The organism is Nocardiopsis sp. YSL2 (genome assembly GCF_030555055.1).
GTDB lineage: Bacteria > Actinomycetota > Actinomycetes > Streptosporangiales > Streptosporangiaceae > Nocardiopsis.
This window is the reverse complement of sequence record NZ_JAMOAO010000001.1, coordinates 1,661,562-1,776,904: the sequence shown is the minus strand read 5'-3', so window position 1 is coordinate 1,776,904 and position 115,343 is coordinate 1,661,562. Positions and strand designations below refer to the sequence as shown.

The window sequence follows — 115,343 nt, the reverse complement described above, 5'->3', positions numbered from 1 at the left end:
CGCGAGGAGCAGGTGGAGCTCACCAGCGAAGCGCAGGAGCTGCAGACGTCCACCCAGTTGGAGCAGGCCGAGCTGGCCGCCGACGTGGAGGAACTGCGCGAGCTGTCGGAGACGCGCACCGAGGAGCTGGTCAACGAGCTGGACGCCCGGGGCCTGGACCTGGAGACCTATATGGCGGCGGGCAACTGCGACGCCAGCGCCGCGTCCAAGGCCAACGGCTACCCCAACGGCCTCCTGCCGCAGGAGGCCCTGTGCGAGCTCTACGACGACAAGTTCCTACGGGCCGACGCCGCGATCGACTTCCTCATGCTCAACCAGAAGTACGTGGAGAAGTACGGCGAGAACATCTGCATCACCAGCGCCTACCGGGACCTGCCCAACCAGCAGCGCGTGTACGGCGAGGTCGCGCCGGGGTTCGCCGCCGTCCCCGGCACGAGCAACCACGGCCTCGGTCAGGCGATCGACCTCGGCTGCGGGATCCAGAACTTCCGGTCCGAGCGCTGGAACTGGATGGAGGCCAACGGCGGGGAGTACGGCTGGCACCACCCGGCCTGGGCCAAGTCGAGTCCGTTCGAGCCGTGGCACTGGGAGTACAGCGGCTGACGATGGCGACCCACGGGGGCGGTGGTCCGTACGGGCCGCCGCCCCCGCCGTGTCTCAGACGGTCTCCGGCTGGACCTCACTCGTGCAGGAGGAGCACTTGGTCGCCTTCTTGTCGATGCCGTTGAAGCAGAAGGGGCAGGACCGCGTGGTGGCCTCCTCCGCCTTGGCGTACCTCTCGAGGAGCTTGCCGACCGGCATCACCACGAAGAAGTACAGGATCGCGGCCGTGAGCAGGAACGAGAAGAGAGCGTCGACGAACGCGCCGTAGAGGAACCTGCTGCCGTTGATCTCGAAGTAGAGGTCGGAGAAGGTGGGGACACCGCCGAAGACCCCGATGAGCGGGGTGATGAACCCTTCGGTGAACGCCGTGATGAGCTCGGCGAAGACGGCGCCGATCACGACCGCGACCGCCAGCTGCACAAGGTTGCCCTTGAGCAGGAACTTCTTGAAGCCTTCCATGGGAACTGTCCTACGTTCTCGTGTTGATGTGTGCGGGATGCTCGGTCCCGTCGACTCGACCCCCGGGGGCGGGGGCGGACAAGTCCGGAGTGCCCGGGACAAGAGCCTGACCAGCTTTCACCACGAATCGTCGTCGGTCAACCGCGTATGGTGATGGACAGTCGTGAGAGCGCCGCGTGACCCGCCAGCTCCCGCGCCTCCGCCGCGGTGGCGGCGATGACGATGAGCGCCCCGCTCTCCCCGCCCTCCCCGGCCGCGGGCAGGGCCAGAACGGGCCGGTCCCGTACCACCTCCGAGGCCGGTCCGGCCCGGGCCGACGGGAGGTCGCCGGCCCCGGTCGCGGCGAGGACGTCCACCCGGCTTCCGGGGGAGAGCAGCGCCACCGCGCCGGGATCGGCGACGCGCACCGGGACCGCGATCAGGTCCGGTCCGTGGGCCCGCGCGGGAGGGTCCGTGAGACGGGCGTCGGTGATCACCTCGCCCTGGCGGACCGGGGCGTTGAGGGTGCGTCCGCCGGTCTCCGCCGCGGGTCCCAGGGCTCCCTCGGGGACCGCGGTGGCGGGCAGGGCGCGGGTGATGAGGTCACCGGAGGCGACAGGGGAGGAGGCGTCCAGGTCGCGGGCGGCGACGAGTACCTCGACGGCGGGAGCGGAGAGGGGCCGCACGGCCAGGACGGCGCCGAGGAGCGCCGCGGCGGCCAGGAGGGTGGCGATGACACGCCGGTGCCGGTCGACCAGGCGCGTGAGGGCGCCGCGGTGCCGGTAGGGGGGTGATACGTCGGCCATACGTCGACGTTAGGCCGGGCGCCGGCCACCGGGCGGTTGTCCACAGGGGGAATCGCGCGGAGGGAGCGGGGTGCGGGGCCACGGGTCCGGACCCCGGGTCCGGTGCCGCCGCGCGCGGCGGCGCAACGGCCGCAGCCGGGGGAGAACAGCGGCGCGCCGCCGAGGGCACGGCGGCGCGGTCACGCGGTCAACGGCCGCGGCGGCTCAGCTCGCCGCGGCGGCGCTGCTGCTACTGCTACCGCTGCCGGAGGCGGACGAGCCGCTCGTGGACGCGGTGGAGTCGGAGGAGGACGACGTCGTGGAGTCCGACGAGGCACTCGCGGCGGCCGGGGCATCGGTCTTCGTGTCCGTGCCACCGTCCTTGCCCTCGCCGGACCCGGTGACGACGGAGCTGTTGGAGGTCTTGCCGCTGTCGGTGCGGTAGAAGCCGGAACCCTTGAACACGATGCCGACGGCGGAGTACACCTTGCGCAGGCGTCCCTCGCACTCGGGGCAGACGGTCAGGGAGTCGTCGCTGAAGCTCTGCACGACCTCCATCTGGGCGCCGCACTCTGTGCACGCGTACTGATACGTAGGCACTGTTCGGGTCCTCCTATGCTGGCACTCTCGCCCGTTGACTGCTAAATAGTACGCGCTCGCCGACCGAGGCGGCGACAGCACCTCACCCGAAGGACGCACGTGGGGGCCGCGGGACCGGGCCGTGGGCGTCGTCGGGCGCGACCGTCAGCGTCAACGCCGGGCACGGGCCGCTTAATCCCGCCCCTCCACGGGCGGGCCGCCACGCGGAACCGCCGGCCGCGCCACGCGCCCGCCGCCCGCCTTCCGGGCGGAACCGGTCCCAGGAGCGGAGTCCACGCGGGACGCGGTCCCCGCCCTCCGCGCGCTCTCCGCATCCCGTTCCCGGCCTCAGGGGCCGGTGCGGGCACAGCGGTCGGGCCACACCGGGGAGGCCGGGTCGAACACGTGCAGGCCGCCGCCCGGGGTGAGCACCGCGTCCACGGGGCGGTCGTGCGGCTCCGCCGGAACCCGCTCCACCCACTCCTCGTCGTGCACCACCGCGATCGCCGGGGTGTGCGGCCCCTTGGCGGCCAGTGCGCGGTCGTAGCAGCCCGCACCGCGGCCCAACCGCATACCGGAGCGGTCCACCGCCAGGGCCGGGCACACGACAGCGTCCGCACGGGCCAGTGCGCCGGGGCCGTACCGGGGCCCGGTCGGCTCCAGCAGTCCGTGCCCGGCCCCGGCCAGGCTGTCGGGGCCGTCGAAGGAGGCCCAGTCCAGGTCGCCCCCCGGCAGGAAGACCGGCAGCAGCACGTACGTGCCGCGCTTCCACAGCGCGTTCACCAGCCCGCGCGTGTCCGGCTCGCCGCCGACGGAGTAGTAGCAGGCCACCGTTCCCGCCATCGAGAGCCACGGCACCGCCATGAGCGCGTCCCGGACCGCCGATCCGGCCCTCGCGCGCTCGGGCGCCTCCCTGGCCCGTCGCCGGGCCAGGACTCGACGGCGCAGCTCCCGCTTGGCGGACCGGTCGCGCTCCCCTTCGTCACCCATGGGCTCAGTGTGCCATCAGCGCGCCCCGACACGGCCGTTCGCTCATGGTGAACACCGGGTTGCGGAATCCGGTCCTTCGCCCGAAACCGCCGGGACTTCTTGTCATCAGCGCCGGTGTGGAGGCCACGACGCGATGACCGACTGTCCTACAGTGCCGACATGAGTGCCGACACCGAGCAGACACGACCCCGTTCCTCGCCCCTTCCCGTCACCAAGGCGGTCGTGCCCGCTGCCGGACTGGGCACACGCTTCCTTCCCGCGACCAAGGCCACGCCGAAGGAGATGCTGCCGATCGTGGACAAGCCCGCGATCCAGTACGTCGTGGAGGAGGCCGTCGCGGCCACGCTCCGCGACGTCCTGATGATCACGGGCCGCAACAAGCGCTCCATCGAGGACCACTTCGACCGCGCCTACGAACTGGAGGAGGCGCTGGCGACCAAGGGCGACGACGAGCGCCTGCGCTCCGTACGCGAGTCCGACGGCCTCGCCCAGATGCACTACGTCCGACAGGGGGACCCGCGCGGCCTGGGGCACGCCGTGCTGTGCGCCGAGGCGCACGTCGGCGACAACCCCTTCGCGGTCCTGCTCGGCGACGACCTCATCGAGTCCGCCGACCTGCTCCGCCGCATGATCGAGGTGCGCGAGGAACACGGCGGCAGCGTGGTCGCCCTCATGGAGGTCGAGCCCGAACAGGTCTCCCTCTACGGCTGCGCCGGGATCGAGCCCACCGACGAGCCCGACGTCGTCACCGTCACCGACCTCGTGGAGAAGCCCGCCCCGGAGCAGGCGCCGAGCCGCTGGGCGATCATCGGCCGCTACGTCTGCGACCCGGCCGTCTTCCCCGTGCTGCACGAGACCCCGCCCGGCCGGGGCGGAGAGATCCAGCTCACCGACGCCCTGCGCGAACTGGCCCGCCGCAAGCCCGAGGACGGGGGGACGGTGCGCGGCGTGCTCTTCCGCGGCCGCCGCTACGACACCGGCAACAAGGCCGACTACATCCGCACCGTCGTGGACTTCGCGTGCCGCCGGCCCGACCTTCGCGCCGAACTGCTGCCCTGGCTCAGGGAGTTCGTCGAGCGGCAGGAGCCCGGACAGGGCTGAGCCGCCCCGGTCCCGCCCCGGTCGAGCGGGCCCGTGCTGCCCCGATGCGGGGACAATGGGACGCCGGTCACCTCCAGAGGGCGGGGAGGCGGCCAACGGACCCACGACCCGGGAGGACCTTCCAGTGAAGACCGTTGAACAGCACATCACGGACATCCTGGGGCTGATCGCCGCGCCCGAGCCCACCGAACTCGACCTGCTGCGGGCGCACGGCGCCGTGCTCGCCGCCGACGTCGTGTCCCCGGTGGACCTGCCGGGCTTCGACAACTCCTCCATGGACGGCTACGCCGTGTGCGCCGCCGACCTGGACAAGGCCACTCCCGACACCCCCGTCCACCTGCCCGTGGTCGCCGACATCCCCGCGGGCGACGCCACGCCCACGGCGGTGCGGCCCGGCATGTGCGCGCGCATCATGACCGGTGCGCCCCTGCCCGAGGGCGCCGACGCCGTCGTGCCCGTGGAGTGGACCGACGGGGGCACCGCGACCGTCGCCCTGGACCGCCCGGTCCGCGTCGGCAACGCCATCCGGCGTGCGGGGGACGACGTCCGCGAGGGCGCCACGGTGCTGCGCTCCGGCGTGCGCCTGGGGCCGGGGGAGATGGGCGTCCTGGCTGCGGTCGGCCGCCGGACCGTACCCGTCTACCCCTGCCCCCGCGTCGTGGTGCTCTCCACGGGCGAGGAACTCGTGGAACCCGGACATCCCCTCGGGTACGGCCAGATCTGGGAGTCGAACAGCTTCATGATCGCGGCCGCGGCGCGCGAGGCCGGGTGCGACGTCCACCGGCACGGCTTCGTCGGCGATGACCCCGCCACCGTGATGGAGACGCTGGAGGGCCTGCTGGGGCGGGCCGACGTCGTCGTCACCACCGGCGGCGTGAGCATGGGCGCCTACGACGTGGTCAAGGAGGTCCTGAGCCGCCTGGGCACGGTCGAGTTCACCCAGGTGGCCGTGCAGCCCGGCAAACCACAGGGGTTCGGCACCGTGGGGCCGGAGGGGACGCCGATCATCACCCTGCCCGGCAACCCCGTCAGCGCCTACGTGTCCTTCCAGGTCTTCGTGCTCCCGGCGCTGCTCAGGCTTCGGGGCCTGGAGCCCCGGTCGCTGCCCACGACACGCGCGGCGCTGACCGTTCCGGTGGCCTCGCCGCCCGGTCGCCGCTCCTACCTGCGCGCCGTCCTGTCGGAGGAGTCCGAGGGGGCGACCGCGGGCCGCACCGTCGCCCCTGCCTCGCGCCAGGGCTCCCACCAGCTCTCCGCCCTGGCCGGCGCCAACGCCCTCGTCGTGGTGCCCGAGGACACCACCGAGCTGCCCGAGGGCGCGGTCGTCGAGGTCGTCCGCCTTCCCGAACTGCCCTGACCGGGCTCCACCCGGGCCGGCCCCCGATGCGGTCCGCGTGGCCCCGGGACCGGACCCGCTCGACCCGCGGCCGACACACGGGCGCGCGGTGCCGTACCTTCGTGGTGGGCGCGGCACGGCGCCCACGCGGCCGACCCCCGGTGGGCCGCGTTCGGCGTTCGAGCGGAAACTGGCCACGATGAGCGACACCCCACGGCCGGAGGGGGCCGACCACCCCTCCGGATTCACCCACCTGAACGAGTCCGGCGCGGCACGCATGGTCGATGTCTCGGCCAAGACGGTGAGCGCGCGGACCGCGACGGCCACCGGCCGGGTCCTGCTCGCCCCCGGGACCGTCGCCGCCCTGCGGGGCGGCGAGGTACCCAAGGGCGACGCCCTGGCGGTCGCCCGGATCGCCGGGATCCAGGGAGCCAAGCGCACACCCGACCTCGTGCCGCTGTGCCACCCCATCGCGGTGCACGGCGTGGACGTCGAGCTCACCGTGGCGGACGACGGGGTGGACATCAGCGCCACGGTCCGCACGGCCGACCGCACCGGCGTGGAGATGGAAGCCCTGACCTGTGTCATGACCGCGGCCCTCGGCCTGGTCGACATGGTCAAGGCGCTCGACCCCGAGGCCGAGGTCACCCAGGTCCGGGTCGAGGAGAAGACGGGCGGCAAGAAGGGCCACTGGAGGCGCGGTGAGTGAGCGCGAGGAGGACCCCGTGCCGCGCGTCGCCGTCGTCACGGCCTCCAACCGGGCGGCCGCGGGCGTCTACCCCGACCGGTCCGGGCCGGTCCTCGTCGAGCGGCTGCGGGCGCTGGGCTGCTCCGTCCTGGGGCCCTGGGTGGTGCCCGACGGCGCCCCCGTGGCCGAGGCGATCGGCCGGGCCCTGGACACCCGCGCGGACGCCGTGATCACGAGCGGGGGGACCGGGCTGACGCCGCAGGACCACACGCCCGAGGCGACCAGGCCGCTGCTGGCCTACGAGATCCCCGGGATCGCCGAGGCGCTGCGCTCCGCCGGGCGGGACAAGGGCGTTCCCACCGCGATCCTGTCACGGGGACTGGCCGGCGTGGCCGAGCGCGACGGCCACCGCATGCTCGTGGTCAACCTGCCCGGCTCCACCGGCGGGGTGAAGGACGGGATGACCGTGCTCGAACCGGTCCTCCTGCACGCCCTGGACCAGATTCGAGGCGGCGACCACACGCCCGCTAATGACGCCGGACAATGACCGGAATCACACCTCGGGCATTCCGTACCCAGGTAATTCCTTGACCATCGTTTCGGTTTTGGTGGTTGACTAGTCGAGTTTTGAATCGACCGATTCACAGACGGCAGGGGTGACGCGCGCCACGTCACACCCATGGGGTGGAATACTGGAAGGCGTCACCGTCAACAGAGGCCCCGGGGCGCCGGGGCCGGTGTCGAACCCCGGGACGGCGGCGCCGGAGGCATCGGAGGGACGGTCGTGAATCGCAGGCAAGGGTGGCCCGTCACCCTGAGGGAAGGGCCGGTCGTGCTGCGCCCGCTGCGGCTCCGCGACGCCGTCGCTCTGCGCGACACCCGCGCCCGCAACGAGGAATGGCTGCGGCCCTGGGAACCGACCTATCCCGAGATGCCGCTCCGCTCCACCGGGCTCTCCCCCTACATCGCCATGCTGCAGGCGATCCGCCGGGAAGCGCGCCAAGGGCTGTCCATGCCCTGGGCGGTCCTCTACGACGACCGGTTCGTCGGCCAGCTGACGGTGGGCGCCATCGTGTGGGGGTCGGCCAGATCGGCTCAGATCGGCTACTGGGTGGACAGTGGCCACGCGGGCCGGGGGATCACGCCGACGGCGGTCGCGCTCGCGGTCGACCACGCGTTCTTCCACGTCGGACTGCATCGGATCGAGGCGAACATCCGCCCGGAGAATCGTGCCAGTCGGCGTGTGGTGGCCAAACTCGGCTTTCGCGACGAGGGAGTGCGGCGGCGCCAGCTGCACATCGACGGCGCCTGGCGCGACCACATCTGCTATGCCGTCACCGCGGAGGAAGTACCCCACGGCCTGCTGCGCCGGTGGCGCGACGGGGCCCCCTCAGGGCCGGACGGCACGCCGGGCGAGCCGTCCGGAGCGCCCGGTTCCGCCCCCGGTTCCGCTTTGGGGCCCGAGGGCCCGAACGGTGGCGGTGATCCACGGGATCCGGCGAGTCCATGGCCGGGGTCGAACTGAACATGACGCGACCGCCGGTGCATCCGGAGCCTAAACCTCTCTTTAGTCACATTGACTCATTACTTTGCGTTGAATTGGTGTCGCGCTCTGAAGTCACTGTCTGACCTGGGTTTTCCCGCTCCCAGGACGACCGACCGAAACTAAGGGTCCACAATCTTGCGACACTCCGGTCAGAATGTGGCGCATTTATGGACACGGGGTCGTACCGTGCGGAACATAGACGCATTGACGATGCGGCCAACGCGTGGATATGGCTCACGGGATTCGGGTCCGGTCCGAGGAGGATCGGGAACGAAGTCCGGTCGGGGAGCATCCAACCCCGAAGGCGTTCCACGCGACGCGGTGTCGGCGCGGCGTCGACCAATGTTCAGTGGCCGTCATCGTGAGGAGGGGTGATGAGCAGCTCTCCTCTGTACCTCGCCATCGTGGTGGTGTGGCTCATCGTGCTCGTGCCGATGCTCCTGCGCAAGGACTCGGCGGACACCTACGACCACCGCCGTGAGGACGAGGACACCGAGGACCCCGGGGCCCGGGCCGACGACACGGCCGAGCGCGAGGCCGCCGACGCCACGGACGGGTCCGACGACCTCGACCGGACCGACGGCGCCCGCGACACCGACGCGGACGACGCGGGAGCCGACGACGGTCCGGCCGACACCGGCCGCGGGGCCGAGGGCCCCGGGTCCGTCCGGCCGGCTCGGACGGCGGACCCCCGCCGGGGCCGCCACCGCGTCGGGCGCGAGTCGCGGGGCCGGGTCATCGCCCGGCGGCGCCGACGCACCAGCGGCCTGCTCCTGGTGAGCCTCGCCACGGTCGTCGCGGTCGCCTTCGGGCTCGGGCCGTGGTGGGTCATCGCCCCGCCGGTGCTCCTGCTCGCCGGTCACCTGGCGCTCCTGCGCGAGGCGGCCAAGGTCGACGCCGAACGCCGTGAGGCGCTCCTGAGGGCCCGCCGCCGTGCGGCCGTCCTGGCCCGCAGGGCGGAGGAGGAAGAGGAGCGCCGCGACGCCGAACGCCTGGCCCAGGTCATCGCACTGCAGGAACGGCGCAGCCAGGTGTACGACCAGTACGCGGACGCGCGGCTGCGCGCCGCAGGCGACTGACCCGGGTGCAGCGCGCCCGGGTGGCGGCGGGCGTCGGGAGGTGTGGCGGCCGGAGGGCGTGCGTTCGGACCATCCCAGAATTCCTGCTAGGCTGTGTCACGTCTTCAAGGGGCTATGGCGCAGTCCGGTAGCGCACCTCGTTCGCATCGAGGGGGTCTGGGGTTCAAATCCCCATAGCTCCACAGCAGACAGGAAGGCCCTGTTCCCTCCGGGGGCAGGGCCTTTCGCATGCCGTCTCCAGGCGAGGTACGGAAACCGGTGTCCGGTGGCGCGGCCGCGCCGCGCATGGGAGAGGGCCCGTCCCTGGTGGGGCGGGCCCTCGCACGGTTCCGGTCCGGTGCGTTGTCGCTGTTCCCTGGGCGGGCGGTCTCCGGACCGGAGCCTCGAGTGTCACCGGCGAAGCTGCTATCCCCTGTGGCGGGGCGGCCGGACACGCCCTCACCCTACATCCCCCGGGCCGCATCCCCCGAGGGATCGGGCCTTCCGGCATCCTTACAGTGGTAACTTTCCGTCGTATAGTTCAGGTATGGCAGACGCGTACCACCACGGAAACCTGCGAGCCGCCGTCCTGGAGAGGGCGGCCGAGGTCATCGAGAGCGAAGGCCCCTACTCGTTCAGCCTGCGTTCGCTCGCCGCCGACCTGGGCGTCAGCCACACGGCCCCCCGGCACCACTTCGGCAGCCGGGAGGGCATCCTCAACGCCCTGGCGGTCGAGGGCTTCCAGGGGCTGGCCGAGAGCCTGCGCGCCGTGCGCGCGGAGGGCGGCACCCTGCTCGACGCCGGGGTCGCCTACGTGCGCTTCGCCGCGGACCACCCCGGGAAGTTCCAGGTGATGTTCGCCCCCCGCCTCCTGGACGACGGCGACGCCGAGCTCGCCGCGGCCCGCAGTGCGGCCTTCGCCGAACTCACCGGCGGGGTCGACACCCTGCAGGACCGCGGAATCGCCGTCGAGGACTCGGCCGCGGCCGTGGTGGCCGGATGGGCGATCGTGCACGGCATCGCCACCCTGGCCCTCAGCGGGAACCTGGACACCTCCGGGATCAGGGCCCTGTTCGCCGACACCGACCTGCTCACCATCACCAGGCGCAGTGCCGGCCTGCTCTTCGGTGTCCCCTCAGGGGAGGAGTCCCCCTGACGTCCTCGCGCGTCGGTGCGGCGCTCAGGTGACGTACTCGGCCCGGACCGCGTAGATGGCGGCCTCGGTGCGCGAGTGCACCTGGAGCTTCTCCAGGATGTTGCGCACGTGGTTCTTCACGGTGTTCTCGGTGATGAACAGGCGCTCGCCGATCTCCCGGTTGTTCAGCGACCGGGCCAGCAGCTTGAGCACCTCGGTCTCGCGGGGGGTGAGCTGCGGGATGGCGGGGCGACTGGGCGGTGAGCTCTCCTGCTTGGCCAGCTCGGCGAACTCGCCGATGAGCTTGGTGGCCATGGCCGAGTTGATGAACGACTGCCCTTCGGCGATGGTGCGCACCGCGCGCGGCAGGTCCGTCACCGAGATCTCCTTGAGCAGGTAGCCGGTCGCACCCGCTTTGAGGGCGTCGAAGAGGTCGGACTCCTCGTCGCTCATCGTCAGCATGACGAACTTGGTGTGCGGTACCGCCTCGCGGATGCGCGGACAGGCGTCGATGCCGCTGGAGTGCGGCATCATCACGTCCATGAGGACGACGTCGGGCCGCAGCTCGGTGGCCAGGCGGATCGCCTCCTCCCCGTCACCGGCCTCGCTGACGACGTCGATGTCCTCCTCTTCGTCCAGGACGGACACCAGTCCGCGGCGGAAGAACGCGTGGTCGTCCACCACCAGGACGCGGATCGGCCGCACGCGAGGCGTGCCGGCGGGCGTCGGAGTGTCCGTGACCCGGGCGAAGGGGGCGGGACTCGGGGGGTGCGGGCTCACGGCGGTTGCCTTCCTCGCGTGTCACAGCCGGGGGCGGACTCCACGGACCCGGCCCCGGCCGGGCGTCGAACGGTGCGGGGAGCACCGTCCTGGGGTGGGTCTTTCCACTTTAGGGGCGCTTCTTGCCCTCTGTGGGCGCAACGAATCAACTTACCCCGCGGTACCCATCTCATGTCATCGGAAAACGGGACCAATAACACTTTCCTGTCCGAGTCACCTGTCGGTGTGGACCTGGTCTCGTGCGATCTATGTCAATGCACAATATCCATTTACACCAGGACCGAAACTAGGAGCGCAGGGCGCGCAAGCCCGTAACCGCAGGGCTTCGAGCGCCCCGAGGGGTCGTGACGGACGGTGCAGGGCTGGTGAGTACGGTGCTCATGTGAGCATAGTCCGGGAGGTCTGTTTTATCCTTGTGTGTCCAGGTAGTCGTGCCTGGCGTGGCCCCGTTCGCCCTTTCGATTTCCGACGTTCGGTGCGGGCTGTGGATTAGGCATCCCGGCCGATCGCGCATTGGCGCCCCGTTGCTGTGTGTAATCGAATAGTGAATGTTTTTGCTGAACTCTGGAGTTGTCTTTGCAGGTCAGTGGGGAGGGGTCTTCTTGCGTTCACGAATCCACGGCCTCCTGAGCTGCGATAATGCCGATCCGAGTCGTTACTCCAGCCTCCCTGGTCCAACCTTTGGTGGTCGTCCGGCCATGGTGGGATGAATGTTCGTCCTCGGGTCTTGTGGAAGCCACGCCGATGGTCCATCTTGGTTCCGGGATATGTTGGGAGCCACCAGAAAGGTAGATGCCATGACGACGCATGCACCGAGTGCCAGAGACGGCTGGGCCTGGCTGTAGCCACCTCACGACGGGTCCGGACGGATCCGTGTGTTGCGGGCTCGACCGATCCGCCGATCGGTCGAGCCCCTTTCCGTGGCCGGAGTCGGCCCCTCGGCGAACCCGGGGGCGAGCCGGATTTGGGTCGTGAGCGTCGCGGGTAGGTGTCCAGTGACGAACCCGGTCCCTCCCGGACCGCGCCGACCGTGAAGGGACGGCGGATCACCCGTGTCCGACCCCCGCCAGGAACCCGGCGGCCACCAGTACCGCGACGAGACCGAGACGGTCGGCGGCTACGTGCCGCCGGCTCCCGAGGCACCCCCGCCACCGCCCCGTCCCACCGTGGAACCCGTGCCGGACGAGGACGGGCCGCCGGTGGCCGCGGAGCGCTTCCGCCGTACGACTCCCGCGCGCCGCAAGGTCATTCCCGCGCGCCGCGCGGGCGGCCACTGGCGGCTTCTGTCGGGCACGCTGACCTACGTGATGGTGGTCGGGGGGATGGCCGACTACGTGGACCCCGAGACCCGGGCAGCCGCGCACCTGGTGTTCTGGGTGCTCATCGGCGCGGGCTTCCTCATCTCCACCGAACGCGAGCGCAGGCACGAGTGGCCCGCGGCGCCGCGCTGGCCGTGGCCGGCGGCGGCCCTGGGCGGAGCGCTGACGGTGGAGGTCCTGGTGCTGCTGGTGGGGTCGCCGGCCATCATCGTCGGATCACTGGTCCTGCTGGGCCTGGGACTGTTCATCCTGATGCTCTTCGGCTGAAGCCGGAGCGGGCTCAGGTGGCCTCGTCGTCGAACGGGGGCCGCTTGCCGTTGAGGCGGGCGGCGGGCTTGCGCTCCGGCTCCTCGTCCTCCCAGAAGTGCTTCTGCACGAAGCGCTTGGGGTTGAGGTCCTTGACGTCCAGGTCCTTGAACTCCGGTCCCAGCCCCTCCTTGAGGTCGCTGGTGGCGGAGTTGGCCATGGTTCGCAGCTGGCGCAGCACGCGGCCGATCTGCTGCGCGGCCTTGGGGAGTTGGTCGGGCCCGAAGATCAGCAAGGCGAGGATGAGGAGGACGACGAACTCCCCGCCACCGATGTTGAACATGCCTGACCCCGCCCCTCGCGTACCGACCGGCTACAACGAGGTTACCGGTATCGGTGCCGATGGGTAACCATGTCCAGATCACATGCGCACCACGACTGAGGACCGGCCCCCGGGACTCCCCGAACGCGGACCAGCCCCCCGCGCGGTGGGCGGGGGGCTGGGGAAACGCCTGGTGAGGTCAGACCGCCCGAACGTCGGCCGCCTGCGGGCCCTTCGGGCCCTGGATGATGTCGAACTCGACCTTCTGGTCCTCTTCCAGGTTCCGGAAGCCGGTTCCCGCGATCGCCGAATAGTGGACGAACACGTCGGGCTGACCACCCTCGACGGCGATGAACCCGAAACCCTTCTCAGAGTTGAACCACTTCACGGTGCCCTGAGCCATGTGCTCTCCCTTGGGGACTACTGCGGGGCCGCACCCTGCTGGCCCCGGGTCGCCGGGCGCCGCACTGACGGGACCGACCCGACAAGCGCCCACGTGCAGTTCCGCGAGGCGCCTCGGGCATCCATGGAAACAACAACAGCAACCAGTTGCAGACAGTACCAGGGAGCACCATGCCCTGCCGAGCCCTTTCCGAAGGAATCCACAGTTCCCATGTGTCCTGTTTCGGCTACTCGAAAGTGTTGATTTCCGAGCCCCGGACGACTAATGGAGATCGTCCGGGGCTGGCCGGGAAAGAGCACGGCGAAGGGTGCTCAGGAAGAGCCGTTGCCGTAGATCCACACGTCGAACCAGAGCCGCTGCCGCCAGGAGGGCTCGTCGATCGGATAGGCGGCCAGCGCCGGGTACAGATACGCGAAATGGGCGATGATCAGGAGCAACAACACGCCGAAGACGACCCCGCCCGTCGCGCGCAGGTACGGACCGAAGCGGGGGTTGTTCTCCCCGGCGTCCATCACCAGCCCGAGCATCAGCACGATGGCCAGGACCAGGAACGGCAGCACGGGCAGCGCGTAGAAGAGGAACATCGGGCGGTCCGGGAAGGCGAACCAGGGCAGCCATCCCGCCGCCACCGCGAGCAGCACGGCGCCGGCCCGCCAGTCGCGGAACGTCGCCCACCAGCCGAGCATCACGCAGATCGCCAGGAGGCTGATCCACCACACGATCGGGGTGCCGATGGAGACCACCGAGGCCACGCAGCCGCCCGAGGGGCATCCCACGGCCTCGCCCTCGTAGGCGAACATCACCGGGGTGCGCATGACCAGCCACTCCCACGGCGCCGAGATGTAGGCGTGGTCACTGGTCAGTCCGTTGTGGAAGGACATCATCCGGGCGTGGTAGTCCGCCAGGCTGATGAACGCCTCCAGCGGTCCCGCCACCGTGTCCGGCAGCCAGTCCGGCGCCATGCCGTCGGCGAAGCCGCGGTTGTAGCCGCCCCGCGTGACCAGCCAACCGGTCCACGACACCACGTAGACGATCCCGGCCAACACCACCGTCTGCAGGAACGCCGGGACCGCGTCGACCAGCAGCCACCGCCCCATCGGCCTCCGCTGCCCCGCGCTGCGCCGCGCGCCGTAGTCCCACGCCACCGTGAGGAGGCCGAACGCCGCCACGAAGAACAGGGCCGACCACTTGGTTCCGACCGCGAGCCCGAAGCACAGTCCGGCCGCCAGGCGCCACCAGCGCATGCCCAGCCACCACCGGGTCGTGACGTCGACCCCCGCCTCACTCAGCCGCGCCAGCCGGTCCCGGGTGGCGTCGCGGTCGATCACCAGGCACGCGAAACCCGCCACCACCCACAGAGCGAGGAAGACGTCCACCATCGCGATCCGGCTCAGTGTGAAGTGCAGGCCGTCCAGAGCCAGGACCAGTCCCGCGGTACAGCCCAGCAGAACGGACCGGGTCATCCGGGTCGCCAGCCGCACCAGGATGAACACGGTCGCCACGCCCGCCAGCGCGGAGGCGAACCGCCATCCCTCCGGGGTCATGGACTCACCGAACGGCAGGAGTGCCCACAGCCAGTCGCCGAGGGCGATCATCCACTTGCCGACCGGAGGGTGGACGATGAAGTCGCCACCGCCGTCGAAGATGTCGACGGGTCCCCGGCCGAGCATCTGGTCGGCGTTCTCCAGGGAGTCGTGCTCGTAGCCGTACTCCTGGAGTCCGTAGGCGTCCTTGGCGTAGTACGTCTCGTCGAAGTAGATCCGGTCGGGTTCACCGAGGCGGTAGAACCGCAGCGCTCCGGCGAAGGCGGTGACCAGGACGGCTCCCAGCCAGCCCACCCACCACGTCATGGTGGTGGAGTGGGACAGCCGTGCGCGAAGGGCGGCCGCGCGGGCCGGTGCGGGTGGGGTCGGGGGGTCGACCTCGGAGGAGTGTGCGGTGGTGGTCATCTCGGCTCGTAGGTTGGGGTCGGAGATGGTTGTCCATTGCGGACTGACCGCGAAACCAGGTTTCGGGTGGCGTAATGAGCCAACCGTAGCGCGACAGGACGGGGATCACAGTGGTTGAGGGTGTAGGCCATGGGGAGGGGTCCGGGACGTTGACGCTCGCCGGGCTGCCCATCGGTAACTCGGGCGACGCGCCGCCCAGGCTGCTGCGTGCACTGGAAGCCGCCCGCGTCATCGCCGCGGAGGACACCCGCAGGCTACGCCAGTTCGCCTCCCGCGCGGGAGTGCGTCTGGGCGGCGAGGAGGGGGCCAGGGTCGTCTCCTACTACGACGCCAACGAGTCCCGGCGCACGGACGACCTCATGGCCGACCTGCGCGGCGGCACGGACGTCCTGGTCGTGACCGACGCGGGCATGCCCGGCGTCTCCGACCCCGGCTACCGGCTGACCGCCGCCTGTGCCGAGGAGGACATCCCGGTCACCTCCATTCCGGGCCCGTCCGCGGTGACCACCGCGCTGGTCGTCTCCGGCCTGCCCACGGACCGCTTCTGCTTCGAGGGCTTCCCGCCCCGCAAGGGGCTGGCGGGCTATCTGGAAGAGCTGGCCGCGGAGCGTCGCACGATGGTGTTCTTCGAGAGCCCGCACCGGATCGCCGCCACCCTGGAGGCGATGGCCGGGGCCTTCGGCGCGGACCGGCGGGCGGCGGTGTGCCGGGAACTGACCAAGACCTACGAACAGGTGCGCCGGGGCGGGCTGGGCGAGCTCGCCGCCTGGGCCGCCGAGGGCGTGCGCGGGGAGATCTCCGTGGTCGTGGAGGGCGCGCGCAGCCGCCCGGACCTGGTCGGGTCGGCGGACCTGGTCGCCGCGGTCGCCGCGCTGGAGGACGAGGGCGTACGCCGCAAGGAGGCCATCGGCCGCGTGGCCAAGGAGTCGGGCGTGCCCAAGCGCCGCGTCTACGACCTCGTGCACGGTGTCACCGAGGTCGACTGACCGGGGACGGTCGGCGCTCGACCACCGGCCCGGGCACCGGGGGCGGCGCGCCGGGCCCACCCCTCCGGGACGGTGACCGTGCCGCGGAGAAGCGGCGACGACGAACGGGGCCGCCCGGAACGGCGTACAACCGTTCCGGGCGGCCCCGTGTGAGGGTCGGTCCGGTCAGACGACCGCGCCGTCGCCTTCGTTGCGGCTGGCCTTGGCGGCCACCCGCGCCTGGTTCTTGCGCTCCCTGATCACGTGCGGAGGCGCCGTCCGGTCCCACTTCTGCAGCCAGATGGCCAGCGGAACCGCGACGAACACCGTCGAGACCACACCCGTGCTCAGGCCGACCAGCATGGCGATGGAGAAGTCCTGGAGCGAGGTCCCACCGAAGAAGGTGAGGAAGCCCAGGATGATCAGCGCGCCGACGCTGGTGTTGATCGTACGCGGCAGGGTGTTGAGCACCGCGCGGTTGGCGATCTCGGTGAACGAGGACTTGTCGTCCTTGGCCCACTCGTCGCGCACCCGGTCGAGCACCACCACCGTGTCGTTGACGGTGAAGCCGATGACGCTCAGCAGGGCGGCGAGGAACACGCCGTCGATCGGCTTGCCCAGCCAGATGAACAGCCCGATCACCAGGACCAGGTTGAACGCCAGCGACAGCATCGTGGCCACACCGAAGGACCAGCGGAACCGCCAGGCCAGGTAGGCCAGCTGCAGGGCGAGCGCGGCGGCGAGCGCGATGAACGCGCGGTTGCGCAGCTCGTCGCCCATGCTCGGGCCGATCAGCTCGTCGCTGATCATCTCCACGCCACCGGTCGCCGAGTCCAGCGCCTCGGTGACGGTCGCCGCCTCGGGATCGGTGATGTTGCCCGTGCGGACGGAGATGTCGCCGTCACCCGACTCCTGCACGACCGCGGTGTCCGAGCCGGAGAAGTCCAGCCCGGCGACGATCTCGCGCGCCTCGTCCACCGACAGGTCCTCGTCGCCGGTGATCTCGTACTCCAGGACGCGTCCGCCGGTGAACTCCACACCCAGGTTGGGCGACTGCACCAGCGGGGCGGCCACGGACACCAGGACGACCGCCGCCGCGGCGAGCAGGGCGTGCTTGCGGTACTTCATCAGGTCCGGGTTCTTCCGGACCAGCCACGCGCGCACGGCACCGATCCGGCTGAGACCGCTGACCGCCGGGTGCTTGCGGATGACGGCGCGGCGCACCGCCCACTCCACGAGCACGCGGGCCACCACGAGCGCGGAGAACATCGACACCAGGGTGCCGATACTGAGCGTGACGCCGAAGCCCTGGACCGTGCCGGAGGCGAAGAAGAACAGCAGCGCGGCGGCGATGAGCGTGGTGATGTTGGTGTCGATCACCGCGCTCCACGCCTTGTGCGAACCCTCGACGAAGGCCTTCTCCAGGCTCGCCGGGATGGCCCTGCGGCGACGGCGGGTCGCGATACCGGACTCGGCCCGCTTGACCTCAGCGTCGGTGGCGTCCTGCATGCCGGCCGACTTGTTCGCCTCGTAGGTCTGCTGCTGCCGCTGGTACTCCTCGCGCGCCCGTTCGAAGATGAGCACGTTGGCGTCGATGGCCATACCGATCGCCAGCACGAAGCCCGCCAGGCCCGGCAGGGTCAGGGTGGCCCCCAAGGCCACCAGCACGCCGTAGGCGATGAGCGCGTAGACGCCCAGGGCGACCGACGCCAGGAAGCCGACCAGGCGGTACACCAGCGTGATGTACAGCGCGGTGAACGCGATGCCCAGCAGGGCGGCGATGGCGCTGGCCTGGATGGCGGCGGCACCGAGGGTCGGGCCGACCGTCTGGCGCTGGACCTCGGTGACCGGCAGCGGCAGCGAGCCGCCCTCGATCAGCACGGCCAGCTCGTTGGCCGACTCGGAGGTGAAGCTTCCACTGATGGTGGTGCTGCCCTCGCGCTGGCCGACCTCACAGGCCGCGTCGTTGACGCTGGGCGAGGAGATGACCTGGTTGTCCAGCACGATCGCCACGCGTCGGCGCGGGTCGCCCTCCTGGAAGCAGGCGGCCTGACCGGTGAGCTCGGCCCACTGGTCGCGGCCCTCACCGCGGAAGCTGACGTTGACGACCCACTCGGCGCGGTTGACCGGGTCCAGACCCGCCTCCGCGCTGGCGACGCTGTCCCCGGGGACGGCGGTCTCACCGAGCTGCAGGTAGTTGCCCTGCTCGTCCGGCAGGGTCATCGCGACCTGGCTGGGGTCCTCGGCCTCCTGGCCGGTCTGCCCCGTGCCGGTGCCGCCGCTGCCCATGCCGCCGAGGAGTTCCTGCATCTCCTCCTCGGTCATCTGCGGGGCTTCCTCGGAGCCCTCCGCGGCCTCGTCGGCGGGTGCCTCCTCACCGCCCTCGGTGTCCGAGGGGGCGCGGGCCTCGTCGGCGGGCGCGTTCGCGGAGTCGCCGGGCGCCTGGACGCCCTGGCCGCCGCCGGCGGTGACGCCGAGGACCGGGTGGAAGGACAGCTGCGCGGTCCGGCCGACGATCTGCGCGGCCTCCGTCGGGTCCTGGACACCGGGCAGTTCGACGATGATCCGGTTCTCACCGGAGCGCGACAGAGTCGACTCGGCGACACCGAGGCGGTCGATGCGCTGGCGTAGGACCTCGACGACCTGGTCGGTGTTCTCGGAGTTGGCCTCCGTGCCGTCGGCGCCGTCCTGGGTCTCCAGGACGATCTGCGTGCCGCCGCTGAGGTCGAGCCCCAGGCGCGGCGGGATGATCCACGCCGCGCCGAACGCGACGAGGATGACGAGAAGGGAGATGAGAGCGCGTGTCCAGCGCCCCCCTGCTCCCGCTTGACTGGGCAAGGTGAACCTCTCACTGCGAATGGTGGGTACCGGTCGGCGCGCCCGGGCGGTCCGGGTGCGGGGGAGTGACCGGGGAAAGGTCAGATGAGGGTGTTCGCTGTGGGAGGCGGCGCCCGCGTGGGCGGCAGGTCGCCGGTGTCGTCCTGTTCGGGAACGGGGTCGGGGTGCGGCAGCGGAAGCGGCCACCAGGGCTGGTCCCACGCGGTCAGCAGCAGGACGCACGGCGGCACGGCGTCGGGCAGGTCGCGCAGGACGCCGCGCTGATCGCACGTGGTGGTGGGCGGACCCACCGTCACCTTGGCCTGGGCGACCAGGTCCGCGCTCTGCTCGGCGCGCTCCCTCGGTGTGTCGCCACCGGGGGCGCCCTTGGCGGGCCCCGCGTCGTGGGGGACGCTCACCGGGCCCGGCACGGGGCCGGCCTCGGGCTCGCCCGACACGGAGGTGACCGGGAACGACAGAATGACCAGCAGCACCACGCTCGTGACGAGCGCGGCGGTGTGGTGGGCAGGACGGGGTAGGGCACGGGTAACCGTGGCGACCACCGCCTCAGATGAAGGACCGGGGTGAGCGTGGTACTTCGGCGCGCGCCCCGGCGGCGCGCGGCCTCGTTCCGCAGAGCATACGGGTACTGGCCGCCCGGGGGGAATCCACCCGTCCACCCCTGTGGACGACTCCCCGTCCCCGAATGAACGCGCACACCCGGGTCGTGGGGGCCGCGCCGTAGGTGTCCGTCGGGGGAGGTGGCGGGTGACGGGCGGGAGCGCGAGGTCGTGTAAAAGCGGGGGCGGACACCTTTAGTCTTGAGGCATGTCGTCGAATCGCCACATCCTGACCGCGGTCGCCTGGCCCTACGCCAACGGCCCGCGCCACATCGGCCACGTCTCCGGCTTCGGGGTCCCCTCCGACGTCTTCTCGCGCTACCAGCGAATGTCGGGGAACCACGTGCTGATGGTCAGCGGCACCGACGAGCACGGCACCCCGGTCCAGGTGCTGGCCGACCAGGAGGGCGTGACGCCCCGCGAGCTGGCCGACCGCTACAACCGGATCATCGCCGAGGACCTCGTCGCCCTCGGCCTGTCCTACGACCTCTTCACCCGCACCACCACCGGCAACCATTACTCGGTCGCCCAGCAGCTGTTCACCACGCTGTACGAGAACGGCTACGTCTTCACCCGCACCACCCAGGGCGCGGTCTCCCCGTCCAACGGCCGCACGCTGCCCGACCGCTACATCGAGGGCATCTGCCCCATCTGCGGCTACGACGGCGCGCGCGGTGACCAGTGCGACAACTGCGGCAACCAGCTCGACCCGATCGACCTCATCTCGCCCCGGTCGCGGATCAACGGCGAGACGCCGGAGTTCGTGGACACCGAGCACTTCATGCTGGACCTGCCGGCGTTCGCCGAGGTCCTCACGGGGTGGCTCAAGGGCAAGGAGGGGGAGTGGCGCCCCAACGTCCTCAAGTTCTCGCTGAACCTGGTGGAGGACCTCCAGCCGCGCGCGGTCACCCGCGACCTCAACTGGGGCGTGCCCATCCCCCTGGAGGGCTGGAGCGACAACGACAACAAGCGCCTGTACGTCTGGTTCGACGCGGTGATCGGCTACCTGTCGTCCTCCATCGAGTGGGCCAAGCGCATCGGCGAGCCGGAGGCCTGGCGCCGCTGGTGGCAGGACGAGGACGCCCGGTCGTACTACTTCATGGGCAAGGACAACATCGTCTTCCACTCGGTGATCTGGCCCGCGATCCTGTTGGGCGCGAGCGGTGGGGGCGACCGGGGCGGCGACTCCGGCCCGCTGGGCGCCCTCAACGTGCCCACCGAGGTGGTCTCCAGCGAGTTCCTCACCATGGAGGGCCGCAAGTTCTCCTCCTCGCGCCGCGTCGTCATCTACGTGCGCGACTTCCTGGAGCGCTACTCCGCCGACGCACTGCGCTACTTCATCATGGCCGCCGGCCCCGAGACCCAGGACACCGACTTCACCTGGGCGGAGTTCGTGCGCCGCAACAACGACGAGCTGGTGGCGGCCTGGGGCAACCTGGTCAACCGCTCCATCTCCATGGCGGCGAAGAACCTCGGTGAGATCCCCGCCGCGGGGGAGCTGAACGAGGAGGACCGCAGGGTGCTGGCCGCCTCCAGGGAGGCCTTCGAGACGGTCGGCGCGCGTCTGGAGCGGTCGCAGTTCAAGGCCGGCCTCCAGGAGGCCATGCGCACGGTGGCCGAGGCCAACAAGTACATCTCCGACCAGGCGCCCTGGGCCCTGAAGAAGACCGATCCCGAGCGCATGGCGACGGTCCTGCACGTGGCCCTGCAGCTGGTCAGTGACGCCAACACGCTGCTCACGCCCTACCTGCCCGAGTCCGCGAACAAGGTGTACGCGATGCTCGGCGGTACCGGGACGTGGACCGGCATGCCCCGGATCGAGAGCGGTCACGACACCATCGGCGGCTCCGACGAGCCGGTCGACTACCCGGTGATCACCGGTCAGTACGCCGACAACGAGGCTCGCTGGGAGTCGACGCCGATCGTTCCGGGCACCCCGCTCGACCGCCCGCAGCCGCTGTTCGCCAAGCTCGACCCGTCCGTGGTGGACGAGGAGCTGGCACGCCTGGAGGGCCCCGCCGAGTAGGGCCCGTCCTCCCGGTCCGACTGTGGGCCCCGGCCATGCCCTGCTCGAACCACGCTATCGCGGTCTCGCGTTGGGATGGGGTGAGCGTGCTGTTCCCTCTGATGGGACTGCTCCCTGGTCGATGGAACTGGATTTCCAGTCCAACTTCCAGGGAGCAGTTCACCGAGCCGGGGCCCACAGCGGTGTCACCGGCTCCCGCGGACCGCTTCCAGGGCCTCCTCCAGACCGCGCCCTGGACGCACGCGTGCGCGGCGCGCGGCCTCTTCCGGGTCCGGTGGCCGCCCCGGCGGCGCCATACCCGGAGGAAGCTCGGGGGAGCGGTGCCGGAGGGCGCCGTGCCGGTCGGCCGCCTGAGACGGCCGCCATAGGATCGACAGGGTGACCAGACAGAACAGGACGGGAGCCATCCGTGGGTAAACGCAGCGGGAGAGCGGTCCGGGAGCGCAACGACCAGACGCCCCCGCCGGTCCCCGAGCCCCTGCGCGTGCCGGTGGCCGACAGCCACACCCACATGGACATGCAGACGCCCGAGGTCGAGGAGATCATCGCGGCCGCCCGCGCCGTCGGCGTGACCCCGCTCGTCCAGGTGGGCGTGGACCTGGCGTCGTCGCGCTGGGCCGCTGAGACCGCAGCCGCCCACCCGGGCGACGTCTGGGCCGCCGTGGCCCTGCACCCCAACGAGGCGCCGCGGATCGTGCACGGCGACGGAGCCGAGGGCGTCGAGGTCGACGACACCGACTGGGCGGGCAAGGTGCGCGCCGCCGGCGGTTCGTCCGCCCTGGACGAGGCGCTGGAGGGCATCGCCGAACTCGCCGCGCTGCCGCAGGTGGTGGCGGTCGGCGAGACCGGCATGGACACCTTCCGCACCGGGCCCGAGGGCGCGCGGGCGCAGGAGGAGTCCTTCCGCAGGCACATCGACATCGCCAAGCGCCACGGCAAGGCCGTGATGATCCACGACCGCGAGGCGCACGACGACGTGTTCCGGGTCCTGGCCGACGAGGGCGCGCCGGAGCGGGTGGTCTTCCACTGCTTTTCCGGGGACGCCGACATGGCCAAGGTCTGCGCCGAGCACGGCTACTTCATGAGCTTCGCGGGCAACGTCACCTTCGCCAGCGCGCAGCCGCTGCGCGAGGCCGCCGCGGTCGCCCCTCCGGAGCTGCTGCTCGTGGAGACGGACGCCCCGTTCCTCACGCCCAAGCCCTACCGCGGCCGCCCCAATGCCCCCTACCTCGTGCCGTACACGCTGCGCGCGCTGGCCGAGGCCAAGGGCATGGACGAGGACGAGCTCGCCGGGGTGATCGCGGGCAACGCCCGCCGCGCCTTCGGGTTCTGAGACCGGCCCCGGGCCGCCGCGGGTCGCGGCGGCCGTCGGGGCCCGGCGATGGCGCTGCCGGTCAGTGGTGATGGCCGCGCTTGCGCCGCCCGGCGTCCCTGGCCGCCTTGTCCAGGGCCTTCCCCTGGCGCTTGCGCTCCTCGCGGACCCGGTGGTCGCCCCGGGACCGGTTCCACTCCGACTCGCGGCGCAGCCGGTTCCACCGCGCCAGGCGGCGGGCGTCCAGCTCGCCCTCGTCGATGGCGGCCTGGACCGCGCAACCGGGCTCGGTGTCGTGCGAGCAGTCCCGGAAACGGCACTCCTCGGCGTGGGCCAGGACGTCGGCGAAGGTCCGGTCGACGCCCGACCCGTCCCCGGGGACGTCGATCCGGCGCACCCCGGGGATGTCCAGGACCAGGGCGCCGCCCGGCAGTGCGAGCAACTGCCGGTGGGTGGTGGTGTGGCGCCCCCGCTTGTCCTGGCGGATCTCCCCGGTGTCCATCAGGGAGTGTCCGGCGACCGCGTTGACCAGGCTCGACTTGCCCGCGCCCGAGGTTCCCAGCAGGACCCATGTCGTGCCGGGCCGCAGTCGGGCGGCCAGTGCGTCCAGCCCCTGGCCGGTGTGGGCGCTCACGGTGTACACGTCGGTGCCGGAGCTGACCGACTCGACCAGTTCGACGACCTCGGGGAGGCGTTCACCGGCCAGTTCGGCCTTGGTGACGGCGACCACCGGGGTGGCACCGCCGGCCCAGACCAGGCTGAGGAAGCGTTCCAGGCGTCCCATGTTGGGACCCTGGTCGGCGGCCTCGCAGATGAGGACATAGTCGACGTTGGCGGCCAGGACCTGGTCGTGGGAGTCCTTGGCCACGCCCTGGCGGACGAGTGTGCCGGCGCGTTCGAGGACGGCCTCGACGAGCCAGTCGTCGCCTGAGCGGCGGACGGCGACCCAGTCACCGCTGCACGGGGCGGCGGCGGGGTCGGTGTGCGCGGCCCTGCGGACCGCGGGGGCGAAGGCGGCGTCGCGAACGCCCGGCAGGCGGATCTCGGCGCCGCCCCTGCGCGCCGCGGAGACGCGGGCGGGCAGGAGGACGTGTTCGCTGGACAGCGCGACGGCGTCGAAGGCGGCTTCGACCCGGGCGTTCCAGCCGAGGGCGTCCAGTGGGTGGGACGGGGTGGACGACAGGCAGTGTGTGCTCACGACAGGCTCTCTGGGAGGCGAGCCGTGGGACCGCGCGAAGGGGTCCGTCAGGGCTCGCGGACGATCGGGAAGACTGGGGCTGGGCCACTCGTGAAGTCCGTCATGGCACGTTCCTCTCCGTCGTCGTCGGCCGTCGTGCACGCGCACGGGGCGTTCGGGCGAGTCGATCCTAGGTGCGCTCCCGTCCGTCGCGCCACAGGTTTTTCACGCGCGCGAGGCGGGCCGCCGCACCGCGGTGGCCCGCCTCGTCGGGGATCGGCGCCTCAGTCCATCTCCTCCAGGGTCCGGCCCTTGGTCTCGGGCACCCACTTGAGGATGAACGGGATGGAGAGCAGGGCGAAGGCCGCGTAGATCACGTACGAACCGGCCAGGTTCCAGTCGGAGAGGGACGGGAAGCTGACGGTGATGAGCCAGTTGGCGATCCACTGGGCGGAGGCGGCGACGCCGAGCGCGGCGGCGCGGATCCGGTTGGGGAAGATCTCGCCGAGCATCACCCACACGACCACGCCCCAGGACAGGGCGAAGAAGAGCACGAACGCGTGCGCCGCGAACAGGGCGACGGCACCCTGCGGGTCGGGCAGGGCGATCTCCCCGTCGATCTCGGTGGTGAACGAGAACGCCCAGGCGGCCAGCCCCAGTGAGACGGCCATACCGGCCGAGCCGATCAGGGCCAGCGGCTTGCGGCCGATCCGGTCGACCAGCAGCATCGCGATCACGGTGCCGAGGATGTTGATGATCGACGTGGTGAACGAGTAGAGGAACGAACTGCTCGGGTCGATACCGACCGACTGCCACAGCGAGGAGCTGTAGTAGAAGATCACGTTGATCCCGACGAGCTGCTGGAAGACGGACAGGCCGATGCCGACCCAGACGATGGGCAGCAGGCCGGTGCGGCCGCCGAAGAGGTCGCGCAGGACGGGCTTGTGCTCGCCGCGCATCCGTGCGTCGATCCGGGCGACCTCGGCGTCCAGGTCGCCGCCGCCCTCCACCGCGGCCAGTACCCTCTTGGCCTCCTCGGTCCGGCCGGTGGCGACCAGGTGGCGCGGCGACTCGGGGATCCGCAGCGCGAGCACTCCGTAGACCACCGCGGGGACGATCTCGACGCCCAGCATGACCTGCCAGGACTCCAGGCCGAGCAGGGTGCCGCGCTGGTCGCCGTCGGCCAGCGACAGCAGGCCCCAGTTGACCAGCTGCGAGACGGCGATGCCCAGCACGATCGCGGCCTGCTGGAAGGACGCGAGCCGACCGCGGTAGGCGGCCGGGGCGACCTCGGCGATGTAGGCGGGGGCGATGACCGACGCCATGCCGATGGCGATGCCGCCGAGGGCGCGCCAGACCGCCAGGTCCCATACGGTGAAGGGCAGCATCGAACCGACGGCGCTGATCGCGAACAGCAGCGCGGCCAGCTGCATGACCCGGGGGCGGCCGACGCGGTCGGCCAGACGGCCGGCGATCACGGCACCGGCGGCGGCACCGAGCAGGGGGATGGCGATGACCGCGCCGAGGGCCGCCGGCCCGACGCCGAACCGGCCCCGGATCCCCTCGACCGCTCCGTTGATGACCGCGCTGTCGTAGCCGAAGAGGAATCCGCCCAGCGCGGCGGCAGCGGCGATGAAGACGACGTAGCGCAGGTTCGGTGGTCGGACCGCGGGCGGGTGCGGTCCGGCGGGTGCGGTGGTGCTCACGGGATCTCCAGAAGGTGCTCGGTGACGGCAACCGGGGGTACGGGACCGCGACTCGCACTCGGCTCGTTGAGTTCACCAACGAGAGGCAAAGTGCGGCCCTAGGCGTCGTTGCCTTCAAGAACCTTAAGCAAAAGAGTGACCCAGGCCGCAACTCTGATTGAAATCTGATGGTTGAGTTCAAGTCATGAAGTCAAGGTTGACGCGCGAGGTCTCCCTGCGTGCAGGGCTGTCCAGGGGCCCGGCACGTCGAATGAGACATGCGTCACATGTTTCCCGGGTGTTGCCCCGCGGTCGCGCCGTTACCGGCGGGGGCGGTGCCAGACATCGTCGGTGCCGTGCCGGGGCCTGTAGTCCTCCGGCGTGCTCCGCGCGGTCCCGTGGGGGTGCTGAGGGCCGCTGCCGGAGGGGGAGGGGTCGACCCGCTCCTCCTCCTCGCCCAGCATCAGGAAGAGGCTGCACACGAGCAGCAGGACGAACAGTCCGATGATCACCGGCAGCAGCAGGTCGGCCGCGGTGGAGCCGGGCGGCGGGTCGGTCCGGACCGCTTCCGGGGCCGCGACGCTGACGCCCGTCATCGCCGTGTAGTGCACGCTCGTCACGGCGACCGCCATCACGAGGGATCCGGCGGCGATCGCGGGTGCGCCGCGCAGCCGGGCCGAGAACCACATCGCCACCGTGGCCGCCACGAGCGCGATGACGCAGGCGGCGGCGATGGCGGACGGAGCATGGTGCATCGTGCCGTGCATGTTCATCGAGGCCATGCCCGTGTAGTGCATGGCGACCACCCCAGCGCCCGCGAGAGCGCCCCCGGCGAGAATCCAGGGCAGCGTGCGCCTGCGGATGGTCATCGTCAGCGCCGCGCCCATGACCACCACGGCGGTGACGCCGCTGACCAGGGTGAGGAAGGCGTCGTAGCGGATCAGGGCGCCGGCGACCCTGAAGCCCATCATCGCGATGAAGTGCATGGACCACACGGCCATGCCGCCGAGCGAGAACGCGGCCAGGATCAGCCACTGCCACCGGGCGGCACCGCGGGCCCGTCGCGCGCGGCCGGCGAAGGCCAGGCCGAGGACCGAACCGCACACGGACACGGAGAAGGCGATGGCAGGGGTCAGCCAGTCCTGCGAGAGCTGGTCGGTCACGAGCGCCGCTTTCCTGAACCGTTGGGGGAGACGGTGTAGGGATTCTAGGGACGCGGGGGGCGCTTGGCCAGGTCTGTCCGGGGCTGCTTCCTGGCCTGATGTGGCCATTCGCCCGCCCGCGACCGCCCGGAGGGCATCGCGCGGGGGCGGACCGCCGCCCTCGACGGACGCCTCAGGCGCGCAGTCCTTGGAAGGCCATGCGGGAGAGGGACTCGGCGAGTTCCTCGGCGTCCAGTCCGCGGTCCGGCCTGTACCACTCCACGATCGAATTGACCATGCCGAACAGCAGGCGCGCGGCGATCGCGGGGTCCACGTCGCCCCGGATCTCGCCGGCGGCGATGCCCTCACGCACGAGCCCGGCGACGAGGTGGTCGAACTCGCGGCGGCGGGCCAGGGCGTGCTGCTCGACCTCCGTGTTGCCGCGCACGCGCAGCAGCAGGGTGACGTGCGGCAGCTCCTCCACCAGAACCCGGACGCTGCCCCGCAGGACGTTCTCCAGGCGGTCGATGGCCGGGCCGCTGGTGGAGGCCTCCTCACGTGTGACCGCGAACAGGGCGTCCAGCGCCAGGTCCAGGGAGCGCCGCAGCAGCTCCGTCTTGCCGGTGACGTGGTGGTAGATCGCGGACTTGGTCACGCCCAGGGCGCGCGCCAGATCCTCCATGCTCGTGCCGTCGTACCCGCGCTCGTTGAACACGCGCGCGGCCACGCGCAGCACGGAGTCGGCGTCGTGGCCCGGGCGGCCGGAACGGCGCCGGCCGGGCTCTCGGCGGGAGGGCGGCGGTTCGAGTGAGGATGATCGAGGCACGGTAGGTGAATCTACCTCCTGGTCGTCCCTGGTGAACGGGGCGTGGGCCCGGTGTCGTCGGGATCACGGGCGCTCGATTAACGAACGATCGGTCAGTATCTCAGCATAGTCGGCCCCCGGGGTGTGCCGGGGCGCCTGGCCTGCGTCTGAGGAAGGCGTCAACGACGTTAGGAATCCGTCAAGGGTGTAGTGACAGAGCCGTAGCTAGGAGTAGTTTTACCTCGTTTTGTGGGACAGGGACACGTTTTGTCCCCATAGCGAGGATCTGAGTTCACGCCATGGCCATCACACGCCGCAACGCCTTACGCTCCTCCCTCCTCGGTGGAGCCGGGGCCGCCGTAGCCACCGCGATCCCCGCGTCCGCGTGGGCGGACCCGGTGGGCACGCCCGACGCCGGTGACCCGGCGTCCTCCCTGCGCCTGCTCAAGCAGGGCAACGAGCGCTGGCGGTGCTTCCGCCCCCGCCACCCCCATGAGGGACGCGGCCGACGGGCCCAGCTCGTCAACGGCCAGAATCCCTTCGCCTGCGTCCTCGGCTGCGCCGACTCGCGGGTGCCCCCGGAGCTGGTGTTCGACCAGGGGCTCGGCGACCTGTTCACCATCCGCTCCGCCGGGCAGGTCCTGGACGACTCGGTGCTGGGCAGTCTGAGCTACGCCGCGCACATCGACGTCCCCCTCATCGTCGTCCTGGGCCACCAGTCGTGCGGCGCCGTCACCGCCGCCGTCGAGGCGCACGAGAGCGGCGACGTGCCCGAGGGCCACATCGGCTTCCTCGTCGAGCAGCTCCTGGAGGTCGTCGACTCCACGCCCGACGACGGCGAGGACTTCATCGACGACTGCGTGCGGGCCAACGCCGTCCACATCGCGGAGCAGCTGCGCCAGGACGCCGACCTGCGCGAGAAGGTCGACTCCGGGCGTCTGGAGATCGTCGCGGCGCGCTACGACCTGGAGACGTCCGAGGTCGTGTGGCTGTGATTCCCCTCCTCCGGAAGGCAGTGCGGCAAGCACCCGGAACATGACAGAAGTGGTCGCCCGGTATGTTCCGGGCGGCCACTGTTTTGTGACGCCCAAAGATGAATAAATCTCCTGTGTCGCTTCTTTCGGGATAGTGATGGTTTGCCACTTTTCTGGACGAAAGTCAGGTAATTCAGAGAATGCCTGCGGAGCTCGCCCAGGCGTCCTATCGTCGTGGAGTCCGTAGGGGCCGCCGAGGGCCTCAACCGCTCCCGAGGGTCGACGTGCGTCGCCCCCGGCTCTCCCCCGAAGGAGCCGCCGTGCTCTCCATCGACCAGCAGATGCGGGAGATGCTCACGACACCCGGAGTCCGCAGCGTCTCGCTGGTCGACTGGCGTGAGGGCGCGACGGTCTCCCTCGCCGGTGTCGAGGACCGGCCCACGGAGGCGGTGGCGATCGTCCGGGCCATCGGAGCCAGCGCCCAGTACACCGCCGAGGCGGTGGAGGACGTGGTCGTGACCGACGGCGACCACCACCTGTTGATCGCCGTTCTGAAGGGATCGGACCTGTGCGTGCAGGTGCGGATGGAACGGGACCGCGGTCACCTCGGGTTCGCTCTGCGGCGGCTGCGCGGCCTGTCGGGCTCGGCACACCTGCCGGCGTCCCGTCGGCACCCGCGACTGCCGCCCCGGCGCGAGCGCGGACGCTCCGTCCCCCGAGCCGCGTCCACAGTGGACCGCGCGGTGCTCGACCGCGTTCTGACCGGGCTCCGCTCACTATCGGTCGACCGCCCATGGAAGGGGTCCGTGATCGCGTGACCGGTCGCCGGTTCGAACCACGGCGCGTGCGCATCCGCCGTTGGATGGCCCAACGGCCGCTTGTGCGCCACATGACCACAAGGAGAGAGAAGGACATGCCGAACATCGAAGCCGGACTGAAGGAAATGATGGCGATCGAGGGAGCCCTCGGCGCCGCGGTCGTGGACTACAACAGCGGAATGTCCCTGGGATCGCTCAATTCGACCAGCGGACTGGACCTCGACGTCGCCGCCGCGGGCAACACCGAGGTCGTCCGGGCCAAGATGAGGACGATGGACCAGCTCGGGCTCAAACAGGGGCTGGAGGACATCCTCATCTCGCTGTCCAGCCAGTACCACATCATCCGTCCCCTCACGAACCGCAAGGGGCAGGGCCTGTTCCTCTACCTCGCGCTGGACCGGGCGCGTGCCAACCTGGCCCTGGCCAGGCACCGCCTCAAGGGGATCGAGGAGGAGCTGGAGGTCTGACGGGGGCCTCGGACCGGACCCGGGTGCGGACGGCGCCGCCGTCCACACCCGACCGGACCGCTCTTCCGCGGTCGTGGGCGATGGGGGAGAATGGCGCTCCAGCCCCCCCCGACAACGCAGGGAGAACCGGGATGTTCCGGATCGCGATCAGCCGCCTGTCCGATGACGGCTGGAGTGTCACACCGGAGCGAAGAGCGACCGCGCTGTCCGTCGACGAGGCGATCTCGTCCATCCGGGAGCACCTGCCCACCGCCGACACCCGTGCCGTGCGCAGCGACACCGTCCAGCGCTCGGTCAACCGGATCAACGACTTCCGCACGGACCTCGCCACCGCCGAGGGCGGCCACTACCGGGTGGTCATCGCCCCCATGATGTGAGCGGGCGGAGGGCTCCCGGCCGTCACGACGGGGTGACGCCGGCGCGGGCGGACGGCACCCCACCGCCCACTTCTCAGGCCTCCCGACCACCGAAGGCGGAGTCGAAGCTCGCTTCCGGCGGGTCGTAGGCGTGCGCGCGTACGAAGTCCACCGCCTCGGCGGCCCCCACCAGGCGGTCCATCCCGGCGTCCTCCCACTCGATCGACACCGGACCCTGGTAGCCGATCGCGTTCAGCGTGCGGAAGCAGTCCTCCCACGGTACGTCCCCGTGCCCCGTCGACACGAAGTCCCACCCCCGTCGGGGATCGCCCCACGGCAGGTGCGAACCCAGACGCCCGTTGCGTCCGTTGCCCGTCCGCCTGCGGGTGTCCTTGCAGTCCACGTGGTAGATCCGGTCCCGGAAGTCCCACAGGAAGCCCGCCGGGTCGATGTCCTGCCACACCATGTGGCTGGGGTCCCAGTTCAGGCCGAAGGCCGGCCGGTGTCCCACCGCCTCCAGCGCCCGCTGGGTGGACCAGTAGTCGTAGGCGATCTCCGAGGGGTGCACCTCGTGGGCGAAGCGCACGCCCACCTCGTCGAACACGTCCAGGATCGGGTTCCAGCGGTCGGCGAAGTCCCGGTAGCCCGCCTCGACCACGTCCTCGCCCACCGGAGGGAACATCGCCACGTACTTCCAGATCGCGCTGCCGGTGAAACCCACCACCGTGGACACGCCCATCCGGGCCGCCGCCCGGGCGGTCGTGCGCATCCCCTCGGCCGCGCGCCGGCGCACCCCCTCGGGATCGCCGTCGCCCCAGACGCGCGCCGGCAGGATGTCGCGGTGGCGCTGGTCGATGGGGTCGTCGCACACCGCCTGGCCGAGCAGGTGGTTGGAGATCGCCCACACGCCCAGGCCGTGGCGTTCGAGGACCGCCAACCGCTCCCGCACGTAGGCGTCGTCCACGGCGGCGCGGGTGACGTCGAGGTGGTCGCCCCAGCAGGCGATCTCCAGGCCGTCGTACCCCCACGCGGACGCCAGGGAGCACAACTCCTCGAACGGCAGATCGGCCCACTGGCCGGTGAACAGGGTGACTGGTCGCGGCATTCTCACTACCTCCGTCTGGGGGCGGGTCGGGGGCGGGTCGGCACCGCCGGTTCCGGCAGGGAGCGCAGGAACGCCAGGCCGTCCACGGCGATGGCGTCCTGGCTCTCCGCCAGCGGCCGCCACACGGAGGCGGCCGTGGCGATGCTCGCGTTGTCGGCGGTGAACGACTCGATGACCAGGGGGCCGCCGTACCCGGCCCGGTCCAGCGCGGCCGTGATCCCGGGCCAGTCCAGGTGGTCGGCGCCGGGGGCGCCCCGGTCGTTGGCGCACACCTGGACATGGTGCAGGCGCGGGGCCGCGCGGTCGATCGCGGCGGCCACGTCCCTCTCCTCGATGTTGAGGTGGTACACGTCCAGGGCCAGCCCGCAGTGCCGGGCGGGCAGATCGGCCAGGGCGGTCATGGCCTGGTCGACCGTATTGAGGACACTGGTCTCGTACCGGTTGAGGGGTTCGACCGCCAACCGCACGTCCGAGGCCGCGGCGTGCTCGACCACGGGTGCCAGCGCTTCGGTCAGCTCGGCGTAGACCGCGGCCCGTTCGGCCCCGGACATCCGCCAGGTACGGCCGACCGAGGCGTAGGCGGGGCCGGCGATGACGGACGAGCCGACCCCGGCCGCCGCGTCCACCACCCGGCGCAGGTAGTCCTGGGTGGCCGCGCGGGTCCCGGGGCCGGTCGCCACGAGCTCGCGACCGGGCCCCATGACCAGCACGACGGAGGCCGTCAGGCCCAACCCGTCCAGCAGGGCGCGGGCACGCCGGGGGTCCCAGTCGCCGACGTCCTCCACCGGCAGTTCGATCGCGTCGAAGCCCCACTCCGCCACGCGGGGCGCGATGCGCTCTAGGGCGGCGTCGGTCAGCGGCGACGTCCACACCCAGGTGTTGACCCCCAGCGCGCGCATCTACCGGTCCGTCCAGGCCTCGGGGAAGCCCGGCAGGTCCTCGCCGCCGAACTTCGCGTAGTGCAGGGACGGCATGTCGGCGTTGCGCTCCAGGTAGTCCGGGAGCTCGTCCTCCCGGATCGGCTCCTGCGGCAGGATCCACTCCGAGGGAACCTCCTCGCCCGCCAGGATCATGCTCGCGGCCAGGACCGGGGTCCGCCACTGGAAGTTGGAGTAGACCGGGGCGATCGCCGTGATGTCCTCCTCGTCCCACTTGCGCAGGAAGCTCAGCTCGTCCTCGCCGGCGATGACCGGGTACGGCTGCCCGGCGTCCTCGAAGGCCTCCAGGCCCGCGACCGCGCCGTCACCGGCGTCCATCCAGATGCCGTCGACCGAGCCGCGCTGCAGGTGTTGGGACACCAGGTCCTTGATCTGGGCGCCGTCGCCCCCGGTGAACTCGAAGCCGAGGACCTCCAGCTCGCTGTCGTCGAAGATGGTCTGGGCCGCCGCCCAGCGGTGTTCGAGCACGTCGACCCCGGGGAGGATGCGCAGGGCCAGGACGGTCGAGCCCGGCTCCAGCTCGTCCACGAGGAACTCCGCGGCGTCGGCGCCGTAGGCGTAGCCGCCGATGGGGTGGATGAAGGTGACCATGCAGTCGGTGTTGACCCCGCGGTCGAAGACGATGACCGGGACACCGCTCTCACAGGCGGTCTCCACGGCGGGGGTGAGAGTGGCGGTGGTGGACGGCGAGACGATGATGGCGTCGCAGTCACCGGCGTCCACGAACGCCTGGATGTCGGAGATCTGCTGGTTGTCGTCGTCGGCGGCGTCGGAGACCCGGAACTCGCCGATGCGGCCCTCCTCCTGGAGCGCCTCCACCTGCTGTTCCATGGTGATGAAGCCGGTGACGCGCCAGGGGTTGGACACCGAGGCGTTGGAGAAGCACACGGTGGCCTCCCCCGGGTCGTCGGAGGCGAACTCGCCCGTATCGGTCCACTCGGGCTCGATCGCCTGCAGCCAGGGCTGCTCGGGGTCGCCCTCGGGCGTGATCTCGCGCTGGGCGAGCTGGGCGTCGAACTCCTCCTGGTCGAACCACTCCCCGTCCGGGGTCAGGCCGGCGCCTTCGGCCGTGCCGTCGTCGGGGGTGTCGGTCGTACACGCACTCAGGACCAGGGCCAGACCGGCGGCGCCGGCCAGGAGCGCAGGGGGGACGCGCATGGTGTGTTACCTCCTCGAAGAGCCGAGCGTGTGCCCGGTCGGGTGGTCCGGTCGCCGCTGTGGGCGCCCGGGCAGTCGAAGCCCGCCGCGGCGCGAGGCGTAGGCCACCGCGGCGATGATGATGAGTCCCTGCGCCGCCGGCTGGATCGTCGAGGGCAGGTACAGCTGGTTGAAGAGGGTGAAGAGGGCCTCCACGGTGAGAGCGCCGAGCGCGGCGGCGAGCACGGTGCCGCGTCCGCCGCCCAGGACCACGCCGCCCAGGACGACGGCGGTGATGGCGGTGAACTCCAGGCCCTGGCCGACCTGGGCGGTCACCCCGGCGTAGCCGCCGATGAGCACCGCCGCGAGCGTGGCCAGCAGCGACGACGCCATGAAGGCCAGCGTGCGCACCGACCACACCCGCACGCCCGAGAAGGCGGCGGCGGTGTCGTTGTCACCGGTCGCCATGAGCGTGCGCCCGTACGGGGAGCGCATCACCAGCACGCCGGCGACCACGACGGCCGCCGCGATGAGCAGCGCCCAGGGGATCTGGTGGAGGAAGGGGACGTTCTCGATCCCGTTGCGGCCGGGCACACGGAAGGCCTCCGAGAGCGCTCCCGTGGGCGCGCCGCCGGTCCAGAAGCGCACCGCGCCGAACAGGATCAGCATCGTGCCGAGCGTCGTGATGATCGACGGCACCCTCAGCAGCGTGGTGACCAACCCGTTCACCAGGCCCACGAGGAGCCCGAAGGCCACCATGAGCGCCAGCACCGGCCACGTCATCGCCTCGTCGCCGTCGATGAGCCTGGCCGCCACCACGACCTGGGCGCCCACCAGTGAGCCGACCGACAGGTCGAACTCGCCGGAGACGATCACCAGGTACTGGCCCACCGCGAGGATCACCAGCGGGGCGGCCTTCTTGCCGAACCCCATCAGCGGCGGACCCTCGAAGAACGACGGGTTCTGCGTGGCGATGACGACGAAGATCAGCAGGAGGATCAGCGCGACCGTCGCCGTGCCGCCCCTGGGCAGGGCGGACAGCGCTCTCAGGGGACGACGGCGCGTGTCCGCTCCGGGGGCGGGCGGCGGGGAGGAGGGGGTCGGGGAGACGGGGGCGGTCATCGTCGGCCTCCCGGGGACGCGGTCAGTGACGGGGGCGGAGAGGGCGGCCGCGTCGGCGGCCCCGTGGACGGGAAGCGCACGCGTGTCGCCGCGCGGGAGTGCTGCCCGCGGGCGTAGACGGCCACCGCGGCGACGAGGACCGCGCCGCGCAGGACGTCCTTGACGAACGGGTCGACCGCGAGCACGTTGAACACGGTGTCGAGCGTGGCCAGCACGAACACGCCCGCGATCGTTCCGGCCACCCCGCCGCGACCGCCGAGCAGATAGGTGCCGCCCAGCACGACCGCGGCGATCGCCTCCAACTCGTAGCCGTTGGCGTACACCTGCGGGTTGCCGGTCCCGAACCTCGCCGCCAGCAGCAGTCCGGCCACCCCGGCGGTGATCGAGCACAGGACGTGCGCGGTGACCACGGGGACTCCGGCGCGCACACCCGACAGGCGGGCGACCTCGGCGTCACCGCCCACGGCGTACATGTGGTAGCCCAGGCGGGTGCGGTGCAGGAACACCACGGCCGCCACCGCCAGGCCGAGCATCACCAGCGTGGAGACCGGCAGCACACCGATCCGGGTGTAGCCGAAGGCCTGGAAGGCGGCGGGCACCGACCCGGCCGGGCCCTGGAAGGTCGTGTCCAGGTAGCCCTGGATGACCAGTGCCGTGCCCAGGGTCGTGATGAAGGGGTTGACCCGCAGGCCGGTGACGATGAGCCCGTTGGCCAGGCCGACCAGGGCCGACACGCCCAGGGCGGCGGCCGCCCCGAGCAGGATCCGGGACGGGTCGCCGTCCATCGTGGTGGCGGCGACCAGCGCGGACAGCGCTGCGACGTGGCCCACCGACAGGTCGAGCGAGCGGCAGAGGATGACGAGCGTCTGTCCGATGGCCAGGAAGCCCAGCAGGCTGCTGCGGGTGAACAGGTCGACGGTGTTGGCGGTGGTGAACAGGGTGGCGCCGCGGGCCGCGAGGAAGGCGGCGCTGACCGCCAGCAGGACGACCAGGGCGGCGTAGACGAGTCCGGTGGTGCCGAGCCGCGAACCGAGGCTCCGCACGGTGGTCCGCAGGGGTGTCACGGCGCCGCCTCCCCGCGCGGGGCGGAACCGGTGGCCAGGGCCATGACGGCCTCCTCGTCGGCGTCGCCGGGCAGCTCGCCCGCGACACGGCCGTCGTCGAGCACGACCAGGCGGTCGGCCATGCCGATGAGCTCGGGCAGTTCGGACGTGATGAGCACGATCGCCACGCCGTCCGCGGCCAGCTCGCGCATGAGCCGGTAGACGGCCTGCTTGGCGCCCACGTCGATGCCGCGGGTCGGCTCGTCCATCACCATGACGCCGGGGTCGGCGGCCAGCCACTTGGCCAGCACGACCTTCTGCTGGTTGCCGCCGGACAGGTACTGGACCTCCTGGCCGTGGCCGCCCCGGGCGACCAGTTCCAGTGACGACAGCACACCGGGCAGCCGGCGGGCACGCGGCCGGGAACCGAAGGGGAACACGGCGTCCAGGACCAGGCGCCCGTTGTCCAGCACCGACTGGTGCAGTGCCAGGCCCTGGGACTTGCGGTCCTCGGTGACCAGCACCAGGCCCGCGCGCACGGCCTGGCGCGGGGAGCGCGGGTTCACGGCCTCGCCGTCCACGCGGACCTCGCCGCGGGTGAACCGCGCGATTCCGAACAGGCCGTGGGCGACCTCGGTACGGCCGCTGCCCTGGAGCCCGCCCAGGCCGAGGATCTCGCCGCCGCGGACCTCGAACCCGATCCCGTCGACCTGGGCGTTGCCCGCCCCGGCCACCGACAGCCGGACGCGTCCGACGTGGTCGCCGCGCGGTTCGAGGGGCTCGGGGAAGACCGCCGCGACGGGACGGCCGACCATCCGGCGCACCAGCTCGGCGGGCCCGAGCTCCTGGGCGGGCCAGGTGCCGACCAGGTCCCCGTCCTTGAGGACGGTGATGGTCGCCGCGAGGTCGAAGATCTCCCTGAGCCGGTGCGAGACGTAGAGGACGGCCACACCCCGCTCGCGCAGTCGGCCGATGATCCGGTAGAGCACCTCCACCTCGTGGTCGGCCAGCGCGGCGGTCGGCTCGTCCATGGAGATGACGCGGGCGTCCTGCGAGAGCGCCTTGACGATCTCCACGATCTGCTGTTCGGCCACCGACAGCGACCGCACCTTCCGCCACGGGTCGATCCCCTCCAGCCCGAGGTCGGCCAGGAGCGCGGCGGTGGCGCGCTCCATCGCGCGGCCGTCGACGAGGCCCCGGCGCAGGGGCTCGCGGCCCAGGAAGACGTTCTCGGCGACGGTGCGCTCGGGCAGGAGGTTGAACTCCTGGAAGACCGTGGCGACCCCGGCCCGCTGCGCCCGCACCGGGTGCTCGAAGGCGACCCGCTCGCCCTCGAGGTCGATGGTGCCCCCGTCGGGGCGGTGCACACCGGCCAGCACCTTCATCAGGGTCGACTTCCCGGCCCCGTTCTCGCCGACCAGCGCGTGCACCTCACCGGCACGCAGGTCCAGGTCCACGCCGTGCAGGACGCGTACGCCGAGGAAGGACTTGGTGATGGCGCGCATCCTCAGCAGGGGTTGGCCGGTCATGCCCCGTCCACCCCCGGGACGTCGACCCAGCGGCGCTCGCGGGCCGACTCCAGCACGGCCTCGGCCAACACGGCGGCGCGCAGGCCGTCGGTGAAGCGCGGCAGGCCCTCGGGGTCGTGCCCGGCGATGGCCGCGGCGGTGTCGGCGACCAGGGCGTTGAAGCAGTCCTGGTAGCCCTGGGGGTGGCCGACGGGCACCGTGACCAGACGGGCGGCGTCGGTGCTCAGGGCGGGGTCGTCGCGCGAGATGAGGGCGGTGCGGCCCCGGGAGGCGGACCACAGGGTCTCGGGGCGCTCCTGGTCGAAGACGAGCGATCCCTCGCTCCCTGCCACCTCCAGGAGCAGCTGGTTCTTGCGGCCGGGGGAGACCTGGCTGATCACGGCGCTGCCGATCGCGCCGCCGCGCGTGGAGAACTGGAAGGCGACCAGGTCCTCGGTGGTGACCGGTCGGGACGTGCCGCCGCGGGTGTCGTTGACGCGGGAGGTCTGGGCGCTGACCGCGGTGATGCGGTCGCCGGTGACGAACTCCAGCATGTCGCACCAGTGCGAGCCGATGTCGCCGAACGCCCGGGTGGGCCCGCCCAGCTCGGGGTCCACCCGCCAGTTGTCGTCCTCGGGTGAGAGCAGCCAGTCCTGGAGGTAGCCGCCGTGCGCCAGGCTGACGCGGCCGATGGCGCCCGCGGCGACCCGCGCGCGGGCCTCGCGGGCCATGGGGTGGAAGCGGTAGGCGAAGGGCACGACCGCGACGCGGTCGGCCTCCTCGGCGGCCGTGACCAGGCCGCGTGCCGTGGCCGCGTCCGTGGCCAGGGGTTTCTCGCACACGACGTGCTTGCCCGCCGACAGGGCGGCCAGGCTCAACGGGGCGTGCAGGTGGTTGGGGGTGCACACGTGGACGACGTCCACGTCGGGGTCGTGGATGAGATCGAGGGCGTGGCCGACGGCGCGGTCCAGGCCGTGGGTGGCGCGGAAGCGCTCGGCCTTGTCCCGGGAGGAGCCCGCCACGCCCACGACCCGGCCACCGGTGGCGCGGACGGCGTGCGTGTGGACACGTCCCATGAAGCCGGTGCCGATCACCGCCGCGCGGTAGACCGTGGGGGCGAGGGGGCCGGGATCATCCGCTTCTCCCAGGCTTGTGACCTTTCTCACTGACATGGCGACACCGTACGCGGGACTTATGTCGAGAGTCAATCAGAAGTTGTCGGAAACAAAGACTTTAGGTGCGCTCGAACCCGGACGAGAATCCTGTGCTTGACTGGTTCCATGACGGAAGAGGCGCTGACGGGCTCAGGGGGCAGGGGTTTGACGGAGTTGCGCGCGACGGCCGCCGTACCGGGGGCGGGCACACTGCTGCGGTTGCTGCGCGACGGAAGACCGCGCACCCGCTCCGAACTGGCGTCCGTGACCGGTCTGGCACGCTCCACCGTCACCCAGCGCGTGGACGCGCTGCTGGCCAGCGGGCTCATCGGCCCCGCGGGCGAGGCGGTCTCGACCGGAGGGCGCCCGCCCACGACCTTCTCGTTCCGCCCCGACGCCCGCGTGGTCGTGGCCGCCGACCTGGGCGCCACCCACGCGCGGCTGGCCCTCACCGACATGACCGGGACGGTCCTGGCCGAGGAGCGCGCCGACCTCGACATCGCTCTGGGCCCCGAACCGGTTCTGGACTGGGTGGTCGACCGGGGGCGGGCGCTGCTCGACGGCGCCGGCCGCGAGGTCCCGGACCTGCTCGGCGTGGGCATCGGCCTGCCCGGGCCGGTCCAGTACTCCACCGGCCGCGCGGTCAACCCGCCGATCATGCCCGGGTGGGACGACTTCGACGTACCCGGCTACGTCGGCGCGCGGCTGCCCGTGCCCGTCCTGGTGGACAACGACGTCAACATCATGGCCGTCGGCGAGCACCACGTCGCCTGGCCCACCGCCAGCCACCTGATGTTCGTCAAGGTCGCGACCGGCATCGGCTGCGGCATCGTGAGCGAGGGCAGGGTCTACCGGGGCGCCCAGGGGGCGGCCGGGGACATGGGGCACATCCAGGTCCCCAGCGGGGCGGGCCGCCAGTGCCGCTGTGGCAACACCGGTTGCCTGGAGGCCGTGGCCAGCGGCGCCGCCCTCGCCGAGGCACTGACCGCCGAGGGCGTCCCGGCGCGCGGCGCCCGCGACGTCGTGGAGCTCTCACGCAACGGATCGGTCCCGGCGCTGCGTGCCCTGCGCCAGGCCGGACGCGACGTCGGCGAGGTGCTGGCCGCCTCGGTCAACATGTTCAACCCGTCGGTGATCGTCATCGGCGGCGCGCTGGCCCTGGCCGGAGACCACCTGCTCGCCGGGGTCCGGGAGATCATCTACCAGCGCTCACTCCCCCTGGCCACCGAGCACCTGAGCATCGTGTCCTCCACCGCGGGGGAGAGCGCGGGCGTCATCGGTGCGGCCGTGACGGTCATCGAGCACTGCCTGAGCCCCGAGCACGCCGACGCCCTGGTCAACAGGACGTAGCGGGCTTGGCGGGGCCCAGGAGGCTCAACGGGGCCTGAGGTGCTCCATGAGGGCACGGAACCGGTCCCACGAGTCCGGTTCCGTGCCGTCGCCGACGCGGTACCAGACCACCGGGGTCATGCGCGGGCCGAACGCGACACCCTCCACCGGTGCCTTCAACGCCCTGTCGCGGCCCGTCTCCAGTACCCCCTCGGCGCCCACGGCCAAGCCGACGGGCACGGGCACCCCGGCCCACCACGGCGGGGTGGTCAGGTCGGCGCGGCCGAGCGCGCGGTGCACGGTCATGGTGCGCAGACCGCCCTGGGCGGCCAGTTCGCGCAGCAGCGGGGTGAGCGCGTCCAGATCCGGCTCCTCGCCGGGACGGTGGGCCACCGTGAGCAGGACGTGCTCGCGCACACCCGTGGGCGTGCGCGACACCAGCAGGGTCCCGGCGAAGGGCAGCGCTTCCTCGTCCGGTCCGGCGCCGGGCCGACCGGCGAAGGCCAGCCAGGTGCGGCCGGGGGCGCGGCCCCGTGCGGTCTCGGTGATCCGGGTGCGGTCCCAGGGACGCGTGAGGGGCTCGGCGGTCCCCCAGACCGACGGAGAAGCGCCGGTCAGGCTCGCGGTCAGCTCCTCCACGGCGCCGCCGAGTCTCAGGTCGCCGCTGACGGGGTGGTCGATCTGGAGGTCGACGTGCAGCAGCGCGACCGGTGCGTCGTCCGGTGACACGCGGAAGGCCTGGTTCGGTCCGTCCTCGGGGTCGAGAGCGGGATCGGGTACGAAGCCGGTGCCGTCCGCCCACACGAGCGGCAGGCCGTTGAAGCCGTCGTAGTAGCGGCCGTCGGGCGCGCGCACCACCCAGGTCGCGGCGGGTTTGCCCAGGAACGAGCGCAGCGCGTGGGTGAGGACGCTCGTCGACGGGGTGACCACCTGCAGACCGGTCCCGTCGCGCCCATGCGCCGCGAGGGCGTCCACGAGCCAGCTCGACAGTGACACCACCGGGCGGTCCTGCACCACGACGGCGTTCTTCCCGGTCACCACGGTTACCGCCGGATGGTCGGTGGCCCCCTGGAGGTGCTCGTCGTCGCGGGACAGCCGGGACTCGGGCTCCCAGAGCGTGCCGCCGTGCCGTTCGACCAGGTGGGCGGCGAACCGGCGGGCCATGCCGGCGGTGTCGGTGTCGCCGAGTTCTGCGCCCCGGGCCTCCACCCAGTAGGGCTGGGCCGGAAGGTCGTCGCTCACCCCGTCCACAAGAAGCCGGTCGGCCTCGGAGGAGACCGCGAGCCGCTGCGCGGCCTGCACGGCGAGCACGAGGCGGCCGGAGTCGTCGCGCAGCTCGATCACGGTCCCCTCCGCCACGAGCCGCACCCGCAGCTTCGGCCCGGCCTCGGCCAGGGCGTCCAGGAGCGAACGCCGATGGGGGCTCTCGGCCAACAGGGCGATCACGTCACGGCTCAAGGGGACTCCTTCGAGGGGGAGCGGGGCGGTTCGTACGCTACTGGGCCTCATTCGGCCGGGCGTTCAGGGGCGTTGGACCATGGCCTGGTCCGAGCGCGCGCGCTTCTTTGCCACGCCCGTGGCGACCGAGGCCATGTGCAGGGACGGAGTACGTCATACGAGGGGTCCTTGTTGGTTCCGGTTCCAGCCCTCGCAAAGGTCACCCGGTGGTGCCTCTCCCGGATTCCTTCTGTTCCTTCTAGTGCTTCATGGCAGCGAGGGCCGTTCGAACCTTGTCTTGGGGATCCATGACACTCCGGGCATTTCGAATCCGCGTGAAACGTGACTCGGACGCCCTTACTCGGTGGCTCGTCCTTCGGCTTCCTCCTGGAGTTTCTCCCAGAGCCAGTCGGGGATGTGCTCCTCATCTCGGGGGAAGTACTCGAGGTCCACGGTGAAGCCGTGGGCGGTGGGGAAGGTCAGGCCGGGATCTTCGTCATAGTTGAAGTCGACGTGGAACTTTCCGGGGGGTGTGATGACGTACTTCATGGAGAACCATGTTCCCTTGCCCTCCTGGTACATCCCCGCCCGAAGATCGTCGATCAGGAAACTGAGGCCAGTAGTGGACTCGCGGGAGGTTGAGCCGTCTTCGTACTCGACTTCGAGGAGAGCAGTGGAGTGCTCGATGACAGCTTCTTCCATGTAAGTGATTCTACTCCACCCATTAGGCACCCCATCCAGAATATTGACGCCGATCTGGGTGAGGGCTTCCTTCTGGTGCGCAGGGTCGAGATTACCCCGCTTGAAATGGTGTGTCGGCATTTCCCTCAGGAGGTTTCAGGGTTGCTCGGGTCGATTTTCTGGACAGGAGGGGCTGGCCTTCGGGCGTCAGATGTCGAATTCTCCGTGCCAGGACCGTTCGACGATGTGCTTGGGCAGGTAGTCCGATTCGACTTCGAGTTGGAATCCGGATTCGTGGAAGCTGCGGTCGTAACCCATGCAGGCGAGGGCGAGGAGTCCGAGGGGTGTCACGTTCTTGATGTCCTCAGCGCGCTCCTCATCAGAAGTCACATAGTCGCGCCAGAGGGTGAGGCCGTTGGCGAGTGCTTCGTTGAAGCCGTCCGAGTCGCCTTGGGCGAACTTCAAGAAGGTGTTCATCTGCGGGAAGACGACCTTGTTCAGCTGGTCAGGGTCGCCGAACTCGGCTCGTGCGGGGTCGGAGAGCTCCATGGCGGCGGTGAGTTCCTCGACCAGTTCGGGCCGATGGAGGATGTAGGCCTGCCGTGCGGCGATCCAGTGGTAGGAGAAGGTGTTGTACTCGCGGCCCTGGCCCCGCTGTGCCCGTCGCAGGACTTCGACGTCGATGTGGCAGAGCTTTTTCCAGCGGTGCTGGTCGCGGCAGGTGACGGCGAGGTAGAACGCCATGTCCCAGGCCCCGGCGTCGGCAAAGTACAAGGGGCCGGTCGCGGTCGTGTGCCGGATCTTGTGGTCGAACATGAACTCGACCGGTACGCCCGCTTCGGGGGTGGTGATGTCGAAGACGGCGTTGTAGATCTGCATGGCGGCCGTCCACGCCTCCCAGGTCTCCAGGTCGGCGGCCCGGCGATCCACGGCCAACGTGGTGCACGCGTCCAACCACAGCGTGTTCAGCTTGAGGTCGATGGACTTGGGTCGCTGCTCTGCCTTGTCTCCGATCCGAGCACGGGTGCGTGGGATGCGTTCGATCAGTGGTTCCAAGCCAGTGGCACTGAGATCGTGGGCGGGAATGGAGTAGACCATCGTGTCAGTCCTTACGGGTTCTCTTCGCCGATGTCGAACAGCCTGAATGCGCCCCCACCGTACTCTGGGCCACGGGGGTCGCCCTTGGCCTCCACATAGAGCACTCTGGCATCATCCAATGCATCCTCGAGCTCCTCGGCCAGATTGAGTTCGTTGAGCGGGTTCTTGCTGTCCTCCGGCCGTTTCTGAATCGCCTTCCTACCGCGCTCCTTCATGGCTTCGAGGATGTCACCGAAGTACGGCCTGCTGCCCTGGGAGACGCGGGTGGGAGGGCTGTTCGAGCCGGCGGGCGGCGGGATGGTGCGCTCGCCGAGGTCGGTCGTCAGGCTGCTCTTGGCCTCCATCACCACGAACATCGGTTTGCCGTTTGGACCCTCGGCAAGGTGGATCTGGTCGAACTGGCTGTTGCCGTGACCGGGGTAGGTGGTGGGCTTGATCTCCCTGATGACCCTCGGCAGCTCCAGCGGGGTGCCGTCGTCCAGGGTGATGGTGGTGTTGCCGTCGAACTTCTCCCTGACGATTTGGCGGGCCACCTCCTCACCGAAGGTCTCACTCGCGCGCGACGACTCACCGAGGAGCGTGTTCTTCGCTTCGTGACGCCGCTGGACCTCCGGATCGAGGTTCCCCTGTTCGTTGCGCAGCGACTCGTATTCGATGCGGGCGCGCTTGACATCAGGATGCTTCTCCACCCCACCGTGTTGGGCGCGAACGTCCTCGTAGACCTGCCTCAACCGCTGGACCTCCGGGTCGCGGTCACCGATCTCGTTGCGCAGGGACTCGTACTTCTCCCTGGCGGTCTTGGCATCGTCGATGGCGGTCCGCCGCTGCTCCGCGAGGTCGTTCAGGCGGAGCGCGTCCGGGTGGTTCGGGTCGTCGCCGACCTCGATTCGGTTCGGGTTCGAGGTGAGGTATTCGGGGGGATCCGGCTCGCTCAGGTTGCTCTTGGGCAACCATTCGCCGTTGTCCCCGACCCGGGTCAGGATCGGTAGCTTGATCCCTTCGATCGCGAATTCGACGCTGCGCCTGGAGCCGCCACGGTCGTAGAACTCGTTGAACAGGTCCGGGCGCTGGTTGAGCAGATCGACGAAGCGCTCGTTGAAGTCGGGCGGCCTGACGCCGTTCCCCAGCCCCAGCTCGTCGATGACCTCCTGCGTGCGGACGGCGCGCGTGTGCGCGTCCCGGCGGTTCGGGTCCAGGGGTTCGCTGTCGCCGTCGCCCGGGAGACCGGAGCCCGGTCCTCCCGTGGGGCCGGTGCCGTTGCCGCCGCCGGTGGCGACCGTGGTCGAACCGCTGCCCTGGTCCACGTGAGAGTTGTTCGGTCCGTCGTTGCCGTTGGCGGGCGAGTCGCCCGGCCGGGTGTCGTTGTCGACGCTGTTGGTGACGGTCGGGGACCGGTCCGCCATCTCCGGGCCGTCGGGGCGGAAGTCGTCCGGGGCGTCGAAGTCGGGGTCCGAGCTGGAAGCATCGGCCCGCCGGTTCTGCGGCGTGTCCGGGGTCGCGGAGTTCTCCAAGTGGTCCGGGCTCCGGCCGATTTCGGCGTACTGCAGCTCCCGGCCGTCGTTACCGTCGCCCGAGCCCTCCCAGTTGTCGCGGTCACCGCCCTGCTCCGCGTCGGTCCGGCGGAAGTCCGCACCGTACCGGTCCCGGAGCGCGGTGGCTTCCGGGGAGACCGGGTTGAACACGTCCTCGACGGTCATGCCGTCCCGGAAGTCCTCGACGGTGTACCCGGGATGCTGGGAGGTGCGCCGGTTCTCGTCCGCCGTGGAGGTGTCGTCCCCCGTGCGGGGCCGAGAACCCGTGGGGGAGCCGGAGTCGCCCGTGCCGTCCACGCCCCCGTTCCGCTCCGCGAAGCGCGCCAGGGCGTCCTGCATGTCCTGGATGCGCCTGGGGTCGACGCCCCCGAACCCGGACAGGTCGAACTCGAACAGCGTCCTGTTGCCCCCCGCGAAGTTCGGCAGGTTGAGCTGGATCGAGATGGGGGAGGGGGAGTCGCCCGAGGGCAGGTCCATGTCCGGTAGGCGGCTGCCGCTCATCTTGTTGAGGATGGACGCGCCGCGCCAGGCCAGGAGGGGCACGCCGACGGCGGCGCCGACACCGGTCGCCGACAGGGCGACACCCGCCACGGTCACGCCGATGTTGAGCAGCGCGGTACCGATCACGTAGCCGGGCCGCTCACCCCACTCCTCCCACGGCACGACCGCGTGGGCGGCGTCCTTCCAGGCCTCGCCGACGGTGTCCCAGCCGGCCCAGCCGTAGCTGTCGGACTCGGCGTCGTACACGCCGGCCAGGGACGCCACCGACTGGAGGGTGCCCTCCCAGTTCTCCATCAGCGCGTCGTCCCAGGACATGGAGAACCAGCCCTCGGAGCTGTGGGCGCCGACGGCGGCCCCCAGACCCTCGACCGCGCCGACCCCGAAGTCCCACACGGCCGCGCCGGCGTCGACCCACCAGTGCTCGTCGGTGGTGGCCCCTTCGATCCCCCACTCGGTGGCAAGCTCCGACAGGTCCTGTTCGAAGCCGTGGTAGAAGACGTTCGGGTCCAGGCTGTCCGAGTCGGCGCCCGCCTTCTCGAACCTGGTGCGGTCCGGCACGAAGAGGTTGATGGCGTTCGCGCAGGTGAGTTCGGCCTCCGCGTAGTCCTCGATGATGCGGAAGCCCTTTTCGATCAGGTTGTCGTTCTCCTCCACCAGGGGGCTCTCACCGACGCCGATCAACCCCTTCCATCCCTCGGCGTCGCGCCATTCGTCGCCCTTCTCGGCCATGCGTGCGCGCAGATCCCAGGCCTCGGTACGCAGGCTCGACCAGCGGGACTTGATGCTGGTGAGGTCCTCGGCGAAGTTGTCCAGGGCGGTGGCGGCGCGGTTCATCGCCCGCTGGACGGTGTTGCCGTCGGTGGCCACAGGGTCCAGGACGGAGTAGAGCTCCCCGGCCTCAGGGGCCTGGTAGCAGGAGGTCAGGCCGCCCCAGGCGGACTTGATGTCGTCGCCGAGACCGCTGACCTGTTCCCCCGCCGTCCGCAGGTTCGAGGCGTAGATCTCGATGGAGCCGGGGTAGGCGCTGGGCTCCGGGAACGTGGCCGGGCTGATCTTGCCCTCGCTGTCGACCATCATCCCCATCTGCTCGTCGAGGCTGAGAGGTGGGGCGGTGGACACTGACGGTTCGGGTGGGAGCACGGGAATCCCTCCGTGTGGGGCGGGCGGGGATGGCGAGCACGGGGCGCACGGCGCGGGGGCGCCGTGAGGGAATTACGGAGGAGCCGGACCGACCGAGCGGTCGCGGTCGATCAGACCGGGACGTTGGGGCCGTAGGTGGGCGGCGGGGGCGGCGGCGGGACCACGCCCGCGTTGCGCTGGGACTCCAGGGCCATCTCGTTGTTGCCCTCGACGTAGGCCGTGGTCGCCTCGCTGGTCCGCTCCAGGGCGTTGGCCGTCAGGCTGAGCATGTCGCCCATGAGACCGAAGTAGTGCTCGGCGAACTCGCCCAGGGAGACGGAGATGGGGGCGCTGTTCACGTAGCTGTTCAGGTTGGTGATCGTGCTCTCCAGGCTGGTCATCTCACCGAGCAGACCGTCGGAGCCGCCTTCCTCGCCGATGTAGCCGGCGGTGGTGGACAGGACGGATCCGACTTCCTGGGGCGTGATATCCCAAGCGGACATACGAACTCCTCGGGGGTCGGGTGATCAGGGGGAGACACGGGCCTGGAAGGCCTCGGGGCGGAAGACGTCGGTGGGGAGCGGTTCCGTGGGGGCGGCGCCGACGTGTGGCGCTTCCTCGGCGTGGGCGACCTCGATGGTGTGGTGCATCCGGTTGAGGGCTCCGTGCACGCGTCCCAGGTCGAACGCGGCGCGCACGCGCGCGTAGTCGAAGGTCCGCCGCAGGCGGGAGTCGGGCGCCGGGGCGCCGGGGAGGTCGCCGGGCTCGCCGTCGGCCGCGTCGGGGTCCGCGGAACGCGGGGGGGCGAGCTCGTCGTCCTCGACGGGCACGGCGTCGAACTTCATCGTCGGTCCTCCTTCTGTCCGCCTGGCGCCTTGCGGAACGGGTGCGTCGCTCCCCGACCCTCCACGCGTGTGGAGTGGAGAACTCCTTCGTCCACCGTGTCTGACGCGCCGAGCCTGTGGGGGGTTCTCAGTATCCCGGCGGTCACGGCGGGACGGGTGTGTGGTGGCTGTCACATGTACGGTGTCCGTATCCGCCGATATCCGGACGACATCGTGGGTGCGCGCACCTCAGATGGGAAGGAGCAGCGTATGAGTACGGAAATCGTTCTCCACATGCTGTCCGGCCGCAGGCACGTCTTCCGCCCCGGCGACCTGAGCGGAGCGGAGGGCCAGACCGCCGACCAGACGCTCGACACGGTCAAGAAGTCCCTGCACGACGAGGCGGGGCTGCTCGACTTCCGCGACACCGAGGGACACCACTGGATCGTCCGCTCCGGGATGATCGAGGGCGTGCTGGTCAGCCCACACTAGGGCGGGTCTCCGGGGAGCACGCTCGGGGCCGGCCCGGCACCAGTGTCCCGGCCACGCCGTGCCGGGCCGCTTCCGGCCGCGCCCCGCGCACGCGAAGGGGCGGGGCCCCTCCGGGCCCCGCCCCTCCTTCGTCGTTCACTTCGCGCCGGCGGGCGGGTCTACGGCTCCCGGGCCTCTCCCCGGTGCTCCAGCCGCTCCACGTCGGGCAGGATCCCCTCGTGGCGCAGGACCGTACGCCTGCTCCGGCCGTCGGCACGCGGGCTTCGGACGACCGCCGTCTTCGCCACGCTGTTGAGCAGCGTCGCGATGGCGATGCCGGCGACCAGGTTCATCATGGCCGTGGCGATCTGACTCGGCAGCTCGGCTCCTTGGGTGAAGGGCGTGACCGCGGCGACCGCCGTGATCAGACCTATGATCCAGCCGAAGAACGCGCGCGGCCGCGGCGCGGACAGCAGCAGCATCTGCATCAGGCCCGTGGCCAGCAGCGCCGCCACACCTGCCATCAGCGCGTACACGACGGTCCCGACGTCGCCCAGGTATCCGGCCTCCTCAGGCGCGAGCACCGGAACCCCCATGACCCCTCGGATCACGAGAGTGCCCACCAAGATCACCAGCACGGCCACCACCGCGGTGGCGAGGCCTCCCGACCACAGTCGCACCGTGTTGACGGAACGCTCACTTCCCGTATTGACGGAATGTTCGCTTCCGAACTCGTTCATGCCGGTACCCCCAGATACGGCGCCGAACTCGGTCGAACACCACATACCCGCAGCTCTGTTGTGGTAACCCACACGTGGAAGACTGGCCCCATGGCTCACTTCGCGCATGCTCGCGTCGACCTGGACGCGATCGCCGACAACGCCCGGCTGCTCCGTGAGCGCGCGGGCGGCACCCCCCTGATGGGCGTGGTCAAGGCCGACGGTTACGGCCACGGCATGCTGCCCGCCGCCCGGGCCGTGCTCGCGGGCGGGGCCACCTGGCTGGGCACGGCCTTCATCCACGAGGCCCTGGCCCTGCGCGAGGCCGGGATCACCGCGCCCGTCCTGGCGTGGATCGTCCCGCCCGGTGAGCCCGTGGCCGCGGCGATCGCCGCGGACGTCGAACTCGGCGTCAGCGACCGCGCGATCCTGGACGAGATCATCGGGGCCGCACGGCGTCTCGGCCGCACCGCGCGCGTCCAGCTCAAGGCCGACACCGGCCTCAACCGGGGCGGCGTCGGCCCGGCCGACTGGCCGCAGCTGGTGGAGGCCGCCGCGCGCGCCGAGGACGCCGGACACGTGCGTGTCAGCGGCCTCTGGTCGCACTTCGCGTGCGCCGACGAGCCCGGCCACCCCTCGATCGCGCGCCAGCTCTCCGCCTTCCACGAGGCCCTGGAGACGGCGGACAAGGCCGGACTCACCCCCGAGGTCCGCCACATCGCCAACTCCGCGGCGCTCCTGACCCTCCCCGAGGCCAGGTTCGATCTCGTGCGCGGAGGTATCGCGAGTTATGGACTCATCCCGATTCCCGGTTATGAAGTGCCCGGAATTCGGCCCGCGATGACCCTGCACTCCCGTGTCGCCCTCGCCAAGCGGGTGCCCGCCGACAGCGGCGTCTCCTACGGGCACCGCTACGTGACCGAGCGCGAGACCACCCTCGCCCTGGTGCCCCTCGGCTACGGCGACGGCGTTCCCCGGGCCGCCACCAACAGGGGCCCGGTGTACCTCGGCGGGCGCAGGCGTACGATCGCGGGAACAGTCTGCATGGACCAGTTCGTTGTGGATGTGGGCGACGACCCCGTCCGGGCGGGGGACGACGCGATCCTGTTCGGGGACCCGAGCACGGATCCGGGCGTTCCCACCGCCGAGGACTGGGCCGAGACCCTGGACACCATCCCGTACGAGATCGTGACACGGGTGGGCGCCCGGGTCCCGCGCGAGTACGTCGGCGGCGCCTGAACCGGGCGCGGGCCGGGGCCCGCGCGTTCGGACCGGAGCGCGGGGCCGCGCGCACCGGACCGGACCGAGTGCCGCGAACCGGCCACGGACACCCTTCACCCGTCCTAACCTGGGTGAAGAGGTCACCTCCGGTGCGCCCTGACCACTGTGCCCAGCCACCTCCCGACCCACCACCGACCACTGCGAGCCCGATGACAGACGCAACCGCGACCACCCCAGGTGTGTCCACCGTGCCCCACAGCGCCGCGCCCGCCGTCCGCGCGGTGACCGCCGCCACCGACGACGCCATGCGCGCGCTCGGACGCGACCTCGCCGCCCTGGCCAGGGCTGGCGACGTGTTCATCCTGTCCGGGCCCCTCGGCGCGGGCAAGACCACGCTGACCCAGGGCCTGGGTCAGGGCCTGCGCGTCCGCGGATCCGTCACCTCCCCGACGTTCGTCATCTCCCGCATCCACCCCTCCCTGGTGGGCGGCCCCGACCTCGTCCACGTGGACGCCTACCGGTTGGGCGGTCCCGCGGAGATCGACGACATCGACCTGGACATGACCCAGCCCGACTCGGTCACCGTGGTCGAGTGGGGCGAGGGCGTCGCCGAGGGCCTCGCGGACGACCGCCTGGAGATCAGCATCGAGCGCCACCACGACGACACCCGAACCGTCCACCTGCGCGCCGTCGGCGCGCGCTGGAACGACATCGACCTGCCCGGCGCCCAGCCCGGGCTCGGATAGGCGGTCCCCGTGCTGTTGCTGGCCTTCGATACCGCCACCCCGGCGGTGACCGCCGCGATCGGTGAGAGCGGTCCCGACGGGGCCTTCCGCCTGCGCGCGAGCGCCGCCTCCGTGGACGCGCGCCGCCACGGCGAACTCCTCAGCCCCACCATCCACCGGTTGGCCGAAGAGGCCGGGATCACCCTGGCCGACCTCGACCACGTCGCCGTCGGCATCGGACCCGGCCCCTACACGGGCCTGCGGGTCGGTCTGGCCACCGGCCACGCCCTGGCCGACGCTCTCGGCGTGCCCTGCCACGGCGTCACCACGCTCGACGCCCTGGCCTTCGCCACCGGCCGGACCGCGCCGTTCGTCGCGATGACCGACGCCCGACGCAAGGAGGTGTTCTGGGCGCGTTACGACGACCGCCTCCACCGCGTGGGCGAGGTGGCCGTGGACCGGCCCGCCGAGATCGACACCGGGGGCCTGCCCCTGGTCGGCCACGGGGCCGGGATGTACGCGGAGGCCTTCGGGCCCGCCGCCGCCGACCCCGACCCGCTGTACCCCGACGCCGGCGCCATGGCCGAGCTGGCCCTGCTGCGCCTGCGCCAGGGCACGGCACTGCCCGCGCCCGAACCGCTCTACCTGCGTCGCCCCGACGCCGTCGAGCCCGGCAGCCCGAAGAAGGTGCGCCAGTGGGTGAAGTGACCGTCTCGGCCTCGGGCTCCTACGCCGAGCCCGGCGAGCCCGTACGACTGCGCACCATGACCGGCGACGACGTGCCCGCCGTCATGGAGCTGGAACGCGCCCTCTTCCCGGAGGACGCCTGGAGCGAGAACATGCTCCGCGAGGAGCTCGGCGCGCAGGGCCGCAGCTACGTGGTGGCCGAGACCGGGGACGCCCTCGTCGGCTATGCCGGACTGCGCTCGGTGCCGCCCGAAGGCGACGTGCAGACCATGGCCGTCGCCCGACCCGTGTGGGGGCGGGGCGTCGGCCGGGCCCTGCTGGCCGAGCTCCTGGACCGGGCCGACCGGAACGGCGTCACCCACATGTTCCTCGAAGTGCGGGACGACAACCCGCGCGCCCAGGACCTCTACGCCCGGTTCGGGTTCCGGCAGATCGGTGTGCGGCGCGGATACTACAAGGGGGCCGACGCGATCGTCATGCGGCGCGTGGCCACGGCCGGACCGGAGTCCGGCGAGTCGGAGGAGCGAGCATGAGCGGCCAACCGTTGATCCTCGGGATCGAGACGTCCTGCGACGAGACCGGTGTCGGTCTGGTCCGCGGCTGTGAGCTGCTCGGGGACGAGGTGGCCTCCAGCGTCGACCAGCACGCCCGCTTCGGCGGCGTGGTTCCCGAGGTCGCCAGCCGCGCGCACCTGGAGGCCATGACGCCCACGGTCCGGCGGGCGCTCGACGCCGCCGGGGTGAAGCTCGCCGACGTCGACGCCATCGCGGTCACCGCCGGGCCGGGGCTGGCGGGTGCCCTGCTCGTGGGAGTGTCGGCCGCCAAGGCCTACGCGATGGCCCTGGGCAAGCCCCTCTACGGGGTGAACCACCTGGTCGGGCACGTGGCCGTGGACCAGCTGGAGCACGGGCCGCTGCCCAAGCCCGCCATCGCTCTGCTGGTCTCCGGCGGGCACACGTCCCTGCTGCTGGTCAACGACCTGGCCACGGACGTGGTGTCACTGGGCGACACCGTGGACGACGCCGCCGGTGAGGCCTACGACAAGGTGGCCCGGCTGCTGGAACTGCCCTACCCCGGCGGTCCGCCCATCGACAAGGCGGCCCAGCGGGGGAACCCGAAGGCCATCCGGTTCCCGCGCGGCAAGTGGGGCGACGGCACCTACGACTTCTCCTTCTCCGGCCTCAAGACGGCGGTGGCGCGGCACGTGGAGGACGCCGACCGCAGCGGCGAACCGCTCGTGGTGGCCGACATCGCGGCGGCCTTCCAGGAGTCGGTGGTCGACGTGCTCACCCGCAAGGCCGTGGACGCCTGCGTCGAGCACGGCGTCAGCACGCTGGTCATCAGCGGCGGAGTGGCGGCCAACTCGGCGCTGCGCGAACTGGCCCGGCAGCGCTGCCAGGAGGCGGGGATCGAACTCCGGGTGCCCCGGCCGCGCCTGTGCACCGACAACGGGGCCATGATCGCCGCGCTGGGCGCGGAGGTCGTGGCGGCCGGGCTGCCGCCGTCGGCCCTGGACCTGGCCACGGACACCTCGCTCCCGGTGGAGCGCCCGCTGGCGGTCTGAGACCGCGGTGGACGAGGGGCGGGGCGCTTCGGCGGCCCGCCCCTCACGCGTGGGCGCGGACCGGTTCGGGCCGCGTCCGGCGCGTTGCTAACGTGACGGTGCTCGATCCGCCGGCGCCCCCGTCGCCGTCCCCCGAAGAACGGACTCAGCATGAAGGTTCACCAGCTCGCCCTGCCCAGCGTGGGCGCCCTCCTCGTCCTCGCCTCCGTGACCGCCTGTGAGGGCGTCAACCACAAGAGCTGCCGCAACGGCGACTGCACCGTCGTCGTTGTCGACGCGCAGTGGTCCGGCGACCTGCGGGAGTCCACGAGCATCGAGTACGAGTTCGAGGTGTACATGGGTGAGGACCAGAGCGCCGAGGTGATCGTGGAACAGGAGGAGAACAACCGGGAGGAGGAGCAGACCGCCACGCTCCGGCCCGGGGAGACCGCCGAACTCTTCCACTACACCGTCGAGTACGTGTCCCACAGTGAGGAGGAGGGCGCGACCTTCCAGTTCACGCCGTCGTAGCCCGCCGAGCGGACCCCGACTGGAATTCGGTTCGGTACACGTGGTTGGCTTCGAACCATGTTCGCTATCACTGCAGCACGCATCAGCTTCGACGACCCCGTCTCCGGTCTGGAGGCGGGGGAGCGCCCGGACCCCGAGCCCCGTGAGGGGTGGGCGGTGGTCGACGTCCGCGCCGCCTCGCTCAACCACCACGACGTCTGGAGCCTGCGGGGCATCGGCCTGCGGGAGCCGACCCTGCCCCGCATCCTCGGCAGTGACGCCGCCGGCGTCGACGAGGACGGCAACGAGGTCATCGTGCACGGGGTCGTGGGCGACCCGGCCGCCGCAGGCGGTGACGAGACCAAGGACCCGGGCCGGTCGCTGCTGTCGGAGGTCCACGAGGGCACCTTCGCGGAGAAGCTCCTGGTGCCCCGGCGCAATCTGCTCCCCAAGCCGCCCGAGCTCTCCTTCGAGGAGGCGGCCTGCCTGCCCACGGCGTGGCTGACCGCCTACAGCATGCTCTTCGGCAAGGCCGACCTGCTGCCGGGCTCCACGATCCTCGTGCAGGGCGCGGGCGGCGGCGTGGCGGCTGCGCTGATCCGCATGGCCGCGCAGGCGGGGCACCGCGTCTACGCGACCAGCCGCAGCGAGGCCAAGCGCGAGCGCGCCCTGAAGCTGGGCGCCCACGCGGCGGTGCCGACGGGCGAGCGGCTGCCGGAGAAGGTGGACGCCGTCTTCGACTCGGTCGGCCAGGCCACGTGGGCGCACTCCCTGCGGGTGCTCAAGCCGGGCGGAGCGGTGATCACCTGCGGTGCCACCAGCGGCGACGCGCCGTCGGCCGAACTGGCGCGGGTGTTCTTCCTGCAGCTGCGCGTCCTGGGCTCCACGATGGGAACCCGGTCGGAGCTGGCCACGCTCATCGAGATGTGCGCGCGCACCGGGCTGCGTCCCGACATCGACCGGGTCCTGCCGCTCGACCGGGCCCGTGAGGGCTTCCAGGCGATGGTCGACGGAGACCTGTTCGGCAAGGTCGTCTTCACCACCTGATGGGGACCGGGCCGGGCGCGGCCGACCCCTCCCGCACCGGAGAGGACGGCCGTGCCGCACCCGGCCCGCACCCGGCCGGGGCGCCCGCCGGGCGCCTACGGGGTTCCGCCCAGGGACGCCCGGGCCAGGGCGTAGGCGTCCACCAGGCTCGCGCCGGTGTAGTGGACGGCGGCGAGCCCGGTGATCCGCTCGTCGCCGTTCACCGCCACGGTGGCGTCCAGGTGCCGGAAGAGAGGGGCGTCCGACATGGAGTCCCCATAGGCCACGCACGCGTCGGGGGCCAGGCCCCGGCCGAGCCGGGCGCGCTCGACGATGTCCACCTTGTCCTCGGGCGTGAGGATGTCGTCGGCCACGACGGGGGAGGCGAACGGGAGCGCGGGGAAGCGCGACGCGACCACCTCGTCGAAGCCGAACCGGAGCAGCAGGCGGGCGTAGAAGTCCGGGGACATGCTCACGACCATCGAGTGCTCCCCGCGCGACCGTATGTCGTCGCACACCTCGCGGATACCGGTCAGGAAGGGGCTCCGCTCGAAGGCCGTGGCCACGTGCTCTTCCGTGAGCGCGCTCCAGAGCCAGTGGATGCCGCGCGCGAAGCCGCGGGTGTCGATCTCCTGCCGCCGGAAGCGGCCCTCCAGCTCCACGAGCCGTTCCTCGCAGCGCATCACACGCGCGATCTCCAGGCTCGCGGTCGTCCCCCTCAGCAGGGTTCCGTCCATGTCGAAGACGTGGAGGCGGGTCATGCGCTCTGCCCTCCCGGGCGGTCGGCGGTGGTGTCGGCGGGACCCGGGGCGCTGCCCGGTCCCGATGACACGGGCTCCGAGTGGAGGACACTACCTGGCCGCCATGGTCCCTAGCGTGGCCCACACCGCGGGTCACGCGGGGTACGAGAGGGAGACACCATGCTGCGAGGACTCACCACCATCAGCCTGTGGGCGGACGATGTCGCCGAAGCCGCGCGCTGGTACACCGAGGTCCTGGGGGCCGAGCCGTACTTCGAGCGCCCGGGGCCGGGCGGGGCCGCCGCCTACACCGAGTTCCGCGTCGGCGACCACCAGCACGAGCTGGGCATCATCGACCGCCGATTCGCGCCCCCGGCCGGGCACTCCGGCCCGGGCGGAGTGGTCGTGTACTGGCACGTCGACGACGTGGAGGCGGCCGTCGAGCGGCTGCTGGCCCTGGGCGCGAAGGAGTACGAGCCCCCCACCGTCCGGGGCGAGGGGTTCGTGACCGCTGCGGTGACCGACCCCTTCGGCAACGTCCTGGGCGTGATGTACAACCAGCACTACCTGGACACGCTCGCCGGGCACTGACCGACCGGGCACGGCGGGGCCGGTGCGCGACGTGCGCACCGGCCCCGCCGTGTCGATCCGATGCGGCTACCGGTGTTCCTGCGCCGGAGGCGTCGGTTGGGGAGGCGTGGGTGACGGGCGGGCCTACTCGTCGTCCTCGTCGTCGTCGCGGCGCTTCTTCTTCTTGCCGTCGCGACCGGGGCGCAGCAGCGCCTCGGCGAGCGCGAGCACCGTCTCCTCCAGCGACGTGAACCGCTTGGTGACGTCGTCGTGCGAGTTCTCGACCGCCTCGGTGACGGTCTCCTCGAACTCCTGACGGTCCGGCCGCTGCTTGAGCTCGCGCAGCACGGGCTCGATGGCCGAGGTCACGTGCTGGTCGATCTCGTCGAGCTTGCCGGAGTGGTCCAGCTGCGGGCGGTCGACCAGCTCGGTCAGGCGGCGGTGCAGCTCGGTGATCTCCATCGTCTGCGGCAGCTGGTTGAGTCGCTGGTTGAGCGCCTCCAGCCGGTCGTCGATGGCCTCCATCCGGCCGTCCACGCCCTCGAAGTGCCCGCTGACCCCCTCGAACTGGCCCTCGACCCCGTTGACCCGGCCGTCGAGGCCGTCCAAGCGGCCGTTGAGCCCGTCGATCCGGCCGTCGACACCGTCGATCTTGCCCTCGATCCCCTCGAAACTGCCCTCGAAGTGGCCCTCGAAGGTGTCGAAGCGGTCGGTGAGGCGGCCCAGCTCGTGGTCGACCTTGCCGGTGATCTGCGACAGGTGGTTGTCGACCTTGGCCGTGAGGGACTCGCGCTGGCGCTCCAGCCGCTCGTCCAGCGCGCTCTGGTGGGAGCGGACCTGCTCGCCCAGCGTCTCGGTGAGCTCCTGGTGGCGCTCGGCCGCCTCCGCTGCGTGGCGGGTCTCGTTCTCCTCGACGAAGCCGCGCAGCTCCCCGAGGTCTCCCGAGACCTTCTCCGCGTCCTCGGCGATCCGGGCGCTCAGGGCGTCCGTGCGCTCGACGACGGCCTCGCGCAGCCGCTCGGCGGCGGCCTCGTCCTGCTCGCGGGCCTCGGTGCGGCTCAACTCCATCTGCTCGCTCAGCTCGGACAGGCGCTGGCGCAGGTGGGAGCGGAGTTCGGTGAGCGAGGACTCGTGGTTCTCGCGCAGCTTGGCCAGCGAGCCCGTGACGTCGGCGACGGCGGCCGTGGCCTCGGCGTGGTTCTCCTCGCCCTGCGTGCTCAGGTAGCCGACGCTCTCGGTGAGCTTCGCGGCCAGGGCGTCGTGGCGCTCCCCCGAGGCGGTGGACAGGGCGCTGAGCTCCTCGGCCAGGGCGTCGTGGCGCTCCCCCGAGGCGGTGGACAGGGCGCTGAGCTCCTCGGCCAGGGCGCTGGTCCGCTCGCCCAGCTCACCGGTGTTCTCCTGCACCTTGGCGAGCAGGCTCTCGTGCTGCTCCGCGGTGCGCTCGGACACGAACGTGCGCAGCTCGGCCACCCGCTCCTCGGTGTGGGTCCGCAGTTCGTCGGCGGCCTCGGCCACCTTGGCGGTGACGGTCTCGCCGAGCTGCTCGTCGGCGGCGGTGAGCGCCTCCCGGGCCTCGCCGACGGCGGCGGTGACGGCCTCACGGCTCTCCCGGACCGCCTCGCCGAGCTCGGCCCGGCCGGCGGCCAGGGTCTCGGTGACCGTGGTGGTGAGGGCCTCGTGCCGCTCTCCCGCGGACTCGGCCAGCGAGGCGAGGGAGGCCTCCAGCCCTTCGGTCCGCTCGGCCAGGGCCGCCAGGGCCCCGTCCAGCGCGTCCAGACGGGCGTCGACCTTCTCACTGAGGCCGGTCAGGCGCTCACCGACCTCCGCGATCTGCTCGGACGTCCGGTTGCCCGTCTCGGCCATGCGCTGGAGCCGGGTCAGGGCGGTGTCCAGGTGGCCGGCGATGCGGTGGGTGTCGGCCCGCAGGGACGGCATGTCCGAGAGCGGCTTGACCTGCTGACCGACGATCTCGATGTGCTCCGCGAGGGTCTCCGCCCATTCCGGGGGGCGGGAGAGCAGATCATCGATCCGGCCGTCGACCTTGGTGATCGACTCGCCGAGGGCGGTGAGCTCACGCTCGCGCAACTCGCGCAGCAGCCACTCCATGCCCTCCAGTCGTTGGCGCATCTCCTCGCTGACGGCGCCCTGCGACTTCTGTTCGGAGTCGTGCTCGTGGGCGGCCTGGGAGAGCAGGTCACGCATCCGGTCGGAGATCCCGGCCTGACCTCCTCCGGTGAGGAAGTTGTGATTGGTCTGTTCCACCGAGGTGCTCCTTGATCTTCTGGCGCTCCCGAACCGGCCCGGGGGAGTGGACGGTGGTTCCGGGCGGTCGGGTTCTCGATGGTCCCCGGGTGGGAGGCGCTCGCGCCCCGTTAATGCCTCACTGTGACTGAAGTGTGACGCTGTGTATACACGGGGGGCGAGTTCCCGTGGTCGGTGAACCGCGAGACGGCTCGGTCGACCACGGCCTTCCGGATGGATCCATGCGAGGGGGAAAGCATGCGGCGCCGCCAGTTTAACGACACGTCCGTACCCGGCCCCAGGGGTGGGCGAAAGAATATGGCGGGCGAGGTAACGATGTCATTGCGTCGGGTGACCGCGTCGCGGGCTCCGCGCAGGTGGGGCCGCCCGGACCGCGGAGGCGGGGCCGGCCGGCCCCAGGAGTCCGCCGGGCCCCGCCCGCGCGGAGCCCGCCGGGCGGTCCCGCCCGCCGCGGGCTCAGAGCGCTTCGGCGTCGGCCACCTCGCGGCACAGCAGGGACACGGGCCGCTCGCCGACGCGCGTCAGAACGACCGTGGCGGACTCCGGGCCCGACGCCCGCAGGTCCCGGCGCAGCTTCTCGGTGTCGACGGCCGAACCGCGCTTCATGACCGTGACCGTCCCGACGCCCCGGGAGCGCAGGGCCGACCGCAGGCGCTTGAGTGAGAACGGCATCACCTCGGTCACCTCCAGTACGCGCCACAGCGGTGAGCGCACCGCCCGGTCGGCCGTGAAGTAGGCGATCCGTTCGTCCAGCAGGGCGCCGTCGACCCGGGCCGCCGCCTCCGCGACCAGGTGGGAGCGCACGACGGCCGGATCCGGGTCGTACAGGTACCGCCGGGCCGGTGCCACGGGCGCGGCCCCCAGGCCGGGAACCTCGGCCAGCTCCCCGCGTCCGCCCCGGGCCGGGCCCGCCGGGCCCTTGCTCTCGCGCAGGACCGTCGCCCGGCGGCGCGGCCCCCCGGCCGCCGCGCCGAACCACAGCGCCGTCTCCTTCAACTCGCCGTCCACGGAGATCCACTCGGCGGACGCGCCCCCGGGGATCGCCTCGTGCGGCAGGCCCGGCGCCGCCTTCAGGCAGGCCGCGCCGGATCCCTCGGCCAGGCGTACCGCCACGTCCCACGGAGGGGAGTAGGCCGCCGGGTCGAACACCCGCCCGCGCCCTCCGCGCCGGGCCGGGTCGCAAAAGAGCAGCGGATAGGCCCCCGGGGCGACCCCGGCGGCGTCGCCCTGGCGCACCCGTGCCAGGTCCTCCAGCCCCAGAGCGGCCACGTTGGCGCGCGCGACCGCCACGGTCAGGGGGTCGGCGTCCACGCCCTCGACGGGCACGCCCCGCTCGGCCAGCGCCAGCAGGTCCGCGCCCACGCCGCAGCACAGGTCGCCCGCCACGGCCCCGTCGAGCACGGCATCCGCGACCGCGGCCGTGCGCTCGGCGCGGTAGGCGGCCACGACGTGCCGCGTCGACTGCTCCAGGCCGTCGGGGGTGAAGTACATCCTGTCGGAGCGCTCGCCGAACTTGGCCCGGCCGCGCCTGCGCAGCAGGACTTGGCTCAGAGCCGCGTTGACCAGATCGGAAACGGGTAGGGCGGAATCGAGGGCGGCCAACCGCGGGTCACCGCGCAGCCGGGACGCCGCCGCCAGCCGGTCCGCGGCGGCCGCCTCCGGGTCCACGTCCGCCAGTAGTTCCCCGCCCGCGTCGGTGAGCAGGGCCTCGAAGGCGGGCAGGTGCATCGGACCTCCAGGAGTCGGGTGGTGCGGCGCCTGTCACCCTCCCCGGTGCCGCCTGGGGCGCGTGCCGCGAATGCCCGGCGACCAGGCCTTCCCGTCACATTTCCATTCTGGCACTCGCAGGGGTAGAGTGCTAATCGCGACGAGGCCGGTCTGGCACCCGCGACGACAGGCCGCCGTGGTCGCCCCTTTTTCGCAGCCGGTCCGTGCGCTCGTACGGGCCGATCTCAGGACACCGAAACTTTGAAGGGGGAGGTCACACCGTGTCGACCGCCACCAAGACCGTGCTGAAGCCGCTCGAGGACCGCGTCGTGGTCAAGACCCTGGAGGCCGAGCAGACCACGGCTTCCGGTCTGGTCATCCCGGACACCGCCAAGGAGAAGCCCCAGGAGGGCGAGATCCTGGCCGTCGGCCCCGGTCGCTGGGACGACGAGGGTGACAAGCGCATCCCGCTGGACGTGAACGTCGGCGACGTCGTCCTGTACAGCAAGTACGGCGGCACCGAGGTCAAGTACGACGGCGAGGAGTACCTGGTCCTCTCCGCCCGCGACATCCTCGCGGTCGTCGAGAAGTAGGCGGCTCCCCGCTGCTGCGGGGCACATCCACCTCGGCAAGGCCCGCCACCGCGGGCCAGGAGCCACGCGCGTCCCGCACCGGCCGGCACATCGCCGTGCGGTGCGGGACGCACTTTTCCGACCACGGTCAAGAGGAAGCACGCACACATGCCGAAGATCCTGGAGTTCGAGGACGACGCTCGCCGCGCCCTCGAGCGGGGCGTCGACCGTCTCGCCAACGCGGTGAAGGTCACGCTCGGCCCGCGCGGCCGCAACGTCGTCATCGACAAGAAGTTCGGTGCGCCCACCATCACGAACGACGGTGTGACCGTCGCCCGTGAGATCGAGCTGGACGAGCCCTACGAGAACCTGGGCGCCCAGCTGGTCAAGGAGGTCGCCACCAAGACCAACGACGCCGCGGGTGACGGCACCACCACCGCCACCGTCCTGGCCCAGGCGCTCGTGCGCGAGGGCCTGCGCAGCGTCGCCGCCGGCGCCTCGCCGATGTCCCTCAAGCGCGGCATCGACCTGGCCGCCGACAGGGTCGCCGAGATCCTGCTGGAGCGCGCCCGCCCCGTCGAGGAGCGCGCGGACATCGCCTACGTGGCGACCAACTCCGCTCAGGACGAGCAGATCGGCGACCTCATCGCCGAGGCCTTCGACAAGGTCGGCAAGGACGGCGTCATCACGGTCGAGGAGTCCCCGACCTTCGACCTGTCGCTGGACTTCACCGAGGGCCTGCAGTTCGACAAGGGCTACGTCTCGCCCTACTTCGTCACCGACGCCGACCGCCAGGAGGCGGTGCTGGAGGACGCTCAGATCCTCATCAGCCAGGGCAAGATCGGGAACCTGAACGAGCTGCTCCCGCTGCTGGAGAAGGTCGTCCAGGAGACCAAGAAGCCGCTGCTGATCATCGCCGAGGACATCGAGGGCGACGCCCTGGGTGCCCTGGTGCTGAACAAGATGCGCGGCACGCTCAACGTCGCCGCGGTCAAGGCGCCCGGCTTCGGCGAGCGCCGCAAGGCCATGCTCCAGGACATCGCCGTCGTCACCGGCGGCCAGGTCATCTCCGAAGAGGTCGGCCTGACCCTGGAGAACGCCGGCCTGGAGGCCCTGGGCAGCGCCCGCCGCATCACCGTCACCAAGGACGCCACCACGATCGTGGACGGCACCGGTGACCAGAGCGAGGTCGAGGACCGCATCCGCCAGATCCGCAAGGAGATCGAGGCGAGCGACTCCGACTGGGACCGCGAGAAGCTCCAGGAGCGCCTGGCCAAGCTCGCGGGCGGCGTCTCGGTGCTGCGCGTGGGCGCGGCCACCGAGGTGGAGCTCAAGGAGAAGAAGCACCGCCTGGAGGACGCCATCTCGGCGACCCGTGCGGCCATCGAGGAGGGCATCGTCGCCGGTGGCGGCGCCTCCCTGGTGCACGCCTCCACCGCCCTGGGCGACCTGGGCCTCAAGGGCGACGAGGCGACCGGTGTGGCGATCGTCCGCCGCGCGCTGGTCGAGCCCGCCCGCTGGATCGCGGAGAACGCCGGCGCCCAGGGCTACGTGGTGACCCACCGCGTGTCCGAGATGGAGGTCGGCCACGGCTACAACGCCGCGACCGGCGTCTACGGCGACCTGACCGCCGAGGGCATCATCGACCCCGTCAAGGTGTCGCGCTCCGCCGTCCAGAACGCCGCGTCCATCGCGGGCATGCTGCTGACCACCGAGGTGCTGGTCGCGGACAAGCCCGAGGAAGAGGACGACGAGGGCCACGGGCACGGCCACTAGGTCCGTGACGACCGCGCCCAGGCGCGGTCACGAAGCCCGGTCGGGGGGCGGGACGCACACGCGTCCGCCCCCCGTTCGCACACGTGGGGGACGCCTTCCGGGAGGCGCCTTATCACGGGCTTCGTGGGATTCCTCGCTTTGAATGGGTCGTTTTCTGGGGAATTTTCCGAAACGTGACCATTCCGTAGTTGGTGATTGGGGCGGTTGGGTCCCTCAGTGCGGGCATCATTCGTAACGTGACGGATGCAGGCGCCCGGGGGGGCGTTACCGCGCAGCGGCCAGGGGCGCACGGGGAGTCGGACTCCACTGCGCGTGACTCGGGGTTGAACCATCTCGGCTCGCTCGCGGTTCGAGGGGACGACGGTGCCATGGACTCGCTCCTGCGGGAGGTCCGGCCGATGGTCGTCCGGTACTGTCGCGCACGGCTGGCCCGGGTCTCCGGACTCGCGCACTACTCCGACGACGTCGCCCAGGAAGTGTGCATCGCACTGCTCACGGCGATACCGCGCTACCAGGACCGGGGGCGCCCCTTCGCCTCCTTCGTCTTCGGGATCGCCGCCCACAAGGTCGCCGACACCCTGCGTGTGGCGGGCCGGGTGGAGACGGTGCCCACCGATTCCGTGCCCGAGCGGGCCGACGACGGTCCCGGGCCGGAGGAGTCGGCGGTGCGCGGCATCGAGGCCCAGCGGGCCAGAGAACTCCTCGACGAACTGCCGGAACAGCAACGCAGACTCCTGATCATGAGGGTGATCGCGGGTCTGACAGCGGATGAGACGGGACATGTACTTGGAATGTCGGCAGGTGCGGTACGGGTTGCCCAGCACCGAGCTATTGCTCGGCTTCGGCAGGTGGCCGTGGCGAACCGCCTCTTCACCTGAGCACACCGGCCGGGACCGCGGGCGCCGTGCCTGCCCCCGGCGCCCGTCCGCCCGGGCTCTGGGCTACTGCCACTACCGCCGCTCCGCCGGACCGAGTGACCCCGATCTCAAACTGTGAGACGGCTCACTTTTTGTCCGCGTGACCGGTCAAACAGGCCGTTCCTCGTGGGGCGGCCGGTGCCACGCCCTAGGATGAGGTGACACGCGGGGGCGAATCCGCGCAGGTGTGCCGGAACAGCGGAGGTTGTGTCATGGGCCAGCAGTACAGCGACTACGGGGACAAGCTGCTCCCGCCGGGGCTGACCTACGACGACGTCCTGCTCGTACCGGCCTACTCCGACCTCCAGCCCGGCGAGGTGGACACCGCCACGCGGCTGTCCCGCAACATCTCCCTGCGCATCCCGCTGCTCTCCGCGGCGATGGACACCGTCACCGAGGCCCGGATGGCCGTGGCCATGGCCCGCAACGGCGGCGCGGGCGTGCTGCACCGCAACCTCTCCGCCGAGGAGCAGGCCGCCCAGATCGACCTGGTCAAGCGCTCCGAGGCCGGTATGGTCACCGACCCGATCACCTGCCACCCCGAGGACGACCTCGCCGAGGTCGAGCGCCTGTGCTCCCACTACCGCATCTCCGGCGTCCCGGTCACCGACGCCCAGGGCCGCCTGGTCGGCATCGTCACCAACCGCGACATGCGCTTCGAGCAGGACCGCGCCCGTCTGGTCCGCGACGTCATGACCACCGAGAACCTGGTCACCGCCCCCGTCGGCGTCAGCCGTGAGCAGGCCTTCGAGCTGCTGCGCAGCCACAAGGTCGAGAAGCTCCCCCTCATCGACGGCGACCGCCGCCTGCGCGGACTCATCACCGTCAAGGACTTCATCAAGAGCGAGCAGTTCCCCGACGCCACCAAGGACGCCGACGGCCGCCTCGTGGTCGGCGGCGCCGTGGGCGTGGGCCCCGAGGCCGAGGAGCGCGCCAAGCTCCTGGTCGACGCCGGGGTCGACTTCCTCGTCGTGGACACCGCGCACGGCCACTCCGCCGGTCTGGCCGACATGATCGCCAAACTCAAGGCCAACTCCCGCGCCGACATCGTCGCGGGCAACGTCGCCACCCGCGCCGGCGCGCAGCTGCTCGTCGACGCCGGTGCCGACGCCGTCAAGGTCGGCGTGGGCCCGGGCTCCATCTGCACCACCCGCGTGGTCGCGGGAGTCGGCGCCCCGCAGCTCACCGCCATCCTGGAGGCGAGCAGGGCCTGCGGCCCGGCGGGCGTGCCGCTCATCGCCGACGGCGGTCTGCAGTACTCCGGCGAGATCGCCAAGGCCATCGTCGCCGGTGCCAGCACCGTCATGCTCGGCAGCCTGCTGGCGGGCGTCGAGGAGAGCCCCGGCGAGCTCATCTTCATCAACGGCAAGCAGTTCAAGGCCTACCGCGGCATGGGCTCCCTGGGCGCCATGCGCGGCCGCTCCTTCTCCAAGGACCGCTACGCGCAGGCCGACGTCGCCTCCGAGGACAAGCTCGTCCCCGAGGGCATCGAGGGCCAGGTGCCCTTCCGCGGCCCGCTCTCGGCGGTCGCCCACCAGCTGGTCGGCGGCCTGCACCAGTCGATGTGGTACGCCGGTGCCCGCACCGTGGACGACCTGCGCGAGCGCGGCCAGCTCATGCGCATCACCAGCGCCGGGCTGCGGGAGAGCCACCCGCACGACATCACGATGACCGTCGAGGCACCCAACTACAACGCGCGCTGATCGGCGCTTCACGCCGGGTTGGGTTCGGGGCGCTTCACGCCGGGTCCTTCGTCGTCGCCTGCGCCTGCGCTCGTTCCTCGCTCCGGCTTGGCTCCTCCTGCAGGCTCCGGCGCGCCCCTCACCCCTGTGTTTTCTTTGGGCCTCCGCTCGTTCCTCGCTTTGGCCCGGATCAACCCCCTGGGGTGGCCGTGGGCGCAACCGCTGGCGTCTACCCCCCCTGGGGTTGGCGCAGGCCGATGTGTGTACGCCCGACCCCCTGGGGTTGAGGTCGGCCCAGGGGCGGGTGCGTGGCCATGATGGTCCCCTCGTGGGGTGTCCTGCCTGAACCACAGGGGGGTTGGCTCGGGGCGCGCCAGTGTTCTGCAGGAGGAGACGGGGCCGCCAGCGAGCTTGCGAGCCAGGCAAGTCGACGACGAAGAACACTGGCGCGCCCCGAGCACGGGCCGAAGCGAGGAACGAGCGGAGGCCCAAGGAGAACACAGAACACAGCTGTCAGACGGCCAGGGCGCCCAGCGGGGGCGCGGGCGGGGTGTCCACTTCGCCGTAGTGCTTCCAGGCGCGCGCGATGCGGTCCACGGCCTCGGTCAGCGTCTCGGACGAGGCGAGGAACGGCAGCCGCAGCCACTCCGCGCCGCCGCCCCCGGCGCACAGGCTGTCGCCGGGCAGCAGGGCCGCTCCGTGGCGGAGCGCCACCTGGGAGAAGGACGCCGAGTCGCCGTGCGGCAGGCGCACCCACAGGGTCTGCCCGCCGGCGGCCGGTGCGAACTCCCAGTCGGGCAGGCGTCGGCGGAGCTCGGCCGCCAACCGGTCGTGCTGGCGCCGCAGTTCCGTGCCGCGCCTGCGTGTGATGGGGTCCAGATCGCGCAGCAGGTGGGCGGCCGCCAACTGCGACAGCACGTCGCCGCCCAGGTCGGTGAGGGTCTTCGTCCGGCGCAGCCGGTCCAGGACCGGGCGCCGGGCCCGGATCCAGCCGATCCGCAGCCCGCCCCACACCAGCTTGCTCAGCGAACCCACGGTCACCACGTCCTCCCCACCGGGGAAGGACGCCAGCGGGGCCGGTGCCCGGCCGTCGAAACCCAGGTGCGCCATGGTCTCGTCGTCCACGACCAGACCGCCGTGCTCCCCGGCCGCCACAGCGATCCGGCGCCGCAGCAGCGGGGGGAGCACCGAACCGGTCGGGTTGTGGAACGAGGGGATCAGATAGGTGAGCGCGGGGGCGTCGGCCATCCCCGCCAGCAGGGCGGGCACGTCCACGCCCTCGGGGCCGGTGTCGACCGCGCGCACGTCGGCGGCGGCCTCCCCGAACAGCGCCAGCGCCCCGGGGTAGGTCGGCCGCTCGACCAGCACTGTGTCCCCGGCCGACACGTGGCAGCGCACCAGCAGGCCCAGCGCCTGCTGGGCTCCGTTGGTCACGAGCACCTCGTCCGGCGAGGTGGGCAGCCCCCGCTCGGTGAAGCGCTCCGCGATGACCGCGCGCAGTTCGAGCAGTCCGGCGGGGTGGTAGCCGATGTCGTTGGCGAGCACGTCCACCCTCGCCGTCGCCTCCCGGTAGGCCGCGCGGAGTTCGGGGGGCGGCGCGTCCGGCGCGGCACAGGTGAGCGCGAGCGTACCGGCGACGGGCTCGAACATGCTCAGGAACAGCGACCCGTCGTGCGTGCGCCGGGCCGGTTCGGGCGCGGCGTCGGGGCCCGGAGCCACGCGGGTGCCGCTGCCGCGCCGGCGGACCAGGCGGCGCTCCTCGCTGAGCAGGTCGTAGGCGGCCACGACCGTGCCGCGGCCCACGCTCAGCCGGGCGGCCAACCGCCGCTCGGCGGGCAGTCCGGCCCCGGGCGCCAGCGCGCCCTCGTCGATGAGGCCGCGCAGCCGCGTCGCCAGCAGGCGGTAGAGCGGTCCGCGCCCGGCCGCCCAGCGGCCGAGCAGGGCGGTCAGATCGCCGGGGGAGATTGGCTCGCTCATGGATCCAATTCTGCCGGATTGGCTCTGCCGTCGATCGGGCGGGGCGGTCAGAGTGAGGGCATGGCACCTCACATCGACACCCGTACCGTGCACCGTCCCGTGGAACCCGTGGAGGGCAGTACCCCGCTGGGCACGCCCCTGTACCAGTCGCACACGTTCGCCTTCACCGACACCGACGCCATGGCCGCCGCGTTCGAGGGGCCGGGCTCCCCCTACGTGTACGCCCGCTACGGCAATCCCACCGTGGCCGCGCTGGAGGCCGCCGTGGCGGACCTGGAGGGGGGAGCGGGCGCGATCGCCGCCGGGTCGGGGATGGGCGCGATCACCTCCACCCTGTGGGCGCTGCTGGGCTCCGGTGGCCGGGTGGTGGCCCAGGACCGGCTCTACGGGGGCACCCAGGGCCTCCTCGACGACCTGCGCGAGCGGTGGGGCGTGGACGTCGTCCAGGTCGACGCCGAGGACCCCGACCGGGTCCGCGACGCCCTGACCGCCGACACCGACGTGCTGCTGCTGGAGACGATCGCCAACCCGACCGGCCGGGTCGCCGACCTGCCCGCTCTGACCGCGCTCGCGCGTGAGGCGGGTGCCGCGACCGTCGTGGACAACACCTTCGCCACGCCGTTGCTCTGCCGTCCCATCGAACACGGCGCCGACGTCGTCGTGCACTCCGCGACCAAGTACATGGGAGGCCACTCGGACACCATCGGCGGCGTCGCCGTGTTCGCCGACTCCGGGACACTGGGCGCGGTCCGCGCGCGCACCGCCGAGTTCGGCGCGGTGCTGGACCCCTTCGCCGCCTGGCTGATCGTCCGCGGGCTCAGCACGCTCGCGGTGCGGGTGTCGCGCCAGTGCGCCAACGCCCAGGTGCTCGCCGAGCGCCTGGCCGCCCACCCGGCGATCACGGCCGTGCACTACCCGGGTCTGCCGGACGCGCCGGGGCACGCGACCGCCCGGCGGATCCTGGACGGCGGCTTCGGAGGGGTGCTCGCCTTCGAGCTGGCGGGCGGTCTGGAGGCGGGCCGGACGTTCGCCGCCGCGGTGGAACTGGCCGCGCTCGCCCCTTCCCTGGGGGACGTGCGCACCCTGGTCATGCACCCGGCGAGCACCTCGCACCGGGAGCTGGACGCGGCGGGGCTGGCCCGGGCCGGCATCGCCGAGGGGCTCATCCGGATCAGCGTCGGGATCGAGGACGTCGAGGATCTGTGGGCCGACCTGGAGCGGGCCGTCGGCGCGGCGGACGGCGGCGGTGCCGACCGCCCGGGCCGGGGCCCCTCCACGGGCCGGAGCGGGGCAAACCCAGCTCAACCCACGGGCCGCTAGACTCTCGCCTGCAGGATTCACGCCGGTTGACCGACCGGCGTCGCACGTCAGAGGGGATCGAAGCGTTGGCACAGGTGGAGATCGGGTTGGGCAAGAACGGGCGTCGTGCCTACGAGCTCGACGAGATCGGGATCGTGCCGGCGCGCCGCACGCGGGACCCGGAGGAGGTGTCCATCGCCTGGCAGATCGACGCCTACCGGTTCGAGACGCCCCTGGTGGTCAGTCCCATGGACAGCGTCGCGTCGCCCGAGACGGTCGTGGCCGTCGGCCGCCAGGGCGGCCTCGGCGTTCTGGACCTGGAGGGGCTGTGGACCCGCTACGAGGACCCCGCGCCGCTGCTGGCGGAGATCCGTGAGCTGGACGACGTCGCCGCCACCAAGCGGCTCCAGGAGATCTACGCGGCACCGATCCAGGAGGAGCTGATCGGCCGCCGGATCGAGGAGATCCGCGACGCCGGGCTGGTCACCGCCGCACGGCTGTCGCCGCAGCGCACGGCGCAGTACCACAAGGCGGTCGTCGACGCCGGCGTGGACATCTTCGTGATCCGCGGGACCACGGTGTCGGCCGAGCACGTGTCGGGCCGCGCCGAGCCGCTCAACCTCAAGCAGTTCATCTACGACCTGGACGTCCCCGTCGTCGTCGGCGGCTGCGCCACCTACACCGCGGCGCTGCACCTCATGCGCACCGGCGCGGCCGGCGTGCTCGTCGGGTTCGGCGGCGGCTCGGGCCACACCACCCGCTCGGTGCTGGGCGTCGCGGTGCCCATGGCGAGCGCGATCGGCGACGTGGCCGCGGCCCGCCGCGACTACCTCGACGAGTCGGGCGGCCGGTACGTGCACGTGATCGCCGACGGTGGCATGACCGGCAGCGGCGACATCGCCAAGGCGCTGGCCTGCGGCGCGGACGCGGTCATGGTGGGCTCCCCGCTGGCGCGCGCCACCGAGGCGCCCGGCGGCGGCTACCACTGGGGCAGCGAGGCGCACCACAGCGAGCTGCCGCGCGGTGAGCGCGTCAACGTCGGCACGATCGGCGACCTGCAGTCGATTCTGCACGGCCCGGCGTCCACGAGTGACGGCTCCATGAACCTCATGGGTGCCCTGCGCCGCACCATGGCCACGTCCGGTTACACCGACCTCAAGGAGTTCCAGCGGGTGGAGGTCGTGGTCAACCCCCACCGCTGACACCGCGAGAGCCGAGGGCGTCCCGTGCGCGGGACGCCCTTTCGCGTGTCCGCGGTCGAGCTTGGGAGGCCGCAGGCACTGGCGGGGGGCGCCGGGGGCTGCAGGAGGAGTCTCTGCCGCCAGCGGGCCTGCGAGCCAGGCAGAAGCGACGGCGAAGGCGTCGGCACTCAGCGCCCATCGCGTACTTTGGTCTCGCATGGTCCTCAGTTGACGAACACGTGAAGGAGGGCGGGGCGATGGGCAAGCGTCGGGCTCCCCGTGGCGACCGGACCCGCGGCGGCGGTCGCGGCCCGCTGCTGGCGGCGTGCGCGGCCCTGGCCGTGTGCCTGCTGGTCACCGGCGGCCTCGTCTACGCGGCCAACCGGATCTCGACCGCGCTGGACACCTGGTCGGGCTCCGCCGCCGCCGAGCGCGCGCCGGAGGACGGGTCGATCGAGACCCCGCCCCACGACGGACTCACCGGTCCGCCGAGCACGTCGGAGGTCACGCCCGACGACGGGTCCGCTCAGGAGCCGGGCGGGGAGGCGGCCGCCGAAGCGGGCGCCGACACCGGTGCCGACGAGCAGCAGGCCCCGGCTGCCGCGCCGCGGCCCAGCGGCGACTGGCTCGACGAGGTGGCGGAGTCGACCACCATTCCGCGCCGCGCGCTGGAGGGGTACGCCAGCGCCCAGCTGGTGCTGGCCGAGGAGCAGCCCTCGTGCCGCCTGTCCTGGCCGACGCTGGCGGGCATCGGGTACGTGGAGACCAAGCACGGCACCCACGGCGGGGGCGAGATCGGGTCGGACGGCTTGACGACCAGCGACATCATCGGCATCCCTCTGGACGGGACGAACAACACCCGGGCGATCCCGGACACCGACGGCGGCCGCTACGACGACGACACCGAGTGGGACCGCGCGGTGGGGCCGATGCAGTTCATCCCCGGTACGTGGGAGCTCTGGGGCACCTCGCTGGACGGCGGCGACCCCGACCCGCACAGCATCGACGACGCCGCGCTCGCGGCCGGCCGGTACCTGTGCGGGGGAGGGCGCGACCTCACCTCGGCGCAGGACTGGGAGTCGGCGATCCTGGCCTACAACAGCTCCCGGACCTACCTCGGCGACGTGCTGGCCTACGCGCACGCCTACGCCGACGCCTCCTGAGCGTCCCGGGCCTGAGCCCCCGTGCGGACCGCGCGACCCACGGGGGCGAGACACGCCCGTGGCTCGCGCGGCGTCCCCTGCGGTAGGCGCGACCCGGTTAGCCTGAGACCTCAGTGCAGTCTGATGGGCGGGCCGCCCGGGCGGGCATGCGCCCGGAGGCGGGCAACCATCGAGACGGAGGGACGGGCGGATGGCGACCACCTGGTTGGGACCGAAGGAGCGCGCGGCGTCACTCGCGGCGATGGCCGAGGAGGAGTTCGACGTCCTCGTGGTCGGCGGCGGCATCGTCGGAGCCGGGATCGCGTTGGACGCGGTGTCACGGGGACTGTCCACGGCGCTCATCGAGGCGCGCGACTTCGCCTCGGGCACCTCCAGCAGATCCAGCAAGCTCATCCACGGCGGCCTGCGCTACCTGGAGCAGCTCGACTTCGAGCTGGTCCGTGAGGCCCTGCACGAGCGCGGTCTGCTGCTCACCACCATCGCGCCGCACCTGGTCAGGCCGGTGCCCTTCCTCTTCCCGTTCTCCCACCACTGGGAGCGCGCCTACATCGGCGCGGGCGTCACGCTCTACGACGCCCTGGCCCTGACCTCGCGCAACAACCGCGGCCTGCCCGCGCACCGGCACCTGACCCGGTCCGGGGCCCTGCGGGTGTTCCCCGCGCTCAAGCGCGACGCCTTGGCCGGGGCCGTCCAGTACTGGGACGCCCAGGTGGACGACGCCCGCTTCGTCACCACCGTGCTGCGCACCGCCGCCGGGCTCGGCGCGCGCATCGCCTCGCGCGTGCAGGCGGTGGGCTTCCTCCGAGAGGGCGAACACGTCGTCGGCGCCGACGCCACCGACCTGGAGACCAGCGACAAGGTGCGGATCCGCGCGCGCCAGGTCGTCAACGCCGCGGGGGTGTGGACCGACGACATCCAGGAGATGGTGGGCGGCCGAGGCCAGATCCACGTGCGCGCCTCCAAGGGCGTGCACCTGGTCGTGCCGCGCGACCGCATCCAGGCGTCCTCCGGCATGATCCTGCGCACCGAGAAGAGCGTCCTGTTCGTCATCCCGTGGGGACGGCACTGGATCATCGGTACGACCGACACCGCGTGGGACCTGGACAAGGAGAACCCCGCCGCCAGTCGCGCCGACATCGACTACGTCCTGGACCACATCAACCAGGTGCTGCGCACGCCCCTGGGGCGCGACGACGTCGAGGGCGTGTACGCGGGCCTGCGGCCGCTGCTGTCGGGGGAGTCGGAGCAGACCTCCAAGCTCTCCCGCGAGCACACCGTCGCGCACCCCGTCCCCGGCCTGGTCCTGATCGCGGGCGGCAAGTACACCACCTACCGCGTGATGGCCGAGGACGCCGTGGACGCCGTCGCACACGGGCTGGGCGGCGCTGTTCCCGCCTCGGTCACCGACCGGCTGCCCCTGGTGGGCGCCGACGGGTTCGCCGCGCTGTCCAACCAGCGCCACGTGCTCGCGCGCCACTCCGGCCTGCACGTGTCCAGGATCGGCCACCTGCTGCGCCGCTACGGCTCGTCCGTCCACGACGTGCTCGCCATGATCCGCGACCGGCCCGACCTCGGCCGACCGCTGGCCGGTGCCGACGACTACCTGAGGGCGGAGGTCGTCTACGCCGCGCAGGCCGAGGGCGCCCGCCACCTGGAGGACGTGCTCTCGCGCCGTACCCGGATCTCCTTCGAGACCTGGGACCGCGGGATCGCGGTCGCGGAGGAGGCCGCCGAGCTCCTCGCGGGCGTCCTGGAGTGGGACGACGAGCAGACCCGGCGCGAGGTGGAGTTCTACCGCAAGGGGATCGAGGCCGAGCGCGCCGCGCAGGAACAGGACACCGACCAGGAGGCCGACGCGATCCAGCACGGGGCGCCGGAGATCGTTCCGGACGCGCACATCAGCCGGCCCTGAGGCGAGCCGAGGGGGCAGCGGCGGGGGCGGGTGTGTCCCACGGCACACCCGCCGGATAGTGTGAGGCACGACATCCACCGCCCGAGGAGACCACCCTCCCCCGAAGGACCCGGTTCGCCATGATCAAGGTGCTGCTCGTCGAGGACGACGTCCGTCTCGCCGACGCCCTGGCCGGCGCGCTGGAGGCACACGGATACGTGGTCGACCAGGTGCGTACCGCCAAGGCCGCACTGGCGTCGGCACCCGCCGACATCGTCCTGCTCGACCTCGGCCTGCCCGACATGGACGGCGTCGACCTGTGCCGCCGGCTGCGCGAGCGGGCCGACGGCGGCGACACCGGCGTCATCATGGTCACCGCGCGGGGACGCCAGAGGGAACGCGTCCGCGGGCTGCGCTCGGGCGCCGACGACTACGTCGTCAAGCCGCTGGCCGTGGACGAGCTGTGCGCCCGGATCGAGGCGGTCCTGCGCCGTACCCGGCGGCGCGCCGACGACACGGCCCTGGACCTGGGGCCGCTGCGCGTCGATCTGGCCACCCGGACGGTCACCCGCGACGGTGCGCCCGTGGAGCTCACCCGCAAGGAGTTCGACCTCCTGGTCGCCCTGGCCAGGGAGGCGGGCTCGGTGGTCTCGCGCGAGCACCTCCTGCTGCGCGTGTGGCAGACCTCCTGGCCCGGCACGCTGCGCACCCTGGAGGTGCACATCGGCACCCTGCGCTCCAAGCTCGACGTGCCCGGCCTCATCGAGACCGTGCGCGGCGTCGGCTACCGCCTGACCACCACCGAACCGGACGCCGTCGCCCCGTCCGCCGAGCCGGTCGCGCCCGGCCGTCCGGCTCCGCGGACCTGACCCCCGCGGCACGAGGGGGAGCCGGGGATGCGCCGACGTGTGGTGACCGTGTACGTGGCCCTGCTGGTCACGGCCTGTCTGGGCCTGGCCGTGCCGCTCTGCGTCAGTATCGCCGCGCGCGGTACCTCCGAGATGCTCCTGGACCGGATCAACGACACCGCTCGCTTCGCGGGGCTCGCCGAACCCAGTGTGCTCACGGGAACGGAGGACACCCTGACGGGCGAACTCACCGCCTACGACCGGCTGTACGGGATCACCGCCCTGGTCGTCGACCGGGAGGGAACCGTGGTCGCGGCCTCCCGGGAGGGCGTGACCCTGGCCGACCTCGCCCCGGCCGCGGGGGCCGGCGAGGGGACCGCGCCCCCCGCGGCCGTCCGCACCGCCCTGGCGGGCAACCGGATGGGCGCCGACACGATCGTCTACCCCTGGCAGGCGGAGCCGCTCGTGGTCGCCGAGCCCATCGGCCGCTCGGGGGAGATCGTCGGCGCCGCCGTCACCGCCTCGCCGACCGGGGCGCTGCGCCGCGCCATGCTCGTCCAGTGGGCGGTGGCCTGGGCGGCCGCGGCGGGGCTGCTCGTGGCGGGCATCGCCGCCGCCGGCCCGCTCACCCGCTGGATCCTGCGCCCCATCGACGACCTGGAGGTGGCCACGCGGGCGATCATCGAGGGCAGCCTCGACACGCGTGTGCACGCCGACGCCGGGCCCGGGGAACTGCGCCGCCTGGGGGAGTCGTTCAACCGCATGGCGGACACCATCAGCTCCATGCTGGAGAGCCAGCGCACCTTCGTGGCCTACGCCGGACACCAGGTGCGCAATCCGCTGGCGGCCCTGCGGCTGAGGGTGGACGCCCTGGCGCGGCACCTGCCGCCGGAGGGGAGCCAGGAGCACCGCCTGGCCCTGGACGAGGTCGACCGGCTCACCCGGGTCTGCGACAGCCTGCTCACCCTGGCCAGGACCGAGGACGCCGAGCACGCGATGGTGGTGGAGGACGTCGCCGAGGTCGCCGCGGACCGGGTGGCCTCCTGGCGGCCCATCGCCGAGCGCGCCGGAGCCGTCCTGGAGTGGGAGGGCGACGACGACGTTCGGGTGCCGTGCGTGGAGGGCACCCTCGACCAGGCGCTGGACGCGCTGATCGACAACGCGCTGAAGTTCGGCGGGGCCGGGGTGCGGATCGTGGTGCGCGTGCACCGGGCCGCCCGGGCCGAGGACGGTACCGAGTACGTGGACGTGCACGTGGTCGACGACGGGCCCGGACTGCCCGGGGACCAGCTGGGGAGCGCGACCCGGCCCTTCTGGCGCGACGGCCACGACGGGGTGGGCGGCAGCGGGCTCGGGCTGTCCATCGTCGTCACCCTGCTGGAGCTGCAGGGCGCGAGCCTGGAGCTGAGCCCGGCGCGGCCGCACGGCATCGACGCCCGCGTCCGCCTGCCCGTGTGAGCGCGGGACCTCCCCCTCGGCGCCCCCTCCCACGGCCCCGGGGGAGGGGGGTCACGGATCGTAGGCGTACTTGACCGAGCGGTAGTACTCGGCCGCGCCCGAGTGGAGCGGTACCGGCAGGGTCGCGATCGCCGACCGCGGGTGCAGCTGCAGCGCCACCGGATGGGTCTCGGCCAGGGCCGAACGCGACTCGAACAGCAGCGCGGTCAGGTCCTCGGCCACCTCGTGGGGCATCCGCTCGTTGACCACCAGCAGGCTCGGCACACCGATCGTGCGCACGGCGGGCACCCCCGCGTAGGTGCCGCTGGGAACGGGCAGCTCCGAGAAGTACCCGCCGTAGGCGTCGACCAGGGCGGGCACGTGCTCGGACAGGTCCAGCAGCCGGATCGGGGTCTGCTCGGCCAGGTCGGCCACGGCCTGGGTGGGCAGGCCGCCGGACCAGACGAAGGCGTCGACGCCGCCGTCGCGCAGCGCCCGGGCCGACCTCTCGATCGAGAGCCGCACCGCCGTCACCTCGCCGGCTCCCGCCGACCCCGCGTCGTCGGGGACCTGCTCCAGGCCGGCCAGGTCCAGGAGCCGTTCGGCGATCATCTCCGTGCCCGACCCCGAGGCGCCCAGGGACACGGTGGCGCCTTCCAGGTCGTCGAGCCCCTCGTAGGGCGCGTCCGCGCGCACCACGACGTGGGTGTGGTTGTCGTAGAGGCGGGCGACCGCCCTGATCGGTAGGGGATCGGAGAAGGGCTCCTCGCCGGAGACGGCGAGCGCCGCCACGTCGGCCAGGGTGAAGGCCGCGTCCATCGCGCCGTCGGAGACCAGGCGGTTGTTCTCGACGCTGGCCGCGGTCGTGTGGGTGACGATCTCGACCTGGTCCAGCCCGTCCGACACCTGGGCCAGGCCCGCGCCGTAGGCGTGGTAGACCCCGCCCTCACCGCCGGTACCCAGGGAGAGGCGCAAGGGTTCCTGGGGCAGAGGAAGGGACCAGGTGAGGAGAGCGGTGGCCGCCACGAGGGCCGCGGCGGATCCGGTGATCGACCACAGCCAGTGGCGGGGTGACCGTGTCATGGCCACACAGTAGCAACAGGGGCGCAACCTCAGGAGAGGCTCAATTCCCCCGTCGAGGGCTACGGGTGTCACACGGGTGCACACTACGTTTCTCGGTAACGGAGTGGCCCGCACCACACCGCGCCCCCTGAGCACCACCGAGAGGACCCATCGATCATGCGACGCCCGACACCGGCCCTGGCGGCCCTCCCCCTCAGCGTTCTGATGCTGTCCAGCTGTGCCCAGCCGCCCGAGGAAGGAGCCGAGGGCGCTGGAGAGGCCGGGCTCGGCGGCGGTCCCGTCCAGAACCAGCTCAACATCGCCACCGGCGGATCCACGGGTGTCTACTTCCCGCTCGGCGGCGCCCTGGGCACCATCATCGAGGAGAACATCGAGGGCCAGGCCGGGACGGCCGAGACGACCGGAGCCTCGGTGGAGAACATCCGCCTCCTGGGCGGCGGCGAGGCGCACATGGCCATCGTCCAGGGCGACGCCGCCGACCAGGCCTTCACCGGGACCGCCGACTTCGAGGGCGCGCCCGTGGAGACCTACTCGCTGGCGGTGCTCTACCCCAACGTCTTCCACGCCGTGACCCTGCAGTCCACCGCCGAGTCCGAGGGCCTGGAGTGCTTCTCCGACGTGGTCGGCACGCGCTACTCCGTCGGCGCCGTCGGCAGCGGCAACGAGGCCACCACCAACCAGGTCTTCCAGTCCCTGGAGATCGCCCAGGACGAGATCGAGCTGGACCAGCTGGGCTACGCGGAGACGGCCGCAGCCCTCTCCAACGGTCAGCTCGACGCCGGTTCGTGGGTGGTCGGCCAGGGCCACGCCGGCATCACGGAGCTCGCCACCACCGAGGACATCCACATCATCGGCATGTGCGAGGACGAGCGCTCCGCGGTCGTCGACGGCTACGGCGGCTACACCGAGCACACCATCCCGGGCGGAACCTACCCGGACGTCGACGAGGACGTCGAGACCATCGCGGTCTGGAACGCCCTGGTGGTGTCCGGCGAGTTCAACGAGGACCAGGCCTACGAGATCACCTCGGCCATGTTCGAGCACATCGACCAGATCGTGTCCGTGTACGGCCCGGGCGAGGAGTACCTGGTGCCCGAGACCATCGCGAACAGCCCCGTCCCGGTGCACCCCGGTGCCGTGCGCTTCTACGAGGAGCAGGGCATCGAGATCCCCGAGGACCTGCGGCCCTGACGTGCGATCACCGCTGACGGTGCCCCGGGTCTGCGGCGTGCTGGCCGCCGCGGCCCTGGGCGCCCTCCTCCTGCCGGTGTGGCCCGTGCTCCGCGTGAGCGACGAGGGCTCCACCCTCGGCTACCTGCCGCTGTCCGAGGGCGAGCGGTTCACGATCACCTACGTCCACTCCATCGACCACCTGCCGATCGAGGAGGACATCGAACTCCGCGACGGCCGCCTCATCGCCCAGACCACGCGCATCCGCCAGTTCGGGGCCGGGATGGGGCACATCCCCGGTGAAGGGCACGGCTACGCCGACGGGGAGTGGTGGGTCGTCGACGACATCGGGCGCGACGTGGGAACCGGCCTGGCCATGCGCGTGGGTGCCGCCAACGTCGACCACCGCCTGCAGGCCGCCGGCACCGAGGTGCGCCTCTCCCCGTGCCTGGCCGCCCACCGGGTCACCCTCGAACCCGACCGCGCCGCGACCCTGCCACTGGTGCTCCGCGGCGCCCCGGACCCGCGGTGCTGACCACCACCCAGCACCGATCACCCAGCCACAGAACCTGAGGAACGACCATGGCTGAGACATCTCCCGCCTCCGACACCCGGGACAGACCGCCGGGTGAGGCCGCCGAAGCGATCCCCGACGTCGAGGGCATCGAGGCCGCCCACGCCGGGGGCCCCGTCTGGAGGCAGATCGCCGAGAAGCGGTGGGGTCCGGGCCGCGGGGCCTCCGCCGTCGGGCTGCTCATCCTGGTCCTCGCGGTGGGGCTCACCGGCTTCCAGCTCTACATCGCGCTCTGGGCGGGGCTGGACGCGCGCCAACAGCGGCTCCTCCACCTGATGCTCACCATGGTCATGGCGTTCCTGATCATTCCGCCCTTCAGGCTGGAGGGGAGGGGCGGCTGGGCGGTCCGCCTCCTCACCCTGGCCGTCACCCGGTCCCGGGGCAACACCGCTCCGCGCGGCCTGGCCACGTCCCTGCGGTGGGTCGGAGGGGTCATGGACGCGGTCCTGATCACCGCCGCCGTCGTGGTCAGCCTCTACCCGATCGTGTTCCAGGCCGAACTCGCCTCCCGCGCCGGCGCCTACACCGAGACCGACTGGCTCCTGGGCGCGGTGCTGATCGTCGTGCTGATGGAGGCCACCCGTCGGGCCGTCGGCCTGGCCATGGTCGTCATCGTCACCGCGTTCATGTACTACGCGATGGTCGGATGGATGATCCCCGGCCAGTTCGGGCACTCCGGCGCCCGGATCGAGCGCATCGCCACCCAGAGCTACCTGGGCGACGGCGTCTACGGGCTCACCCTGGGCGTGGTCGTCACGTTCGTGTTCGTCTTCATCCTCTTCGGCGCGCTGCTGTCCAAGACGGGCGGCGGCAACTTCTTCGTCGGCCTCGCCTACGTCCTCACCGGCCGGATGGTCGGCGGCCCCGCCAAGGGCGCCGTCCTGGGCAGCGCCATGATGGGGTCGGTGTCGGGCAGCGCCATCGCCAACGTGGTCACCACCGGCCCGTTCACCATTCCGCTGATGCGCAGGGTCGGCTACAAGCGGCACGACGCGGCCGGGATCGAGGCCGCGGCCTCCACCGGCGGACAGGTCCTGCCGCCCATCATGGGCGCGGGCGCGTTCATCATGGCCGAGCGCATCGGCGTCCCCTACGCCGACATCGTCAAGGTGGCCATCATCCCGGCGGTGCTGTACTTCGGCGTGATGTTCCTGTTCGTGGACATCCTGGCCCGCAAGTACGACATCGGCCGCGACAAGGACGACGAACTGCCGCGCCTGCGCACGGTGATGAGGGCGGGCTGGCACTTCCTGGCCCCGCTGATCCTGCTCATCGTGCTCCTGCTCAACTACGTGTCGCCGACCCAGGCCGGGCTCTACGCGTGCGGCGCCCTGTTGGTGGTCGCGATGCTGCGTGCCGCCAGCCGCCTGTCGTTCCGGGACTTCCTGGAGGTCTTCGTCCTGGCGGCCCGCAACACGCTGCCGGTCTCGGTCGCCTGCGCGGTGGCGGGGATCATCGTCGCCATGGTGGGCCTGACCGGGCTGGGCCTGACCCTGTCGCACGTGATGCTCACCGTGTTCGCGGGCAACCTGCTGCTGACGCTGCTCATGGTGGCCGTCGCGTCGCTCATCATGGGCATGGGCCTGCCGGTCACGGCCTCCTACGTCGTCCTTGCGGTCCTGGCCGTCCCCGCGCTGGAGGAGCTGGGCCTGGCCGTGATCGTCGCGCACATGATCGTGTACTGGTACAGCCAGGACTCGAACGTCACACCACCGGTGGCCTTCGCCGCCTTCGCCGCGGCCGGGGTGGCCGAGGCGAGCCCGATGCGGTCCGGCGTCTCGGCGTGGAAGTTCGCCAAGGGCCTGTACCTCATCCCCGTCCTGATGGCCTACACGGCGCTGATGGCCCTGGACGGGCCGCTCACCGACGTCGTGGTGGCGGTCGCGAGCGGCTGCGTGGCGCTGGCGGCGTCGGCGATCGCGATCGAGGGGCACTTCCTGCGGCGCACGCTGGTCGGCGAACGGGTGGCCCTCATCGTCGCCGCCGCCCTGATCATGGTCGCGCCCGAGTGGAGCGCGCTGTTCGAAAGCGCCCTGTCGACGACGGTCGCCCCCGGCGTGTTCGTCGGCGCCGGATCGGCGCTGGGCGTGGTCCTGATCGGCCTGCAGACCATGCAGCACCTGCGCGACCGCTCCCGGAAGGCCGGCGCGGACCGCGCGGACGGCTCACCGGTCGAGACCGCCTCGCTCGGCTGACCCGTTCCCCGGGCCGAGCCTGCGGGGCTCTGAAGAGCACACGCGAGTGGCGCACCGGAGACTGCGGGAGACGTCCAGCCGAAGCGAGGTACGAGCGCAGGCGCGGACGCCGACGAAGACTCCGGTAGCAAGCGCCCCGCCCCGCCGCCCCGCCGCCCCGGCGCCCGGCCGGTCGGCGGGGCACCAAGGGTCGGGTCCGGCCGGGATCCCGGTACCGTCGGTCCTGGGAGGCGGACACATGTGGGGATTCAGGAGAACACCGGCGCGGCGCGGCGGCGCGGCGGGAACGGCGCTGGTGTCGGCCGCACTCGGCACCGACCCGGTCCTGCGGGCCGGCTGCGCGTCCGTGGCCGAGGGCGGACTCGACGCGGGACTGACGCTCCTCGCCGAGACCCGGGGGGACCCCGAGGCGCGGGCCTACCGGGCCGAGGCCCTGGGCCGCGCCGCCGCCGACGACCCGGGCGGGATCGCCGGGCTCGCCCAGTCCGAAACCGTGACCGCGGACGGGTCGAAGCAGGCCGACGTCCTGCTCTGGCTCGGGTACGCCCTGCTCGCCGGGGCCGTGCGCCGCTCCGGCGGCGGTGCCGCGGCCGACCGCAAGGGCGTCGAGGCTGCCCTGGACGAGGCGCGCGGCCCGCTCGAGGCCGCCGCGCTCCTGGACACCGACGACGCCGCCCCTTGGGCCGGACTGCAGACCGTGGCGATGGGCCTGGGCGCCGACCGCGCGGACAGGGACCGGCTCTGGGCCGAGACGACCGCGCGCGCACCCCACCTGTTCGCCGCCCACATGACCCGCGTGCGCACTCTGTCGCCGACGCGCGGCGGAACCGCCGAGGAGATGTTCGCGACCGCGGGCGCCGCCGCCGACACCGCGCCCGAGGGCAGCCCGCTGCCCGCCGTGCTCGCGCTCGCCCACGCCGAACACCTGCGCGCCGAGGAGCGCAGGCTCACCGGGGAGGGCAAGAGCGGCTTCATCGTGCGGATGGCCCTGGGACGACTGCACGGCGAGCCCGTCGAGGAGCTGTTCGAGCTCGCCCGCGCGTGGGCGGGCACCGCCGTCCCGCACGTGCGCGACGTCCAGGCCCACCACCTGTTCGGATGGGCCTTCCACCGGGCCGGGCTGACCGACCCGGCGCGCTGGCACCTGGCCGCGGCCGACGGCTACGTCTGTGAATTGCCGTGGTCGTTCTTCGGCGACGCCCGCGCGCAGGCCGCGCGGGCGATGGCCGACCTCGGCCTAGACCCGGTTCGCCCGCCGACCGGCTCCGGCCCCTAATTCGCTGGTCGCCCGGCGGCGCGGCGGGACACAATGCTCGGGTGCTACTGACGATCACCACCCACGCGACCACGGGGCACCCCGCCACGGATCTCGGCTTCCTGCTGCACAAGCACCCCGACCGGGTGCAGAGCTTCGAGCAGTCCTTCGGCACCGCCCACCTGTTCTACCCCGAGGCCACCGGGGAGCGCTGCACGGCCGCGCTCCTGCTGGAGGTGGACCCGCAGGCGCTGCTCCGGTCGCGTTCGTCGGTCAGCACACCCGACTTCGCCCTCGCCCAGTACGTCAACGACCGGCCCTACGCCACCTCGTCGCTGTTCACTGTGGCGCTGGGCAAGGTGCTGCGCACCGCGCTGCGCGGCCGGTGCGACGCGCGCCCCGAACTGGCCGCCACCCCGATCCCGCTCGTCCTGCGCCTGCCGGCGGTACCCTGCCGGGCCGGGGCGGAACGCGCCCGTGCGCTGTTCGAACCGCTGGGCTGGGCCGTGGAGGCCGATCCGGTGCCGCTCGACCCGGGCCTGCCGGGATGGGGCGACTCCCACTACCTGTCGCTCGTCCTCACCGGGACCGTGCCGCTGTCCGAGGCGCTCAGCCACCTGTACGTGCTGTTGCCCGCCCTGGACGGACACAAGCACTACTGGGTGGACGAGACCGAGATCGACAAGCTCCTGCGCGCGGGCGGTTCCGACGAGGGCCCGGGATGGCTGTCCGGCCACCCCGAGCGCGACTGGATCACCCGCCGCTACCTCGGCCGGCGCGAGCGCTACGTACGCACGGCCCTGGCCCGGCTGGCCGAGGCCGACGACCTCGTGGAGGGCGAGGACGCCGACGACCCGCAGGTGGAGGAGGCCGCCGCGACGCCGAGCGAGGAGCGCGCGCCCTCGCTGGCCGACCAGCGCGCGGGCGCCGTGCTGACGGTGCTGCGCTCCGAGGAGGCGCGCAGCGTCATCGACCTGGGATGCGGGCCGGGCCGGCTGCTGGAGCGGCTGGTCCGGGACCACTCCCTGGAGCGGGTCACCGGTGTGGACGTGAGCACCGTCTGCCTGGAGCACGCCCACCGCAGGCTCTGCAAGGGCTGCGACCCGCACCGACACGGCGCCCACCGGCCGCTGTTCGGGGCCTCCGGGCGTGAGGTGCCGGCGGGTTCCCGACCCGAACTGCTCGTGGGGTCGGTCGTCTACCGCGACCGCCGCTTCGAGGGCTACGACGCCGCCGTGCTGATGGAGGTCGTCGAGCACCTGGACCCCTCGCGGCTGCCCGCGATGGAGGAGGTCGTGTTCGGCGCGGCCCGGCCCCGCGTCGTGGTGGTCACCACACCCAACGCCGAGTACAACACGCACTATGCGGGTCTGGCCGACGGCGCGTTCCGCCACGGCGACCACCGCTTCGAGTGGACGCGCGCGGAGTTCGCGGACTGGACCGCGCGCGTGGCCGGGGCCCACGGCTACCGCGTCCGCCACCTGCCGGTCGGTCCGGAGCACCCCGAGACCGGCGCGCCGACCCAGATGGGAGTGTTCACCCGATGAGCGACGCCGAGAAGACACCGGCCGCCGAGCCGCGCGTGCTCGGTGTGCCCGAGATGGGGCTCGTCGTGCTGGTCGGCGTGTCCGGGTCCGGCAAGTCCACGTTCGCCGCCCGGCACTTCCGCCCCACACAGGTGATCGGTTCCGACTACTGCCGGGGCCTGGTCAGCGACGACGAGAACGACCAGTCGGCCAGCGCCGACGCGTTCGCGCTGCTGCACACTGTGGTGGACATCCGCCTGCGCCGCGGCCTGCTCACGGTCGTGGACGCCACGAACGTGCAGCGCAAGGCCCGCGAGCAGCTCGTGCGGGTCGCCAAGGACAACGACGTGCTGTGCACCGCCATCGTCCTGGACGTGCCCGAGGCCCTGGCCGTCGCACGCAACCGGGAGCGCCCCGACCGCGACTTCGGCGCCCACGTGGTCCGCCGCCAGCGCCGCGACCTGAAGCAGAGCCTCAAGCGCCTGGACCGCGAGGGCTTCCGCCGGGTGCACGTCCTGCGCGGTCCCGAGGAGATCGACGCCGCCGTCATCGGCCTGGAGAAGGGGTGGACCGACAAGCGGGAGCTGACCGGGCCCTTCGACATCGTCGGCGACGTGCACGGCTGCCGTGAGGAGCTGGAGGAGCTGCTCACCGCCCTCGGCTACGAGGTCTCCCGCGACGAGCGGGGACGGGCGGCCGGTGCACGCCACCCGGAGGGGCGCACGGCGGTGTTCGTCGGCGACCTCGTCGACCGCGGCCCCGACAGCCCGGGCGTGCTGCGCCTGGTCATGGGCATGGTCGCCGACGGCGACGCCCTGTGCGTGTCGGGCAACCACGAGAACAAGCTCGTGCGCGTGCTCAAGGGCGCCAAGGCCAGGGTCACGCACGGCCTGGAGGTGACCCTGGAGCAGATGGGGGCCGAGAGCGACGGGTTCCGCCGCGAGGTCCTGGCCTTCTGCGACGGCCTCATCAGCCACTACGTCCTCGACGAGGGCCGACTGGTCGTCGCGCACGCCGGTCTGAAGGAGGAGTACCACGGGCGCGCCTCCGGCCGCGTGCGCTCGTTCGCGCTCTACGGCGAGACCACCGGGGAGTCCGACGAGTACGGCCTGCCGGTGCGGCTGCCCTGGGCCCGCGACTACCGGGGCAGGGCGGCGGTCGTCTACGGCCACGTGCCCACGGCCAAGGCCGAGTGGCTCAACAACACCATCTGCCTGGACACCGGCTGCGTGTTCGGCGGCAAGCTCACCGCGCTGCGCTATCCCGAGCGCGCACTGGTCGAGGTGGCCGCCCACCGGGTCTGGTACGAGCCGACCCGACCGCTGCCCGCGGCTCCACCCGCCGCCCGCCACCGCCCGGGCGAGCCCCCGGCTCCGGTCCCGCCTCCCCCGAGCGCCGAGCGGGGGCCGGGCGACACCGTGGACATCACCGACGTCGGTGTCGGCGGACCGGCCACGGGCCTGTCCGTGGCCACCGGGCACGGAACCGTGCGCGCCGACGCCGGCAGCACACTGGCCGCGCTGGAGGTGATGAGCCGCTTCGCGGTCGACCCGCGCTGGCTGCTCTACCTGCCGCCCACCATGGCCCCCGCTCCGACCTCCGCCGAACCCGGCCTGCTGGAGCACCCCAGGGAGGCGTTCGCGTCCTTCCGGGGCTCGGGCGTCGGCCAGGTCGTGTGCCAGGAGAAGCACATGGGCTCACGCGCCGTCGCGGTCCTGTGCAAGGACGAGGCCGCGGCCGAGCGCAGGTTCGTGCCGGGGCAGCCGGGCACCCTCTACACCCGCACCGGCCGCCCCTTCTTCACCGATCCCGAGGTCCAGGCGGAGGTGGTGGACCGGCTGCGCCGGGCCGTCACCGACGCCGGACTGTGGGAGAAGCTGGGCACCGACTGGGTCGCCCTGGACGGGGAGATGCTCCCGTGGTCGGCCAAGGCCCGGTCGCTGATCCGCGAGCAGTACGCGTCCGTGGGCGCGGCGGCGCGCGCCGCCCTGCCCACGGCGGCCGGGGCACTGGCCGCGGCCGCCGCGCGGGGCCTGGACGTGGGCGCCCTCGCGGACACGGTGGCGCGCCGGCAGGAGCAGATGGAGGAGTTCAGCCGGGTGTACCGGCGCTACTCCTGGGACACCGACGGCGCCTCCGGGCTCCAGTACGCGCCGTTCGCGCTGCTGGCCTGCGAGGGACGGGAGTACACCGACGCCGACCACCTGTGGCACATGGCCGTGGCCGAGCAGCTGGCCGAGGCGAGCGGACTGGTCCGCTCCACCCGCTACCTGGTGGTGGACACCACGGACCCGGCGGCCTGCGACGCCGCCGCCGACTGGTGGCGCGACCTCGTCTCCGCCGGCGGCGAGGGCGTCGTCGTCAAGCCGCTTCTGGGCGCCCGGGCCACGGGCCGCAAGGGCCTGGCCCAGCCCGGTCTGAAGGTCCGCGGCCCGCAGTACCTGCGGATCATCTACGGGGCCGACTACACCGACCCCGACCGGCTGGCGGTGCTGAAGGACCGGAACCTGGGGCGCAAGTCCGGCCTGGCGATGCGCGAGCACAAGCTCGGGCTGGAGGCGCTGGCCCGCCACGCCCGGCGCGAACCGCTGTGGCGCGTGCACGAACCCGTGTTCGCGGTCCTGGCGCTGGAGTCGGAGCCGGTCGACCCCCGGCTGTGACCGGTCCGCGGCACGGCGGCCCCACCCGTTCCCACAGGTGGGGCCGCCGTGGCGCGCCGCGCCGCAGGACCGCTACGCCGGTCCGTAGTCCAGGTTGTACAGGGCGCCGTCGTTGTTGAAGACCAGGGTTCCGCGGCTTCCCTCGATGACGTCGGAACCGAGGAGGTCGTCGGCGTCGGGAGAGTCGGCGTCGTAGAGGAAGACCTCGTCGCCGGTGTTGGCCTTGCGGTTGACCGGCACCCGGGCGGGGGAGTCGTGGTCGCAGTCGACCGAGTCCGCGGACGACCAGACCCGCGTTCCGTTGACGACGAGGTAGAGCTCGTCCCCGTCCGCTCCCCAGTCCTCGGTCTCGTAGCAGATGAGCGTGTGCATGTTCACGGTCGCCGCCCGGGCGGGTGCCTGGACGGTCGACGCGGCGGCGGGGGCGGAAACCGCGACGCCGAGCAGGACCGCGGTGGCGGCGACCGTGGAAAGAACGGATCGGTTCATGCGGGCTTTCTTTCCTTCGTCTTCGTGGATGTGTGCGGGCCCGGCGGTGGCCGGGCGGGCATCGAAATGTCTGGGAACCGCCGTTCGGCGGGTCCCTGAGAGGGCTGGACTCCGGAGTTCCGCAGGTGGACCGAGGTGCTCGGTGCCGCAGCCTTTCGGAAAGGTGCCCGGGCGCACCACCGAGGAAACAGCGTTACCGTCCTTTCCTTCTTCTGATTCGACGGCCGGTCGGCGTGTTTCGGCATTCTCTGGAAAATGGCTGTTCATTGGTTTTCGGGAGATTTTTTCGGTGAACCGAGTCGGGGAAGGACCGGTCGATCCCGGCCCGCGCGGAAAAAGCGGTTGCGCGGGTGCGGCGGCGTCCAGCACGATCGTCCCGACGGCCGGCGGACCCGCCGGTGCGTCCGGCCACAGCGAGGAGACAGGCATGCGGCGTCCCCACGGAATCTTCGAGCCCACCCGGACACGAATTCCCGAGGGACCCACCACGCATGACCTCCACGCTGAACATCGGTGTGCTCGCCCACGTCGACGCGGGTAAGACCAGCCTCACCGAACGACTGCTCTTCGAAGCCGGAGCCATCCACCGGCTGGGCAGCGTCGACACCGGTGACACGACGACGGACACCGGCAGCATCGAACGCGAGCGCGGCATCACCGTCCGCAGCGCCGTGGCCGGATTCCGGGTCGGTTCGACCCGGGTCAACCTGATCGACACCCCCGGCCACACCGACTTCGTCGCCGAGGTCGAGCGCGCCCTGGCGGTGCTCGACGGCGCGGTGCTGGTGGTCTCCGCCGTCGAGGGGGTCCAGGCCCACACCCGGCTGCTCATGCGCGTGCTCAGGGAGTCGGGGGTCCCGGTGCTGGTGTTCGTCAACAAGACCGACCGCTCCGGTGCCCGGCCCGAGCGGGTCTTCGCCGAGATCCGGCGGCGGCTCACCGACCGCGCCCTGGCCATGGACACCGTCCGGGACGCGGGCACACCGCACGCGCGCACCGAGCCGGGACAGTGGCGGGACCCCGCGTTCGCCGGCCGTGTCGCCGAGGCGCTCGCCGAGCACGACGACGGCCTGTTGGCCGCGGTGGTCGAGGACCGACCGCTGCCCGGCCCGCGCGCGCTCTCGGCGGCACTGCGGCACCAGGTCGGCCGCGGGCTCGTGTACCCGGTCCTGTGCGGCTCGGCGGTCACGGGCGCGGGGGTCCGCGCGCTGTCGCGGGCGCTCACGGCCCTGCTGCCGGTGACCACGGCGACGCCCGAGACGTGCGGCGGCGAGGAGCCCCGGGGCACGGTGTTCGCGATCGAGCGCGCCCCCTCCGGGGAGAAGACGGGGTACCTGCGGCTGCGCGCCGGGTGCCTGGAGCCCCGCGCACACGTCGAGTTCGAGCGGGCCGACCCGTCGGACGAGGGGCCCCACGGAGGGCGGATCACCGGGCTGGAGGTCGTCGGAGCGGAGGACGAGCGGTCCAGGATCCTGGTCGCCGGCGAGATCGGCAGGATCCGCGGACTGCCCGGACTGCGGGTCGGGGACCGGATGGGCCCGCCGACCGCGGCCGCGCGCTTCGCCGGGCCCGCGCTGGAGGCGGTCGTGCGCCCGCGGGACGGCGGCGACGCGACACGCCTGCACGCCGCCCTGACTGCGCTCGCCGACCAGGATCCTCTGATCCACCTGCGCACCGTTCCGGAGGAGGGCCTGTCGGTGCTGCTCTACGGGGAGGTGCAGAAGGAGGTCATCGCCGCCACGCTGGCCGAGGACTTCGGTGTGCGGGCCGTGTTCGAGCGCAGCCGGACCACGCACACCGAGCGCCCGGCGGGAACCGGGTCGGCGTTCGAGGAGGTCTCCCCGCGGCGCCCCGTCGGCACTTGGGCCACGGTCGGTCTGCGGGTGGACCCGGTTCCGGAGGGCACGGGTGTCGTGTTCCGCCGCGAGGTGGAGTACGGAGCGCTGATCGGGGCCTTCGACCGGGCCATCGAGGAGACCGTCCGCGACACCCTGCGCCAGGGCCTGTACGGGTGGCCCGTGACCGACTGCGCCGTGACGCTGATCCGCAGCGGCTTCGTGCCCCCGACCACGCCCGCCGACTTCCGCGAACTGACCCCGCTCGTGCTGATGCGGGCGCTGGACCGGGCGGGCACGCGGGTGTTCGAGCCGGTGCACGGTTTCGAGTTGGAGGTCCCGGCGGACGCGCTGGGCGCCGTGACGGCCCGCCTGAACGGCCTGGGCGCCCGCGTGCGCGCCACGGTCGAGGCCGCGGAGGGGTGGAGGTTGGAGGGGGAGATCGCCGCGAGGTCGGTGGACGCCTTCCGGACCGAACTACCCGGCCTGTCGCGGGGCGAGGGCGTGTGGTGGACCTCTCCGGAGGGGGAGCGCCCGGTGACGGGCCCCGTACCCCGCAGGGCCCGCACCGACGGCAACCCGCTGGACTACGACGAGTACCTGGTGCACCGGGCCAACGCCGGACGGCGCGGCTGAGGCGGAGCCGAGTGCTCCGCCACGGGGCCCGGGAGGCCGAATCCTCCCGGGCCCCGCTCGTCGGCTGGAGGATCATCCAAGGGCCATTCCGCCGGTTCATGGTCGAATCACACCAAAATCATCGCCGGTCGCCTCCTTTTCACACGCTCTCTTTCGGTCGGACATCCAAACGGGCCATGATGTGCCAGCCCCTCACCCCACCCCCACACCCCCACCCCCGACCAGACCGGAGAAGGCGTGTCCCCCAGCAGAACCCCCTCCAGACGCGTGCTCGCGTCCGCCACGGCGGTGACGGCGCTGTCCCTGACCGCCGCGCTCGCCGCCGCCCTGCCCGCCGCGGCCGAGGCCACCGGACCCGTCATCGGCGAGGTCTACGGCGGCGGCGGCAACAGCGGCGCCGACCTGCGCAACGACTTCGTCGAACTCGGCAACCCCACCGACAGCGCCGTCGGGCTCGACGGCTGGAGCGTGCAGTACCTGCCCGCGCGACCCGGCGACTCCACCCGGGTCCAGGTCACCCCGCTGGGCGGCGCGATCGAGCCGGGCGCGTCCTACCTGGTGCGCCAGGGCCAGGGCTCCGGCGGCACGGTCGACCTTCCCGCCCCCGACGCCACGGGCGGCACCGCCATGGCCGCGGGCTCGGGTGTGGTCCTCCTGGTGGAGGGCACCGAGCCGGTCTCCTGCCGCACCGCCGCCGCGTGCGTGGCGGAGGAGGGCGTCGCCGACCTCGTCGGCTACGGCTCGGCCGCCGTCTTCGAGGGCGCGCCCGCGCCGGGGCTGAGCAACACGACCTCGGCCGCCCGCGGCGCCGACCTCGCGGACACCGACGACAACGCCGCCGACTTCACTGCCGGAGCCCCCACCCCCACCAACACGGCCGGAGAGACCGTGGGCGACGGCGGCGGCACCGACCCCGACGACCCGGTCGAGCCCGGTGACCTGCGCGTCCATGACGTCCAGGGCACCACCCGCAGCTCCCCGATGGAAGGCGAGACGGTCAGCGGCCTGCCCGGTGTCGTGACCGCGCTGAACGCCTTCGGCAGCGCGCGGGGCTTCTGGTTCCAGGACACCGAGGGCGACGGCGACCCGCGCACGAGCGAGGCGCTCTTCGTCTACACCGGCTCCACCACCCCCGACGTGTCCGTCGGGGACGAGATCCTGGTCGCCGGCCGGGTCGGCGAGTACCGGCCCGCCAGCGGGAGCCAGAGCATCACGCAGCTGGACCGGGCCCGCTGGACCGTGGTGTCCGAGGGCGCCGACGTGCCCGACTCCATCGACCTGGGCGGGGACACCATCCCCGACGCCTACGCCCCCGACCACGGCGGCGACACCACCGACCTGGAACTGGAACCGGGCACCTACGCCCTGGACTTCTGGGAGGCCCACGAGCACATGCTCGTGCGCGTGGAGGACGCCCCCGTCATCGATGCGACCGACCCCTACGACGCCCTGTGGGTGACCGCCAAGCCCGACGAGAACCGCACGGCCAACGGTGGTACGCACTACGGCTCCTACGACGAGCCCAACACCGGGCGGGTCAAGGTCGAGTCCCTGCTCGACCTGGAGCGGCACCCCTTCCCCCAGGCCGACGTCGGCGACACCCTGACCGGGGTCACCGAGGGGCCGGTCTACTACAGCCGGTTCGGCGGCTACCTCGTGCGCGCCACGACCATGGGCGAGCTCGCCGCCGGTGGCCTGGAGCGCGTCCCCGCCCGCGACGCCGAGCGGTACGAGGTCTCCGTGGCCACCTACAACGTCGAGAACCTCGACGGCGAGGACGACCAGGCCAAGTTCGACGACCTCGCCGAGGGCGTCGTCGACTACCTGGGCGCGCCCGACATCATCGGCCTGGAGGAGATCCAGGACAGCAACGGGCCCGTCGACGACGGCACCGTGGACCCCGACGTCACTCTGGACCGCCTCGTGGCGGCGATCGAGGCCCAGGGCGGACCCTCCTACGAGTGGCGGCAGATCAGCCCGCGGGACGGCCAGGACGGCGGCCAGCCGGGTGGCAACATCCGCAACGCCTTCCTCTTCAACCCCAAGCACGTGCGGTTCGTCGACGTCGAGGGCGGCGACGCCACCACCGCCGTGGAGGTCACCGAGGGCCCCCGGGGCGCCGGGCTGAGCGTCTCACCCGGCCGGATCGAGCCGCAGGACGAGGCCTGGGACAGCAGCCGCAAGCCGCTCGTCGGCCACTTCCGGGCCAAGGGCCGCGACCTGTACGTGGTGACCAACCACTTCAACTCCAAGGGCGGCGACCAGTCCCTGCACGGCGTCCGGCAGCCCCCGCTCCGCACGAGCGAGGTGCAGCGCAACGCCCAGGCGCGCCTGGTCCGCCAGTTCGCCGAGGACCTGCTCGAGGTCGACCCGGACGCGAACCTCATCGTCATGGGCGACCTGAACGACTTCCCGTTCTCGCCCACGCTGGACATCCTCACCGCCGACGGCCTGCTGGCCAACCCGATGGACGAGCTGCCCGAGGAGGAGCGCTACAACTACGTGTACGACGGCAACTCCCAGGCGCTCGACCACATCCTGGTCAACGGCGTCCTGGCCGACCGGATGGACTACGAGGTCGTGCGCGTCAACTCCGAGTTCCACGACCAGGTCAGCGACCACGACCCGCAGGTGCTGTGGTTCGACATCCGCCGCGGACCGCCGCACCGCCCCTGACCCCCTGAGGCAGGACGGGGCCCGTGCCGGCCGGCACGGGCCCCTCGCGTGTCCCGCCCCGTTCGGCGGGAGCGCCTATCCTGAGGTGGCCTGGCCCGTGCCGTCGCGGGTGTCCCCACCTTCAGGAAGTCCGCCATGAACGTACTGCTCACCGGTGGTGCCGGCTACATCGGCTCCCACACCGCCGTGGAACTCCTCGACGCCGGGCACGACGTCGTGGCCGTCGACACCCTGGTCAACAGCAACGAGGAGTCCCTGCGGCGTGTGGAGCGCATCACCGGGCGCACCGCGGCCTTCCACCGGGCCGACTGCACGGACCCGGCCGCCCTGCGCCGTGTGTTCGCCGAGCACGACATCGACGCGGTCGTCCACATGGCCGGACTCAAGGCCGTGGGGGAGTCCGCGCAGCTGCCGCTGCGCTACTACCGCAACAACCTGGACGCCCTGCTCTCGCTCGTCGAGGTGATGGACGAGTACGACGTGCGCGACCTGGTGCTGAGCTCCTCCGCCACGGTGTACGGAGACCCGGAGCGGGTCCCCATCACCGAGGACGCCCCCCTCAGCTCGGCCAACCCCTACGGCGCCACCAAGCTCTTCTCCGAACAGATCCTGCGGGACCTCGCCGCGGCGGACGAGCGGTGGCGGATCACCGCGCTGCGCTACTTCAACCCCATCGGCGCCCACCCCAGCGGCCTGATCGGCGAGGACCCCCAGGGCGTCCCCAACAACCTCTTCCCGTACATCGCCCAGGTCGCCTCCGGCCGCCGCGAGCGGCTCCTGGTGTTCGGCGACGACTACGACACCGCCGACGGCACCGGTGTACGCGACTACCTGCACGTGGTGGACCTGGCACGCGGGCACCTCGCGGCCGTGACCCACCTGGCCGACGCCCCCGGGTTCCGCGCCTACAACCTGGGGACGGGCAAGGGCGTCTCGGTGCTGGAGGGCGTGCGCGCCTTCGAGCGCGCGAGCGGCCGGCCCGTGCCCTACGACGTGGTCGCACGCCGCCCCGGGGACATCGCCGTGTGCTACGCCGACCCCTCCGCCGCCGCGCGCGACCTCGACTGGAAGGCCGTGCGGGACGTGGACGAGGCCTGCGCGGACGCCTGGCGGTGGCAGTCGTCCAACCCCAGGGGCTTCGCGGGTTGAGAGCCGCGGGCTGAGGGACTGCGCACACCCGGTCCCGGCCAGGGCGGGTGTCCGCGGATGACGCCCTAGACTGGGCGGACATCCCTGTTCTCCTGCGGAAGGTCCTCCGTCGTGTCCGTTGGTGCTGAGAGCACGTTCGACACCGTTCTCGTCGTCGACTTCGGCGCGCAGTACGCGCAGCTGATCGCACGTCGCGTCCGCGAATGCCACGTGCACAGCGAGATCGTGCCCTCGACCATGCCCGTCGAGGAGATGCTCGCCAAGAAACCCAAGGCCATCATCCTCTCGGGCGGCCCGTCCTCGGTCTACGCCGAGGGCGCGCCCCACGTGGGTGCCGAACTCTTCCAGACCGGGGTACCGACGTTCGGTATCTGCTACGGCTTCCAGGCGATGACCCGCGCGCTGGGCGGCACCGTGGAACGGACCGACCTGAGCGAGTTCGGCCGCACGGAGCTGACCTCCGCGAGCGACTCCGTGCTCTTCTCCGGTCTGCCCAGCGACCTGCTGGTGTGGATGTCGCACGGCGACTCCGTCGTGGCGGCGCCCGAGGGGTTCACCACGGTCGCCAGCACCGCGGGCGCTCCGGTCGCCGCCTTCGAGGACACCGAGCGGCGGCTGTTCGGCGTGCAGTTCCACCCCGAGGTGATGCACACCGAGCACGGCCAGGACGTGCTGCGCACGTTCCTCTACGAGGGTGCGGGCTGCCGCCCCACGTGGACGATGGTGAACATCGTCGAGGAGCAGTTGGAGCGCATCCGTGAGCAGATCGGCGACAAGCGCGTCATCTGCGCGCTGAGCGGCGGCGTCGACTCCGCCGTGGCCGGAGCCCTGGTGCAGCGCGCGGTCGGCGACCAGCTGACCTGCGTGTTCGTCGACCACGGCCTGCTGCGCAAGGGCGAGGCCGAGCAGGTCGAGAAGGACTACGTGGCGATCACCGGCGCGACCCTGAAGGTCGTCGACGCCGAGGAGCGCTTCCTCGAAGCCCTCTCCGGGGTGACCGACCCCGAGGAGAAGCGCAAGATCATCGGCCGCGAGTTCATCCGCGTGTTCGAGCAGGCGGCCCGTGAGGTCGTCGTCGAGAGCGGTGAGCACGGCGCCGAGGTCGAGTTCCTGGTCCAGGGCACGCTCTACCCGGACGTCGTGGAGTCCGGCGGCGGCACCGGGACCGCGAACATCAAGTCGCACCACAACGTGGGCGGCCTGCCGGAGGACCTCCAGTTCACACTGGTGGAGCCGCTGCGCGAGCTGTTCAAGGACGAGGTCCGCAAGGTCGGCGAGGAGCTCGGCCTGCCGCCGGAGATGGTGTGGCGCCAGCCGTTCCCGGGCCCGGGCCTGGGCATCCGCATCATCGGCGAGGTCACCCGCGACCGCCTGGAGATCCTGCGCGAGGCCGACGCGATCGCCCGTGAGGAGCTCTCGCGCGCCGGGCTGGACCGGGACATCTGGCAGTGCCCCGTGGTGCTGCTCGCCGACGTGCGCTCGGTGGGCGTGCAGGGCGACGGACGCACCTACGGCCACCCGGTCGTCCTGCGCCCCGTCAGCAGTGAGGACGCCATGACGGCCGACTGGTCGCGCGTGCCCTACGACGTGCTCGCCAAGATCTCCAACCGGATCACCAACGAGGTCCGCGAGATCAACCGCGTCACCCTCGACGTCACCAGCAAGCCCCCGGGCACCATCGAGTGGGAGTAGGCGGCCGCCCGCTCCGCTGACGGCCGACGGGCCCGGCGCACCCCGTGTGCGCCGGGCCTTTCGCGTTCCACGGACCGCGCCGCCGGGCCGCATCCGGTCATCGCGTCCCCTGGCCGGGCCCGCTGAGCACCCCTACGCTCGGAGCATGGCATCGACCTGGGAGCCCGGAGCGCCGGGTGTGCTGCGCCTGCCGTCGGGGCGGCTCGTCCGCGGCCGCGGTCTGGCCCGGCCCCTGCCGGAGGGGCCGGAGCCCGAGTTCGCCCTCTACCTGCTCGACCGGACGCCGCCCGCCGTCGCGTGGGAGGACCGGTGGGTCCGCTGGCCGGACTTCGGCCTGCCGAGCGACGACGCCGCGACGGGCGCGGCACTGCGCGAGGCGTGGACGCGGGCCGACCGTGAGCGGGTCGAGGTGGCCTGCGTGGGCGGGCGGGGCCGGACCGGGACGGCGCTCGCGTGCCTGGCGGTCCTGGACGGAGTGCCCGCGCGGGGGGCGGTCGCCTACGTCCGGGAGCACTACCTGCCCGGGGCGGTGGAGACGCCCGGGCAGGAGCGGTTCGTCACCCGTTTCGGCTGAGGCCCCCGCTCAGCGCACGAGGTGCCCGATCGCGATGTCGGTGCGCTCGGCGCCGTCCCCGTGGGTCAGGGACAGGACCTCGGGACGGCCGTCGTCCTCGCGGAGGATGAACACCAGCTCGCCCGCGCCCGTCTCGCCCGGGGCCACGCCCGGCCCCTCCCACAGCGACTGCCGCCGCTCCTCGCTCGACGGGTTCTCCGCCTCGCGGGTGTTCTGGCTCGTGGTCGTGAGGATCTGGTCCTCGGCGTCGAACCGCACCAGGGCCCCGCCGGTGTTGGTCAGGCTCAGCTCGACCACGCAGTACTCGGCGTCGCTCTGCAGGCCGGAACGGATGTTGTGCTTGGTCAGCCCGCAGGTGACCTCGGGGACGTCGTACTGGACGGCGCCGTCGGGGGAGGTGACCGGCATGTCGCTGGGCGGGCCGTTGGGCTCCTCCGCCTCGTCTGCGTCGTCCGCGTCGTCCTGCGGTGCTTCCGCGCCCGGCGGCTGGGTGTCCGGTTCCTCCTGGCCCTGGGAGGAGTCGCCCTGCGCCCAGGGCAGGAAGGAGCCGTTGCTCGAGAGGAAGGTCAGCAGCAGAGCCATGGCCACGAGGACGGCCACTCCGGCGAGCACGGTGCCCAGGAGCAGGCCCTTGCGCCGCGCGGGCGCCGCGGGCCGGTGCGGCGGCGGGGGCACGGGCGGTACGTAGGGCTGTGGCCGGGAGACCTGCTGTTCGGCGGGCTGCGGCACCATCGGGATGGGGCCGGTGGAGGCCGGGTGCTGGGCCGGGGGCTGCCCGACGGGATGGACCTGCCCCTGGGGCGCGTGCTGGGGCGGCGGCGCGGCCGGGCGGCCCGCGGCGGCGCGACCGGGCGGGGGTCCCTGCGGCCGGGGGTAGTTGCCGGTCTGGTGGGCGGGCGGCGGCATGGGCGGCGCGGGCTGGTAGGGGCCGGGGCCGGGGTGGCGCATGCCCGTCATGGTCTGGTGCGAGGGCTGCTGGCCGTGCCCGGGGTGGGGCATCCCGGGCGGTACCGGCGGCAGGTTCGGCCGCCACGACTGGTGCAGGGCGTGCGAGACCATGTCGTTGGGGTTGGTGGGGTCCTCGCCTCCGGCGAGCTCCAGGAGCAGGTCCTGGGCGGTGGGCCGACGGCTCGGATCCTTGGCCAGGGCGCGCGTCACCAGGCGGTCGAGGGGGCTGTCCAGCGGCCCGATCTGCGGCTCCGCGAACAGGACGCGTTTGCCCAGCGTCATGGCGTCGCCGTTGCCGAAGGGGTGGGTGCCGTTGCCGGCGAACGCCACCAGGCACCCCCAGGCGAAGATGTCCGCCGAGGTGGTGACCTGCTCCTCCAGGAGCTGTTCCGGGGCCATCCAGCCGGGGCTGCCCATGACGATGCCGGTCTGGGTGTGGTTGGTGGCGGTGTTCATCGCACGGGCGATGCCGAAGTCGATCACCCGGGGGCCGGACAGCGACAGCAGCACGTTGGCGGGCTTGAGATCGCGGTGGACCAGCCCGGTCCGGTGGATGGCGGCCAGGGCCGCGGCCACGCCCAGGGCGAACCCGTGCAGGGTCGAGGAGTCGAGCGGCCCGTTCTCGGCGATGTGCTCGGCCAGCGCGGTGCCCGCGATGTACTCGGTGACCATGTAGGGGCGGTTCTCGAACGTCCCGTGGTCGAGGACCTTCGCGGTGCAGAAGGAGGCGACCTTGCGGGCGTTCTCCATCTCGTCGTGGAACCGCGCGCGGGTGGCCTCGTCGAAGGCCAGCTCCGGGCGGATGACCTTGATCGCTACCTGGGGCGCGTCACCCCGCGCCCGTGGTGTCGAGCTGTTCCTGTCCGCGGCGCTGCCCAGGTAGACGGTACCCATGCCGCCACTACCCAGCTTCCCGGACAGCACGTAGGGACCGATGGTGGCCGGATCTCCGGCGGCCAGCGGTTCCAGGTTCTTCGGGAGCCCATCCGACGGCAAGCGACCCTCCCCGACGGTGTCCAAACTCCGCCTTGCCCCAAGGTAGCGGTGTTTGTGCCCTGATTCCCACTCACGGGCCGGATCGGGCCGTCATGGGTGCGGGCGGTAACTGACATGACAGAGGTGACGGTCCCCAGGGTGCGTCGAACACACCGCTGACCCGCGGGGGGTGTGTGTTCACGCAAGGTGGGGGTTCCTTTACGATTGGGGACTCGTGACCGTTAATACCACCGTAACCGTGCGGGTCCCCGCGAAGGTGAACCTCCAGCTGGCGGTGGGGCCCGGACGCGAGGACGGGTTCCACGACCTCGTCAACGTGTTCCATGCCGTCTCACTGTTCGACGAGGTTACCGTTACGGCGGCGCCCCCGCGTCCTGGGACCGCCCTCACGGAGCTGACCGTGGGCGGAGGGCTGGGCTCCCACCTGTCGCGCGTGCCCCTGGACGAGACCAACCTGACCGCCCGCGCGGCGGCTCTGCTGGCCGCGCGGACGGGTCTGGGCCACCCGGTCACCATCCACATGGACAAGCACATCCCCGTGGCCGGCGGGATGGCCGGCGGCAGCGCCGACGCGGCCGCCGCGCTGGTGGCCTGCGACCGCCTGTGGGGCTGTGACCTGCCCCGGCGGACCCTGCTCGACTACGCGGCCGAGTTGGGCAGCGACGTTCCCTTCGCTCTGGTGGGGGCCACCGCGGTCGGCCGCGGCCGGGGCGAGATCCTCGAACCGATGGTCGGATCCGGCCGGTTCCACTGGGTGTTCGCGCTCTCGCCGCACGGGCTGTCCACGGCCGAGGTGTTCGCCGAGTACGACCGCCTGCGCCCGGACGCCCCGGAGCCGCGTGCCGACGCCGCCCTGGCGGCCGCGCTGGCCGCCGCCGACCCGGTGGCGCTGGGGGAGTCCCTCACCAACGACCTTCAGGGCGCCGCCCTGTCCCTGCTCCCGGAGCTGGAGCGCACGCTCAAGACCGGGCGGGAGGCCGGAGCCCTGGGCGCCCTGGTGTCCGGATCCGGTCCGACCTGCGCCTTCCTCGTCGGCGGCGGGGCCGAGGAGCGCTCCGTGGTCGACGGGCGCGAGGCGGCTGTGGTGGCGGCACTGGAGGCGAGCGGGCTGTGCGAGCGCGTCGTGACGGCCTACGGGGACGTGCCGGGGGCCACCGTCCTGTGACCCCCCAGGCGTGAGGTAGATCACTGGAATCGACGGGCGTCGCGGTGGGTCCGCGCGGTTGACCTCAAGTGTGCTTGAGGTTGAACACTGGACGCATGTCGACCCGACCCGCCTTCTCCCGATACGCCGACCTGCCCACCCTCATCGGACTGATGGAGGGTGACGAGAAGCACAGCGCCGCGGCCCACACCACGCTGGACGTCCTGTGGGTCCTCTACGACCGCGTCCTGGCCGTCTCCCCCGAGACGGCCGACGACCCCGCCCGCGACCGCTTCCTGCTGTCCAAGGGACACGGCCCCGCGGCCTTCTACGCCGTCCTGGCCGCCAAGGGCTTCCTCGACGTGCCGACCCTGCGCACCTGGGCGGCGTTCGACTCCCGGCTGGGACACCACCCCGACCGCGTACTCGTCCCCGGGGCCGAAATCGGCAGCGGGTCCCTCGGCCACGGCCTGCCCCTCGCCCTGGGCACCGCCCTCGGGCTGCGCGCCCGGGACGTGCGCCGCGCCGACGGCGCCGAACCCCGCGTCGTCGTGCTCGTCGGCGACGGGGAACTCGACGAGGGCAGCAACCACGAGGCCATCGCCGCCGCCGGCCGACTCGGCGCGGACAACCTCACCGTCGTGGTCGTCGACAACCGTTCGTCCAGGCACGGCTGGCCCGGCGGCATCGCAGCGCGCTTCGCGGTGGAGGGCTGGGAGACGCGCGAGGCCGACGGCCGCGACCAGGACGCCCTCCACGACGCCCTCACCCGCCCCCGCTCCCGTGGACCGCTCGCCGTCGTCGCTCGGGTGCGTGTCGGGACGTGAACAGGAAGACGCTCATGAACACGGACATGAACAGGAACACGGACATGCGCCAGGCCTTCGCCGAGACCGTGGGCACCGCCCTGGACGAGGACCCCCGCACCGCCCTCGTCCTCGCCGTGATCTCCGGCGACATGTTCCGGCGCTCCGCCGCCCGCCACCCGGGCCGCGTGATCGACGTCGGCATCCGCGAGCAGGCGATGATCGGGGTGGCCGGAGGGCTCGCCCTGACCGGGATGCGCCCCATCGTGCACAGCTACGCCCCCTTCCTCGTCGAGCGGCCCTTCGAGCAGATCAAGCTGGACTTCGGCCACCAGGACGTCGGCGCGGTGCTGGTCGGCATCGGCGGTTCCTACGACGCCTCCACGGCGGGCCGCACCCACCAGGCGCCCGGCGACGTCGCCCTCCTGGACACCCTGCCCGGATGGACCGTGCACGTGCCCGGCCACCATGAGGAGGCGCGCGACCTCCTCCGGGCCGCCATCGCCCGCGACGACCGCGTGTACGTGCGGCTCTCGGCCACGGGCAACCGGACGTCGATGCCCGTGTCGCCGCGCCTGACGGTCCTGCGCACCGGATCGGCCCGCTCGGCGGGCGTGGTCGTGGCCGTGGGCCCCATGCTCGACCGGGTCCTGGAGGCCACCGCCGGCCTGGACGTCACCGTCGCCTACGCCTCGACCGTGCGCCCCTTCGACCGCGACGGCCTCAGCCGGCTCGTGGGCGCCGCGGGCAGCGCCGACGTCCTGCTCGTCGAGCCCTACCTGCGGGGAACGTCCGCGCACGAGGTCGCCGAGGCCCTGGCCGACCGCCGCCACCGGCAGCTCGGCCTGGGCGTCGGACGGGACGCGGAGCTGCGCTCCTACGGCACACCCGCCGACCACGCCCGGGCGCACGGCCTGGACACGGAGGGAATCGCCAAGGCGGCCCGGGACTTCTTCCTGGTCTGAGTGCCGGTCCGACGCCTTCGGGGCCTGGCGTGGTGCGGCCCCCAGCGGGTCGCGTTCTGGGTACGGTCACGACGGGGTGCCGATCGCACCGGGCGGACCGACCGAGAAGGGAAGTGCACCATGGCTCAGCCGACGGCGACACTGCGGGTGGTGGCGGGCGACGCGGTCCTGCTCCTGGACCGGCGCTTCGCGGCCGGTCCGGAGCGGGTGTGGCGCGCGGTGTCCGACCCCGCGGAGCTGGCGCGGTGGTTCCCCGCCGCCGTCGAGGGCGACCTGCGGGTGGGCGGGCGCCTGCGCTTCAGCTTCTCCGACGCCCCGGCCGACGCGGGCGACGGCGGCGAGGGACAGGTCACCGAGTTCGAGCCTCCACGCGTGTTCGGGTTCCTGTGGAACCGCGACGCACTGCGCTTCGAGGTCGCCCCGGACGACGCCGGAGCCGGGACCCGATTCACGCTCACGCACGCCGCCGGCGGGGCCGCGCTCGGCCGTCTGGCGGCCGCCCGCACCGCCCACGGCTGGGACACGTGCCTGGCCGCGCTGGAGGCCCTTCTGGAGGGCCGGGACCCGGAGGCCGCCTCCGAGTCGCGGACCGGGCGCCTGGCGGCCGTGGAGCGCTATGTGGCCGAGTTCGGGCTCGATGAGGGCACGGCGGTGACGACCCCCGACGGCTTCGTCGTGTCCTTCGCCCGCGACCTGCTGTGGACACCGCTCGAGGACGCCTGGGCCGTCCTGACCGGAGGGAAGGCCGCCGAGGTCGGCGGCGTACCGCCGGCGGGGACCGTCAACGAGGAGGTGGGCGCCGGCCCGGTCACCGAGGCGGACGCTCCGCGCGTGCTGGAGTACACCTGGACGCATGAGGGCGCCGCGGCGGGGACGGTCCGCTGGACGCTGGTCCACGAGCCGGGACTCGGCAACCGCGTGGAACTGACCCAGACCGTGCCCGAGCGGCTGGAGCCGTTCCTGCCGACGGCGCTCGCCGCCTGGCACACCCACCTGGAGCGGTACTTCGCCGAGGTCGTCGGTGGCGAACGCCGTCCGTGGCCCGCGGACCGGACCGAGGAGCTGCGCGGCCGCTACGCCGCGCGCCTGGACTGAGGCGGGCCGCCCCCACCCGCGAGGCGGATGCGGCGGGCGCGGCCGCTCCGGTCGGGGACCGGGTGACCGCCCCGCGCTCGCGGGCGGTCGGGGCACCGCGTCGGGGGGACCACAATGGACAGTGATGAATCTGGTCAATCTTCAGGACGTGTCCCTGGCCTACGGGCCCCTCGTACTCCTCGACAAGGTCTCGCTCGGCGTGGACGAGGGCGACCGCATCGGCGTCGTCGGCCGCAACGGGGGCGGCAAGTCGACGCTGATCTCCGTGCTGTCGGCGCTCACCGCGCCCGACTCGGGCCGGGTCGTGCACAACCGCGGACTCCGTGTCGGCTTCCTCCACCAGCGCGACACCTTCCCCGACACCACCGTCGGCGAGTTCGTGCTGGGTGACCGGGCCGAGCACGAGTGGGCGGGCGACGCGCGCATCCGCGACCTGCTCCGCGGCCTCCTCGGCGGCTGGGACCTGGACACCTCGATGGCGGACCTGTCCGGCGGCGAGCGCCGTCGCACGGGTCTGGCCCGGCTCCTGGTGGACGACCACGACCTCATCGTCCTGGACGAGCCCACCAACCACCTCGACATCGAGGGCATCGCCTGGCTGGCCCAGCACCTGAACGCCCGTCCCGAGGCGCTCGTGGTCGTCACACACGACCGGTGGTTCCTGGACGCGGTCACCACGCGCACCTGGGAGGTCGGGCGCGGCACCGTCGAGCGCTACGAGGGCGGGTACGCCGCCTACGTCCTGGCCAAGGCCGAGCGCGACCGCCAGGCCGCCGCGGCCGAGGAGCGCCGCCAGAACATCATGCGCAAGGAGCTGGCCTGGCTGCGCCGCGGCGCCCCCGCGCGCACCTCCAAGCCCAAGTTCCGGATCGAGGCGGCCAACCAGCTCATCGCGGACGAGCCGCCGGCCCGCGACTCCGTCGAGCTGGTCCGCTTCGCCAGCTCCCGCCTGGGCAAGACGGTCGTCGACCTCAAGGACGTGACCGTCGCCGTTCCCGACCGGGTCCTGCTCGACCACCTCACGTGGCAGCTCGGCCCCGGGGACCGGGTCGGACTGGTGGGCGTCAACGGCGCGGGCAAGTCCACCCTGCTCAAGATCCTCGCCGAGGAGCGCGAGCCCGACACCGGACACGTCCGCACGGGCCGCACGGTCAAGCTGGCGCACCTGTCCCAGAACGTGGCCGAGCTGGACCCCGACGCCCGCCCCCTCCAGACGGTGATGGAGGTGCGCGAGCACATCACCATCGGCAAGCGCGACTACACCGCCAGCCAGATGCTGGAGCGCTTCGGCTTCCGGGGCGAGCGCCAGTGGACGCCGGTCGGAGAGCTCTCCGGGGGTGAGCGCCGCCGCCTGCAGCTGCTGCGCCTGCTCATGGACGAGCCCAACGTGCTGCTCCTGGACGAGCCCACGAACGACCTCGACATCGAGACCCTCACCGAGCTGGAGGACCTGCTCGACGGCTGGCCCGGGTCGCTCGTCCTGGTCAGCCACGACCGCTACTTCCTGGAGCGCGTCACCGACCGCGTCCTGGCGCTGATGGGCGACGGCGGCCTGGCCTTCCTGCCCGGCGGCGTCGACGAGTACCTGGAGCGCCGCGCGCTCAGGGCGGGCGAGGCCACGGTGCCGCTGGGCGCCTCGGAGACGGCGGAGCAGGAGTCGAAGGCACCGGCCGTGTCGGCGGCCGACCGCCGCGCCGCGCAGAAGGAGATGCAGCGCGTCGAGCGGCGCATGGACCGGGTGTCCAAGCGCGAGACGGAGCTGCACGAGCTGATGGCCGCCGCGGCCGACGACTACACCCGCCTGGCCGAGCTGGACGCCGAGGCCAAGGCCCTGGCCGCCGAGCGCGAGCAGCTGGAGGAGGTCTGGCTGGAGAAGGCCGAGCAGGTGGGCGACTAGGACCTGCGTCGAGGGCCGGTACGCGCCGCGTACCGGCCCTTCCGCGTGCGGGGGACGGGGACCCGTCGCTACTGGACGAGGTCCTCGAACGTGGCGGCGATCTCCTGGGCGCCCGCCCGGTTGGTGTGGATGTCCGGACCGCGGTCGGTGTTGCACATCCACGTCAGGTCGCAGACGGACTGCACGTTGGCGGGCATGCCGGTGTCGCTGTCCGCGGGCACGTCGAAGTTCGTGGAGTCGAAGGTCGCCTCGACGTCGGCGACCTCGATGTCCTGGGCGGCGTAGGAGGAGCGCAGGGACTCGTTCATCTCCTCCAGGACACCGGTGGCGTACTCCACGAGGTCGGGCTCGCCCGCCTCGGCGTCGTCGGCCTCGCCGGACCCGTCCGCGCCCTCCGCGTCGTCGGCCTCGCCGGACCCGTCCGCGCCCTCCGCGTCGCCGTCCTCCCGTGCGTCCTCGGGGCCGTCGCTCGACTCGGCGTCCTCGGCCTCCTCGCCGTCGGTCCCGCCGTCCTCCAACAGCAGCGCCGCCAGGAACGGGTTGTAGTAGGTCATCGCGATGATCTGGGTGTCCGGTCCGGCGGCCGCGCGCAGACGGCTCGCGATGACCGGGATCTCCGTGTCGACGCGCTCCAGCCCGTCCTCGACGCACGCGGTGTCCAGGGAGGGGCCGGACGCGTTCTCCATGTCGCCCACGCAGCCGGTGAAGTTGTTCCCGCCGATGGTGAGGGTGACCAGGTCGACCCGGCCCGCGTTCTCGGCGAGGAACTCCTCGGCGGCCTCCAGCTGGGACGCGCCGTCGTACTGCTCGTCGCAGTGCGCCGGCCCGCCCTCGATGAAGCTGGTGGTGTCCTCGCCGCCGCAGCCCATGCGCTCGTGGTCGAGCGTGGAGTCCGCGTCGTACAGGTTCCGGTACAGGACGTCGGTGTACCCGTCGGCGGTCGTCTCGGGCCGCCCGTTCTCGTCCGGCTGGACGCCGACGGTCAACGAGTCGCCCAGGGAGAGGTAGTAGCTCGGCTCCGCCGCGGTCCGCTCATCGGCCGAGTCGCCGTCGCCGCCGCAGCCCGTCATGGCAACGACCGCCGCGGTCAGTGCCGCGATCCACCGGATTCTCACTGTGTTCTCCAACCAAGGCCTGGATTGTGGTTCGCGCCCAGACAGCGGGTCCCGGTGAGAGAGACGGATACCGCCGAGTAACTAGTCTTGTGGATCGCCCGGACCCCTGTCGAGTGGTGCGAGAAGGCATCTGAGTAACGATGCCAGCTGTTCGCGGTCGTCGGCCGGCATCGGTGCCAGCAGCGACTCCTCGTACCGCACGAGCGAGGCCAGCGCGGCGTCGATCCGCTCGGCGCCCTGGTCGGTGAGGCGGACGAGTACGCCGCGCTTGTCGGCCGGGTCGGGGCGGCGCCGGACGAGGCCGGCGGCGGCCAGGCGGTCCACCCGGTTGGTCATCGTCCCGGAGGTCACCAGGGTGGCCCGGAGCAGGCGGCCGGGACTGAGCTCGTACGGGGGGCCGGAGCGGCGCAGCTCGGCCAGGACGTCGAACTCCCACGTCTCCAGCGCGTGCTCGGTGAACACCGTGCGGCGGGCGCGGTCCAGGTGGCGCGCGAGCCGGGACACCCGGCTGAACACCTCCAGCGGTGACACGTCCACGTCCGGGCGTTGGGAGCGCCACGCCTCGATCAGCCCATCCACCTCATCGCGCATGGGCCCAGCATATCTCTTGACATCAAGATAGCGGGGGCGGTACCAGGAGTACCGCCCCCGCCGTCACCGGCGACGGTGACTCAGTCCGTTCCGCGCGCCCGGGTCTGCAGCCTCGGCCGCGCCTCCAGGCTCGACAGCCCGTTCCAGGCCAGGTTGACCAGGTGCGCCGCGACGACCTCGCGCTTGGGTCGGCGCACCTCCAGCCACCACTGCCCCGTCAAGGCCCACATACCCACCAGGGCCTGGGCGTACATGGGGGCCAGCGCCGGATCGTAACCGCGGTCGGCGAACTCGTCGACCATGATGTGCTCGACCTGGCTGGCGATGTCGTTGAGCAGGCTGGCGAAACTCCCGGTGGCGGAGGCCGCGTGCGAGTCGCGGGTCAGGACCCGGAACCCGACGGTGTTCTCCTCCACGTACCGGAGCAGTGCCAGGGCCGCCTTCTCGATCTTGGTGCGCGCGCTGTCGGCGGTGAGGGCATCGCCCACCATGTCCAGGAGCGTGCGCATCTCCCGGTCCACGACGACGGCGTAGATGCCCTCCTTGCCGCCGAAGTGCTCGTAGACCACGGGCTTGGACACGCCCGCCCGTGCCGCGATCTCCTCCACGGAGGTCGCGTCGAACCCGCGTTCGGCGAACAGCTCCCGGCCGATCTCCACAAGCTGTTGTCGGCGCTCCCTGCCCGTCATGCGCTTGCGGCGCACGCGTGTCGTCTGATCGCTGTCGGCTGCTCCCATGATGGCTTCAGATCCTAGACGCTGACCCGCTTGGCGGCGAGCCGTTCGTTGTTGGGCCAGCGGACCTTGGTGGCCCAGCCGAACTTCTCGAACGCCCAGATGATCCGGGCGGAGATGTCGATCTGGCCCTTGAGCACACCGTGGCGGGCGCAGGTCGGGTCGGCGTGGTGCAGGTTGTGCCACGACTCGCCGAAGGACGGGATGGCCAGCCACCACACGTTGCGGGAGCGGTCGCGGACCTCGAAGTTCTCCTCGCCGATGGTGTGGCAGATGGAGTTGATCGACCAGGTGACGTGGTGCAGCAGGGCCACGCGGACCAGGCTCGCCCAGAAGAACGCGGTGACCGCGCCCCACCAGGACATGGTGACCAGGCCGCCGATGAGGGCGGGCGCGCCCAGCGAGAAGATGACGATCGGCAGGAAGAGCTTGTCGACGAGGACGACGTCCTTGTCCTTGAGCAGGTCCGGCGTGAACCGGCGAGGCGAGGTCTTCTTCTCGTCCAGGTACATCCACGCCATGTGCGCGTAGTACAGGCCCTTGGCCACCGACTTCCAGTCGTCGCCGAAGCGCCACGGCGAGTGCGGGTCGCCCTCGGCGTCGGCGTACTTGTGGTGGCGGCGGTGGTCGGCCACCCATTTGATGACGCTGCCCTCGATGGCCATGCTGCCCGCGACCGCCAGCGCGATGCGCAGCGGGCGGTTGGCCTTGAACGAGCCGTGGGTGAAGTGCCGGTGGAAGCCGACCGTGATGCCCAGTCCGCTGATCACGTAGAAGACCACGCCGATGGCGATGTCGGTCATCGACAGGCCCCAGCCCCAGAAGAAGGGCACGGAGGCGAGCAGCGCGATGAGCGGGATGAAGACGAACGCGAACACCGTGTAGCGCTCGGCCTTGCCCCTCGCCTCTGGCTCGTACTCGGGGATGACCTCGCGTTTCCGCGGGGTCGCGGTCGGTACCTCGGGAGCTGCGGTCATGGTCTCCAACACCTCGTGTCACTGGACGACGTCTCGGGTCAGGACGGCGCCCGAGGGTGTGTGCACCCGCCGCGACAGCCCAACCTATTCCTACGTAACCGTAACCTACGTTGCCGTAGGTTTGGCAACCCCCCTCGCGGAGGCGCTATGTTGGTGGCGGTCGACAGGGCGCACGGCCGGCGCCCCACCGTCCCGGATGATGTAATCGGCAGCATGTGGGGTTTTGGTCCCCATCGTCCAGGTTCGAGCCCTGGTCCGGGAGCTTGTGCTCGGGGCGCTTGGGTTCGGGGCGCTTCACACCGGCGCCTTCGTCGTCGACTTGCCTTGCTCGTTCCTCGCTGCGGCCCCGTCTCCTCCTGCAGGCTCCGGCGCGCCCCTCACCCCCTGCTTGCCTTGGGCCTCCGCTCGTGCCCGCGCCGTCGCCCGCCACCACCCTCAACGGACGCCTGCGGCGCAGCCCTACCTGCTTCGGCCCGACCAACCCCCCTGTGGTTCCGGTGGGCTGCGCTACTCACCTCTCACCCCCTGTGGCCCCGTAGGCCCGCGTGTGCGCGTCCAACTCCCTGGGGTTCACCTGGGCGTGTGGCTTATCCCTCAGCCCCCTGCTGATCCCCTTGCCGGACCGTCACTTCCACGCCCCGGGATTCACACAGCCGTGTGCCTCTGATCACAGGAGCCTCCCCTTGAAGGTGTCCTGCCTGCCTGAACCACTGTGGGGTTGGCTCGGGGCGCGCCACCCCTGCACCCACAGGGGGTTGAAGGTGCGCACACAGTCCTGCGTGAACCCCAGGGGGTTGGCCGTGCACACATCAGCCCACTTCAACCCCAGGGGGTGAGAGGGAGGCCGTTCAAGCGGCCTCGACCCCAGGGGGTCTATCCGGGCCAAAGCGAGGAACGAGCGGAGGCCCAAAGAAGACACAGGGGTGAGGGGCGCGCCGGAGCCTGCAGGAGGAGACGTTGCCGCCAGCGAGCTTGCGAGCCAGGCGAGTCGACGACGAAGGACCCGGCGTGAAGCGCCCCGAACCCAACCCGAACCCAACCCGGCATCAAGCGCCCCGAACCTACTCCGAACCCACCAGGTGACGCGCATGTATCCTTCCCATGTCGGCCGCTGGATCATCCGACGGCCGCCCGCGCGGCACGCGGGGCGCGCCGCCGAGGGGTGAGCCGACAGTGCAATCGCCAGCTATCACGAGGGGTCCCCTTCAGTGAGCGTGAACCGCCCGGCTGCCGTCATCGTCCTCGCGGCGGGCGAGGGCACCCGAATGAAGTCCAAGCTGCCCAAGGTCCTCCACGAGATCAACGGCCGAAGCATGCTCGGACACGTGCTCTCCGCCGCCCGTGACCTGTCGCCGCAGTACTCGGTGGTCGTCGTCGGCCACGCCCGAGAGCAGGTCCGGGCCCATCTGGCGGAGGCCGCCCCCGAAGCCCTCACCGCGGTCCAGGACGAACAGAACGGCACCGGCCACGCCGTGCGCATGGCCGTCGAGGACCTCGCCTCGCAGGGCGTCAAGCTCACCGAGACCGTCATCCTCACCTGCGGCGACACGCCCCTGCTCCGCGCCGAGACCCTCGCAGGGCTGGTCGCCGAGCACGAGAGCGAGGGCAACGCCGTCACCGTGCTCTCCGCCCGGGTGCCCGACCCGCACGGCTACGGGCGCATCGTCCGCGACGAGCACGGCTCCTTCACCCGCATCGTCGAACACGCCGACGCCGCCCCCGGCGAGCGCGCCATCGACGAGATCAACTCCGGCATGTACGCCTTCGACGGCGCCCTGCTCACCTCCGTCGTCCAGCGGCTGTCCACGGACAACGCCAAGGGCGAGGAGTACATCACCGACGCCGTCGCGCTGCTGCGCGGCGACGGCCACCGCGTGGGCGCCTGGGCCGCCGAGGACTGGCAGGAGGTCCAGGGCGTCAACGACCGCGTCCAGCTGGCCGAGGCCAGGCGGGTCCTCAACCAGCGCCTGCTGCGCGAGCACATGCGCTCCGGCGTCACGGTCGTGGACCCCGCCACCACCTGGGTGGACGCCCAGGTGCGCATCGGCCGCGACGCGGTGATCGAACCCGGCACCCGCCTGCTCGGCGCCACCGTCATCGGCGAGGACGCCCACGTGGGCCCCGGCGCCACCCTGGAGGACACGGTGGTGGGCGAGGGCGCGCGCGTGCGCGAGACCACCGCGGACGGGGCGGAGATCGGGCCCGGGGCCTCCGTCGGCCCCTACACCTACCTCCGGCCGGGCACCCGCCTGGCCGAGCGGGCCAAGGCCGGCGCCTTCGTCGAGGTCAAGAACTCGAACATCGGCGCCGGTTCCAAGGTTCCGCACCTGACCTACGTCGGCGACGCGGACATCGGTGTGGGCAGCAACATCGGCTGCTCCTCGGTGTTCGTCAACTACGACGGGGTCGACAAGCATCGGAGCACCATCGGCGACCACGTGCGTCTCGGCAGCGACAACACCTTCGTCGCGCCGGTGCGGGTGGGCGACGGTGCCTACTCCGGGGCCGGAACCGTGATCCGGGACGACGTCCCGCCCGGCGCCCTGGCGGTCTCCGAAGGGAACCGCCAGCGCAACGTCGAGGGCTGGACCCGGCGCAAGCGCCCGGGCACAGCGTCCGCGGAGGCGGCGGAGCAGGCCGAGCGGCACAGAGCCGACAACGAGCAGTGACTGTGGGGGAGAAACACGTGAGCGGCATGAAGGCCACCGGCCAGAAACAGATGATGCTCTTCTCGGGGCGCACGCACCCCGCGCTGGCCGACGAGGTAGCGAAGGAGATGGGGATCGACGTGGTCCCCACGCGGTTCGACACCTTCGCCAACGGTGAGATCTTCGTCCGCTACCTGGAGTCGGTGCGCGGCAGCGACGCCTTCGTGATCCAGTGCCACGCGGATCCGATCAACGAGGCCATCATGGAGCAGCTGATCATGGTGGACGCGCTCAAGCGGGCCTCCGCCAAGCGCATCACCGTGGTCACGCCGTTCTTCGGGTACGCCCGACAGGACAAGAAGCACCGCGGGCGCGAGCCCATCTCGGCGCGCCTGATGACCGACCTGTTCCGCACCGCCGGAGCGGACCGGATGATGGCCGTCGACCTGCACACGGACCAGATCCAGGGCTTCTTCGACGGTCCGGTCGACCACCTGTTCGCGCTGCCGATCCTGGCCGACCACATCGCGAGCCGGGTCGACCTGTCCGAGATCACGGTCGTCTCCCCGGACGCCGGCCGTGTGCGCACCGCCGACAAGTGGGCGGACCGCCTGGGCGCGCCCCTGGCGATCATCCACAAGCGCCGTGACCCGGACGTCGCCAACCAGGTGAAGGTGCACGAGGTCGTCGGCCAGGTCGAGGGCCGCGTCTGCGTGCTGGTCGACGACATGATCGACACCGGCGGCACCATCGTGAAGGCCGCCGACGCGCTCTTCGAGCAGGGCGCGGCCAAGGTCGTCGTCGCCGCCACGCACGGTGTGCTGTCGGGCCCGGCCGCCGAGCGCCTGCAGAACTCCCGGATCTCCGAGGTCGTCATCACCAACTCGCTGCCGGTCCCCGAGGAGCGCGCCTTCGAGAAGCTGACGCAGCTGTCGATCGCCCCGCTGGTGGCCCGCGCCATCAGCGAGGTCTTCACGGACGGCTCGGTCACGAGCCTGTTCGAGTAGCGCGCCGCGCCGCTCCGAGGCGGGACCCCGCGGGGTCCCGCCTCGGAGCCCGCGAGGCCGTATTAAAGAGGTCCCCAGAACCAGTAGACTTGACCGAGTGTCCCCGTGCCCAGACGGAGCCCTTACGGGCTGCGTGTGGCAAAGCGGGCAGGGGTGCGCGACGAGCGTTCCCGGGCCGGACGGGTCCGGTGGCGGCTCGCCGGGCACGCCTGGAACCAGCGCGGTCGCGTCCCCTGCTTGTGGGGTGACCCCGCCGCTTCCCCGCCGAGGGCGGGAATCGTTCGTACTACTGGAGTCGTGTTCCCCGTGCTGCGGGGTTGAACCCGAGGAGTTTTGTCGTGTCCGAGGTACGTATCGCTGCCGAGCCCCGCACGGAATTCGGCAAGGGCGCCTCCCGTCGCGCTCGCCGCGCGGGTAAGGTGCCGGCCGTCCTCTACGGCCACGGCACCGAGCCCCGCCACCTGAACCTGCCGGGCCACGATCTCATGCTCGCCCTGAAGACCCCCAACGTCCTGATTCGTCTGGACGGCCTGGACAAGGACAATCTCGCCCTTCCCAAGAGCGTGCAGCGCGACGCCATCAAGGGCTTCCTTGAGCACGTCGACCTGCTGGTCGTGTCCAAGGGCGAGAAGGTCGAGGTCGAGATCAACGTGACCCTGACCGGTGAGGTCAAGGCACCGGGTGTGCTCAACCAGGAGCTCGTCACCGTGACCGTCGAGGCCGAGGCCACCCACATCCCCGAGGGCGTGGAGTTCAGCGTCGAGGGCCTGGAGGTCGGTGCCAACCCGACCGCCTCCGAGCTGAAGCTGCCCGCGGGCACCACGCTGGTCACCGACCCCGACTCGCTGCTGCTCACCGTCTCCGCGCCGCGCGTGGAGGAGGAGCCCACCGAGGGCGCCGAGAGCACCGAGAGCGAGGCCGCCGCCGAGTAGGCGGAGGCTCCACCACCGCACCGCGAACGCGCGGTCCCCGAACCGGGGACCGCGCGTTCGTCGCTCGGGGCGCTTGACGCCGGGTCCATCGTCGTCGCTACTGCCTGCCTCGCAGGCTCGCTGGCGGCAGAGACTCCTCCTGCAGGCACCGGCGCGCCCCTCGCCGTGCCTTTCGGCGAGGAGAGGCCGATAGGGTCGGCCGTATGTGGAGCTGGTGGCGGAGGTCGAACGGGTCGGGCGTCAGGAAGAACGAGGACATGGCTGAGACCGAGCGGTGGCTGGTCGTCGGGCTGGGCAACCCCGGCCCCACGTACGCGGCGAACCGGCACAACGCGGGCTTCATGGTGGTCGACGCGCTGGCCCGCGCCGGGAACGAGCGCTGGAAGTCCCACAAGGCCCGCGCCGAGGTCGTCGAGACCCGTCTGGACGGCACGCCGGTGGTCCTGGCCAAGCCGCGGACGTACATGAACCTCTCCGGCGGCCCCACGGCCGCGCTGAGCGCCTTCTACAAGATCCCCGTCGAGCGGATCGTCGTGGTCCACGACGAGCTCGACATCGACTTCGGCGCTCTCAAGCTCAAGCGGGGCGGCGGCTCCGGCGGGCACAACGGGCTCAAGTCGCTGACGGCGTCCCTGTCCGGGCCGGACTACGTGCGCGTGCGCTTCGGCGTGGGCCGCCCGCCGGGACGCATGGACGCCGCCGCCTTCGTGCTCAGGGACTTCTCCTCCACGGAGCGCGGCGAGCTCGACCTCAACGTCGAGCGTGCCGCGGACGCCGTCCGCACCGTCCTCACCGACGGACTGGACCGGGCGCAGAACATCTTCCACACCGCCGCCTGAACCGGCCCCGGGCCGAGGCGGCCCTGACCGGTCGGCCCGAGGACCCCTCCCTCATCCCCGCGGGAGCCGCCGCGTGGCCGCCGCCGTGACCGGCGGCGGGCGGTCCCGGCTTCGAGCGGGCCGTCGGAGACCGCTCCCACCAGTGTCTTCGCCCGGTCGAGGCCCCTCTCCCGTGCCGCGTGGACGATGGTGAACGAGCGGAGCCCGTGCTCGGCCGCGGGCCGCCGCGCCCGGCCTGGCCGGGCCGACCGCACCACCCCGGGTTTCGGTCCGGTCTCGGTCCGGACACAGTCCGCCGGTACAGGGTCGGGTTGCCCAACAAGCCGACACAGTGCGCGACTTATCCACTACTTTTGGTTACTGTACGGTGCGTCGGCCCTTCGTGTTCGAGGCGGCGCCCCGCTCCCGCCCTCCGCGTCGACTTCTGCCATGCCGAGGGCTGTCACGCACAGTGATCGAATCATCATCGTCAGTTCTCCTGGAGGGATCCGTGGTCACAACCAGCGGGGTGAAGGCCGCCCGGGAACAGCCGGCGCCGATCACCGCGGGCTTCGACGGCGCGCGGCGGGCGCGCCCGCGGGGCTGGACGCGCTCCTACGTGGCGGGCCTGGTCGTGCTCGACCTCACCGCCGCCCTCGCCGCGACGGCGGCGGGCACCGCGGTCCGCTTCCACGACTCCCTGGGCGCGGCGACCACGACGCCCTACTTCCACCTGTCCCTGCTGCTGCCGCTCACCTGGGTCGTGTTCGTCTACCTCGGCGGCGGCTACGCGCGGCGCTTCCTGGGGGTGGGGACCGAGGAGTACCGGCGGGTCGCCGTCTCCGGCGCCCTGCTCGCGTCCGCCGTCGCCATCGGCGCCTATGCCGTCAAGTTCGACCTGGCCCGGGGCTACGCCCTGGTCGCGCTGCCGCTCATCGTCCTGGTGAGCCTGACCCTGCGCTACGCGCGCCGCAAGGCCCTGCACCGGCGGCGGCGCTCGGGCCAGTGCATGAGCGGAGTCGTGGTCGTCGGCTACCGCGTGGCCGCCCGCGACCTCATCCGACGCTTCCGGGGCGAGATCTACCACGGCATGCGGGTCGTGGGCGTGTGCCTGCCCGAGAGCGAGTCCCTCGGTGGGCGGGCTCCCGACGAGGTGGAGGGGTGCCCGGTCCTGGGCTCCTTCACCGACGCGGCGGACGCGGCGTCCCTGGTCGGGGCCGACACCGTCGCCGTGCTGGCCTGCCCCGAGATGGACGGGGCGGAACTGCGGCGGCTGGCCTGGCGGCTGGAGAAGAGCGGCACCGACCTCATCGTCGCCTCCGCCCTCATGGAGGTCGCCGGGCCGCGCACCTCCATCCGACCCGTGGCCGGACTGCCGCTGCTGCACGTGGAGCACCCCGAGCTCACCGGGGTGCGCCGCGTCCTCAAGAGCTTCTTCGACCGGTCGGCCGCCGCGCTGGCGCTGGTCCTGCTCTCCCCGCTGCTGCTGGTGTTGTGCGTGCTCATCCGGTCGGAGGGCGGCGGACCGGCGCTGTTCACCCAGACGCGCGTCGGCAGGGGCGGGGTCGAGTTCACGGTTTACAAGTTCCGTACCATGGTGGTCGGGGCCGAGGCGTTGAAGGCGATGCTCACGCCCCGCAACGAGCACGACGGTGTGCTGTTCAAGATGCGTCGCGATCCCAGGGTCACGCCCGTGGGGGCATGGCTGCGCCGGTATTCGCTGGATGAGCTTCCCCAGCTCATCAACGTGGTACGTGGGGAGATGTCGCTCGTCGGCCCCAGGCCGCCGCTGCCGGAGGAGGTCGCCCAGTACGGGCACGACGTCCGCCGCAGGCTGGTGGTCAAGCCGGGGTTGACGGGCCTCTGGCAGGTCAGCGGTCGATCCGACCTCACATGGGAGGAATCGGTCCGCCTGGATCTGCGGTACGTGGAAAACTGGTCGCTGACATTGGACATCCAGATCCTGTGGAAGACGTGGTCAGCGGTGATCCGTGGGGCGGGAGCATACTAGCCGGTGAAGAGCATCCGAGACGATCATGAGGTGGCACGCGACCTGGCGAGCGAGGCGGGTCAGCTGTTGCTGCGCCTGCGCGCCCGGCACGGCTTCGCCGAGCCCGAGGTCCTGCGCACACTGGGGGACCGGACCTCGCACGAGTTCCTCTTCTCCGCCCTGGGGCGGCTGCGTCCCAGTGACGCGGTGCTCTCCGAGGAGGGCGCCGACGACCCCGCCCGACTGAGCGCGCGGCGGGTGTGGATCATCGACCCACTGGACGGGACGCGCGAGTTCTCCGAGCCGGGCCGCACCGACTGGGCCGTGCACGTGGCCCTGTGGGAGAACGGCGACCTCGTGGCCGGGGCGGTGGCGCTGCCGGCCCAGGGGAGCACGGTGTCCACCGTCGATCCGCCGTGGCTGCCCGAGGAGCGCCCGGCCGGCCAGCGGCTGCGCATCACCGCCAGCCGGACCCGTCCGCCCGCGTTCGTGCAGCGTATGGCCACCCAGCTCGGCGCCGAGGTGGTCCCGATGGGTTCGGCGGGTGCCAAGATCTGCGCTGTGATGCTCGGCATAGCCGACATCTACGTCCACGCCGGTGGACAGTACGAATGGGACAGCGCCGCACCGGTCGCGGTCGCGCGGGCCTCCGGCCTGCACACGTCGCGCATCGACGGCTCGCCGCTGCGCTACAACGTAGCCGACCCGCTACTCCCCGATGTCCTTGTATGTCGATCGGAATTGTCGGGTATGTTGTTGGCAAGCATCCGCGACGGCGCGGACCTGGACAGCGCCGGTCCGCACGCGGGGGGCTGAGCGAAGGACCCCTCCGCCGTCGGCCGTGACAGGATTACTAAGGCGGATTCATGGGTCAGGCGAGTCAGCAGGCACCCGGGCGGTACCAGCTTTCCCAGCTGGACGTTCTCGAGGCCGAAGCGATCTTCATCATGCGCGAGGTGGCCGCGGAGTTCGAGCGGCCCGTGCTGCTCTTCTCCGGCGGCAAGGACTCCATCGTGATGCTCCGCCTGGCCGAGAAGGCCTTCTGGCCCGGTGCCATCCCCTTCCCCGTCATGCACGTGGACACCGGTCACAACTTCGAGGAAGTCATCGAGTTCCGTGACCGCCGGGTGGCCCAGGCCGGGGTCCGCCTGGTGGTGGCGTCGGTCCAGGAGCAGATCGACCAGGGCAAGGTCAGCGAGCCCACCGGCCGCTGGGCGAGCCGCAACCGCCTGCAGACCTCCGCGCTGCTGGAGGCGATCGAGGAGAACGGCTTCGACGCCGCCTTCGGCGGTGCCCGCCGCGACGAGGAGAAGGCCCGCGCCAAGGAGCGCGTCTTCTCCTTCCGTGACGAGTTCGGCCAGTGGGACCCCAAGAACCAGCGGCCCGAGCTGTGGAGCGTGTTCAACACCCGGATCAACCGGGGCGAGCACATCCGGGTCTTCCCGATCTCCAACTGGACCGAGCTCGACGTGTGGAACTACATCCGCCGCGAGCGCCTGGAACTGCCCTCCATCTACTTCGCGCACGAGCGCCGGGTCTTCGAGCGGGACGGCATCCTGCTCTCCGACTCGCCGCTCATCCAGCGCGACGAGACCGAGACCGTGTTCACCGAGACCGTGCGCTACCGCACCGTCGGCGACCTCACCTGCACGGGCGCCGTGAAGTCCACCGCGGTGGAGCTGGACGACATCATCACCGAGATCGCCGCGACCCGGATCACCGAGCGCGGACAGACCAGGGCGGACGACCGGACCAGCGAGGCGGCCATGGAGGACCGCAAGCGCGAGGGCTACTTCTAGGGCGCGGCCGGCGGAGCCCCACCCCGGTGGGGTGCGTTCGCCGGACACCCTCGGCCCCGCCCACGACTCGCATCCCGGCGCTCCGGGCGCACGAACCTCTTCTCCAGGGACCAGGCAAGCATGAACAACGACATTCTGCGGTTCGCGACGGCGGGATCCGTCGACGACGGCAAGAGCACCCTGATCGGCCGACTGCTGTTCGACTCCAAGTCCATCTTCGAGGACCAGCTCGACGCGGTGGAGCGCACCAGCACGGCGCGCGGCGAGGAACAGACCAACCTGGCGCTGCTCACCGACGGCCTGCGCGCCGAGCGTGAGCAGGGCATCACCATCGACGTGGCCTACCGCTACTTCGCCACGCCCAAGCGCACCTTCATCATCGCCGACACCCCCGGGCACATCCAGTACACCCGGAACATGGTCACCGGTGCCTCCACCTCCGACCTGGCGATCATCCTGGTGGACGCCCGCAAGGGCCTGCAGGAGCAGAGCCGCCGCCACGCCTTCCTCACCACGCTGCTCCAGGTGCCGCACCTGGTGCTGGCGGTGAACAAGATGGACCTGGTCGACTACTCCCAGGACCGCTTCGAGGAGATCAAGGCCGAGTTCGCCGACTTCGCGACCAAGCTCGACGTGCCGGACCTGACCTTCATCCCGATCTCCGCCCTGCACGGCGACAACGTGGTGAGCAGCTCGGAGAACATGTCCTGGTACAGCGGGCCCTCGCTGCTGCACCACCTGGAGAACGTGCACATCGCCTCGGACCGCAACCTGATCGACGCGCGCTTCCCCGTGCAGTACGTCATCCGGCCGCACAAGTCCGTCGACCCCGAGCTGCACGACTACCGGGGCTACGCGGGACAGATGGCGGGCGGTGTGCTCAAGCCCGGCGACGAGGTCGTCCACCTGCCGTCCGGTCTGACCACGCGGATCGCCAAGATCCTCACCGCGGACGGTGAGATCGCCGAGGCCTACTCGCCGATGTCGGTCACCCTCCTGCTGGAGGACGAGATCGACATCTCCCGGGGCGACATGATCAGCCGGCCCAACAACTCGCCGGCGGTCTCGCAGGACCTGGAGGCGATGGTCTGCTGGATGACGGACGCCCGCAAGCTCACGCCGCGCTCCAAGCTCATCATCAAGCACACCAGCCGGAGCGCCAAGGTCATGGTCAAGGACCTGCGCTACCGGCTGGACGTCAACACACTGCACCGCGACGAGCAGGCCGACCACCTCGCGCTCAACGAGATCGGCCGGGTGCGGCTGCGCGCGACCCAGCCGCTGTTCGTGGACGAGTACTGCAAGAACCGCCAGACCGGCGGGTTCATCCTCATCGACGAGGCCACCAACGTGACCGTCGGCGCCGGCATGGTCGTCAAGGCCGACTAGGCCGAGCGTGTCCGTCGGGCCGACGGGGGCGCACGCCCTCCGGGAGTCCCCGTGTGACCGCCTGCCTCCGTGAAGAGGGGCAGG

99 protein-coding genes and 1 tRNA gene (1 of these 100 only partly in view) are annotated in these 115,343 nt (G+C 71.9%); 61 read left to right on the top strand and 39 right to left on the bottom strand.

Going from position 1 to position 115,343, the window contains the following annotated elements:
* Positions 1-603: the 3' portion of a D-alanyl-D-alanine carboxypeptidase family protein gene (locus M1P99_RS07665; protein ID WP_304451958.1), read on the top strand. 513 nt of this gene lie to the left of the window's left edge; only the last 603 of its 1,116 coding nucleotides appear in the window; its start codon lies off the left edge, out of view; it ends in the stop codon at positions 601-603.
* 54 nt (positions 604-657) lie between these two features.
* Here M1P99_RS07665 and M1P99_RS07660 read toward each other — a convergent pair whose 3' ends face one another.
* The 4 genes from M1P99_RS07660 to M1P99_RS07645 form a co-directional block, all read right to left on the bottom strand.
* Positions 658-1,062, bottom strand: coding sequence for an MscL family protein (locus M1P99_RS07660; RefSeq protein WP_304451957.1), 405 nt, complete (start codon positions 1,060-1,062; stop codon positions 658-660).
* Positions 1,063-1,199: 137 nt separating this feature from the next.
* A complete protein-coding gene (locus M1P99_RS07655; RefSeq protein ID WP_304451956.1) occupies positions 1,200-1,847 on the bottom strand; it encodes an SAF domain-containing protein in 648 nt (215 codons plus the stop codon).
* Positions 1,848-2,051: 204 nt separating this feature from the next.
* Positions 2,052-2,426, bottom strand: a complete 375-nt coding sequence (locus tag M1P99_RS07650; protein ID WP_304451955.1) for an FmdB family zinc ribbon protein — start codon at positions 2,424-2,426, stop codon at positions 2,052-2,054.
* A 327-nt stretch (positions 2,427-2,753) separates the two neighbouring features.
* The gene (locus M1P99_RS07645; protein WP_304451954.1) at positions 2,754-3,395 is read right to left on the bottom strand and encodes a 5-formyltetrahydrofolate cyclo-ligase; all 642 of its coding nucleotides are present in this window, start codon (positions 3,393-3,395) and stop codon (positions 2,754-2,756) included.
* A gap of 159 nt (positions 3,396-3,554) precedes the next feature.
* Here M1P99_RS07645 and galU point away from each other — a divergent pair, with 159 nt between their 5' ends.
* From galU to M1P99_RS07605, 8 genes are all read left to right on the top strand, one after another.
* Entirely contained in the window at positions 3,555-4,496 is a 942-nt protein-coding gene (gene galU, locus M1P99_RS07640) for a UTP--glucose-1-phosphate uridylyltransferase GalU (protein WP_304451953.1), read from the top strand.
* A gap of 124 nt (positions 4,497-4,620) precedes the next feature.
* Entirely contained in the window at positions 4,621-5,853 is a 1,233-nt protein-coding gene (gene glp / locus M1P99_RS07635; protein WP_304451952.1) for a gephyrin-like molybdotransferase Glp, read from the top strand.
* A gap of 178 nt (positions 5,854-6,031) precedes the next feature.
* Positions 6,032-6,541 carry a cyclic pyranopterin monophosphate synthase MoaC gene (moaC, locus tag M1P99_RS07630; protein WP_304451951.1) on the top strand — a complete coding sequence of 170 codons (510 nt, stop codon included), beginning with the start codon at positions 6,032-6,034 and terminating at the stop codon, positions 6,539-6,541.
* A complete protein-coding gene (locus tag M1P99_RS07625; protein WP_304451950.1) occupies positions 6,534-7,067 on the top strand; it encodes a molybdenum cofactor biosynthesis protein B in 534 nt (177 codons plus the stop codon). Before moaC ends, M1P99_RS07625 begins: the two co-directional genes overlap by 8 nt.
* A gap of 237 nt (positions 7,068-7,304) precedes the next feature.
* On the top strand, positions 7,305-8,045 hold the full coding sequence (locus tag M1P99_RS07620) for a GNAT family N-acetyltransferase (RefSeq protein WP_304451949.1): 741 nt from the start codon (positions 7,305-7,307) through the stop codon (positions 8,043-8,045).
* A gap of 395 nt (positions 8,046-8,440) precedes the next feature.
* Positions 8,441-9,145, top strand: a complete 705-nt coding sequence (locus M1P99_RS07615) for a hypothetical protein (protein WP_304451948.1) — start codon at positions 8,441-8,443, stop codon at positions 9,143-9,145.
* A gap of 108 nt (positions 9,146-9,253) precedes the next feature.
* Positions 9,254-9,327, top strand: a tRNA-Ala gene (locus M1P99_RS07610).
* Positions 9,328-9,671: 344 nt separating this feature from the next.
* On the top strand, positions 9,672-10,280 hold the full coding sequence (locus tag M1P99_RS07605; protein ID WP_304451947.1) for a TetR/AcrR family transcriptional regulator: 609 nt from the start codon (positions 9,672-9,674) through the stop codon (positions 10,278-10,280).
* Between the two features lie 24 nt (positions 10,281-10,304).
* Here the strand turns inward: M1P99_RS07605 and M1P99_RS07600 are convergent, their stop codons facing one another.
* Positions 10,305-10,964 (bottom strand): response regulator transcription factor, encoded by a 660-nt coding sequence (locus M1P99_RS07600; protein ID WP_304455621.1) that lies wholly within the window; start codon positions 10,962-10,964, stop codon positions 10,305-10,307.
* Between the two features lie 1,127 nt (positions 10,965-12,091).
* Between M1P99_RS07600 and M1P99_RS07595 the strand changes: the two genes are divergently transcribed.
* Positions 12,092-12,625, top strand: coding sequence for a hypothetical protein (locus M1P99_RS07595; RefSeq protein ID WP_304451946.1), 534 nt, complete (start codon positions 12,092-12,094; stop codon positions 12,623-12,625).
* 13 nt (positions 12,626-12,638) lie between these two features.
* Here M1P99_RS07595 and M1P99_RS07590 read toward each other — a convergent pair whose 3' ends face one another.
* From M1P99_RS07590 to M1P99_RS07580, 3 genes are all read right to left on the bottom strand, one after another.
* The gene (locus tag M1P99_RS07590) at positions 12,639-12,947 is read right to left on the bottom strand and encodes a sec-independent translocase (protein WP_304451945.1); all 309 of its coding nucleotides are present in this window, start codon (positions 12,945-12,947) and stop codon (positions 12,639-12,641) included.
* A gap of 178 nt (positions 12,948-13,125) precedes the next feature.
* Positions 13,126-13,329, bottom strand: coding sequence for a cold-shock protein (locus M1P99_RS07585; protein ID WP_017543917.1), 204 nt, complete (start codon positions 13,327-13,329; stop codon positions 13,126-13,128).
* Between the two features lie 311 nt (positions 13,330-13,640).
* Positions 13,641-15,278, bottom strand: coding sequence for a dolichyl-phosphate-mannose--protein mannosyltransferase (locus M1P99_RS07580; RefSeq protein WP_304451944.1), 1,638 nt, complete (start codon positions 15,276-15,278; stop codon positions 13,641-13,643).
* 149 nt (positions 15,279-15,427) lie between these two features.
* On the opposite strand from M1P99_RS07580, the gene rsmI reads away from it, so the two are divergent.
* Positions 15,428-16,264 (top strand): 16S rRNA (cytidine(1402)-2'-O)-methyltransferase, encoded by an 837-nt coding sequence (gene rsmI / locus M1P99_RS07575; RefSeq protein WP_304451943.1) that lies wholly within the window; start codon positions 15,428-15,430, stop codon positions 16,262-16,264.
* 165 nt (positions 16,265-16,429) lie between these two features.
* On the opposite strand, the gene secD is transcribed toward rsmI, so the two are convergent.
* The gene (gene secD, locus M1P99_RS07570) at positions 16,430-19,081 is read right to left on the bottom strand and encodes a protein translocase subunit SecD (protein WP_304451942.1); all 2,652 of its coding nucleotides are present in this window, start codon (positions 19,079-19,081) and stop codon (positions 16,430-16,432) included.
* 80 nt (positions 19,082-19,161) lie between these two features.
* On the bottom strand, positions 19,162-19,623 hold the full coding sequence (locus M1P99_RS07565; protein WP_304451941.1) for a hypothetical protein: 462 nt from the start codon (positions 19,621-19,623) through the stop codon (positions 19,162-19,164).
* Positions 19,624-19,888: 265 nt separating this feature from the next.
* On the opposite strand from M1P99_RS07565, the gene metG reads away from it, so the two are divergent.
* Entirely contained in the window at positions 19,889-21,706 is a 1,818-nt protein-coding gene (metG, locus tag M1P99_RS07560; RefSeq protein ID WP_304451940.1) for a methionine--tRNA ligase, read from the top strand.
* A 409-nt stretch (positions 21,707-22,115) separates the two neighbouring features.
* Positions 22,116-23,039 (top strand): TatD family hydrolase, encoded by a 924-nt coding sequence (locus tag M1P99_RS07555; RefSeq protein ID WP_304451939.1) that lies wholly within the window; start codon positions 22,116-22,118, stop codon positions 23,037-23,039.
* A gap of 61 nt (positions 23,040-23,100) precedes the next feature.
* Here M1P99_RS07555 and rsgA read toward each other — a convergent pair whose 3' ends face one another.
* The 4 genes from rsgA to M1P99_RS07535 form a co-directional block, all read right to left on the bottom strand.
* Positions 23,101-24,216 (bottom strand): ribosome small subunit-dependent GTPase A, encoded by a 1,116-nt coding sequence (gene rsgA, locus M1P99_RS07550; protein ID WP_304451938.1) that lies wholly within the window; start codon positions 24,214-24,216, stop codon positions 23,101-23,103.
* Between the two features lie 263 nt (positions 24,217-24,479).
* Positions 24,480-25,901, bottom strand: a complete 1,422-nt coding sequence (locus M1P99_RS07545; protein ID WP_304451937.1) for a sugar porter family MFS transporter — start codon at positions 25,899-25,901, stop codon at positions 24,480-24,482.
* Positions 25,902-26,200: 299 nt separating this feature from the next.
* Positions 26,201-27,043: an MHYT domain-containing protein gene (locus M1P99_RS07540; RefSeq protein ID WP_304451936.1), complete on the bottom strand. Its 843-nt coding sequence runs from the start codon at positions 27,041-27,043 to the stop codon at positions 26,201-26,203.
* Between the two features lie 172 nt (positions 27,044-27,215).
* Complete coding sequence (locus tag M1P99_RS07535; protein WP_304455620.1) at positions 27,216-27,749, bottom strand: TetR/AcrR family transcriptional regulator; 534 nt, start codon at positions 27,747-27,749, stop codon at positions 27,216-27,218.
* A gap of 377 nt (positions 27,750-28,126) precedes the next feature.
* On the opposite strand from M1P99_RS07535, the gene M1P99_RS07530 reads away from it, so the two are divergent.
* The 4 genes from M1P99_RS07530 (at position 28,127) to M1P99_RS07515 (ending at position 30,463) form a co-directional block, all read left to right on the top strand.
* Complete coding sequence (locus M1P99_RS07530) at positions 28,127-28,822, top strand: carbonic anhydrase (protein WP_304451935.1); 696 nt, start codon at positions 28,127-28,129, stop codon at positions 28,820-28,822.
* Positions 28,823-29,121: 299 nt separating this feature from the next.
* Complete coding sequence (locus tag M1P99_RS07525) at positions 29,122-29,619, top strand: hypothetical protein (protein WP_304451934.1); 498 nt, start codon at positions 29,122-29,124, stop codon at positions 29,617-29,619.
* Between the two features lie 95 nt (positions 29,620-29,714).
* A complete protein-coding gene (locus M1P99_RS07520; RefSeq protein ID WP_304451933.1) occupies positions 29,715-30,086 on the top strand; it encodes a hypothetical protein in 372 nt (123 codons plus the stop codon).
* Between the two features lie 131 nt (positions 30,087-30,217).
* Positions 30,218-30,463 (top strand): hypothetical protein, encoded by a 246-nt coding sequence (locus tag M1P99_RS07515; RefSeq protein WP_304451932.1) that lies wholly within the window; start codon positions 30,218-30,220, stop codon positions 30,461-30,463.
* A 73-nt stretch (positions 30,464-30,536) separates the two neighbouring features.
* Here the strand turns inward: M1P99_RS07515 and M1P99_RS07510 are convergent, their stop codons facing one another.
* The 7 genes from M1P99_RS07510 to M1P99_RS07480 are packed head-to-tail and all read right to left on the bottom strand — an operon-like array spanning position 30,537 to position 38,461.
* Entirely contained in the window at positions 30,537-31,547 is a 1,011-nt protein-coding gene (locus M1P99_RS07510) for a sugar phosphate isomerase/epimerase (RefSeq protein WP_304451931.1), read from the bottom strand.
* Between the two features lie 5 nt (positions 31,548-31,552).
* Positions 31,553-32,446, bottom strand: coding sequence for a sugar phosphate isomerase/epimerase (locus M1P99_RS07505; RefSeq protein ID WP_304451930.1), 894 nt, complete (start codon positions 32,444-32,446; stop codon positions 31,553-31,555).
* Positions 32,447-33,643, bottom strand: a complete 1,197-nt coding sequence (locus M1P99_RS07500; RefSeq protein ID WP_304451929.1) for a substrate-binding domain-containing protein — start codon at positions 33,641-33,643, stop codon at positions 32,447-32,449.
* Positions 33,644-33,649: 6 nt separating this feature from the next.
* The gene (locus tag M1P99_RS07495) at positions 33,650-34,744 is read right to left on the bottom strand and encodes an ABC transporter permease (protein ID WP_304451928.1); all 1,095 of its coding nucleotides are present in this window, start codon (positions 34,742-34,744) and stop codon (positions 33,650-33,652) included.
* Entirely contained in the window at positions 34,741-35,808 is a 1,068-nt protein-coding gene (locus M1P99_RS07490) for an ABC transporter permease (protein ID WP_304451927.1), read from the bottom strand. The genes M1P99_RS07495 and M1P99_RS07490 overlap by 4 nt, the downstream gene beginning before the upstream one ends.
* Entirely contained in the window at positions 35,805-37,316 is a 1,512-nt protein-coding gene (locus tag M1P99_RS07485) for a sugar ABC transporter ATP-binding protein (RefSeq protein WP_304451926.1), read from the bottom strand. The genes M1P99_RS07490 and M1P99_RS07485 overlap by 4 nt, the downstream gene beginning before the upstream one ends.
* Entirely contained in the window at positions 37,313-38,461 is a 1,149-nt protein-coding gene (locus tag M1P99_RS07480; protein WP_304455619.1) for a Gfo/Idh/MocA family protein, read from the bottom strand. The genes M1P99_RS07485 and M1P99_RS07480 overlap by 4 nt, the downstream gene beginning before the upstream one ends.
* A gap of 114 nt (positions 38,462-38,575) precedes the next feature.
* Between M1P99_RS07480 and M1P99_RS07475 the strand changes: the two genes are divergently transcribed.
* Positions 38,576-39,799 (top strand): ROK family transcriptional regulator, encoded by a 1,224-nt coding sequence (locus M1P99_RS07475; RefSeq protein WP_304455618.1) that lies wholly within the window; start codon positions 38,576-38,578, stop codon positions 39,797-39,799.
* A gap of 24 nt (positions 39,800-39,823) precedes the next feature.
* Here the strand turns inward: M1P99_RS07475 and M1P99_RS07470 are convergent, their stop codons facing one another.
* The 6 genes from M1P99_RS07470 to M1P99_RS07445 all read right to left on the bottom strand — a co-directional run bounded on the left by M1P99_RS07470 (position 39,824) and on the right by M1P99_RS07445 (position 46,991).
* A complete protein-coding gene (locus tag M1P99_RS07470; RefSeq protein WP_304451925.1) occupies positions 39,824-41,236 on the bottom strand; it encodes a DUF6177 family protein in 1,413 nt (470 codons plus the stop codon).
* A gap of 336 nt (positions 41,237-41,572) precedes the next feature.
* Positions 41,573-41,917, bottom strand: a complete 345-nt coding sequence (locus M1P99_RS07465; RefSeq protein ID WP_304451924.1) for an immunity protein YezG family protein — start codon at positions 41,915-41,917, stop codon at positions 41,573-41,575.
* Positions 41,918-42,103: 186 nt separating this feature from the next.
* Entirely contained in the window at positions 42,104-42,952 is an 849-nt protein-coding gene (locus tag M1P99_RS07460; RefSeq protein ID WP_304451923.1) for an immunity 49 family protein, read from the bottom strand.
* A gap of 53 nt (positions 42,953-43,005) precedes the next feature.
* On the bottom strand, positions 43,006-46,146 hold the full coding sequence (locus M1P99_RS07455; protein WP_304451922.1) for a hypothetical protein: 3,141 nt from the start codon (positions 46,144-46,146) through the stop codon (positions 43,006-43,008).
* 131 nt (positions 46,147-46,277) lie between these two features.
* Complete coding sequence (locus M1P99_RS07450; RefSeq protein WP_053617243.1) at positions 46,278-46,649, bottom strand: DUF6507 family protein; 372 nt, start codon at positions 46,647-46,649, stop codon at positions 46,278-46,280.
* 24 nt (positions 46,650-46,673) lie between these two features.
* Complete coding sequence (locus M1P99_RS07445) at positions 46,674-46,991, bottom strand: hypothetical protein (protein ID WP_304451921.1); 318 nt, start codon at positions 46,989-46,991, stop codon at positions 46,674-46,676.
* Between the two features lie 249 nt (positions 46,992-47,240).
* Between M1P99_RS07445 and M1P99_RS07440 the strand changes: the two genes are divergently transcribed.
* The gene (locus M1P99_RS07440) at positions 47,241-47,462 is read left to right on the top strand and encodes a hypothetical protein (RefSeq protein WP_304451920.1); all 222 of its coding nucleotides are present in this window, start codon (positions 47,241-47,243) and stop codon (positions 47,460-47,462) included.
* A gap of 158 nt (positions 47,463-47,620) precedes the next feature.
* Here M1P99_RS07440 and M1P99_RS07435 read toward each other — a convergent pair whose 3' ends face one another.
* Complete coding sequence (locus tag M1P99_RS07435; RefSeq protein WP_304451919.1) at positions 47,621-48,181, bottom strand: DUF6069 family protein; 561 nt, start codon at positions 48,179-48,181, stop codon at positions 47,621-47,623.
* A gap of 90 nt (positions 48,182-48,271) precedes the next feature.
* Here M1P99_RS07435 and alr point away from each other — a divergent pair, with 90 nt between their 5' ends.
* The 7 genes from alr to M1P99_RS07400 all read left to right on the top strand — a co-directional run bounded on the left by alr (position 48,272) and on the right by M1P99_RS07400 (position 53,893).
* Positions 48,272-49,399, top strand: coding sequence for an alanine racemase (gene alr, locus M1P99_RS07430; RefSeq protein ID WP_304451918.1), 1,128 nt, complete (start codon positions 48,272-48,274; stop codon positions 49,397-49,399).
* Between the two features lie 191 nt (positions 49,400-49,590).
* Positions 49,591-50,127 (top strand): tRNA (adenosine(37)-N6)-threonylcarbamoyltransferase complex ATPase subunit type 1 TsaE, encoded by a 537-nt coding sequence (gene tsaE / locus M1P99_RS07425; protein WP_304451917.1) that lies wholly within the window; start codon positions 49,591-49,593, stop codon positions 50,125-50,127.
* 9 nt (positions 50,128-50,136) lie between these two features.
* Positions 50,137-50,814 carry a tRNA (adenosine(37)-N6)-threonylcarbamoyltransferase complex dimerization subunit type 1 TsaB gene (gene tsaB / locus M1P99_RS07420; RefSeq protein ID WP_304451916.1) on the top strand — a complete coding sequence of 226 codons (678 nt, stop codon included), beginning with the start codon at positions 50,137-50,139 and terminating at the stop codon, positions 50,812-50,814.
* Between the two features lie 56 nt (positions 50,815-50,870).
* Positions 50,871-51,326, top strand: coding sequence for a ribosomal protein S18-alanine N-acetyltransferase (gene rimI, locus M1P99_RS07415; protein ID WP_304455617.1), 456 nt, complete (start codon positions 50,871-50,873; stop codon positions 51,324-51,326).
* Complete coding sequence (tsaD, locus tag M1P99_RS07410; protein WP_304451915.1) at positions 51,323-52,357, top strand: tRNA (adenosine(37)-N6)-threonylcarbamoyltransferase complex transferase subunit TsaD; 1,035 nt, start codon at positions 51,323-51,325, stop codon at positions 52,355-52,357. The genes rimI and tsaD overlap by 4 nt, the downstream gene beginning before the upstream one ends.
* Before the next feature lie 150 nt (positions 52,358-52,507).
* Positions 52,508-52,867 carry a hypothetical protein gene (locus M1P99_RS07405; RefSeq protein WP_304451914.1) on the top strand — a complete coding sequence of 120 codons (360 nt, stop codon included), beginning with the start codon at positions 52,508-52,510 and terminating at the stop codon, positions 52,865-52,867.
* Positions 52,868-52,924: 57 nt separating this feature from the next.
* Positions 52,925-53,893 (top strand): zinc-binding dehydrogenase, encoded by a 969-nt coding sequence (locus M1P99_RS07400; protein ID WP_304451913.1) that lies wholly within the window; start codon positions 52,925-52,927, stop codon positions 53,891-53,893.
* Positions 53,894-53,988: 95 nt separating this feature from the next.
* On the opposite strand, the gene M1P99_RS07395 is transcribed toward M1P99_RS07400, so the two are convergent.
* Positions 53,989-54,633 carry an HAD family phosphatase gene (locus tag M1P99_RS07395; RefSeq protein WP_304451912.1) on the bottom strand — a complete coding sequence of 215 codons (645 nt, stop codon included), beginning with the start codon at positions 54,631-54,633 and terminating at the stop codon, positions 53,989-53,991.
* A gap of 159 nt (positions 54,634-54,792) precedes the next feature.
* Between M1P99_RS07395 and M1P99_RS07390 the strand changes: the two genes are divergently transcribed.
* Positions 54,793-55,203: a VOC family protein gene (locus tag M1P99_RS07390; RefSeq protein WP_304451911.1), complete on the top strand. Its 411-nt coding sequence runs from the start codon at positions 54,793-54,795 to the stop codon at positions 55,201-55,203.
* A 123-nt stretch (positions 55,204-55,326) separates the two neighbouring features.
* Here the strand turns inward: M1P99_RS07390 and M1P99_RS07385 are convergent, their stop codons facing one another.
* Complete coding sequence (locus M1P99_RS07385; RefSeq protein WP_304451910.1) at positions 55,327-57,444, bottom strand: hypothetical protein; 2,118 nt, start codon at positions 57,442-57,444, stop codon at positions 55,327-55,329.
* Positions 57,445-57,900: 456 nt separating this feature from the next.
* The gene (locus tag M1P99_RS07380; protein WP_304451909.1) at positions 57,901-59,172 is read right to left on the bottom strand and encodes an SAM-dependent methyltransferase; all 1,272 of its coding nucleotides are present in this window, start codon (positions 59,170-59,172) and stop codon (positions 57,901-57,903) included.
* Positions 59,173-59,432: 260 nt separating this feature from the next.
* On the opposite strand from M1P99_RS07380, the gene groES reads away from it, so the two are divergent.
* The 4 genes from groES to guaB all read left to right on the top strand — a co-directional run bounded on the left by groES (position 59,433) and on the right by guaB (position 64,119).
* Positions 59,433-59,744 (top strand): co-chaperone GroES, encoded by a 312-nt coding sequence (groES, locus tag M1P99_RS07375; RefSeq protein WP_121180821.1) that lies wholly within the window; start codon positions 59,433-59,435, stop codon positions 59,742-59,744.
* A 147-nt stretch (positions 59,745-59,891) separates the two neighbouring features.
* A complete protein-coding gene (gene groL, locus M1P99_RS07370; protein ID WP_304451908.1) occupies positions 59,892-61,499 on the top strand; it encodes a chaperonin GroEL in 1,608 nt (535 codons plus the stop codon).
* A gap of 227 nt (positions 61,500-61,726) precedes the next feature.
* Positions 61,727-62,377, top strand: coding sequence for a sigma-70 family RNA polymerase sigma factor (locus M1P99_RS07365; RefSeq protein WP_304455616.1), 651 nt, complete (start codon positions 61,727-61,729; stop codon positions 62,375-62,377).
* A gap of 251 nt (positions 62,378-62,628) precedes the next feature.
* Complete coding sequence (gene guaB, locus M1P99_RS07360) at positions 62,629-64,119, top strand: IMP dehydrogenase (protein ID WP_304451907.1); 1,491 nt, start codon at positions 62,629-62,631, stop codon at positions 64,117-64,119.
* Between the two features lie 492 nt (positions 64,120-64,611).
* Here the strand turns inward: guaB and M1P99_RS07355 are convergent, their stop codons facing one another.
* Positions 64,612-66,075, bottom strand: a complete 1,464-nt coding sequence (locus M1P99_RS07355) for a PLP-dependent aminotransferase family protein (RefSeq protein WP_304451906.1) — start codon at positions 66,073-66,075, stop codon at positions 64,612-64,614.
* 60 nt (positions 66,076-66,135) lie between these two features.
* Here M1P99_RS07355 and M1P99_RS07350 point away from each other — a divergent pair, with 60 nt between their 5' ends.
* The 6 genes from M1P99_RS07350 (at position 66,136) to M1P99_RS07325 (ending at position 73,915) form a co-directional block, all read left to right on the top strand.
* Positions 66,136-67,395 carry a PLP-dependent aspartate aminotransferase family protein gene (locus M1P99_RS07350; RefSeq protein ID WP_304451905.1) on the top strand — a complete coding sequence of 420 codons (1,260 nt, stop codon included), beginning with the start codon at positions 66,136-66,138 and terminating at the stop codon, positions 67,393-67,395.
* A 74-nt stretch (positions 67,396-67,469) separates the two neighbouring features.
* Positions 67,470-68,576, top strand: coding sequence for a GuaB3 family IMP dehydrogenase-related protein (locus M1P99_RS07345; RefSeq protein ID WP_304455615.1), 1,107 nt, complete (start codon positions 67,470-67,472; stop codon positions 68,574-68,576).
* A 236-nt stretch (positions 68,577-68,812) separates the two neighbouring features.
* Entirely contained in the window at positions 68,813-69,718 is a 906-nt protein-coding gene (locus tag M1P99_RS07340; RefSeq protein WP_304451904.1) for a lytic transglycosylase domain-containing protein, read from the top strand.
* 190 nt (positions 69,719-69,908) lie between these two features.
* Positions 69,909-71,630 carry a glycerol-3-phosphate dehydrogenase gene (gene glpD / locus M1P99_RS07335; RefSeq protein ID WP_304451903.1) on the top strand — a complete coding sequence of 574 codons (1,722 nt, stop codon included), beginning with the start codon at positions 69,909-69,911 and terminating at the stop codon, positions 71,628-71,630.
* 119 nt (positions 71,631-71,749) lie between these two features.
* The gene (locus M1P99_RS07330; RefSeq protein ID WP_304451902.1) at positions 71,750-72,478 is read left to right on the top strand and encodes a response regulator transcription factor; all 729 of its coding nucleotides are present in this window, start codon (positions 71,750-71,752) and stop codon (positions 72,476-72,478) included.
* 27 nt (positions 72,479-72,505) lie between these two features.
* Positions 72,506-73,915, top strand: coding sequence for a sensor histidine kinase (locus M1P99_RS07325; RefSeq protein ID WP_304451901.1), 1,410 nt, complete (start codon positions 72,506-72,508; stop codon positions 73,913-73,915).
* A 51-nt stretch (positions 73,916-73,966) separates the two neighbouring features.
* Here the strand turns inward: M1P99_RS07325 and M1P99_RS07320 are convergent, their stop codons facing one another.
* Positions 73,967-74,977 (bottom strand): TAXI family TRAP transporter solute-binding subunit, encoded by a 1,011-nt coding sequence (locus M1P99_RS07320; protein ID WP_304451900.1) that lies wholly within the window; start codon positions 74,975-74,977, stop codon positions 73,967-73,969.
* A gap of 156 nt (positions 74,978-75,133) precedes the next feature.
* Here M1P99_RS07320 and M1P99_RS07315 point away from each other — a divergent pair, with 156 nt between their 5' ends.
* The 6 genes from M1P99_RS07315 to M1P99_RS07290 all read left to right on the top strand — a co-directional run bounded on the left by M1P99_RS07315 (position 75,134) and on the right by M1P99_RS07290 (position 84,357).
* Entirely contained in the window at positions 75,134-76,168 is a 1,035-nt protein-coding gene (locus tag M1P99_RS07315; protein WP_304451899.1) for a TAXI family TRAP transporter solute-binding subunit, read from the top strand.
* 1 nt (position 76,169) lies between these two features.
* On the top strand, positions 76,170-76,682 hold the full coding sequence (locus M1P99_RS07310) for a DUF1850 domain-containing protein (RefSeq protein ID WP_304451898.1): 513 nt from the start codon (positions 76,170-76,172) through the stop codon (positions 76,680-76,682).
* A 47-nt stretch (positions 76,683-76,729) separates the two neighbouring features.
* Positions 76,730-78,916: a TRAP transporter fused permease subunit gene (locus M1P99_RS07305; RefSeq protein ID WP_304451897.1), complete on the top strand. Its 2,187-nt coding sequence runs from the start codon at positions 76,730-76,732 to the stop codon at positions 78,914-78,916.
* Between the two features lie 238 nt (positions 78,917-79,154).
* Positions 79,155-80,192 (top strand): hypothetical protein, encoded by a 1,038-nt coding sequence (locus M1P99_RS07300; protein WP_304451896.1) that lies wholly within the window; start codon positions 79,155-79,157, stop codon positions 80,190-80,192.
* 41 nt (positions 80,193-80,233) lie between these two features.
* A complete protein-coding gene (locus M1P99_RS07295; RefSeq protein ID WP_304451895.1) occupies positions 80,234-81,718 on the top strand; it encodes a 3' terminal RNA ribose 2'-O-methyltransferase Hen1 in 1,485 nt (494 codons plus the stop codon).
* Positions 81,715-84,357: a polynucleotide kinase-phosphatase gene (locus M1P99_RS07290; RefSeq protein WP_304451894.1), complete on the top strand. Its 2,643-nt coding sequence runs from the start codon at positions 81,715-81,717 to the stop codon at positions 84,355-84,357. Before M1P99_RS07295 ends, M1P99_RS07290 begins: the two co-directional genes overlap by 4 nt.
* 72 nt (positions 84,358-84,429) lie before the next feature.
* On the opposite strand, the gene M1P99_RS07285 is transcribed toward M1P99_RS07290, so the two are convergent.
* A complete protein-coding gene (locus tag M1P99_RS07285; protein ID WP_304451893.1) occupies positions 84,430-84,846 on the bottom strand; it encodes a hypothetical protein in 417 nt (138 codons plus the stop codon).
* Between the two features lie 491 nt (positions 84,847-85,337).
* On the opposite strand from M1P99_RS07285, the gene M1P99_RS07280 reads away from it, so the two are divergent.
* The 5 genes from M1P99_RS07280 (at position 85,338) to M1P99_RS07260 (ending at position 93,408) form a co-directional block, all read left to right on the top strand.
* Positions 85,338-87,317: a translation factor GTPase family protein gene (locus M1P99_RS07280; protein WP_304451892.1), complete on the top strand. Its 1,980-nt coding sequence runs from the start codon at positions 85,338-85,340 to the stop codon at positions 87,315-87,317.
* Between the two features lie 237 nt (positions 87,318-87,554).
* Complete coding sequence (locus M1P99_RS07275) at positions 87,555-89,993, top strand: endonuclease/exonuclease/phosphatase family protein (RefSeq protein ID WP_304451891.1); 2,439 nt, start codon at positions 87,555-87,557, stop codon at positions 89,991-89,993.
* A 135-nt stretch (positions 89,994-90,128) separates the two neighbouring features.
* On the top strand, positions 90,129-91,142 hold the full coding sequence (galE, locus tag M1P99_RS07270; RefSeq protein WP_304451890.1) for a UDP-glucose 4-epimerase GalE: 1,014 nt from the start codon (positions 90,129-90,131) through the stop codon (positions 91,140-91,142).
* 111 nt (positions 91,143-91,253) lie between these two features.
* Positions 91,254-92,834 (top strand): glutamine-hydrolyzing GMP synthase, encoded by a 1,581-nt coding sequence (gene guaA / locus M1P99_RS07265; RefSeq protein WP_304451889.1) that lies wholly within the window; start codon positions 91,254-91,256, stop codon positions 92,832-92,834.
* Between the two features lie 145 nt (positions 92,835-92,979).
* On the top strand, positions 92,980-93,408 hold the full coding sequence (locus M1P99_RS07260; RefSeq protein ID WP_304451888.1) for a protein-tyrosine phosphatase family protein: 429 nt from the start codon (positions 92,980-92,982) through the stop codon (positions 93,406-93,408).
* 9 nt (positions 93,409-93,417) lie between these two features.
* Here M1P99_RS07260 and M1P99_RS07255 read toward each other — a convergent pair whose 3' ends face one another.
* Positions 93,418-95,352 carry a serine/threonine-protein kinase gene (locus M1P99_RS07255; protein WP_304451887.1) on the bottom strand — a complete coding sequence of 645 codons (1,935 nt, stop codon included), beginning with the start codon at positions 95,350-95,352 and terminating at the stop codon, positions 93,418-93,420.
* 214 nt (positions 95,353-95,566) lie between these two features.
* Here M1P99_RS07255 and M1P99_RS07250 point away from each other — a divergent pair, with 214 nt between their 5' ends.
* The 5 genes from M1P99_RS07250 to M1P99_RS07230 all read left to right on the top strand — a co-directional run bounded on the left by M1P99_RS07250 (position 95,567) and on the right by M1P99_RS07230 (position 101,259).
* Positions 95,567-96,517 (top strand): 4-(cytidine 5'-diphospho)-2-C-methyl-D-erythritol kinase, encoded by a 951-nt coding sequence (locus tag M1P99_RS07250; RefSeq protein WP_304451886.1) that lies wholly within the window; start codon positions 95,567-95,569, stop codon positions 96,515-96,517.
* A 95-nt stretch (positions 96,518-96,612) separates the two neighbouring features.
* Positions 96,613-97,323 carry a thiamine pyrophosphate-dependent enzyme gene (locus tag M1P99_RS07245; protein WP_304451885.1) on the top strand — a complete coding sequence of 237 codons (711 nt, stop codon included), beginning with the start codon at positions 96,613-96,615 and terminating at the stop codon, positions 97,321-97,323.
* Between the two features lie 44 nt (positions 97,324-97,367).
* Positions 97,368-98,267, top strand: a complete 900-nt coding sequence (locus M1P99_RS07240) for a transketolase family protein (RefSeq protein ID WP_304455614.1) — start codon at positions 97,368-97,370, stop codon at positions 98,265-98,267.
* Between the two features lie 120 nt (positions 98,268-98,387).
* Positions 98,388-99,362, top strand: coding sequence for an SRPBCC domain-containing protein (locus tag M1P99_RS07235; RefSeq protein ID WP_304451884.1), 975 nt, complete (start codon positions 98,388-98,390; stop codon positions 99,360-99,362).
* Positions 99,363-99,486: 124 nt separating this feature from the next.
* Positions 99,487-101,259, top strand: coding sequence for an ABC-F family ATP-binding cassette domain-containing protein (locus M1P99_RS07230; protein ID WP_304451883.1), 1,773 nt, complete (start codon positions 99,487-99,489; stop codon positions 101,257-101,259).
* Between the two features lie 68 nt (positions 101,260-101,327).
* On the opposite strand, the gene M1P99_RS07225 is transcribed toward M1P99_RS07230, so the two are convergent.
* The 4 genes from M1P99_RS07225 to M1P99_RS07210 form a co-directional block, all read right to left on the bottom strand.
* The gene (locus M1P99_RS07225) at positions 101,328-102,374 is read right to left on the bottom strand and encodes a GDSL-type esterase/lipase family protein (protein WP_304451882.1); all 1,047 of its coding nucleotides are present in this window, start codon (positions 102,372-102,374) and stop codon (positions 101,328-101,330) included.
* A gap of 81 nt (positions 102,375-102,455) precedes the next feature.
* Positions 102,456-102,965 (bottom strand): MarR family winged helix-turn-helix transcriptional regulator, encoded by a 510-nt coding sequence (locus M1P99_RS07220; protein WP_304451881.1) that lies wholly within the window; start codon positions 102,963-102,965, stop codon positions 102,456-102,458.
* Positions 102,966-103,045: 80 nt separating this feature from the next.
* Positions 103,046-103,702, bottom strand: coding sequence for a TetR/AcrR family transcriptional regulator (locus M1P99_RS07215; RefSeq protein WP_304451880.1), 657 nt, complete (start codon positions 103,700-103,702; stop codon positions 103,046-103,048).
* Between the two features lie 14 nt (positions 103,703-103,716).
* Positions 103,717-104,676 carry an acyl-CoA desaturase gene (locus M1P99_RS07210; protein ID WP_304451879.1) on the bottom strand — a complete coding sequence of 320 codons (960 nt, stop codon included), beginning with the start codon at positions 104,674-104,676 and terminating at the stop codon, positions 103,717-103,719.
* A 1,208-nt stretch (positions 104,677-105,884) separates the two neighbouring features.
* On the opposite strand from M1P99_RS07210, the gene glmU reads away from it, so the two are divergent.
* From glmU to cysN, 8 genes are all read left to right on the top strand, one after another.
* Complete coding sequence (glmU, locus tag M1P99_RS07205) at positions 105,885-107,345, top strand: bifunctional UDP-N-acetylglucosamine diphosphorylase/glucosamine-1-phosphate N-acetyltransferase GlmU (protein ID WP_304451878.1); 1,461 nt, start codon at positions 105,885-105,887, stop codon at positions 107,343-107,345.
* Between the two features lie 17 nt (positions 107,346-107,362).
* Positions 107,363-108,331: a ribose-phosphate diphosphokinase gene (locus tag M1P99_RS07200; RefSeq protein WP_304451877.1), complete on the top strand. Its 969-nt coding sequence runs from the start codon at positions 107,363-107,365 to the stop codon at positions 108,329-108,331.
* Positions 108,332-108,669: 338 nt separating this feature from the next.
* Positions 108,670-109,263, top strand: coding sequence for a 50S ribosomal protein L25/general stress protein Ctc (locus M1P99_RS07195; RefSeq protein WP_304451876.1), 594 nt, complete (start codon positions 108,670-108,672; stop codon positions 109,261-109,263).
* 203 nt (positions 109,264-109,466) lie between these two features.
* Positions 109,467-110,102: an aminoacyl-tRNA hydrolase gene (gene pth, locus M1P99_RS07190; protein ID WP_369696510.1), complete on the top strand. Its 636-nt coding sequence runs from the start codon at positions 109,467-109,469 to the stop codon at positions 110,100-110,102.
* 538 nt (positions 110,103-110,640) lie between these two features.
* Positions 110,641-112,092, top strand: coding sequence for a sugar transferase (locus M1P99_RS07185; RefSeq protein ID WP_304455613.1), 1,452 nt, complete (start codon positions 110,641-110,643; stop codon positions 112,090-112,092).
* Between the two features lie 3 nt (positions 112,093-112,095).
* Positions 112,096-112,887 (top strand): 3'(2'),5'-bisphosphate nucleotidase CysQ, encoded by a 792-nt coding sequence (locus M1P99_RS07180; protein WP_304451874.1) that lies wholly within the window; start codon positions 112,096-112,098, stop codon positions 112,885-112,887.
* Between the two features lie 50 nt (positions 112,888-112,937).
* A complete protein-coding gene (cysD, locus tag M1P99_RS07175; protein ID WP_304451873.1) occupies positions 112,938-113,870 on the top strand; it encodes a sulfate adenylyltransferase subunit CysD in 933 nt (310 codons plus the stop codon).
* 120 nt (positions 113,871-113,990) lie between these two features.
* Positions 113,991-115,259, top strand: coding sequence for a sulfate adenylyltransferase subunit CysN (gene cysN, locus M1P99_RS07170; protein ID WP_304451872.1), 1,269 nt, complete (start codon positions 113,991-113,993; stop codon positions 115,257-115,259).
* Positions 115,260-115,343 lie beyond the last annotated feature (84 nt).

Coding starts and splice junctions, on each gene's coding strand:
- M1P99_RS07660 (WP_304451957.1), bottom strand. CDS start 1,062: ATGGAAGGCTTCAAGAAGTTCCTGCTCAAGGGCAACCTTGTGCAGCTG.
- M1P99_RS07655 (WP_304451956.1), bottom strand. CDS start 1,847: ATGGCCGACGTATCACCCCCCTACCGGCACCGCGGCGCCCTCACGCGC.
- M1P99_RS07645 (WP_304451954.1), bottom strand. CDS start 3,395: ATGGGTGACGAAGGGGAGCGCGACCGGTCCGCCAAGCGGGAGCTGCGC.
- galU (WP_304451953.1), top strand. CDS start 3,555: ATGAGTGCCGACACCGAGCAGACACGACCCCGTTCCTCGCCCCTTCCC.
- moaC (WP_304451951.1), top strand. CDS start 6,032: ATGAGCGACACCCCACGGCCGGAGGGGGCCGACCACCCCTCCGGATTC.
- M1P99_RS07615 (WP_304451948.1), top strand. CDS start 8,441: ATGAGCAGCTCTCCTCTGTACCTCGCCATCGTGGTGGTGTGGCTCATC.
- M1P99_RS07605 (WP_304451947.1), top strand. CDS start 9,672: ATGGCAGACGCGTACCACCACGGAAACCTGCGAGCCGCCGTCCTGGAG.
- M1P99_RS07590 (WP_304451945.1), bottom strand. CDS start 12,947: ATGTTCAACATCGGTGGCGGGGAGTTCGTCGTCCTCCTCATCCTCGCC.
- M1P99_RS07585 (WP_017543917.1), bottom strand. CDS start 13,329: ATGGCTCAGGGCACCGTGAAGTGGTTCAACTCTGAGAAGGGTTTCGGG.
- M1P99_RS07580 (WP_304451944.1), bottom strand. CDS start 15,278: ATGACCACCACCGCACACTCCTCCGAGGTCGACCCCCCGACCCCACCC.
- metG (WP_304451940.1), top strand. CDS start 19,889: ATGTCGTCGAATCGCCACATCCTGACCGCGGTCGCCTGGCCCTACGCC.
- M1P99_RS07530 (WP_304451935.1), top strand. CDS start 28,127: ATGGCCATCACACGCCGCAACGCCTTACGCTCCTCCCTCCTCGGTGGA.
- M1P99_RS07520 (WP_304451933.1), top strand. CDS start 29,715: ATGCCGAACATCGAAGCCGGACTGAAGGAAATGATGGCGATCGAGGGA.
- M1P99_RS07515 (WP_304451932.1), top strand. CDS start 30,218: ATGTTCCGGATCGCGATCAGCCGCCTGTCCGATGACGGCTGGAGTGTC.
- M1P99_RS07510 (WP_304451931.1), bottom strand. CDS start 31,547: ATGCCGCGACCAGTCACCCTGTTCACCGGCCAGTGGGCCGATCTGCCG.
- M1P99_RS07505 (WP_304451930.1), bottom strand. CDS start 32,446: ATGCGCGCGCTGGGGGTCAACACCTGGGTGTGGACGTCGCCGCTGACC.
- M1P99_RS07500 (WP_304451929.1), bottom strand. CDS start 33,643: ATGCGCGTCCCCCCTGCGCTCCTGGCCGGCGCCGCCGGTCTGGCCCTG.
- M1P99_RS07495 (WP_304451928.1), bottom strand. CDS start 34,744: ATGACCGCCCCCGTCTCCCCGACCCCCTCCTCCCCGCCGCCCGCCCCC.
- M1P99_RS07485 (WP_304451926.1), bottom strand. CDS start 37,316: ATGACCGGCCAACCCCTGCTGAGGATGCGCGCCATCACCAAGTCCTTC.
- M1P99_RS07475 (WP_304455618.1), top strand. CDS start 38,576: ATGACGGAAGAGGCGCTGACGGGCTCAGGGGGCAGGGGTTTGACGGAG.
- M1P99_RS07465 (WP_304451924.1), bottom strand. CDS start 41,917: ATGGAAGAAGCTGTCATCGAGCACTCCACTGCTCTCCTCGAAGTCGAG.
- M1P99_RS07450 (WP_053617243.1), bottom strand. CDS start 46,649: ATGTCCGCTTGGGATATCACGCCCCAGGAAGTCGGATCCGTCCTGTCC.
- M1P99_RS07445 (WP_304451921.1), bottom strand. CDS start 46,991: ATGAAGTTCGACGCCGTGCCCGTCGAGGACGACGAGCTCGCCCCCCCG.
- M1P99_RS07440 (WP_304451920.1), top strand. CDS start 47,241: ATGAGTACGGAAATCGTTCTCCACATGCTGTCCGGCCGCAGGCACGTC.
- M1P99_RS07435 (WP_304451919.1), bottom strand. CDS start 48,181: ATGAACGAGTTCGGAAGCGAACATTCCGTCAATACGGGAAGTGAGCGT.
- alr (WP_304451918.1), top strand. CDS start 48,272: ATGGCTCACTTCGCGCATGCTCGCGTCGACCTGGACGCGATCGCCGAC.
- tsaE (WP_304451917.1), top strand. CDS start 49,591: ATGACAGACGCAACCGCGACCACCCCAGGTGTGTCCACCGTGCCCCAC.
- rimI (WP_304455617.1), top strand. CDS start 50,871: ATGACCGGCGACGACGTGCCCGCCGTCATGGAGCTGGAACGCGCCCTC.
- tsaD (WP_304451915.1), top strand. CDS start 51,323: ATGAGCGGCCAACCGTTGATCCTCGGGATCGAGACGTCCTGCGACGAG.
- M1P99_RS07405 (WP_304451914.1), top strand. CDS start 52,508: ATGAAGGTTCACCAGCTCGCCCTGCCCAGCGTGGGCGCCCTCCTCGTC.
- M1P99_RS07400 (WP_304451913.1), top strand. CDS start 52,925: ATGTTCGCTATCACTGCAGCACGCATCAGCTTCGACGACCCCGTCTCC.
- M1P99_RS07395 (WP_304451912.1), bottom strand. CDS start 54,633: ATGACCCGCCTCCACGTCTTCGACATGGACGGAACCCTGCTGAGGGGG.
- M1P99_RS07390 (WP_304451911.1), top strand. CDS start 54,793: ATGCTGCGAGGACTCACCACCATCAGCCTGTGGGCGGACGATGTCGCC.
- M1P99_RS07380 (WP_304451909.1), bottom strand. CDS start 59,172: ATGCACCTGCCCGCCTTCGAGGCCCTGCTCACCGACGCGGGCGGGGAA.
- groL (WP_304451908.1), top strand. CDS start 59,892: ATGCCGAAGATCCTGGAGTTCGAGGACGACGCTCGCCGCGCCCTCGAG.
- guaB (WP_304451907.1), top strand. CDS start 62,629: ATGGGCCAGCAGTACAGCGACTACGGGGACAAGCTGCTCCCGCCGGGG.
- M1P99_RS07355 (WP_304451906.1), bottom strand. CDS start 66,075: ATGAGCGAGCCAATCTCCCCCGGCGATCTGACCGCCCTGCTCGGCCGC.
- M1P99_RS07350 (WP_304451905.1), top strand. CDS start 66,136: ATGGCACCTCACATCGACACCCGTACCGTGCACCGTCCCGTGGAACCC.
- M1P99_RS07340 (WP_304451904.1), top strand. CDS start 68,813: ATGGGCAAGCGTCGGGCTCCCCGTGGCGACCGGACCCGCGGCGGCGGT.
- glpD (WP_304451903.1), top strand. CDS start 69,909: ATGGCGACCACCTGGTTGGGACCGAAGGAGCGCGCGGCGTCACTCGCG.
- M1P99_RS07330 (WP_304451902.1), top strand. CDS start 71,750: ATGATCAAGGTGCTGCTCGTCGAGGACGACGTCCGTCTCGCCGACGCC.
- M1P99_RS07325 (WP_304451901.1), top strand. CDS start 72,506: ATGCGCCGACGTGTGGTGACCGTGTACGTGGCCCTGCTGGTCACGGCC.
- M1P99_RS07320 (WP_304451900.1), bottom strand. CDS start 74,977: ATGACACGGTCACCCCGCCACTGGCTGTGGTCGATCACCGGATCCGCC.
- M1P99_RS07315 (WP_304451899.1), top strand. CDS start 75,134: ATGCGACGCCCGACACCGGCCCTGGCGGCCCTCCCCCTCAGCGTTCTG.
- M1P99_RS07305 (WP_304451897.1), top strand. CDS start 76,730: ATGGCTGAGACATCTCCCGCCTCCGACACCCGGGACAGACCGCCGGGT.
- M1P99_RS07300 (WP_304451896.1), top strand. CDS start 79,155: ATGTGGGGATTCAGGAGAACACCGGCGCGGCGCGGCGGCGCGGCGGGA.
- M1P99_RS07290 (WP_304451894.1), top strand. CDS start 81,715: ATGAGCGACGCCGAGAAGACACCGGCCGCCGAGCCGCGCGTGCTCGGT.
- M1P99_RS07285 (WP_304451893.1), bottom strand. CDS start 84,846: ATGAACCGATCCGTTCTTTCCACGGTCGCCGCCACCGCGGTCCTGCTC.
- M1P99_RS07280 (WP_304451892.1), top strand. CDS start 85,338: ATGACCTCCACGCTGAACATCGGTGTGCTCGCCCACGTCGACGCGGGT.
- galE (WP_304451890.1), top strand. CDS start 90,129: ATGAACGTACTGCTCACCGGTGGTGCCGGCTACATCGGCTCCCACACC.
- M1P99_RS07260 (WP_304451888.1), top strand. CDS start 92,980: ATGGCATCGACCTGGGAGCCCGGAGCGCCGGGTGTGCTGCGCCTGCCG.
- M1P99_RS07245 (WP_304451885.1), top strand. CDS start 96,613: ATGTCGACCCGACCCGCCTTCTCCCGATACGCCGACCTGCCCACCCTC.
- M1P99_RS07240 (WP_304455614.1), top strand. CDS start 97,368: ATGCGCCAGGCCTTCGCCGAGACCGTGGGCACCGCCCTGGACGAGGAC.
- M1P99_RS07235 (WP_304451884.1), top strand. CDS start 98,388: ATGGCTCAGCCGACGGCGACACTGCGGGTGGTGGCGGGCGACGCGGTC.
- M1P99_RS07230 (WP_304451883.1), top strand. CDS start 99,487: ATGAATCTGGTCAATCTTCAGGACGTGTCCCTGGCCTACGGGCCCCTC.
- M1P99_RS07220 (WP_304451881.1), bottom strand. CDS start 102,965: ATGCGCGATGAGGTGGATGGGCTGATCGAGGCGTGGCGCTCCCAACGC.
- M1P99_RS07215 (WP_304451880.1), bottom strand. CDS start 103,702: ATGGGAGCAGCCGACAGCGATCAGACGACACGCGTGCGCCGCAAGCGC.
- M1P99_RS07210 (WP_304451879.1), bottom strand. CDS start 104,676: ATGACCGCAGCTCCCGAGGTACCGACCGCGACCCCGCGGAAACGCGAG.
- pth (WP_369696510.1), top strand. CDS start 109,467: ATGTGGAGCTGGTGGCGGAGGTCGAACGGGTCGGGCGTCAGGAAGAAC.
- cysD (WP_304451873.1), top strand. CDS start 112,938: ATGGGTCAGGCGAGTCAGCAGGCACCCGGGCGGTACCAGCTTTCCCAG.
- cysN (WP_304451872.1), top strand. CDS start 113,991: ATGAACAACGACATTCTGCGGTTCGCGACGGCGGGATCCGTCGACGAC.